This is a genomic window from Ramlibacter alkalitolerans (genome assembly GCF_016722765.1).
In the GTDB taxonomy this organism is placed as follows: domain Bacteria; phylum Pseudomonadota; class Gammaproteobacteria; order Burkholderiales; family Burkholderiaceae_C; genus Ramlibacter; species Ramlibacter alkalitolerans.
Window position 1 is genome coordinate 225,825 of record NZ_JAEQND010000004.1, and the last position, 109,637, is coordinate 335,461.

A 109,637-nucleotide genomic window follows, 5' to 3' on the forward strand; every position below is an offset into this window, starting at 1 on the left:
GAGCCATGCAGAAACCTGCCTCCCCCTTGTTGGTTCCCAGCCGCAGAGACTTCATCGGCACCGGCCTCGCGGCCGCGGGCAGCATTGCCCTGCCCGCAGGCCTGGCGCTGCCAGCGCACGCGGCGGACGAACACCCGCCGATCGGCACCTGGCCCGCTGGCGTGGCCGGCGACTCCGTCTTCATCGGCATCAGCGTGCCGCGCACCGGCACCTATGCCGTGCAGGGTGAGGACGAGCTCAAGGGCTACCAGCTCGCCATCGAGCACATCAACGAGGGCCATCCGCTGATCAAGGCCATCTCGCCCAACACGAAGAAGGGCGTGCTCGGCAAGCAGCTGAAGTACGGCGTCGCCGACTCCGCCGCCAAGCCGAACGAAGCAGTGCAGGCGCAGCAGCGCTTCATCACCGAGAACAAGGCCATCGTCATCACCGGCGGAACCTCGAGTGCGGTCGCCGTGGCGCTGAACAAGCTCGCGCAGCGCGAGAAGGTGCTGTTCGTGTGCGGCATCTCGGGCTCCAACGACACCACCGGCAAGGACTGCGTGCGCTACGGCGTGCGCCAGAACTTCTACGGCCAGACCGCCGCCGACGCGATCGGCCCGCAGCTGCTGAAGGTCTACGGCAAGAACCGCAAGGCCGCGTTCATGACGCCCGACTACACCTACGGCCACACCGTCACCAAGTCGGTCAACGACTACCTGACGAAGAACGGCGGCTGGCAGATGGTGACCAACCAGGTCTCGCCGCTGGGCGCGCCCGACTACAGCTCCTACCTGACCAACATCGCCAACTCCGGCGCCGAGATCCTGGTCAACGTGAACTGGGGCCACGATGCCGTGCTGTCCACGCAGCAGGCCAAGCGCTTCGGCCTGCTGCCGAAGATGAAGCTGGTGATCCCCTACCAGATCCCGTTCCTGGCGCGCGAGGTCGGTCCCGACGTCACCGAAGGCGTGTATGCCGCCACCGACTTCTGGTGGACGCTGGAAGACCGCTTCCCGCTGGCCAAGATGTTCGTCGAGACCTTCGAGAAGAAGTTCGGCTACAAGCCCGAGTGGGGCGCCGAGAACGCGTACATGGAGTTCGCGCTCTGGGCCGAGGCCGTGGAGCACGCCGGCACCTTCTATCCGCCCGACGTCATCAAGTCCTACGAGTCGCCGCGCAAGCTCAATTCCCTCGTCGGCGAAGTGAGCTGGCGGCCGCAGGACCACCAGCTGATCCGGCCGGTGATCATCGTGCGCGGCAAGAAGCCGAGCGCCATGCGCAACAAGGAAGACTACTGGGAAGTGGTCGAGGTCGTTCCTGGTGCGCCGTTGATGCAGAAGCCGGACGCATTCGGCTGCAACCCCGGCTCCTACACCTGATACTGGGGTTGTTCCCGCGGTCGCGGGCGGCGCATGCGCCGGCCCGCGACCCTTGCGCGCGCTTTTCATGCTGACCTGGTCCAACTTCCTTTCGCAACTGTTCAATGGCCTGGCGCTCGGCGCCCTGCTGGCGCTGATCAGTTCCGGCCTCACCATCATCTACGGCACGCTGGGCGTGCTGAACCTCGCGCATGGTTCGATGTTCATGCTCGGGGGGTACGCGGGCTATGCCGCCTACCAGGCGACCGGCTCCTTCGTGCTCGCGCTGGTCTCGGGCACCGCCTGCGTCGGCCTGCTCGGGCTGCTGATGGAGCGGGTGATCATCCGCCACTTCTACGACCGGCCCGATGAAGACCAGCTGCTGGTGACCTTCGGCCTGTCGATCTGCTTCGTCGAGATCATCCGCTTCATCTTCTCCAGCCAGTCGCTCACGGTGCAGGCGCCCGAGGTGTGGAGCGGCATCACGTCGCTGGGCGTGATGATGTACCCGACCTACCGGCTGGCGGTGGTCGGCATCTGCGCGCTGGCGCTGCTGGTCCTGTACCTGGTGCTCTATCGCACCCGCCTGGGCATGATCGTGCGCGCCGGCATCGACGACGCGGTGATGGTCGACTCGCTCGGCATCAACGTGTACCGCGTGTTCATGGTGGTGTTCGGCATCGGTGCCATGGCAGCGGGCTTCGCGGGCATCGTCAACGCGCCGGTGGTGTCGCTCACGCCGGAGGTCGGCGAAGCGATCCTGGTGCAGACCTTCGTGGTGGTGGTGATCGGCGGCGTCGGTTCCTTCCCGGGCGCCATCCTCGGCGGGCTGATCGCCGGCGAGATCATCAGCCTCACTTCCATGGTCAACCCCGGCTACGCCTACATCATGCTGTTCGCCGCCATGACGCTGGTCCTCCTGGTGCGGCCCCACGGCCTGCTCGGCACGCGGGGGCGCGAGTGATGCCCCGGCAAAGACGCTTCCTGTTCGAGGTGCTGGCGGCGATCTGCCTGATCGCCGTGCCTTTCGTGCTGCCCTACCTGAACGCGGCGCCCAACACGGTCAACCGGATCCTCGTCTGGGGCCTGTTCGGCCTGGGCTTCGACATCCTGTTCGGGTACACCGGCCTGCTGTCGTTCGGCCAGTCCGCCTTCTTCGGCACCGGCGGCTTCGTCGCCGCCTACCTGCTCACGCGGGCCGGCTTCCCCAACGTGATGCTGGCGCTGGTGATCGGCATGGCCGCGGCGGCGGTGGTCGGCTACCTGATCGGCCTGCTGGCGCTGCGCCGCACCGGCATCTACTTCGCGATGATCACGGTGGCCATCGCGGAGATCTTCTTCTTCGTCGAGTTCAACCCGCTGAGCGAGTGGACCGGCGGCGAGAACGGCCTGCCCGGCGTGCCCACGCCCAGCCTGAACCTGGGCTTCACCACCCTGCACTTCACCTCGGGCTGGTCGCTGTATCCCTTCCTCGCCTTCTGCTACTTCGTCGGCCTCGTGCTGGCACTGCGGGTGGTGCGCTCGCCGGTCGGCGCGGTGCTGGTGGCGATCCGCGAGAACCCGCTGCGCGCCGCCGCCGTCGGCCACAACGTCTGGGCCTACAAGCTCACGGCCTTCGTGATCGCCGCGGCCTACGCCGGCCTGGCGGGCGGCCTGCTGGGCGTGCTGCAAGGCTTCATGCCGCCGGACGCCTTCATGTTCGACACCTCCGGCCAGCTCGTGATCCAGACGGCCATCGGTGGCCGCGGCACCCTCGTCGGCCCGCTCGTGGGCGCCGCCGTCTGGCTGTTCCTGCAGGACTTCCTGCAGGCCACGCTCAAGCTCGGTGCCGCCTGGAAGCTGGTGCTGGGCCTCGTGTTCGTGCTGCTGGTGTGCTTCCTGCGCCAGGGGATCATCGGCGGCATCAAGGGCCTGTTCGTGCGGGCGACCACCCGCGCGCCGGCCGCCGCCGAGGCCGGGAGCGCAGCGCCCCAGCTGACCGCCGAAGAGGAGCAACGCGCCGCCCACCAGCGGGTGCAGCGCGAGCAGCGCCAGGTCGCCGCCATGCCAGCCGTCCACCATGCCGACGCTTCCTTCCGCGGCCCCATCCTGCAGGCGACCGGACTCACCAAGCGCTTCGCCGGCGTCGTCGCCAACGAAGGCATCGACTTCACGGTCCGCGCCGGCGAGCTGCGCGGGATCATCGGCCCCAACGGCGCGGGCAAGTCGACCTTCTTCAAGATGCTCACGTGCGAGATCGCCCCGACCAAGGGCAAGATCGTGTTCGAGGGCCGCGACATCACCGGCCTGGGCGTGACGGACGTCTGCCAGCTCGGGCTCACCAAGAGCTACCAGGTCAACCAGCTGTTCAACCGCCTCACGGTGCGCCAGAACGTGGAGATCGCGGCGCTGGCGGAACTGCGCGGCAAGTTCAAGCTCGACCTGCTGCGCAGCGTGGCGAGCGTGCCGGGCCTGCAGGAGCAGGTGGAGCACACGCTGGCCCTGGTCAACCTCGGCGCCCGCGCGGACGCACCCGTTTCCGAACTGGCCTATGGCGAGAAGCGCCGGCTCGAAGTGGGCCTGGCGCTGGCCTCCTCGCCCTCGCTGCTGCTGCTCGACGAACCGCTGGCCGGCATGAGCCCCAGCGAGCGCGTCGAGACCGTCGCCCTGCTCAAGTCGATCGCCAAGGGCCGCACGATGATCATCATCGACCACGACATGGACGCCCTGTTCGAGCTGGCCGAGCGCATCACGGTGCTGCAGGAAGGGCGCCTGCTGGTGGAGGGCACGCCGCAGGAGATCAAGCGCAACCCGCAGGTCCAGGAAGCTTACCTGGGCGGCATCCACGAAGTCCTGCAGCATGAGCCTGCTTGAAGTCCGCGGCCTGAACAGCTACTACGGCGATTCCCACATCCTCTTCGACGTGGGGCTGCACGTCGAGAAGAACGAGGTGGTGGCCCTGCTGGGGCGCAACGGCGCCGGCAAGAGCACCACCTTGAAGAGCCTGATGGGCGTGGTCACGCCGCGCACCGGTTCGGTGGTGCTGGACGGCGTCGAGCTGGCCGGCCGCAAGAGCCACGCGATCGCGCGCGCCGGCATGCAACTGGTGCACGAGGAGCGGCGCATCTTCGCCAGCCTCAGCGTGGAGGAGAACCTGGTGCTGGCCAGCCTCACCGCCCCGGACCGCTGGCCGCTGGAACGCGTGTACGCCATGTTCCCGCGCCTGAAGGAGCGCCGCGAAAGCCGCGGCACCGACCTCTCCGGCGGCGAGCAGCAGATGCTGGCGATCGGCCGCGCGCTGATCCGCCAACCGAAGATCGTCCTGCTCGACGAGCCGTTCGAAGGCCTGGCGCCGGTGATCGTGCGCGACCTGGTGGACGCCTGCCGCGAGCTCGCCGCCGCCGGCCAGACCATCGTGCTGGTGGAACAGAACCTGGCCGCGACGCTGGCGCTGGCCGACCGCGTCTACATCCTCAACAACGGCCACATCGTGCACGAAGGCTCGGCCGAAGCGATCCGCCGCAGCCCGGACATCGTCGAGCGGCACCTGGGCGTGTAGCCGCGGCGGTCCCGCGCCGCCATCCGCATTCCCGTTGCCGGGGGCATTGATGTGGCGCGCACTGCCGCAAAATGAGCGTCATGAGCAATCCCCTCCTCGATTTCAACGATCTTCCCCTGTGGGACCAGGTCCGGCCGGAGCACGTGGCGCCGGCCGTCGATGAACTGCTGGCCCAGGCCGACCAGGCGCTGGCCAAGGTGACCGAGCCCGATTTCCCGGCCGACTGGAACGGCATGGCGCGCGTGCTCGACGTCGCCACCGAGCGGCTCGGCCGCGCCTGGGGCATGGTCGGCCACCTCAATGCCGTCGCCGACACGCCGGAGTTGCGCGCGGCGTACAACGAGGCCCTGCCCCGCGTCACCGAGTTCTGGACCCGCCTGGGGTCCAACGAGAAGCTGTACGCGAAGTACAAGGCGATCGATGCGGCCAAGCTCACCAGGGAGCAGCAGCAGGCGCTCAAGAACGCGATCCGCAACTTCGTGCTCTCCGGCGCCGAACTGACCGGCGCCGCCAAGGAGCGCTTCGCGCAGATCCAGGAACGCTCCGCCGAGCTGTCGCAGAAATTCAGCGAGAACGCGCTCGACGCCACCGATGCCTTCTCCTACTACGCCAGCGAGGAGGAGCTCGATGGCGTGCCGCAGGACGTGGTGCAGGCCGCCCGCGCGGCCGCCGAAGCGGAAGGCAAGCCGGGCTACAAGCTCACGCTGAAGATGCCCAGCTACCTGCCGGTCATGCAGTTCGGCCACGACACGCAGCTGCGCGAGCGCCTCTATCGCGCCTACGTCACGCGCGCGAGCGACCAGGGCGACCCGAAATTCGACAACAGCGCGCTGGTGCGCGAGATCCTCGCGCTGCGGCGCGAGGAAGCGCAGCTCCTCGGCTACAGGAACTTCGGCGAGGTGTCGCTGGTGCCGAAGATGGCCGAATCGCCGGCGCAGGTGGTGCAGTTCCTGCGCGACCTCGCGCGCCGGGCCAGGCCGTATGCGCAGAAGGACGTGGACGACATGCGCAGCTTCGCCGCCGGCAAGCTCGGCATCAGCGACCCTCAGGCCTGGGACTGGCCCTACATCGGCGAGAAGCTCAAGGAGGAGCGCTACGCCTTCAGCGAGCAGGAGGTCAAGCAGTACTTCACCGCGCCCAAGGTGCTGGCGGGCCTGTTCAAGATCGTCGAGACGCTGTTCGAGGTGCAGATCCGGCGCGACTCGGCGCCCGTGTGGCACCCCGGCGTGGAGTTCTACCGCATCGAACGCGGCGACCAGCTGCTGGGCCAGTTCTACCTCGATCCCGCCGCCCGTACCGGCAAGCGGGGCGGCGCCTGGATGGACGACGTGCGCGCCCGCTGGCTGCGCCCGGACACCGGCGGCCTGCAGACCCCGGTCGCCCACCTGGTGTGCAACTTCGCCGAGGGCGTGGAAGGCCGCCCGGCCCTGCTCACGCACGACGACGTGATCACCCTGTTCCACGAGTCCGGCCACGGGCTGCACCACATGCTCACGCAGGTGAACGAGCGCGACGTCTCGGGCATCAGCGGCGTGGAATGGGACGCGGTGGAGCTCCCCAGCCAGTTCATGGAGAACTTCTGCTGGGAATGGGGCGTGCTGAAGCACATGACGGCGCACGTGGACACCGGCGAGCCGCTGCCGCGCGAGCTGTTCGACAAGATGCTGGCGGCCAAGAACTTCCAGAGCGGGTTGGGCACCCTGCGCCAGATCGAGTTCGCGCTGTTCGACATGCTGTTGCACACGGACCACGATCCGGCCGCCGACTTCATGCCGCTGTTGCAACAAGTGCGTGAAGAAGTCTCGGTGCTGCATCCGCCCGCGTTCAACCGCATGGCGCACACTTTCAGCCACGTGTTCGCGGGCGGGTACGCGGCGGGCTACTACAGCTACAAGTGGGCCGAAGTCCTCAGCGCCGACGCCTATGCGGCCTTCGAGGAAACCGCCGGTGACGACGGCATGCCCAGCGTGCGCACCGGCCGCAAGTACCGGCAGGCGATCCTGGAGGCGGGCGGCAGCCGCCCGGCCATGGAGTCCTTCAAGGCCTTCCGCGGCCGCGAACCGACGCTCGATGCCTTGTTGCGCCACCAGGGAATGGCCTGAGACAATCAGCCCAACAGCAGGAATTGCAAGGATGTCGATGTCTTCTGTCCGTCTGGCGGCGCTCGCCGCCGCCCTGGCCTGCGCGTCGCTGTGGGGCACGGCGGCCCACGCGCAGGTCTATCGCATCGTGGGACCCGACGGCCGCGTGACCTTCTCCGACCGGCCGCCGCCCGATGCCAATGCCACGCCGGCGCCCTCCCTGCCGCTGCCGGCATCGACCGGTTCCGCTGCCACGGCAACGCTCCCGTTCGAGCTGCGCAACGCCGCCACCCGTTTCCCGGTGACGCTCTACACCGGCAAGGAGTGCGGCCCGTGCGAAGCGGCGCGCAGTTTCCTCGCGAACCGCGGCATCCCGTTCACAGAGAAGACGGTCAGCACCGATGCCGACGCGCGTGCCGTGCGCAACCTGAGCGGCGCCAACAGCCTGCCCTTCGCCACCGTCGGCGGCCAGCACCTGGTCGGCTTCTCCGACTCGGAATGGGCGCAGTACATGGACGCGGCCGGCTACCCGCGCACTTCGCAGTTGCCGCCCGGGTACCGCAACGCGCCGGCCACGCCGGTCGTCGCCGTGGAGCCGGTACGACGCGCCGAGCCCGCCGCCGCCGCCCAGGCACCCGCCCCCGCGCGGGCCCAGGCACCGCAGGCGCCGCTGCCGCTGCCTAGCGATCCTTCGCCTTCGAACCCGCTCGGGCTGCGCTTCTAGCCTGGTGTTCGACTCCTGACGGTACGAATGCAGCCCGCGGAAGCGGACGGGGAGCAGCGTCGCCTCCGATCCGGCCCGGACCGAAGGCAAAGAGCGCAGCGCGGCACCGCAACGGATCCTAGAAGTTCAGCACCTGCACGCCGCCGCTCGTTCCCAGCAGGCACACGGCGGCTTTCTGCTGCGCGAACACGCCCACCGTCACGACGCCGGGCCACTGGTTCACCTCGGTCTCGAAGGCGAGCGGGTCGCGGATGGCCAGCCCCGTCACGTCGAGGATGTGCTGGCCGTTGTCGGTCACCAGCGGCTGGCCGTCCTTCAGGCGCACGCGGGCGGTGCCGCCCAGGGCGGCGAACTGGCGCACGATGCGCTGCGTGGCCATGGGGACGATCTCCACCGGCAGCGGAAACTTCCCCAGCATGTCGACGCGCTTGGAGTCGTCGGCGATGCAGACGAAGCGGCGCGACTGCGCCGCCACGATCTTCTCGCGCGTGAGCGCGGCGCCGCCGCCCTTGATCATGCAGCCCCGGCCATCGATCTCGTCGGCGCCGTCGATGTACACGGCGAGGTCCTCCACCTCGTTGGCGTCGAACACGCGGATGCCGATCGCGCGCAGCCGCTCCGTGGAGGCCACCGAGCTCGAGACGGCGCCGCGGATCTGGTCCTTCATCGTCGCCAGCGCCTCGATGAACCTGTTCACCGTGGAGCCCGTGCCCACGCCCACCACTTCGCCGAGCGGCACGTAGTTGAGGGCGGCGCGCCCCACCAAGGTCTTGAGTTCATCCTGCGTCACGCGACAATCCCCGGTTTGGTCTGGAAACCGGAATTATCGGATGTCGCTGCTGCCCTACGCCCTGGCCCGCCCCTTCCTCTTCGGGCTCGATGCCGAAGCCGCGCACGAACTCACCCTGGGCACGCTGGCGCGCCTGCACGGCACGCCGCTGCAATGGGCCTGGCGCAACCGCTTCGTGCCCGATGCGATCGAGCTCGCGGGCCTGCGCTTTCCGAACCGCATCGGCCTGGCCGCCGGCCTGGACAAGAACGCGCGCTGCATCGACGCGCTCGGTGCGATGGGCTTCGGCTTCGTCGAGGTCGGCACCGTCACGCCGAAGCCGCAGGCGGGCAATCCGAAGCCGCGCCTGTTCCGCCTGCGCGAGGCCGACGCGCTGATCAACCGCCTGGGCTTCAACAACGACGGCCTCGACGCCTTCGCCGCCAACGTGCAGCGCTCGCACTTCCGTGCGCAGGGCCGCCTGCTCGGACTGAACATCGGCAAGAACGCGGTGACGCCCATCGAGCAGGCCACCGGCGATTACCTCACCGGCCTGTCCGGCGTGTACCCGCACGCTGACTACGTGACGGTGAACATCTCCAGCCCGAACACGAAGAACCTGCGCGCGCTGCAAGGTGACGAGGCGCTCGACGCCCTGCTGGCGGCGCTGGCCGCGCGCCGGGAGGAACTCGCGATCCAGCACGGGCGGCGCGTGCCGCTGTTCGTGAAGATCGCGCCCGACCTCGACGAAGCGCAGGTGGACGTGATCGCGGCCACGCTGCGCCGCCACGGCATGGACGGCGTCATCGCCACCAACACCACCATCTCGCGCGATCAGGTGCAGGGGCTCGCCCATGCGCAGGAAACCGGCGGCCTGAGCGGCGCGCCGCTGCTCGCAGCCAGCAACCGCGTGATCACGCAGCTGCGCGCGGCGCTGGGCGCCGGCTATCCGATCATCGGTGTAGGCGGTGTGATGAGCGCCGACGACGCGGTGGCGAAGCTGCGCGCCGGCGCGGACGTGGTGCAGATCTACACCGGACTGATCTATCGCGGCCCGGCGCTGGTCGACCGGATCGCCCGCGCCTTCGCGGCGCAGCGCACGACGCGGACTGGCGGTGAGCGCACGATGTAGGCTGGCGGTGAGCGCCGAAGGCCGAACCCCAGCGCTGGGGTTCGCGCAGCTCACCACCAGCCTACGAGCGGAGCCCACCAAACGCGCAGGACGACTCCGGCTTCAACCGATCTGGCCAGCAACCACTTCCGCAATCGCCAGCGCGCTCGTCAGCCCCGGCGATTCGATGCCGAACAGGTTGACCAGGCCCGCCACGCCGTGCAGCGCCGGGCCGTCGATGCGGAAATCCGGAGCCTTCTCGTGCGGGCCATGGATCTTGGGCCGCACGCCGCTGTAGCTGGGCGCCAGCACGCCATCCGGCAAGGCCGGCCAGTAGCGCCGCACTTCCGCATAGAAGGCGTCGGCGCGCGCCGGATCGACGCGGTAGTCGATCTGTTCCGGCGCGGCGACGGCTAGCCATTCGATGTCGGGACCGAACTTGGCCTGGCCGCCCAGGTCCAGCGTGAGGTGCGTGCCCAGGTGCGCATCGCCCGGCGCCGGGTAGATCAGGTGCCTGAACGGGGCCCGGCCACTGAGCGCGTAGTAGTTGCCCTTGGCGAACCATTCGCGCGGCACGAAGCGCGCGTCCAGGCCCTCGAAGCGGCGCGCCAGTGCGCAGGCATGCAGCGAGGCCGCGTTCACGAGGATGTCGCAGGCGAGTTCGGAGCCGTCGGCGAAGCGCAGCACGTGCGGCTCGCCGGCGCGCGGCGCCAGGCGCGCAGCCACCGCTTCGCTGCCCAGGGCGACCATGCCGCCCGCGCGTTCCAGGTCGCCCTGCAGCGCCAGCATCAGGCCGTGGCTGTCGACGATGCCGGTGGTGGGCGAGTGCAGCGCCGCGATGCATTGCAGCGCCGGCTCCAGCGCCCGCGCCTGAACGCCTTCGAGCCATTCGGCGGGCACGCCATTGGCGGCGGCGCGGTCCTGGAGCCCACGCAAGGCGCGCACTTCGCCTTCGTCGTTGGCCACCGTGAGCTTGCCGCAGCGCCGGTGTTCCACGCCGTGCGAGGCGCACAGCGCATAGAGCAGTTCCTTGCCCCGCACGCACAGGCGCGCCTTGAGCGAGCCGGGCGGGTAGTACAGGCCGGCGTGGATCACCTCGCTGTTGCGCGAGCTCACGCCCTGGCCGATGGCGGGCTGCGCCTCGGCGACGATGGTCTCGTAGCCCGCCTGCGCCAGCGCGCGGCCGACCGCGAGGCCGACGACGCCGGCGCCGATCACGACGGCCTGGACGCGATCCATCAGGCCAGCTTGCGCGGATCGGTGGCGAGCAGTTGCTGCACCAGTTCCTGCAGGTGCCCCTTCAGGCGGGCGAAGCCCTCGTGCGGTGCCAGCGTCTCTTCATCCATGTACAACTTGCGATTGACTTCGACCTGGATGCTGTGCCGCTGCGCCGCCGGGTCGCCGTAGCGCCGCACCAGTTCCACGCCCTTGTACGGATGGTTGTAGGCCACCGAGTAGCCCAGGCCGCGCAGCACCTCGCAGACGCGCTGCGAAAGCGCGGGCGAGGCCGTGCTGCCGTCGCGGTCGCCGATCACGAAGTCGGCGTGGACCAGGCCGGGGAAGTCGGTCGAATAGGCCGAGGAGATGGCCGGCATCGAATGGCAGTTCAGGTGGATGCTGTAGCCGTGGCGCGCATGGGCCGCCGCGATGGCAGCGGCCACGGCCTGGTGGTAGGGCTGCCAGCAGCGCTCGATGCGCCCGCGCACCTCCTCGGCGCGCAGCTTGCGGTCGTAGAGCGGCTCGCCTTCGTCCGTGCAGCGCCAGATCAGCCCCTTGCCGAGGCGGACCTTGGCGAGCGCGACGGGTTCGGTGGCGGTGGCGCCATCCCAGCCGTCCTCGATCATGTCGACGTCGATTTCGGTGACGTTGCGGTTGGCATCGAGGTAGCTGCGCGGGAACAGCGCCTCGACCCAGGCCACGCCGAGGGCGGGCGCGAAGTCGTAGAGCTTTTCCACGTGCGTGTCCTCGGCCCGGCGCAGCACGTGCAGCGGCAGGCGGGAGCGGAAGTCTTCGGGATAGTTCACGCCGCTGTGCGGCGAATCGAGCACCAGGGAGGCGCTGCCCGCGAGGGTTCGGACGAGCGAAGTCATCCCCCGATTGTCGCGCAGCGGAAGATCGGGCTTCAGCTGTCGCCCGGGCCGGACGGCGTGCTGCTGGTCCAGCGCACGCGGCCACCCGATTCGCGCGTGACCGAGCCGTTGGACCAGACCACGTGCTTGCCCGAGCGGCGGCCGTCGGCATCGCTGCCGCTGCCGGACCACTCGATGGTGCCCACGACGCTCGGCGCTTCCGGGGAGGTGCTCACGCGCTGCACGGTGGCCTTGGGCAGCGCCGGCAGTTCCAGCTTGCCGCCTGCCAGGCGCTCCGCCTGGCGCGCACCGGCGCGCACGTTCTCGATGTGGCGCTGCGTCTCCACCGGCAGGTCGGGATGGCTGACGCCGTTCCAGCGCTCGCGCGCCGCGCTGGAGAGGTTGTAGTAGATCGAGATGCCTTCGCGCAGCCGCGCCGCGCGTTCGGCGCCGGCCAGCCGCAGGCCGTCGATGCGGCGGGCGCTCCACTGGCCTGCTTCCTTGAGCAGCCTGGCGGCGGCATGCACCGCCTCCACCGGATCGTTGACATTGCGCACCCCCAGCGCGCGGGCCGTGGCGGGCTCCAGCTGCGCCAGGCCTTCGCTGGTCACGCCGTTGCGGCCCATGCCGGCGCGCGGCACCCAGCTCGTTTCGGCGCTGATCACGCCGTACACGTCGCGCCAGTCCAGGCCGACCTCGGCCAGGCCGGCGCGTTCGGCCGCCGCGCGGGTGAGCAGCAGGCGCGAGCCGGGATCCGGCGTCTGCACTTCACGCTGGCCCACGCGCACGGTCACCCAGCGCAGCTGCGAACGCAGTCGTTCGTAGTACGAGTGCACGGCGGTGGTGGCCTCCGCGGACCCGGCGTGGGCCGCGACCGGGCAGGCCACGCTGGCTGCGATGCAGGCGACGGCCAGCGCGGACTGCGCGGCGAAACGGACGAACGAGGACGGGGTACGCATGGCTCCTTTTCCTGACAGCCATGTCAGACCCGTCCCACACGCAAGGTTCAGGGCCGCGCCGTGAAAAGGACACGGAAACCGTGTCGGAGACGTCCGACAAGACGGAACGTCGCCGGCTGGCTCAGCCCTGGCCGAACTCCGCCCGCAGCATCCTGGCCGCCGCCACCATCGCGACCAGCTTGCCCTGCGCCACCTCGCGCGGCAGGTACTTCATGCCGCAGTCCGGCGCCAGGATCACGTTCTCCGGCGCGACATGCTCCAGCGCGCGCCGTACCCGGTCGGCGACGATCTCCGGCGTCTCGACGTTCATGTCGTTGAGGTCGAGGCAGCCCACCAGCACCTGCTTGCCCTTCAGTTCGCGCAGCACGCGCGTATCCAGCTTCGACTGCGCCGTCTCGATCGAGACCTGGCCGCAGCGGCAGCCCGCCAGCTCGGGCAGGAAGGAGTAGCCGTTGGGCTTCTCGTGCGTCACGAAGGCATAGCCGAAGCAGATGTGCACGCAGGTCGTGCCCTGCACGCCCTCCAGCGCGCGGTTGAGGGCCTGCAGCCCGTACTCGCGCGCCTTCTCCGGCCGCGCCTGCATGTAGGGCTCGTCGATCTGGACCACGTCGGCGCCGGCGGCGAACAGGTCCTTGATCTCCTCGTTCAGCGCCGCCGCGTAGTCCATCGCGGCTTCGGCCTCGCCCGGGTAGAAGTCGTTCTGCGCCTGCTGCAGCATCGTGAACGGGCCGGGCACGGTGATCTTGGTGCGGCGCGTGGTGTGGGCCTTGAGGAACTTCAGGTCCTGCACTTCGACCGGCCGCATCCGGCGGATCCGCCCCACGATGCGCGGCACCGGGTTGGGCAGCCCGGCGCGGCCCATCATCACGCCGGGGTTGTCCAGGTCGACGCCCTCCAGGGCCGTGGCGAAGCGGTTGGAATAGCTTTCGCGCCGGATCTCGCCGTCGGAGACGATGTCCAGGCCCGCCTCTTCCTGCCAGCGGATCGCCAGCAGCGTCGCGTCGTCCTGCGCCTGCGCCAGGTACGGCTCGGGAACGCGCCAGAGTTCGCTGGCGCGCACGCGCGGAGGCAGCCGGCCGGTCAGCTTCTGCCGGTCGATGAGCCAGTCGGGTTGCGGATAACTGCCGACGATGGTGGTGGGAAAGAGCATGCGGCGCAATCTGGCACAGCGGTGCCCGGGCCGCAAGGGGGACGCAGCTAGTTGCGCCTCCGCCCGGCGTACACCCCGCCCACCCCCATCAAGGTCGCGATGGCCCAGAACAGCGGCGCCAGCCCCAGCGCGCTGCTGAAGACCCCGACGCCCAGCGGCAGTACCGTCTGGCCCAGGCCGATCATGGCCATGCGCAGGCCGACGGCCTCGCCGGTGCGCTCCGGCGGCGCGGTCACGTGCAGGAGGCTCATGATCACGGGCTGACCGCAGCCGAGCACGGCCCCGAGCACCACGGCCAGCGGCAGCATGGTGCCCAGCGTGCGGCAGAACGGGAAGGCGAGGTAGCCCAGGCCCGACAGGGCCAGCGCGGTGCCGATCAGCGGCCACTCGCCGAGCCGCCGGCTGATCCAGGGCAGTGCCAGCCGCACCGAGGCGCTGCCGATGCCGAAGCCGCCGGCCACCAGCCCGATGGCCGTGGCCGTGAGGCCGCTGCGGGCCCCGTGCAGCGGCACCAGGAAGGTGAACAGGTCCCACCCGGCCGCCACCAGCGTGCTCACGACCAGGACGGCGCGCAGGGGCGGCAGCCGCAGCAGGTCCATGACGGCGGTCTTGCCGGTCCGCGCCGAGGGCTCCGGCCGGGAGACGGTGGGCGCCCGCCACAGCAGCGCGCCGGCGACCACCGGCAGCATGGCCAGCAGGGCGAAGGTCATGGCATAGCCCACGCGGTCGATGCCGGCGCCGGCCAGCATCGGCCCGAACAGCGCGGACAGCGAGTAGCCGACGGCGGTCAGGCCGAAGGCGCGCGTGCGACCGGCCACGCCCGCGACATGGCCGATCGCATGGTTGATGGCCACGTTCACCACGATGAAGGACGTGCCCACGACGACGGTGCCCAGCGCGAGGCCGGACAGCGACTGCAGGGAGGCGATGACGAGCTCGCCGGCGATGAGCGCGAGCAGCGCGACCAGCGTCGGGCGCCGGTAGCCGACGCGGTCCACCCAGCGGCCGATGTGGGCGGCCGTGAAGGTCGGCACCAGCATCAGCAGGCTCATGAGGATGCCGACCGTGAGCACGGAGCCGCCCAGGTGCAGTGCCTGCAGCGAGATGGCGAGCCGGGCGCCGGCAAAGCTGGCATGGGCGACGACCACCAGCAGGATCAGGCGCAGGGGGGAAGCGGGAGGGGAAATTTCAGCCGGACGGGAGCGGGACGACGGCGCCGATGTTAACTTGGCACGCGGTCCATCGTCGGCGGACTACAGAAGCTTCGTCCCTTTGCCGCGGTATGGCGCCGGGTCGCTGGGTAGAGTTGCGCGGGAAGGACAAAGCACCCATGCCCTCTTCCACCAAGAACAAGGACCTCCGGCTAGCCATCCTCGTGGCCGCGGTGGTCGCCGCGGCCGGCCTGGTGCCGCTCGCGTACCACTACGGGAACGCCCACCGGGCCGCGGCCCCTCCCACGCAGGTGGCAGGCGCGCCTGCGCCGGCCGCCCCGGCCGAGACCGAAGCGGCCCCGCCGGCGCCGCCCGGCGCCGAAGTGGTCCCGCCGGAGGAGGCCGAGAGCGATCGCGGCCCGGCATCGGCCACGCCTGCGGGCCCCGCCATGTCCTTCGGCCGGGCCGCGGGCCTGCACCTGACGCCCGATCCGCTGCACCTCAGTGCAAGCGCCGCCCTGGTGATGGACCAGGACACCGGCCAGGTGCTGGCGCAGAAGAACCAGGACGCCGTGCTGCCGATGGCCTCGCTCACCAAGCTGATGACGACGCTGCTGGTGCTGGAGGCGAAGCAGCCGATGGACGAAGTCCTCACCATCACCGAGGACGACGTGGACAACGAGCGCCACAGCCGCTCGCGCCTGAAGGTGGGCACCCAGCTCACGCGCGAGGAGGCGCTGCGCCTGGCCCTGATGTCGAGCGAGAACCGCGCCGCCCACGCGCTCGCCCGCGCCTATCCCGGCGGGATGCCCAAGTTGCTGGAGGCGATGAACGCGCGGGCCAAGGTGCTGGGCATGGCCAGCACCACCTACGTCGATCCGACCGGCCTGTCGAACCGCAACCAGTCCACCGCGCACGACCTGGCGCTGCTGGTGGCCGAGGCCTCGAAGAACCCGGTGATCCGCGAGTTCTCCACGACGCCGACGCACCTGGCCTCGCTCAATGGCCGCACGCTGCAATACCGCAATTCCAACCGGCTGGTGCGCAGCGACAGCTCGGGTTGGGACATCGAGCTGCAGAAGACCGGCTACATCGTCGAGGCGGGCCGTTGCCTGACCATGCTCGCCAAGGTCGGCGGCCACAACCTGATCATGGTGCTGCTGGACTCCGGCAGCAACTCGACCCGGCTGACCGATGCGCAGCACCTGCGCAAATGGGTCGTGGCGCAGAACGGCTGGGAGGATGCGCCGGTGCTTGCGAAGGCACCTGCGCCGGCGCCGCGGGCGACGGTGGCGGCGAAGGAACGGCCGGCCAAGTCCGTGAAGCTCGCGGCGGCCAAGGCGCACAAGGCGAAGAAGGGGCACAAGGCAGGCAAGGAGAGCCCGGACGAGGAGAAGCTCGCCGCCGCCAAGGACCGCCCGGGCAAGGCCGAGAAGCTCGCGGCGGCCAAGGCGAAGAAGGCGGAAAAGGCCGAGAAGGCCTCGAACCGGAAGGCCGCCAAGGAGCCCACCGAAGTCGCCGCCACCAAGAAGCCGCATTCATCGACCGAAAAGGCGGATGTGGCGAAGAAGGGCGGGCGCGTGAGCAAGACCTACGCGGCCCGGACGGAACATAAGGGCTAAGGCAAGCGCCTTAGGCGCGGGGCTGAGCGGAACTCCCCTATTCCCGCTGCGCGCAGGCGTGCTCGACACTGGAATCGCAAAGCGGCCCAAGCGCGTGCGTCAAACGCGCGGCCGTGGGGGAGAAGCGATGATTCCAGTCAAGACGACCGCCGGCCAGCAGGTCCTGAAGGACCGCTCCATCAAGCTGACGCCGCGCCAGCGCGCGGCGCTGATCCTGATCGACGGCAAGCGCAGCCTGGTGGACGTGCTGCAGGCCACGAGCGCCGCCGGCATCGACCGCGGCGACCTCGAACGCCTGTTCCACCTCGAACTCGTCTCGGCCACCGGCGACGGCACGGGCTCGCTCGGCACCGAACCGACGCAGGCCTCGCCCCTCGGAGAGGAGTGAGGCCCCGGGGCTGTTCGCGTCAGCCGATGCGGATCGGCACGAAGATCTTGTCTTCGCCGCGCTGGATCAGCAGCGCGACGGACTTGCTCGACTTGCCCACCGCGGCCTTGACCTGATCCGGCGTGGTCACCGGGGTGCCGTTGACCGCCAGCACCACGTCGCCGGGTTCCACGCCCGCGGCTTCCGCCGGGCCGCTCACGTCGGCGACGACGACACCGGTGCGCAAGCCGCTCTCGGCCTTTTCCTCCGGCGCCAGCGGCCGCAGCGCGAGGCCCAGGCGCGCGCCCTCGCCCGAATCGGGCGTGGCAGCCGCGGCCACCTTGTCGTTGCTGCTGCGGGCCAGTTCGGCCGTCACCTGCACCTTCTTGCCTTGCCGCCACACTTCCATCGCCAGCCGGTCGCCGGGCGCGGACAGGCCCACGATGGCGGGCAGGTCGCCGGAGGACACGATCGGCCGCCCGTTGGCGGAGCGGATCACGTCCCCCGCCTGGAGGCCGGCGCGTTCGGCGGGGCTGTTCTTCTCCACGTTCGCCACCAGCGCGCCTTCCGGGCGTTCGAGGCCGAAGGAGTCGGCCAGCGACTGGTTCACTTCCTGCACCGCGACCCCGAGCCTGGCGTGTTCGACCTTGCCGTGGGCCACGATCTGGTCCTTGATCTTCACCGCCAGGTCGATCGGGATCGCGAACGACACGCCCTGGTAGCCGCCGGACTGGCTGTAGATCTGCGAGTTGATGCCGACGACCTCGCCGCGCGCGTTGAACAGCGGGCCGCCGGAGTTGCCGGGGTTCACCGCGACGTCGGTCTGGATGAAGGGCACGGCGCTGTCATCGGGCAGCGAGCGGCCCTTGGCGCTCACCACGCCGGCGGTCACGGTGTTCTCGAAACCGAAGGGCGAGCCGATCGCCAGCACCCATTCGCCCGGACGCAGCGCTTCGGCGCTGCCCATCGAGACGACGGGCAGGTTGCCGGCATTGATCTTCAGCACCGCGACGTCGGTCTTCGGGTCGCTGCCCAGGACCTTGGCGCGGAACTCGCGGCGGTCGGTGAGCTTCACCGTCACGTCCGTCGCATCCTTCACGACGTGGGCGTTGGTCAGGATGATGCCGTCGGCGCCGACGATGAAGCCGGAGCCCTGGCCGCGCACCGGCACGTCACGCGGTCGCACGCCGCGCTGGAACTGGCGGAAGAATTCGAGCGGGTCGCTCATGTCGGGCGAGGCCTGCGCGTGCCCGGTGACGCTGATGTTCACCACGGCGGGGCCGTAGCGCTGCGTGATCAGCGGGAAGTCCGGCATCACCACGCTGCCGGCACCGGGCGTGGGGGAAGCGACGCTGGGCGGGGCCATCGGCGCCAGCACGGCGGCCGTGGCGGGGGTGGAGGCATGGTGCACCGCCTCGACGGCGGCGCCACCGACGATGCCGGCACCCAGCAGGGCCAGCACCAGCGGAGCGGATTTCAGGTTGACGTTCTTCATGGACGGGGTTCCTCGTGAGTTCCGGACCCCTGCAATGTGCGGCCGCTGCCTTAGAACAGGCTTAAGGTGCCTGGGCGGGAAAGCGCAGCTCGAAGCGGGCCCCGCCCAGCGTCGGCGATGGCACCAGGCGCACCTGCGCCCCCAGCCGTTCAGCCACCGTGCGCACGATGGCCAGGCCCAGCCCGCTGCCCGCCGCGTCGGTGCCGGGCACGCGGTAGAAGCGGTCGAACACGCGCTCCCGATCGGCCTCGGGCACGCCGGGGCCGCTGTCGTCCACCGCGAGCCAGGCGCCTTGCGCATCGCGTCCGATGCCGATGTCGATGCGGCCGCCGGCCGGCGTGTACTTGATCGCGTTATCGAGCAGGTTGCGCAGGATGAGGTGCAGCGATTCGCGCGGGGCCTGCACCACCACCGCCTCGCTGGTGGCCAGCCCCAGGTCCAGTTGCTTCGCGTGCGCCGTCGGCAGCAGCGCGGACACGCACTGGCGGGCGAGTTCCTCCAGGTCCACCGGCTCGCCCTCACCCTCGGCCGCGCCTTCCTGCCGCGCCAGCGCGAGCAGCTGTTCGACCAGCGCGATGGAGCGCTCGATGCCGGCACCGAGCTGCTGGGTGGCGGCGCGCCGTGCCTCTTCGTCGCGCGCGCGTTCGGCGGCCTGCAGCTGCAGCTTCAGCGCGGTGAGCGGCGAACGCAGTTCGTGCGCCGCATCGGCCACGAAGTGCTGCTGCGCCTCCAGCGTGTCCTGCACGCGTGCGAACAAGGCGTTGAGCTCGCTCACCAGCGGCTGGACTTCCTCCGGCACGCCTTCGGCGCTGAGCGGCGAGAGATCGCGCGCGGCCCTTGCGGCCACCTGGCGCCGCATGCGGGCCAGCGGCGCGAGCGAACCGCCGATCACTGCGCCGACGGCCAGCATCAGCAGCGGCGCCAGCAGCAGCACCGGCGTGACCGCCTTCGCCGCCAGTCCGCGCGCCCGCACCTCGCGTGCATCGAGGTCCTGCGCGATCTGGATCGTGTGCTCCGGCGTCTGCAGCGTGTAGATGCGCAGGCGGATGCCGTTGATGCGCGAATCGGAGAAGCCCAGCACGGCCTGCGAGGGCAGCTCGCGGCCGTTGGAGCGGTAGATGGTCGAGCCGTCGGCGCCCCACACCTGCACCGAGTACTCGGAATCGTCGTCGCCCGGCGCGAAGGGCACGCCGCCATGCACCGAACGGGCCACCTCCTCCAGGTGGAAGTCGAACATGCGATCGGCTTCGCGCAGGGCGGAGCGGTAGGCACTCGCCGCCTGCAGCATGGTGACGACGCCGATCGCCGCCAGCACCAGCCACATCAGCCGGCGGCGCAGCGACCACGAAGCGGCCGCCTGCACCTTCACTCCCGCGGCACGACGTAGCCGAGGCCGCGCACCGTGCGGATGAAATCGGCCCCGAGCTTCTTGCGCAGGCCGTGCACGTACACCTCCACCGCGTTGCTGCTGATGTCGTCCTTCCAGCCATAGAGCTTCTGTTCCAGCTGCGCGCGCGAGAACACCACGCCCGGCCGCTGCAGCATCGGCTCGAGCAGCGCCCATTCGCGCGGCGACAGCGCCAGCGGCTGGCCGTTCAGGCGTGCTTCGCGCGTGGCCGGATTGAGCTCCACGCCGTTGTGGCTGATCACCGGCTCGCCGCGCCCGGCACTGCGCCGGAGCAAGGCGCGCACCCGCGCCAGCAGTTCATCGGTGTCGTAGGGCTTCACGATGTAATCGTCGGCCCCGGCATCGAGGCCCGCCACGCGGTCGCCGATCGCATCGCGCGCCGTCGCCACCAGCACGGGCACCGCGTCGCGGCGCCCGCGCAAGCTGCGCAGCACCTGCAGGCCATCGGCCTTCGGCAGGCCCAGATCGAGCAGGACCAGGTCGTACTGCTCAGCCAGCAGCGCCGCATCGGCGGCCTCGCCGTCGCGCACCCAGTCGACCGCGTAGTGCTCGGAGCGCAGCACATCGAGCACGGCCTTGCCGATCATCGTGTCATCTTCCACAAGTAGCAGGCGCATGTCGGACGAAGCTTACCCCGGGATGTAACAACGCAGACTCAGCGGCGAACTTCGGGCTGTCGCACCCCTCTATCAGTGGTCTCCTACAAACAGCCCAGTACTTACTCCGACATGCAACGTATCACTGCCTCTACCGTCTGGTCCGTCACCGCCATCGCCCTGGTTGCCGGTGCCGCCACGCTGTCGAGCCACGTGACTCCGTCCGCTCCCGCCGCGGACGCGGACGTGGCCGGCGCCCCCGTCGCCACGGGCCGGATCGCTGGCGCTGCCCAGGCCGCCACGAGCGCCGCTGCCGCCGTCGCCAAGAGCACTGCTGCCGTCACGACCAGCGCCGCCGAAGCCGTCGCTGCCGTCGCGGCCAAGAGCCCCGCCGTGCCGCCCGCCATCCGCGCGGCCACCGCCTTTGCCGTCACCTCCGACAAGGAACTGCGCCAGCGCATCAAGTGGGTTCCCGTGCGCTGGGGCGGCGAGAAGACGAAGACGCTGGACGACGAGTCGCGCCTGCTGCTGGCCGCGGCCGCTGCCGAACGCGCGGGCCTGGACGAAGTCGGCCTCTCCTTCGAGGACGTCTACGGCGTGATCGACGCCGAGACCTCCTGGGTGCCGCGCAAGGGCAAGGGCCGCAACGGCGTGACCAGCCACGGCCTGGCGCAGTTCGAGCCGCGCACGGCCAAGGGCTACGGCCTGAAGAACCCGAGCGACCCGGTGCAGGCCGTGTTCGCCGCGGCGCTGTACATGAAGGACGGCGCCGAGTGGGCCGCCGACAAGGTCGCGCACCTGCCGCTCACCCCCGAGCAGCGCGCCGCGAAGATCCGCGAAGGCGTGTCGGTGTACTACAACCTGTCGATCCGCGGCCGCAACAAGTGGGACGGCCTCAACACGGCGCAGCTGCCGGTCGAGACCCAGCGCCACATCCGCAACGTGCGCGCCGGCGCCGAGAAGGCCTCGGACCTCGCCGAAGAGATCCTGAGCTGAGCCACCGCCCAGCCACGACGACGCCACCTTCGGGTGGCGTTTTTCATGGTTCGTGCAGCGGGCCTGGGGGCCCCCAAAGGAAGAGCGTCCTTGCGCTAGATTGCGGCTCCCCTACCCCGGAGCACGCGATGGCAAAGGTCCTGGTCCTGTACTACAGCTTCTACGGTCACATCGAGGCGATGGCCACTGCCGTCGCCGAAGGCGCACGCCAGGTCGGCGGCGCGCATGTGGAGATCAAGCGCGTTCCCGAAACCGTGCCCGACGACGTGTTCAGGCAGGCCGGCGGCAAGGCCAACCAGCCGGCCCCGGTGGCGCAGCCCGCGGAGCTCGCCAACTACGACGCGATCATCTTCGGCACCGGCACGCGCTTCGGCAACATGACGGGACAGATGCGCAACTTCCTGGACCAGACCGGTGCCCTCTGGATGTCCGGCGCGCTGGTCGGCAAGGTCGGCTCGGTGTTCTGCTCCAGCGCCACCCAGCACGGCGGCCAGGAAAGCACCATCCTCACCTTCATCCCGACGCTGCTGCACCACGGCATGGTCGTCGTGGGCCTGCCCTATGCGGAGCAGAGCCAGATGGGCATCGACGAGATCAAGGGCGGCAGCCCCTATGGCGCATCGACCATCACCGGCGCGAAGGGCGAGCGCATGCCGAGCCAGCAGGAACTGGGCATGGCGCGCTACCAGGGCAAGCACGTGACGACGATCGCGACCAAGCTGTTCGGGTAGCTCGCGGTAGTGCAGCGTTCCACGCTGTTCGCAACATATCCGTCATTCCCGCGTGGGCGCACACCTGCGCGGAGTTGACGCACCACCCACCGCCATCCTGAGCGCAAATACCGCAGCACCGTTGCGCTGGACGAGGAGTGAAGCCGGCGCAGTGTGTGTCCACTGAGGCGGTGGCCCTTGGTCCGGCGCAGGACGGATTTGTCCGCCTCACTCCATGTCCCCCGGCGCGGTTGAGAGCACGGGCCTTGGCTGATGCCGCGCCCGCGCCTCCTCCTTTACTTCCGGAGGCGGACAAACCCGTCCTGCGCCTGGGTCGTCGAATGGCCGGGCGATCGACCCTCCACGAAGTCCGTGACGCAGCGCTGGGCCGTGCGGCGGCCCCAGCGGCGCACCCTAGCGCCGCCCGAACAGGCGGTCGAACAGGCTGGCGCCCGCATCGCGCAGCGGCAGCGGCTGCGTGCTCGGCCCGGTGGCGTGGTACCAGCGGCCGAAGTGAAGGTCGTGCGTGACGATGTGGGCCACCAGCCACTTGTTGAGGAAGGTGCGCAGCTCCTGCACGCGCTCCTCGGACCAGGCCGTGCCGCCGACCAGGAATTCGCTCACCCGCATGGCCAGGTGTTCATGCATCTCGATGTGGCGCTGCAGCCCCGGGTAGCCGCTGCGCTCCATCAGCGCCTCCTCGTGCGTGAAATGCGTGACGACGTAGTCGACCAGGCCCTCCAGCCGCTGCTTCGCGTTCGCCAGCTGCAGTCCCTTGACCAGCGCGAAGAGCTGCTGGTGCTCCGCATCCACTTCGGCGATGCCCGTGCGGAAGCCTTCACGCCATTCGACGACGAAGCTGCCCTGCCCGCCCCGGTCCGCGTCGCCGGGAGGGCCTGATTCACGCGCCTGCTGGCTCATGGTCTTCTCTTGTGCTCGCCAAGCAGGGCAGTCTCGGTGCCGAGGCGCACGGCGGCGTTGACGCGCGTCAAGGGCGCGCCTGCCAAGCTCGGCGGCCTGGCTTGTCGGCCGTATCCGACAAACGGGCGGCAGCGCCACCGTCTGTGACGGCGGCGTTACGTCCCAAGATGGGCGTCTATGGGGCAGGACGACAGCATTGCGGCATTGCGCTCGCGCATGTCGGCGCTGGTCGAACAGGAAGGTGTCCTGCTGACGCAGGCGTTCGACCTCAGCCGCGCGGGTGGTGATCGACGGGGCGTGGACGCGCTGTTCGCGCGCGTGACCGCCATCCAGGTGGAACGGAACGGCCTGAAGAAGCAGATCGGGAACATCCTCGGCACGCACCGGCTGCACTCGGTGGCGGAAGTCTGGCGGCTCGGCGTCTACGACTACCGCCCGGAAGTGGGCGCCGCGAGCGTGCGCGTGCGCGTCGCCAGCGGGCCGCTGGGCCTGCAGGTGTTCATGCCGGGCCGAGGCGACCCGGTGCGCATCGAGAGCCTGGAGGGCACGTTCGAAGGTCCTCTCGCGGTCGACGATGCCGCCACGCATCAGGCAGGCGGAGATGCACCGAAGGACGCAGCGGGCAACGGCGCCGAAACGCGTGCGCGGGGAAGGACCACGACGCCGAAACGCGCGGCAGCCAAGAAGCGCTCGAGCTAGTCTCCTGTCCCACAAATATCTAGGGGCAGCCCGGGGTGAGACAGGACACCAGCACTTGTGCTGCGGCGGCGCGAGGGGTATGAAGCCTGCAGGGCGACCGCAATGTTGCCGAGAGGAGGTGCGCATGAAATCCCTTCTCCTGCCGCTGGCGCTGTGCGCCGCGCTCGCCGGCTGCGCGGTCGCCGTGCCGGGACCTCCGTATGCCTATCCGTACGGCGGCTATCCGTATGCCTACGGCCCCTCCGGGTACGACGCGTTCTGGTTCTCCGGCAGTTTCCTGTGCTGTGGCGAGCGGCGTGATCACGCCCACGGCGTGCACCACCACGGGCAGCGCGGGGCCGTCGGCCGCGGCGGCAGGATGTACGGCGGGCGCCGCTGACGGGCGCTGCGCACCACCGCGCCGGCGCGCATCACCGCCGCGCCTGCGCCACGATCGCTTCCACCATGGCCCGCGCGGCCACCGACAGGGCCTTGCCCTTGCGGCGCGCCAGCAGGATCGGACGGCGCAGCGCCCGGTCGCGCACCGGCACGCTGGCCAGGCCGCTGCGCAGGAAGTGGAACAGCGTGAGCTCCGGCACCACGCTGACGCCCAGCCCCTGCGCAACCAGCGCCGCCACGGTGGCGAGGTGCTCGACTTCGAGCGCACCGGTGCGGGCCGTCACGCCCGCCGCTTCGAGGTGCTGGCGCACGCTGCTGCTGCGCGCCAGGTGCACGATCTCCTCGCCTTCGAGCTCCGACAGCGCCACGCTGCGCCTGCCGGCGAACCGGTGCGTGCCGGGGCAGACCAGGTGGAAGCGCTCGCGCTTGAGTTCCTGCACGTCGAATTCGGGGAGTTCGCCGCCGGCGGTGATCGCCAGGTCGACCCGCCCTTCGCGCAGCAGGGCGAGGCCGCCGGCGGCGAGCGTGTCGAACAGCTCGATGCGGATGTTCGGGTGCCGGTCGCGGTAGCTCGCGATCGCCTGCGGCATCCAGACGGCGGCCACCGAGGGCAGCGCGGCGACGGCCACCTTGCCCACGCGCCGCGTGGCGAGCTCGTTCAGGTGCGCCAGCGCGTGCTGCAGGTCCTGCTGGATGCGGCGGACTTCCTCCGCGAACAGCTCGCCCTCCGGCGTGAGCGCCACGTGCCGCGTGGAGCGCTCGAACAGCGCCACGCCGGCCGTCCGCTCGATGCGGGCGATCTTCTGGCTGAACGCGCTCTGCGACAGGTGGCAGCGCTCCGCGGCGCGGGTGAAGTGCTGCGCCTGCGCCAGGGCCAGGAAGGCCTCCAGGTCGCGCGAGGACAGATTGATCGAAGGCATGGATGAAACGATCCGATTTTTCCATTTTACGCAGCAGGGTGGTGCGTCGAAGATGCGCGCAGGCCTCGCTTCGCACGGCCGCCGCACTTCCCCTGGAACGCCATGCCCTCTTCTCCTGGTTCGCCGCCCCTGCTTCGCATCGGCTGCGGCGCCGGCTTCTCCGGCGACCGCTGGGACGCCGCCGTGCCGGTGGTGCGGACGCTGCGCGCCGCGGGCGGCCCCGCCGTGCTCATGTTCGAGACGCTCGCCGAGCGGACGCTGGCGCTGGCGCAACTCAAGCGCCGGCAGGAGCCCGACGGCGGCTGGGAGCCTTCGCTCGAGCGCTTCGTCGCCCCCGTGCTGCGCGACTGCGTTGAAGCCGGCATCCCCATCGTGGGCAACTTCGGCGCCGCCAACCCCGTCGGCGCGGCGCACCGGCTGCAGCAGCTGGCCGCATCGCTGGACCTGCCGCCCCTGCGCATCGCCGCCGTGCAGGGCGACGACCTGCTCGCCGCCCTGCCCCCTGCGCGCGTCGCCCAGTTGCTGCCCGGCGCGCTGCAAGGCAAGCCCCTGGTCAGCGCCAATGCCTATCTCGGGGCCCTGCAGATCGCCGATGCCCTGCGCGCAGGCGCCCAGGTCGTGGTCACGGGCCGGGTTGCCGATCCGTCGCTGGCGCTCGGTCCGATGCTCGCCCACTTCGGCTGGGCCGACGACGACTGGGACCGGCTCGCCTGCGGCACCATGGCGGGCCACCTGCTCGAATGCGGGGCACAGGTGACGGGCGGCTACTTCGCGGATCCCGGCGTGAAGGACGTTCCCGGCGTCGCGAATCCCGGCTTCCCGATCGTGGAGATGCACGCGGACGGCCGCTTCGTCGTCACCAAGGCGGCGGACACCGGCGGCTGCGTCGACCGTCGCACCGTGACCGAGCAGTTGCTCTACGAGATCCACGACCCGGCGGCCTATCTCACGCCCGACGTCGTCGCCGACATCAGCGAAGCCGCGCTGGCCGAAGACGGCCCGGACCGCATCCGGGTGGAGGGCGTGCGCGGCCATCCCCGTCCCCCCACGCTCAAGGCGACCCTCTGCTACGAAGGCGGCTGGCTGGCCGAGGGAGAGATCTCCTACGCGGGGCCCAACGCGACGGCGCGGGCGCGCCTGGCCGCCGACATCGTGCGCAAACGGCTGCGGCAGCTCGGGCTGGCGCACCTCGCGCTGCGGGCCGACCTGATCGGCGTCGCCAGCGTGCTGGCGGACGACGCCGGCCACTGGTGGGACCACCAGGCCCTGCCGCCGCGCGAGGACGTGCGCCTGCGCATCGCGGCGGCGTCGTCGCACCGGCAGGAAGCCGATGCCGTGGCGCGCGAGGTGCTGGCCCTCTACACCTGCGGGCCGGCCGGCGGCGGCGGTGTCCGCACGCACGTGACGCCGCGCCTCGCCAGCGACTCCTGCTTCGTGCCGCGCGACTGGCTGCAACCCACCTGGAGCTTCGTGCCATGAACAGCGTGCTGCTGCATGCGCTCGCCCACGCGCGCACGGGCGACAAGGGCAATCGCTCGTCGATCGCCCTCGTCGCCTACGAGGCGAAGCACTGGCCGCTGCTGGTGGAGCAGGTCACCGCGCAGCGCGTGGCGGCCCTGTTCGCGGACCGGCGGCCCAGCGCCGTGCGGCGCTACCTGCTGCCGCGGCTGCACGCCATGAACTTCGTGCTGGACGACGTCCTGGATGGCGGCGTCAACGGATCCCTCAACCTCGACAGCCACGGCAAGGCGCTGTCGGGACTCCTGCTCACCCTCGAAATCCAATCGGAGACCAGCCCATGAACCGACGTCACCTGCTTGCCGCCCTGCTCGCCGCCACGCCGCTGGCCGCGCTGGCGGACTACCCGGACAAGCCCATCACCTTCATCGTGCCCTTCGCCGCCGGCAGCGCCACGGACCAACTGGCGCGCGCGCTGGGCCAGGCCGTCACCAACGAGACGAAGCAGCCGGTGCTGGTGGACAACAAGCCCGGCGCCAATGCCTTCATCGGCGCGCAGGCCGCGGCCAAGGCGAGCAAGGACGGCTACAGCGTGTTCATCACCACCAACACGACCCATGCGGCGAACGAGCACCTGTTCAAGAAGCTGCCCTACGACCCGGTGAAGGACTTCGAGCCGGTCACGCTGCTGTCCAAGGGCGGGCAGATCCTGATCGTCAACAACAACCTGCCCGTCCACAGCGTGCAGGACCTGATCAAGCTGGCGAAGTCGCAGCCCGGCAAGCTGTCCTTCGGCTACGGCAGTTCGTCCAGCCGCATCGCGGGCGAGATGTTCAAGCAGATGACCGGCACCTACATCCTGAGCATCCCGTACCGCAGCAACCCGCCGGCCGTGACGGACCTGATCGGCGGCCAGATCGACCTGATGATCACGGACATGACCACGGGCCTGCCGCAGGTGAAGGCCGGCAAGGTGAAGGCGCTCGGCGTGTCGACGCTGAAACGCACGCCGCTGGCGCCGGAGGTGCCGACCATCAGCGAGGCCGGCGTGAAGGGCTACGACATCAGCTTCTGGTTCGCCGCCTACGTCCCCGCCGGCACGCCGCCGGCGGTCGTCTCGCGCCTCAACGACATCCTGGCCAAGGCGAACCACAGCCAGACGGTGGCGGCCTTCTACGCCCAGAGCGGCTTCGAGACGCTCGCCGGCACGCCGGAGGACCTGCGCAAGTTCCAGGCCGCCGAGTCCGAGAAGTGGCGCAAGATCATCAGCGGCGCGGGCATCGAGAAGGAGTGAGCTCGCCCGCAAGCGCCGTGGCCTGCCCGCGTTCAGGGCGGCAGCGCACGACGGGGTTCACAGGCGCGGCTGGCGGGCCTACCATGGCGTCCCACCGCGCGAGGGCCGCGTGCGGTGTCCGCGCATCCCCCGGCCCGCGAGAGGTCTGCCCATGGCTGCCCGTTCCATTGCGTCGCTGTCGCTGAGCTTCGGCCTGGTGGCTATCCCCGTGAAGCTGTATTCGGCGACGGAGTCTTCCGGCGCGATCAAGTTCAACCTGCTCGCCCGGGACGGTTCGCGCCTGAAGCAGCAGTACGTCTCCGAGAAGGACCAGGGCGTCGTCGCCCGCTCGGAGATGGTCAAGGGCTACGAATTCGAGAAGGACCGCTTCGTGCTCTTCACGCAGGAGGAGCTCAAGGCCCTGGAGGAATCCAGCAGCCCCACCATCGACGTGATGTCCTTCATTCCGGCCCACTCGGTGGACCCGCTGTTCTACGACAAGGCCTACCTCCTGGCACCGGACAAGCGCGGCGCCAAGCCCTACACCCTGCTGGCCGAGGCGATGCGCCGCAGCGGCCGTTGCGCGCTGGCGCGCTGGGCCTGGAAATCGAAGCAGTACGTGGTGCAGATCCGCCCGGTCGAGGGCGGGCTCGTGCTGCAGCAACTGCTGTACGCGGACGAGGTCCGGTCGCTGCAGGAGCTGAACATCGAGCAGGTGGAAGTCTCGCCGGGCGAACTGCAGCTGGCCCTGCAGCTGATCGAGCAGATCTCCACCGACAGCTACGACCCGCGGCAGTACGTGGACGAAGAGAAGAAGCGCATCCTGGCCGCCATCGACGAGAAGATCGCCGGCAAGCAGATCGTGGCGGCGGCGCCGCAGGAGCCGCAGGGCTCCGCGCAGGTGATCGACCTGATGGAGGCGCTGCGCGCCAGCCTGCGCAAGCCGCCGGTGGCCGCCGGCGTGCCGGCGATCGAGACCCAGCCCGCCATCCCCACGCGGGAACGCAAGAGTGCGAAGCGCGCGGCCACGCCGGCTGCCACGACCGTCGCAGCGGCACGCGTCGCGCAGCCCGCGCCGGCCAAGGCGCGCGCACGCAAGTGAGCCGGTGAGCGCCGACGGCGAGGCCTCCACCTTCACGGTGCGGCGCGTGCAGGCGATGCTGGGGCTGTCGCGCCACATCGTGGCCGGGCTGATCGAGGCGGGCTTCGTCACGCCGACGCGCGGCCGGCGCAACGAGTGGCGCTTCACCTTCCAGGACCTCGCGCTGCTGCGCACCGCGCACGCGCTGCAGGCGCAGAGCATCCCGCCGCGGCGCATCCTGCGCTCGCTGGCGCGGCTCAAGTCCACCCTGCCCGCGGAGCTGCCGCTGACCGGCTTGCGCATCACCGCCATCGGCGCCGACATCGCGGTGCGCGACCGCAGCGGCCAGTGGCGCTCCGACACGGGGCAGATGCTGCTGGACTTCGACGTGGCGCCGGTGGCCGGCAGCGTCGCCATCCTGGAACGCGCTCCCTCGCCGCAGGCCGAAGCGGCCGATGCGCAGTCGCTGTTCGAGCGCGCCCTGGCGCTGGAAGACAGCGATCCCGCCGCCGCCGAGGCCGCGTATCTCCAGGCCCTGGCCGCGGCGCCCGAGCTGGAGGATGCGTACCTGAACCTGGGCGCGATGTGGGCCGCCGCGGGCCGACATGCCGAACTGCTGCGGCTGTCCGATGCCGCGCTGGCGCACTGCGCCGGCTCCGCGCTGCTGCACTACAACCGCGGCGTGGCCCTGGACCACCTGGAGCGCTTCGAGGAGGCGGCGGCCAGCTACGAACGCAGCCTGGCGCTGGACCCCTCGCTGGCCGACGCGCACTTCAACCTGGCGCAACTGCACCAGCAGGCCGGCGACCTGCGCGGCGCGCTGCGGCACTTCAACGCGTACCGGCGGCTGCAGCGGTGAACGGGCGAGCACGCGCCCTGCGCCGTCAGCGGTCCGCGCTGCGAATGCGCGCCGCCAGGCGCCCGATCGTGCGCAGCGCCGGCTCGAGCTGCTCGGGTGAGGGGTGCCCGTAGTTCAGGCGCACATGGTGGCGAAAGCGCTGGTCGGCGGAGAAGATGTGGCCGGGCGCCAGGCTGATGTTCTGCGACAGCGCCAGGCGGTGCAGCTGCAGCGCATCGACATCCTCCGGCAGTTCGAGCCAGAGGAAATAGCCGCCCTCCGGCTGCGTCACGCGCGTGCCCGACGGCAGGTGCTTCGCCACCAGCCGCACCGCTTTCTGCTGCTGCGCCGCCAGCGTGCCGCGCAGGCCCCGCAGGTGCTTGTCGAAGGCGCCGTGCTGCAGGAAATGCAGCACGGCCACCTGCGACGGAACGGCCACCGAGAGCGTGCTCGAGAGCTTCAGCCGTTCGACCTGGGCGGCGAAGCGTCCGGCGGCGGCCCAGCCGATGCGGTAGCCCGGCGCGAGGCTCTTGGAGAACGAGCTGCAGTGCAGCACCCAGCCCTCGCGATCGAAGGACTTGGCCGGCAAGGGCCGGCGCATGCCGAAATAGAGCTCGGAATAGACGTCGTCCTCGATCAGCGGGACGCGCTGCCGGGTGAGCAGTTCCACCATCGCCTTCTTCTGCTCCTGCGCCATCGATGCGCCCATGGGATTCTGGAAGGTCGGCATGAACCAGCAGGCCTTGACGTCATGCTGCTGCAGCACCGCGGCCAGCGCCTCGACCTGCACGCCATGGCGCGGGTGCGTCGCGACCTCCACCGCCTTGAGCTGCAGCCGCTCCAGCGCCTGCAGGCAGCCGTAGAAGGCGGGCGCCTCGATCGCCACCACGTCGCCGGGCCGGGTCACGGCCTGCAGGCACAGGTTCAGCGCCTCCATGGCGCCGCTGGTCACGACGATCTCCTCGGCGCTGGCCAGCGTGCCGGTGGACACGTAGCGCAATGCGATCTGCCGCCGCAACTCCTGGTTGCCGGGCGAGAGGTTCTCGAGCACTTCCTGCGCCTGCAGCTTGCGCATCGCGGCGCCCATGCCGCGCGCCAGCCGGTCGAGGGGAAACAGCGCCGGATTGGGAAAGGCCGAACCGAGGGGGATCACGTCGCGCTGGCGCACCGAGCCGAGCACGCCCAGCACCAGGTCGTTCACCGCGACTTCGCGCAGCCCGGAGGTGGGCTGCGTCAGCAGCGGTTCCTGGCCGCGCGGCGTGATCCGCTGCGCGACGAAGTACCCGGCGCGGGGGCGCGCCTCCACCGCGCCGCGCGACTCCAGGAGGTAGTAGGCCTCGAACACCGTGGAGGGGCTCACGCCGCGGCTGGCCACCGACTCCCGCACCGAAGGCAGGCGGTCCCCGGCGCGCAAGGTGCCGGCGGCGATCATCGTCTCGATGTCCTGCGCCAGTCGTTCGTACTTCTTCATCGCACCTGTCTGATATGGCCGGGCGAGCATTTTCCGCCTCTGAGCTGTTCGGGCCGCTCCACCCGCGAATCCCCTGCGAAACCCGTCTGCTACGGTCTTTTCTTCGGCATCTGTGTCTTACCGCCGGGACGCCGCGGGGGGACACTGTGGGTCCACCATGAAAGTCCTCCCGTCCTCCCTGCATCGCGTCGTGCCGGCACTGGCGGCCGCTCTGCTGGCGAGCGCCAGCGCCGTGGCCGCCCCGCCGCCCGACACCATGGCGCAGCGCATGCAGGCCTGCGTTGCCTGCCACGGCAAGGAAGGCCGCGCCACCAACTCCGGCTTCTTCCCGCGCATCGCCGGCAAGCCGGCCGGCTACCTCTACAACCAGCTCGTGAACTTCCGCGAGGGCCGGCGGCGCAACGGGACCATGGCCTACCTGCTGGACCAGATGTCGGATGCCTACCTGCGCGAGATCGCCGACCACTTCTCCGCGCTCGAACTGCCTTACCCGCCGCCGCAGACGACGCATGCGCCCGCCGCGCTGCTGGCACGCGGCGAGCAACTGGTGCGGCAGGGCGATGCGGCGCTGGGGATTCCCGCGTGCGCGCAGTGCCACGGCCAGGCGATGACCGGGATCGCACCTGCCACCCCCGGACTGCTCGGCCTGCCGCGCGACTACATCCTGGCGCAGTTCGGCGCCTGGCGCACCGGCGAGCGCCGCGCAGCCGCCCCCGACTGCATGGCGCAAGTCGCAAAGCGCCTGTCGGCGCAGGACGTCACGGCCATGGCGACCTGGCTGTCCGCGCAGCCGGTGAATGCCGGCCCCGCGCCGGCCGCCAGCGCCGCTGCGAACCTGCCCCTCGAGTGCGGGAGTGCTGCGCGATGACAGCCTTGCGATCGCGCCCGGCACGCGTCGCCGCCATCGTGCTGTCGCTCGTCCTCGGCCTGGCCGCGGCAGTGGCCTGGCTCAACGTGCGCGGCGAAGAGGACCCGTCGGCTGCCGCGGCTGCCCGCGCCCCGACACCGGAGCTGCTGGCGCGCGGCGCCTATCTGGCGCGGGCCGGCAACTGCGCCGCCTGCCACACCGACCGGGGCGGCGCCGCCTATGCCGGCGGCAAGGGCATCGCCACGCCCTTCGGCACGGTGTACGCGGGCAACCTCACGCCCGACCGCGAAACCGGCATCGGCGCCTGGAGCGCCGCCGACTTCTGGCGCGCCCTGCACCACGGCCGCTCGCGCGACGGCCGCCTGCTCTACCCCGCCTTTCCGTACCCCGACTACACGCTGGTCACGCGCGAGGACTCGGACGCGCTGTACGCTTTCCTGCGCAGCCAGGCTCCCGTGCGGCAGGCGACGCGCGCGCACGACCTGCGTTTCCCGTACAACACGCAGGCCGCGCTGGCGGTCTGGCGGGCGCTGTTCTTTTCGCCGGCGACTTTCCATCCTGAAGCGGCGAAGTCGGCCGAGTGGAATCGCGGCGCCTACCTGGTGCGCGGCCTCGGACATTGCCAGGCCTGCCACGCACCCCGCAACGCCTTCGGCGCGACGCAGGAAGACCGCGAACTCGGTGGCGGCCTGATCCCGCTGCAGAACTGGTATGCACCCTCCCTCGCCGCGCCCGGCGAGGCCGGCGTGCAGGGCTGGAGCGGGGAAGAAATCGTCCGCCTGCTGAAGGACGGCACCAGCGCGCGCGGCGCGACCGTCGGGCCGATGGCCGAAGTGGTGTTCGGCAGCACGCAGCACCTGGAGGACAAGGACCTGTGGGCGATCGCCAGCTTCCTGCGCGAACTGCCGCAGCAGGCGCCGCCAGCGCGCGCCAGCGAGCCCGCCTCGCGTGACGTCCTCGCGCTCGGCGAGAAGATCTACCAGGATCGCTGCGCCGAATGCCACGGCGCGCAGGGCGAGGGGCGCGGCAGCGCCTACCCCGCCCTGGCCGGCCACCGCACCGTCACCATGGGCAGCAGCGCGAACCTGGTGAAGGTGATCCTGGGCGGCGGCTTCCCGCCCACCACGGGCGGCAATCCGCGACCCTACGGGATGCCGCCCTTCGGCCAGAGCCTGAACGATGACGAGGTTGCCGCCGTGGCCTCGTTCGTCCGCGGGGCCTGGGGCAATCCGGCCTCCCGGGTCACCGCGCTGGATGTCCAGCGGCTACGTTGAGGAGCTTTTCCGTGAACCTCGTTCGCCAGATCCAGACCGTGCTCTGGAGCTTCATCGGCCTCGGCCGCCGCCAGGACATGGCCACCATCCACGAACGCGGCAGCCCCCTGGTGCTGATCCTCGTCGCCTTCGTGCTGGTGCTGATGTTCCTCGGCAGCCTGGCGCTCATCGCCCACTCCGTCGTCAAGGCGGCGTAACGTGGGCGAGGGAGCACCGCTGAAGGCGAGAGACCTCGCGGCCATCCTGCTGGTGATCGGCGTGTGGGGCATCAACTTCGTCGTGATGAAGGTCGGCCTCGCGAGCTTCACGCCGTTCCAGCTGGGTGTGGGCCGCTTCCTGTTCGCCTTCCTGCCGCTCGCGCTGGTGCTGCGCCCGCCGTCGACCCGCGCGCGCTGGGTTTTCGCCTTCGGCCTCACGCAGGGAATCGGCCAGTTCGGCTTCCTCTTCCTCGCGCTGCAGGTCGGCATGACGGCAGCGCTCGCATCGGTGCTGCTGCAGACGCAGGTGTTCTTCAGCGCCTTCCTCGGCGCCTCGCTGCTGCGCGAGCGCATCGGCACCGGCCTGAAGATCGGCATGCTGTTCGCCGGCGCCGGGCTGGCCTGCTTTGCCGCGCAGGTGTGGCAGGCACCCGCCAACGGGCCGGTCACCGGCGCGGGACTGGCGCTGACGCTCGTGGCCGCGGTCCTGTGGTCGGTCTCGAACATCGTCGTGCGCAAGGCGCGGCAGGAGGCCACGGCCTTCGCTCCGCTGTCCTTCGTGGTGTGGAGCAGCGGCGTCTCGGTGCTTCCCTTCGCCGCACTGAGCTGGTTATTCGATCCGCCCGGCGCCTCGGCGAAGTGGTCGCAGGCGCCGTGGCAGGGCTGGGCCGCGATCGCGTTCCTCGGCTGGGCCGCATCGGACCTGGGCTACAGCCTCTGGACCGGCCTGCTCAAGCGCTTTCCCGCCAGCCGGGTCGCACCCTTCAGCCTGGGCGTTCCCGTGATCGGACTGCTCGCGGGCATCGCCTTGCTGCACGAACCGGTGGCACCGTTGCAGTGGTTCGGCGCGCTGTTCGTGCTGGCGGCGCTGGCCAGCGTGATGCTCGCGGGCGGCGCCGCGGCCCTTGCAGCCTGGCTCTTTTCCGCCGCTGCCAGGCAGCGTGGCAAGGCGCCTGCGGGAAAGTGACCCTGAGCGGCGGCCTGGCGGAAGGGTTCGAGGTGCTGCCGCAAACCGCGGCGGCGTCGCCGCTCGCCGGCATCAGGCCGGCGGCCCCGGCAGCCCCTTCACTCCGGCTTGATGTTGGCCGTGCGGGCCACGCGGTTCCACTTCGCGATGTCGGCGGCGATGAAGCGGGCGAACTCCTCGCGGCTGCCCTCCGCCGGATTGAAGCTGAGCGCGTGCAGCTTGTCGCGCATTTCGGCGCTCGCCATGATGCGGCGCAGTTCCGCGTTCAGCCGGTCGAGGATCGCCGGCGGCGTCCGGGCCGGCGCAGCAAGGCCGATCCAGCCGATCGCCTCGAATCCGGGCAGGCCCTGCTCCGCGATCGTGGGCACGCCCGGCAGGTACGGCGAACGCTGCGCCGAGCCCACGCCCAGCACCTTGAGCTTGCCGGCCTTGATCTGGGGCAGCACCGCCGGCAGCGCATCGAACATGACCTGGATGTCGCCGCTGATCACCTGCGGCTGCGCCTCCGCCGTGCCCTTGAAGGGCACATGGACCATCGACACGCCGGCCTGCGCCAGGAACGCCTCGGTCGTGAGGTGCGAGGTCGAGCCGGCGCCGGCCGAGGCGTAGTTCATGGGCGACTTGCGCGCCGCCGCCAGGAACTGCTGCAGGTTGTTCCACGGCGCGTGGGCCGCCGTGACCAGGGTCTGCGTGACCGTGCCCAGGTTGCTGATCGGGGCGAAGTCTTCCACCGGCCGGTACTGCAGCTTGGCATAGATCGCCGGCGCGACCGCGAAGCCTCCGCTGGTGGCCATCACGAGCGTGTAGCCGTCGGCCGGGGCCTTGGCGGCGACGTCGGTGCCCAGGCGGGTGCCGGCACCGGGCTTGTTGTCGATCACGAAGGGCTGGCCCAGTGCGCGTGCGAGCTGGTCGCCCACCAGCCTGGCCAGGATGTCGGTCGACTGGCCGGCGGCAATCGGCACGATCACCTTCACCGGGCGTGCAGGGTAGTCGGATTGGGCGCGCGCGGCCCAGGGCAGGCTGGCGGCGGCGCAGAAGAGGCGGCGATTCAGGGCCATGTTCTTTGGTGAGGGAGAGTGTGTGTGTTCGGGCTCAGGGCTGCGCCGGCGCGAAGCCGTAGAGCGCCGCGGGGTTGTCGACCAGGATCCGCTGCCGCAACTGCGCGTCGGGCACCCAGGCAGCGAGCAGGTCGCACAGGCCCAGCGTGTCGGGCGGGTGCGCCTGCTCCGTCGCGTGCGGCCAGTCGCTGCCCCAGACCAGGCGATCCGGCGCGGCGGCCACCCAGGCCTGCGCGACGGCCACCGTGTCGGCGAAGCCCGGGCCTCCTTCGAGCGTGTTCAGGTACGGGCCACTGAGCTTGAGCCAGGCGCGGCCGTCCTGCAGCATGCCGCGCACGAAGTCGAACGCGGGGTGGGCCAGCCCCACGCGCCCGGGCGGCAGCCGCGCCAGGTGGTCGAACACCACCGGGCACGGCAGCCGGCCGATCGCGCGGGCGTGCCCGGCGATCTGGTCGGCCTGCAAATGCAGCTGCAGGTGCCAGCCGAAGGGGTGGATGCGCGCCGCCAGCGGCTCCAGCATCTCGATGCGCGTAGGCGCACCGGCAGCGGCGTGCAGGGTCATGCGCACGCCGCGGATGCCGCCGGCGTGCAGCGCTTCCAGCGTGGCCTCGTCGACGTCCGGCTGCACCACCGCGATGCCGCGGGTGTCGGCCGCCCCGAGTTGCGCGATGGCGTCGAGCGTGCAGCGGTTGTCGCTGCCGTAGACCCGCGGCTGCACCACGACCGCGCGCGTGGTGCCCATGCGCTCCTGCAGCGCCCGGTAGTCGGCCGCGGTGGCCCGCTGCGGCGTGGCGGTCAGCATGGGGCCGGCCAGCTCCGGGAAGCGCGGGTCGAAGACGTGCAGGTGCGCGTCGCAGGCCCCCGGGGGCATCGCCGGCATGCTTGCGTGCGCGTTCATTCCGCCTGGATGCCGGCGCTGCGGGCGATGTCCTGCCAGTAGGGGATCGCGCGCCGCACTTCGGCCGCGAAGTCCGCCGCACCGAGCTGCGCCGGCTCGGCACCTTCGCGCAGGAAGAACTCGCGCATCTCCGGCGTCTGCACGATGCGGTTGACGGCGGCATTGAGCTTCTGCACCACGGCGTCGGGCGTGCCGCCGGGCGCCAGCAAGCCCCACCAGATCGAGAACTCGAAGCCGGGCGCGGCATCGGCCATCGGCGGCAGCCCGGGCGCCGCGACGGAGGGCTTCAGGCTGGTGACCGCGATCGCGCGTGCCTTGCCCGAGCGCAGCGCCGGCTGCAGCGAGGGACCGCTGGCGATCAGCAGGTCCACCGTTCCGGCCATCAGGTCGGTGGTGGCCGGCGCCATGCCGCGGTACGGGATGTGCGTGAGGAAGATCTGCGCCTTGTTCTTCAGCAGTTCGGTGGCGAACTGGTTGGTGCTGCCGGGGCCGGAGGACGCGTAGTTGATCTTGCCCGGCTGCTTGCGCGCCAGCGCCACCAGGTCGGCCGGGGTGTTCACCGGCAGGTCGGCGCGCACGGCGACCACGAAGGGGCCGCGCGCCATCATCGCCACCGGCGTCAGGTTCTTCATCGGATCGAAGGGCAGCCGGGGCTGCACCGCCGCATTGGTGACGAAGCTGGAGGACACCGCACCCAGCGTGTAGCCGTCGGGCGCAGCCTTGGCCACGATGCTGGTGCCCAGCGTGCCGCCGGCACCGGGCTTGTTGTCGATCACCACCGGCTGCCCCAGCGCCTCGGACAGGCGCTTGCCGATCGCGCGGGCGAACACGTCGTTCGAGCCGCCCGGGGGATAGGGCACCACGATCGTGATCGGGCGGGAAGGATAGGACTCCTGGGCCAGGGCCGGGCCGGCGGCAGCGAAGGCCGCCGCGCCCACGGCAGCGGCCACGAGGCGCCGGCGGGAAAGAGAGAGGTGCATGGTGTCTCCTGTGCGTGTTCGTGGAAGGTGCGGACCGGCTCAGTCCGGCAGCAGGCCCAGGCGGCGCGCCAGCGCCACCAGGTGTTCCGCGCGCGTGATGAACGGGCCGTCGACCAGCTTGCCGTCGACGGTGAAGGCCCCCACGCCGCGCGCCAGAGCGTCGCGGGCCGCCTCGACCACGCGCAGCGCATGCGCGATCTCTTCCTGGCTGGGCCGGAACACATCGTTCGCCAGGGCGATCTGCGTCGGATGGATGCAGCTCTTGCCGGCAAATCCCATCTGCTGCGCCGTCTTCGCCTCGCGCACGAAGCCGTCGGGATTGCGGATGTCCACGTAGGCGCCGTCGTAGGCGGCGATGCCGGCCTCGCCGGCGGCCAGCCGCACCGCGAAGCGCACGGCCTGGCTGGCGAACGGTTCGCCCATCGGGATGCCCAGCGGCGAAAAGAGATCGCCGAAGCCGATCTGCAGGCCCATGACGCGCGGGTGTGCCGTCGCGATCTCCGCCGCCAGCCGCAGCCCCCGTGCCGACTCGATGTTGGCCAGGATGCCGATACGGGCAGACAGGCTGCGGCGCTGCTCGATGCGCTCCAGCGCGCTGACGGCATCGCGGACCGTGGCCGCGCTTTCCACCATCGGCAGGTTGAGCACATCCACCGCCTCGCAGGCGATCGCCTCGAGATCCGCCGCGAAGTGCGAGGTCTCCACCGCATTCACGCGCACCACCACCAGCTTGCCGTGCATGGCGGCGCGCCCGCCCTGGAACAGCTTGACGAGTTCGGTGCGCGCCGCCGGCTTGGCGCCCTCTTCCACCGCGTCCTCGAGGTCGAACGACACGGCGTCGGCGGCGCCGGCGAGGGCCTTGGCGAACAGCTCCGGACGCGAGGCGGGAACGAACAGCTTGCTACGCATGGTCCGTCCCCCCGGCGTGGCCGCCGATGCCTTGCAGGTACGCAGTGACTTCGGCGGCGTCGACCACGTCCGCGAACTGGCGGTCCATGTCGAACAGCGAGATGGCGTGCGACACCGGGATGCGGTCGAACACCGCCTGCTGCGGCACGATCACGCGAAAATTCCACGAGGAAGCATCGAACACGGTGGCGCGGATGCAGTTGCTGGTGGCGCCGCCCACCACGATCACCGTGTCGACCTTGCGATCGACCAGGTAGCCCAGGAGCGGCGTGCCGTGGAAGCCGCTCGGCTTCTTCTTGACGAACACCAGGTCGCGCGGCCCGGGCTCCAGTTGCGGCACCAGTTCCGCGCCGCGTGTGCCGGCCAGGCACCAGTTCGGGCTCTCCAGCAGCGCACGCTTGCGGCCATAGACACCGATGTCCGAGCCGTCGCGTTCCAGCTCGAAGCGGGTGAAGAAGCACGGCACGCCGCTGGCCTGCGCGGCACCCACGACGGCGGCGATCTGCCCCACGGCGGCGCGCCCCACGTCGCCGCAGCTGGAGGGCCACTCGGCATCGGCGCCCTCTTCGCCCACCATGTAGCGCTGCGCGTCGATCACCACGACGGCGGGACGCGCTCCGAAGCCCATGCGGGTTCCGAAGCGGCCGCGGGCCAGCACCGCGCGGTCCGCGTCGTCGAGATAAGACTCCCACGGCTTCATGCCGTTTCCTCCCTGCTTCATCCGAGCGCCCCCGCCGCGCGCAGTTGCGCGATCTCTTCGGGGCCGTAGCCGCACTGCTCCAGCACCTCGTCGGAATGCTGGCCGAAGGTCGGCGCCGCACGGGCCGGGCCGGCCTCGCCGGCATCGAACGTGACCGCGCGCGCCAACCCCCGGTAGCTGCCCACCAGCGGATGGCTGAAGCGCTGCACCATGCCCTCGGCCGCGACCTGCGGGTGATCGAACATGTCCTCCACCTGCCGCACGGCCGCACAGGGCACGCGTTCGCCGAACAGCTCCTCCCATTCCAGCGCCGTGCGTTGCTGCAGCGCCTCGCGGATCAGCGGCACGATCTCCTGCGCCCGCTGCGCGCGCTTGCGCACCGAGTCGAAGCGTTCGTCGGCGGCGAGCTGCGGCAGCCCGATCAGCTCGCACAGGGCCTGCCAGAAGTGCGGGGTGTTGGCGGAGATGTACAGGCTGCCGCTGCGCGTCGGGTGCAGCCCGGTGATGCCGCCGGAGCGCATGTCGCGGTAGACGTCGCGGCCCTCTCCCTCGCTCCACACCAGGCGCGCCGACTGCATGGCCAGCGCGCTGCGCAGCAGCGAGATGTGGACCGACTGGCCCTGGCCGGTGCGCTCGCGCTGGAACAGTGCGGACGAGACGCCGCCGGCGAGCAGCGCTGCCGCGTAGTAGTCCACCACCGAGCCGTAGACGATCTCCGGCTGGCCGGGCGGGCCCTGCATGGCGCAGATCCCCGTCATCGCCTGCAGCACCTGGTCGTAACCGGCCCGGTGCTGCATCGGCCCGCTCTCGCCGTAGCCGGTGAGGCTGCAGTAGACCAGCCGCGGGTTCACCTCGCGCAGGCTTTCGTAGGCGATCCCGAGCCGCGCGGGCACGGAGGGGCGGAAGTTGTGCACCAGCACGTCCGCATCGCGCACCAGCCGCAGCAGCACCTCGCGGCCCCGCGGGTTCTTCAGGTCCAGCGCGACGCCGAGCTTGCCGCGGTTCACGCCCAGGAAGGCACGGCCTTCGGCGGCGAGCGTGGACGGGTACTTGCGCAGGTTGTCGCCCTCGGGCGGCTCGATCTTGATGACGTCGGCGCCCTGGTCGGCCAGCAGCGTGCAGCCATAGGGACCGGCGATGTAGCCGCTCAGGTCGAGGATGCGCACCCCGGCCAGCGGCCCGGCGTTGGAATCGGCAGGCAGGTTCACCGCAGGCTCCTCATTGCAGGCCGGCACGTTGCGCGGTCTGCGTCCAGCGTGCCACGTCCTTGGCCACCAGCTCGCGCAGCGCCTGCGGCGTCGACGGGGCGGGAACCGCGCCGGCCGTCTTGAGGAAGCTCGCGAACTCCTTGTCGGCGCAGATCGCCGCGACCTCGCGGTTCATGCGGTCGCGGATCGCCGGCGGCAGGCCGGCCGGAGCGAACAGGCCCCACCACACCTCCACCACGTAGTCCAGCCCCGCCTCCCTGACCGTCGGAATGGAGGGGTGGTCGGGGTCGCGCTGCTCGCTGGTGAAGGCAAGCATGGGCAACTTCTCGGCCGCCGTGCCGCGCACCGCGGCGATCGTCGTGACGACCAGGTCGATGCGGCCGGCCAGCATGTCGAGCTGGGCGGGTGCGATGCCCTTGTAGTTCACGCCGGTCATCCTGATGCCCGCCGTGTGGTTGAACAACTCGGTCGCGAGCTGCGTGCTGTCGCCGAGGCCGGCACTGCCGTAGTTGATCCGGCCCGGGTTCTGTTTCGCGTACGCGATCAGCTCCTGCACGTTCTTCGCGGGAAAGCCTTCGCGCGTCATGACCACGAACGGCGCGCTCGCCACGCGCGAGATCGGCTCGAAGGCCTTGACCGGGTCGTAGGGCGTCTTCTGCACTGCGGCGGTGGTCGCGAGCGAACCGGAGACGAACAGGAAGGTATAGCCATCGGCCGGCGAACTGGCCACGAGCTGGTTGCCGACGGTGCTGCCACCGCCGGCGCGGTTGTCGACCACCACCGACTGGCCCAGGGTGCTGCCCAGGCGCTGCGCGAGCCGGCGCGCGATCACGTCGTTGCTGCCGCCGGGTGCGAACGGGACGACGATGCGCACCGGCTTGGCGGGCCAGGCGTCCTGGGCGAATGCGCCGGTCGGACCGGTGAGAAGGCCGCAGCACAAGGCGCCGAGCGCGAGGAGGGAATGGCGTTTGGAAAGATGCACGGAAGGTCCTGCGAAAACGAGGGAAGGCGCGGCTGCGCAGATGCCCATGTTAGGGGCCTGCTAGCATAAGAAAAGCGATTCTTTGTCAACTCTCACTTGAGTTTCCCTCATGAAACTGGCCGCTCTCGAAACGCTGGGCGCCGTGCTGTCCACCGGCAGCTTCACCGCCGCTGCGCGCGAAGTGGGCGTGACCGCCAGCGCCGTCAGCCTGCAGATGAAGCAGCTGGAGGCGTACATCGGCCGGCCGCTGTTCGACCGCTCGGGCCGCACCGCGGTGCCGACGCCGGTCGCGCGCGAACTCGCCGCGGCATCGGCCACCGCGCTGGCCACGATCGAGGGCTTCCGCGCCCGCAGCCCGCTGGCGGTTTCGGGCATGCTGCGCCTGGGCGCCATCACCAGCGTGCAGAACTCGGTGCTGCCGCGGGCCTTGCGCCTGCTGCGCGACCGGCACCCGGGGCTGACGGTGCAACTGACGCTCGACGTGAGCGCGCCGCTGCAGGCCGGGGTGAGTGCGGGCCGGCTGGACGCCGCCGTCCTCGTGCGGCCTCCGCGCGGCGGGTCGAGCCGCCTGGCCTGGCGCGACCTTGCCCGCGTGCCCTTCGTGCTGGTCGCGCCGGCGGACGCCGAAAACCTGGGCGCCCAGCAGCTCCTGCGCCGCTACCCGTGGATCCAGTACGAGCGCACGCTGACCGGCGGGCGGGTGGCGGCGCAGTACGTGCGCCGGCTCTGTCCCGACAAGCGGGCCGCCTACGAACTCGCCGCCACCGACGCCATCATCGGCATGGTCGCCGAAGGCCTCGGTGTCTCGGTGATCCCGCGTCCGCGCGCACCCTTGCACCGCGCCTATGCATTTCGCGAGGTCACGCTCGGCGCCGCCGCTCCGGCGCGGCAGGTGGCGTGGGCCTGCCGCAAGACGGATGTCGAGGACAGGCGCCATGCCGCCGTCTTTGCCGCGCTGGCCCAGGCCTACGAGGCCGGCGACGGCGCTTAGGGGGCATGGCCCCGGCCGCGCGCAGCGGCGGCCCGCGCGCGGCCGTCTAAGATCCGCGGATGGAACCCTGGAGCCCTTCTTCCTGGCGCGCCCGCCCGGCGCGGCAGCTGCCGGCCTATCCCGCTGCGCCTGCGCTGCACGACGCGGAAGCACGGCTGCGCGCGCTGGCCCCGCTGATCTTTCCCGGCGAGATCTCGCAATTGCGGCAGCGCCTCGCGGCCGTGGCGCGCGGCGAGGCCTTCCTGCTGCAGGGCGGGGACTGCGCCGAAAGCTTCGACGAGGTGGGCCAGCATCCCGTCGAATCCACGTTCCGCGTGATCCTGCAGATGGCGGTCGTGCTCACGTACGCCGCAGCCTGCCCGGTGGTGAAGGTCGGCCGCATCGCCGGCCAGTTCGCCAAGCCGCGGTCCTCGGATTCGGAGACCGTCGCAGGGGTGACCCTGCCTTCGTACCGCGGCGACATCATCAACGGCAGCGCCTTCACGGCCGAGGCACGGCAACCGGATCCGGCCCGGCTGCTCACCGCCTATGCCCACTCCGCCGCGACCCTCAACCTCCTGCGCGCCCTGGCCCAGGGCGGCTTCGCCGACCTGCACGAGGTGCATCGCTGGACGGCGGACTTCGTGCGCGCCAGTCCCCAGGGAGAGCGCTTCGAGGAGCTCGCCGAGCGCATCACGCAGTCGCTGGCCTTCATGCAGGCCTGCGGCTTCGACGCGGCCCGCGCGCCGCAACTGCACGCCGTGGAGTTCTACACCTCGCACGAGGCGCTGCACCTGCACTACGAGGAAGCGCTGACCCGCGAGAGCGAACGCGACGGCGGCTGGTACGGGGGCTCCGCGCACATGCTGTGGCTGGGCGAGCGCACGCGCCAGGTCGACGGCGCCCATGTGGAATACCTGCGCGGCGTGAGCAACGTGATCGGCGTGAAGCTGGGGCCGACGGCGGACGCCGACGACGTTCTGCGCCTGCTGGACGTGCTCGATCCGCAGCAGGATCCGGGCCGCATCGTCCTGATCAGCCGCATGGGCAGCGAGCAGGTCACGCAACGCCTGCCGGCGCTGCTGCGCTCCGTCAGCCGCGCGGGGCGCACACCCGTGTGGTGCTGCGATCCCATGCACGGCAACACCGTCACCGCCGCCAGCGGCTACAAGACGCGCGACTTCGAACGCATCCTGCAGGAGGTGCGCGGCTTCTTCGCGGCGCACGCGCAGGAGGGCACGCATCCCGGCGGACTGCACTTCGAGATGACCGGGCAGGACGTCACCGAGTGCCGCGGCGGCGCGCAGGCGCTGACGGACGAAGGTCTGGCCAGCCGCTACCGCAGCGCCTGCGATCCGCGCCTGAACGGTTCGCAGAGCCTGGAGCTGGCCTTCCAGATCGCCGACGTGCTGAAGTCGGCGCGCCGGACGGACCGCTGAAGCCGCGTCAGAGCCCCAACGCCAGTTGCGCGGCTTCGGACATGCGCGAGCGGTCCCACGGCGGGTCGAACACCATGTTGACCTTCACCTCGCCGACTTCCGGCAACTCCAGCACCTTGTCGGCCACTTCCTCGGCCAGCAGGTCGCCCATCCCGCAGCCGGGCGCCGTGAGGGTCATGTCGATTTCGATCCGGGTGCGGCCATCCGGCAGCGGCCCGGGCTCGCACCGGTAGACCAGGCCCAGCTCCACGATGTCGATCGGGATCTCGGGGTCGTAGCAGGTCGCCAGGGTGCGCCAGATGCGGGCCTCGAGATCCATTTCCCCGTGGTCGCCTTCGGGTTCCGGCGCCGGGACCGGCTTCCCGATCGCATCGGCATCGCTGCCCTTGAGCCGCACCAGCTGCCCCTCGACCACCAGCGTGAAGTTGGAGCCGAGCGCCTGCGTGATCTGCCCCAGTGTCCCGGGGTCCAGTTCCAGCGTCGTGCCATCGGGGATGCGGTCGACGGTGACCGGACGGCGCACGATCACCGATTCGCGCCTGGCTTTCACGCGCTGGCCTCCGCGGCGGCTGGCACCGGTTCCTGCAAAGCGTGCATGAGGGCATGCCACCCGAGCAGGGCGCACTTGATGCGCGAGGGGTACTGGCGCACACCCGCCAGGCTCACCAGCTTGCCCAGCGACGCCGCTTCGGGCTCGGCCTCGCCGGTGAGCACGGCGCGAAAGCGCTGCGTCCAGGCCTGCGCGGTGGCCACGTCGGCAGCCAGCACGGCCTCGGTCATCATCGAAGTCGAGGCGATGCAGATGGCGCAGCCCTGGCCGGTGAAGCCGATGTCGGCGATGCGATCGTCCGCCAGCCTCAATTGCACCCGCACCTCGTCGCCGCATTGCGGGTTGCGGCCCTGCGCTTCGTGCGTGGGCGCGGCAATGGGGCCGAAGTGGCGCGGGGCGCGCTTGTGTTCCAGCACCAGGTCCTGGTACAGGTCGTCGCCGACGATGTTCATCGCAGCACCTCCAGCGCGTGGGCCACGGCCTCGGCCAGCCGCTCGACTTCCTCGTGCGTGTTGTAGATGGCGAAGGAGGCCCGGGTGGTCGGCCCGACGCCCAGGCACGCCAGCAGCGGCTGGGCGCAGTGGTGGCCGGTGCGCACCGCGATCCCGTGCGCGTCCAGCAGCGTGCCGATGTCGTGCGGATGCGCCCCGTCGGCGACGAAGGACACGATGGCCGACGCGTTCGCGTGCGGGGCGAGCACGGTCACGCCGGGCAGCGCGGCCAGGCGCTGGACCGCATGGGCGCGCAGGGCCCGCACGTGCGCGTCGATCGCATCGCGCCCGACCACGTCGATGTAATCGGCCGCCGCGGCGAGCCCCACCGCGCCGGCGACGTTGGGCGTGCCGCCTTCCAGCCGGGCGGGCAGTTCGGCCAGCCCCGCGTCGCTCTCGCTGACCCATTCCACCATGTCGCCACCCAGGCGCGACGGCGCCAGCCGCTCCAGCGCGGCGCGCCGGCCCGCCAGCACGCCGATGCCCATCGGGCCGTACATCTTGTGGCCGGAAAAGGCCAGGAAGTCGCATTCGAGCTGCGCCAGCTGCGGCACTTCGTGCGCCATCGCCTGGGCCGCGTCCAGCACCGTGAGCGCGCCCGCTTCGGCCGCCAGGGCCAGCAGCGCCTCGTAGGGCGGCCGCTCGCCGGTGGCGTTGGCGCAGGCGGTGAGCGCGAAGACGCGCGTGCGCGGCCCCAGCAGCTGCGCCAGGTCGTCGGGGTGCAGCCGTCCGGCTGCATCCGGGCGCAGCACCAGCAGGCGGGCACCGCTGCGGCGCGCGGCCCACTGCCACGGCACCAGGTTGGCGTGATGTTCGAGCGCGGTGGTGACGATCTCGTCGCCGGCACGCAGCACCGGGAGCGCGAGCGCCGCATCGGACAGGCCGCCGGCGACCAGGTTGAGCGATTCGGTGGTGCCCGAAGTGAAGACCAGTTCGTGCTGCGCGCCGGCGCCGATGAAGCGCTTGAGCCGCGCGCGGGCCTGCTCGAAGGCGTCCGTCGCACGCTGGCTGAGCGTGTGCACGCCGCGATGGATGTTGGCCCGGCTTTCCTGCTCGAAGGCCGCCATCGCGTCGCGCACCGTGCGCGGCATGTGGGTGGTTGCGGCGTTGTCCAGGTAGGCGAGCGGTGCGCCATGCACCTGCTGCGCCACGCCTTCGAAGCCGCCGGCCAGCGTGCGCGCCGAGAGCAGGTCACCCATGGCCGGCCTCCTGCGGGTCCAGGTCGAACTGGCGCGCCAGCGCCGCGGACAGTGCTTCTTCCAGCCGCATCTGCGCGGGCAGCGTTTCGTCGTCGATCGCGCGCGCGAGCACCGCCCGGGCCAGGCCGGCGACGATCAGCGCGCGGGCCTGCGCCTCCGCGATGCCGCGCTGGCGCGCATGGAACAGCGCCTCCTCGGGCAAGGCGCCCCAGGTGGCGCCGTGCGCGGCCTGCACCTGGTCGTGGTGGATCTCCAGGTGCGGGCGCAGCACGATGCGCGGCTGCCCGGCGACGGGGATGCCGGCCAGGCGCTGGCGGGCCTGCGCGTCGTCGCAGCCGGCGGCGATGCGGGTGTGCGCGCTGGCCACCACCTGCGCGGTGGCGCCGGGCAGCGCGAGCATCTCGATGCCGCTGCGCGTGCGGGGCGCCGCATGGCGGGCCAGCACCTGCTGCTCCAGCGCACCGTTCGCCGCCAGCAGCACCCCCGCCGTCGCGACGGACGCACCCTCGCCCTTGAGCTCGAACACGTTGCGCTGCAGGTGGTAGGCGCCGCCGGTCGCCAGCAGGCACTGCGCGTACGCGGCCTCGCGCTCCAGCCGCGCGTGCACGTGGTGGGCCACGCGGTCGCCGGCGCCGGGAAGGACGGATCGCAGGTGCTGCAGCTGCGCGCCCTCTTCCAGCATCACGTGCAGCTGCAGGTTCTGGGTGACCGCTGCGCCCGGTGCGAAGGCGTGCGTCTCCAGCAGCACGCAGCGGGCACCGGCCTGCAGTTCCAGCAGCAGCAGCGGGGCTTCGACCGCCCCGTGGCCGCGGTGCTCCAGGTGCAGCAGGGTGGGCGCTGCGCCCGGCGCCGTCGCGCCGACGCGCACCCGCAAGGCGTGGCGCAGCAACGCACGATGCGCCCAGGCGAAGGCGGCCGCATCGTCGTCGCCCGGGGACGGAACGGCCGACATCAACCTGACACGCTGCGCCGGCTTCGCCATGTCGAACCAGCGCAGTGCCGCCGCGCCCGGAGGGACGCCGGGCACTTCACGCAAGGACCAGCCGCAGTCCGGCGGTCCGCTGTCTTCGCGGCCTTCCTCGCCCAGCCAGGCGGCCGCGGGCGGCGGCGGCAGGTGCCGGAACAGTTCGGCGCGGCGCGGAATCCAACCGTGCGCCGCAAGATGCGCGCGGGCGGCGCGGCGCGGGTCGAGGGCCGTGTCCATCGCTCAGGCCTCCAGCGCGGCGGGCGCGCGCACGTAGCCGCTGCGGGCGATGTCGTGCACCATCTCGAGCCCGCCGCTCTGCGCGATGCGGCCGCGGTCCAGGCGCAGCACGGCGTCGGGTGCCAGCGACTCGATCAGCTGCTGGTAGTGGGAGATGACCAGGAAGCCGGTGCCCTGCGCCCGCAGCGAGCGGACCAGGTCCACGGTCGCGCGCACGCCGTCGACGTCCATGCCGGAGTCGATCTCGTCCAGGATCGCCAGGCGCGGCTTGAGCATGGCCAGTTGCAGCAGCTCGTTGCGCTTGCGCTCGCCGCCGGAGAAACCCTCGTTCACCGGCCGGTTCAGCATCGCCTCGGGCAGGCCCACGCCGCGGGCCGCGCCGCGCGCTTCGCCGAGGAAGTCGAAGGCGTCCAGCGGCGCCTCGCCGCGCGCTTCGCGCACGGCATTGACGGCCGTGCGCACGAACAGGTTGTTCTTCACGCCCGGGATGTCGGGCGGGGCCTGGAAGGAGACGAACAGCCCGGCGCGGGCGCGCGCCTCCACGCTCAGCGCGAGCAGGTCCGCTCCGGCCAGCAGGGCGCGGCCGCCGGTCACGCGCAGACGGGGATGGCCCGCCAGCGCGAGGCCGAGGGTGCTCTTGCCGCTGCCGTTGGCGCCCATGAGGACGACGACGGCCCCGGCACTCACCTGCAGCGAGACGGATTCCAGCACGTTGCGGCCGGCAACCTCGACGCGCAGGTCCTGCACCTGCAGCACGGGTGGGGTGGGATGCATGGGTTCTTTCCTGGTCATGGTCTTCAGCCGACGGCGCCTTCCAGCGAGACGGCCAGCAGCGAGCGCGCCTCGAGCGCAAACTCCATCGGCAACTCCGCCAGCACCGACTGGCAGAAGCCGCCGACGATCAGCGCCGTCGCCTCCTGGGCGTCGAGGCCGCGCTGGCGGGCGTAGAACAGGCGCTCCTCGGAGATGCGGGTGGTGGTCGCCTCGTGTTCCACCTGCGCGTCGGCCCGCGCCGCCTCCACGTAGGGGAAGGTGTGGGCGCCGCAGTCGCCGCCGATCAGCAGCGAGTCGCACTGGGTGTGGTTGCGCGCGCCCTGCGCCGTGGGCGCCACCCGCACCAGGCCGCGGTAGCTGTTGTGCGCGTGGCCGGCGCTGATGCCCTTGGCCACGATGCGGCTGGTGGTGTCGCGGCCGATGTGGATCATCTTGGTGCCGGTGTCGGCCTGCTGGAAGTGGTTGGACACCGCGACCGAGTGGAACTCGCCGCTGGAGCCGTCGCCGCGCAGCACCACGCTGGGGTACTTCCAGGTGATCGCCGAGCCGGTCTCGATCTGCGTCCACGCGATGCGCGAGCGCTGGCCGGCACACAGCCCGCGCTTGGTGACGAAGTTGTAGATGCCGCCGCGCCCGCGCTCGTCGCCCGGGTACCAGTTCTGCACCGTGGAATACTTGATGCGCGCATCGTCGTGGGCGACAAGTTCGACCACCGCCGCGTGCAGCTGGTTCTCGTCGCGCTGCGGCGCGGTGCAACCTTCGAGGTAGCTCACTTCGCTGCCGGCCTCGGCGATGATCAGCGTGCGCTCGAACTGCCCGGTGTTGCGCGCGTTGATCCGGAAGTACGAGGACAGCTCCATCGGGCAGCGCACGCCCGCCGGCACGTAGACGAAGGAGCCGTCGGAGAACACCGCCGAATTCAGGGCGGCGTAGAAGTTGTCGCCCGGCGGCACCACCGATCCCAGGTAGCGCTCGACCAGCTCCGGATGGTGCTCCACCGCGTGCGAGAAGGAGCAGAAGATCACGCCCGCCTTCGCCAGCTGCTCGCGGAAGGTCGTGCCGACCGAGACGCTGTCGAACACCGCGTCGACCGCGACGCCCGCGAGCCGCGCGCGCTCGTGCAGCGGCACGTTCAGCTTCTCGTAGGTCTCCAGCAGCTTGGGGTCGACCTCCGCCAGGCTCTTGGGTCCGTCCTTCAGCGACTTCGGGACGGAGTAGTACGACAGCGCCTGGAAGTCCGGCGGCTCCATGCGCAGGTGCGCCCAGTCCGGCGGCGCCATGGACTGCCAGCGCTGGAACGCGGCCAGGCGCCAGCGCAGGAGGAAGTCGGGCTCGCGCTTGCGCCGCGAGATCTCCCGCACGGTGGCTTCGTCCAGCCCCGGGGGCAGGGAATCGGACTCGACGTCGGTGACGAAGCCGTGCCGGTAGGTTTGCTGCAGCGCGCGTGCGAGCGGCGCGTCGGTGGCGCTGTCAGGCATGGAGCACCCTTTCGGTGGCGGCGACGCGGGCGCGCAGCGGCAGTTCGTCGAACAGGGACAGGAGCGCCTGCCGGTCCAGCAGGACGATGGACCGGCCATCCACCCGCAGCAGGCCGCGCCGGTGCATTTCGGTGAACGTGCGGCTGACCGTCTCGATCTTCACGCCCAGGTAGCTGCCGATCTCGCGCCGCGTCATGCGCAGGTGGAACTCGGTGGCCGAATAGCCGCGGGCATGCAGCCGGTGCGACAGGTTCAGCAGGAAGGAGGCGACGCGCTGCTCCGCGTTCATGCAGGACAGCAGCACCGCCAGCTTCTGCTTGCGCACCAGTTCGCGGGCCAGCAGGTGGGGCAGGCTCGCCTGCAGGGGCGTCATCCCTTCGAGCTCCGTATCGGTGTGGGGGAAGACGACGACTTCCGAGTCCTCCAGCGCGACAGCGGTGCTGGCATGGCAGTCGCTGGCCAGGCCGTCCAGCCCCAGCATGTCGCCCGCGAGCTGGAATCCCGTGACCTGCTCGCCCGCGTCCGGCGTCGCGACGGTCGTCTTGAAGGTGCCGCTGCGCACCCGGTACAGGCTGCGGCAGCGATCGCCCTCGAGGAACAGGATCTCGCCGCAATGCACCCGGCGGCGCGGCGCGACCGCCCAGGCATCGCGCGGGTGCGGGGCGCCGTAGGCCGCGCGTCCCGCTGCGCCGGAGCGGCCGAAGGCGAGGACGGCGGCGTTCATTGCACGCCGCCCGCAGCGTGCAGCACGACGATCACGCGGGGGTCGTCCGCATGCTGCAGGAGCAGGCGGCGCACCCGGTCCTGCCAGGCGGCGCGGAACGCCTCCTGCTGCTCGGGCGACGCGACGCCGCGCACGCACAGCGGCATCAGCTCCATGGCTTGCGGGTCGCCCGGCACGGGCCGCAGGTCGGCCGACACGCCGACGGTCGTGCCGGTATCGAGCCGCGTGAAGCGCATCTGCGTGGCGATGGGCGCGCCGTACGCGAGCAGGCCCTGGCGCACGAAGCGCCCGCCGATGCCGTGGAAGCCGCCCTCTCCCGCCGCGCCGGTGAGGAAGCCGGCGACTCCGCCGATCACGCCCGTCACCCCTTCGGTCGCCGGATCACGCAGTTCGACCCGGAGTTCGCCGCGTCGCGGCAGCGCGTCGGGGTACAGCGCGCGCAGCGCGGCGCGCGTCATGAGGAAGGCGCTCGCCACCGTGGGGCACGAGTGGCCGGCGAACTGCACGGCGTGCGCATAGCGGTATTCCAGCTGCCCGTCGCGCACGGCCCCCAGGAACTCCGCCAGCGGGTCCTGGACCCGGATCACCGGCGCTTCGTCGAAGAAGGAGGGGAAGGAGGCGAAGGCGTCGGTGGTCATGGCGGCGGTTCCGGTGCGCGGGCACTTGAACATGAGTCTTTGATGAATCTTATTGTAGATGCTGCCGCGCGCCGAAAGCCCAGTGACCCTTCTGTTGGTACCGTTGTTGTCCCTTGCAGCCCACCGGCATTCCCGCGCCACAAAGATTCATATTCAGTGCATCTTATAATCTCCGCTCTTCGACAAGACGACGCGACATGCCCACCCCCGATCTCTGCACCGAGGAAGAAGTGACCCGGCTGGTGCACGGCTTCTATGCACGGGTCCGGCAGGACCCCCTGCTCGGCCCCATCTTCGACACCCACGTCCGGCACTGGGACCGGCACCTGGCCACCATGGTGGACTTCTGGTCCGGCGCGCTGCGCGGGACCGCGCGCTTCCGCGGCGCGCCCATGCCCAAGCACGCGGTGCTGCCCGGACTGAGCGCCTCCCTGTTCCAGCGCTGGCTGGCGCTGTTCCACCAGACCACGGCCACGCTCGACAACGCGCCCATGACGCAACGCGCGAACGATCTCGCCCTGCGGATCGCGGAAAGCCTCTGGTACGGCTACCAGGCCGCGCGCGCGGCCGGCGCGCAGGAAGGAGTGGCGTGATGGACAGCGCAGCCCTCAGCCTGCTCGCGGCCTTCCTGCTGTCGCTCCTCGGCCTGTTCGCCTTCATCTGGTCGCTGCGCCAGGGCCTGCTGGTGGAAAACCCGGCCGCGGCCTCGGTGATCTTCGCCCGCGGCGAGGTGGGCCGGGTGGACGACCCCGCCCTGCACGCCGCGCAGCAGCACTCGCTGCAGGCGGCGGCGACCGCCGCGCCGCCGCCCGGCGCCGACGCCGCCGACCTGCGCGCGCGGGTGCTGGCGGACCGCTCCAGCGCCCTGCCCGTCTTCATGTTCGCGGCCTTCGCCTGCTTCTGGCTGCTGCTCGGATCCGTCGCGGGCCTGACCTCGTCGATCAAGCTGCACGCGCCCGACTGGCTGGTGCAGCAAGGCTGGCTCACCTTCGGCCGCATCCGCACGGTGCACCTGACGGCGGTGCTCTATGGCTGGATCACGAATGCGGCGCTCGGCCTGATCCTGTGGCTGCTGCCGCGGCTGCTGCGCACGGAACTGCGCGGCGCCCCGTGGACGCTGCTCGGTGGCGCGCTGATCAACACCGGCATCGCCGCCGGCATCGGCGCCATCGCCATGGGCTGGAGCGACGGCATGGAGTACCTGGAGATCCCGTGGCAGATCGGCCTGTTCTTGGTCGCCGGCCTCGCGATGATCATCCTCCCGGTGCTGACCACGCTGGTGAACCGGCGCACCGAACACCTCTACGTGAGCGTCTGGTACCTGGTCGCGGGCCTGCTGTGGGTGACGCTGCTGTTCGTGGTGGCCAAGCTGCCCGGCGTGCACACCGGCGTGCAGCAGGCCACCACCAACTGGTGGTACGGCCACAACGTGCTGGGCCTGTGGTTCACGCCGGTGAGCGTGGGCGCGATCTACTATTTCCTGCCGAAGATCATCGGCCGGCCGGTGCGCTCGTACAACCTGTCGCTCCTGGGCTTCTGGACGCTGGCCTTCTTCTACGGCCAGGTCGGCGGGCACCACCTGATCGGCGGCCCGGTGCCGGGCTGGCTGGTCACGCTGTCGATCGTGCAGAGCCTGATGATGGTGATCCCGGTGATCGCCTTCACGATCAACATGGGCGGCACGCTGCAGGGCCGCATGCACCTGGCGCGCTGGTCGCCCACGCTGCGCTTCATGATGTTCGGCGGCCTGGTCTACCTGGCCTCCTCGCTGCAAGGCTCGATGGAGGCGCTGCGCAGCGTCAACGCCATCACGCACTTCACCCACTACACGGTGGGCCATGCGCACCTGGGCGCCTACGGCTTCGTCAGCATGGTGCTGTTCGGCGCCATCTACTTCATGCTGCCCCGCGTGCTGAACTGGGAGTGGCCGTATCCGCGCCTGATCACCGTGCATTTCTGGCTGGCCGCGACCGGCATCGCGATCTACTTCGTCGCCCTCACCATCGGCGGCTGGCTGCAGGGCCTCGCGATGCTCGATCCGGCGCGCGACTTCATGGCCTCGGTCACGCTCACGCGGCCTTACCTGGAATGGCGTTCCGTGGGCGGCTGCCTGATGCTGGCCAGCCACGTCGTCTTCGTCGGCCACTTCCTCGCGATGGCGCTGCGCTTCGGGCCGATGCGCACCGGTGCCGCCCTGTTCGGGACGGCGCGCCCCGAGGACCTGGAGCTCGCGTATGGAAAATGAAACCAAGCTGGCCGCCGGCGCGATGGTCGCCCTCGGCGTGGCGACCGCCGCCCTCGTGGTGCTGCCCTACCTGCAGGTGAGCGATGTCCCTGCACCGGCCAAGCTGCGGCCGTACACCGCCTCGCAACTGCGCGGGCGCGCCGTGTACGTGGCCAACGGCTGCGTCTACTGCCACAGCCAGCAGCCGCGCGACCGCGCGCTCGCCCCCGACGCGCAACGCGGCTGGGGCCGCGCCTCGGTGCCCGGCGACTACGTATACGACAAGCCCCACCTGCTGGGAAGCATGCGCACCGGGCCGGACCTGTTCAACATCGGCGCCCGTCAGCCGAGCAAGGAATGGCAGCTCGGGCACCTGTACCAGCCGCGCGCCTACGTGAAGGAATCGATCATGCCTTCCTACCCCTTCCTGTTCACGGTGAAGGATGCGGGCGAGGCGCAGCGCGAAGGCGAACAGCCGCTCGCCCTGCCCCCGGGCTTCGCCCCCGCGGAAGGCCAGGTGGTCGTGCCCACCCCCGAGGCGCTGGACCTGGTGAAGTACCTGCAGGCGCTGGACCACACCTATCCCGTGCTGCCCGCCGCGCCCCAACCCTGATCCCGAGACCGAAGACACCATGCCGATTCCCGCCCCCGCGCCGACGCCCGCGCAGCTGCGCGAAACCGCCGACCCCACCGAGCGCAGCCAGCCGATCCCGTTGCTGGTGGCCGGCATCACCCTCGCGATGGTGCTGGCCGGCGCCGGCTACATCCTGTTCTCCGAGCCCTTCGGCATGCCGGGCCTGGGCGATCGCCGCACGCTGGCCGACCTGCGGCCGGGCGCGGGTGCCGCCGGCGCCGTCGACGGCAAGCAGGTCTTCGCCGCCAACTGCGTCGCCTGCCACCAGGCGGCCGGCACCGGCGTGCCCGGCGTGTTCCCGCCGCTCGACGGATCGGAATGGGTGCAGGGCGAGCCGCGCGTGCTCGCCAATATCCTGCTGCACGGCGTCGAGGGCGAGCTCACGGTGAAGGGCCATCCCTACAAGGGCAGCATGCCTTCCTTCGCCCGCCTGGGCGACGCCGAACTGGCCGCCGTGGCGAGCTACATCCGAACGAGCTGGGGCAACCAGGCCGGCGCCGTCCCCGCGGAGCTGTTCACCGGCGAACGCAAGCAGAATCCGCGCGAGAAGCCCTTCGGCGGCGGCGCGGAGCTCGGGGCCCTGGCCGCCCGTTCCCCCTGACCCAAAGGACCTGCAATGCGGCTTGCGCGCATGACCGATTTCGCCATCCGGCTGCTGATGTACGTCGCGCAGCGGCCGGAGCGCCTCTGCACGATCGCCGAGGTGGCGGCCGCCTACGACATCTCCCAGACGCACCTGATGAAGATCACGCACCAGCTCGCCCTCGGCGGCTGGCTGGAGACCACGCGCGGCAAGGGCGGCGGGATCCGGCTCGGGCGGCCCGCCTCCGAGATCCGGCTCGGCGACGTGGTGCGCACCATGGAGCCGGATTTCTTCATCGTCGAATGCTTCTCCAGCGGCCACAGCTGCATGCTGCACGGCAGCTGCGACCTCACCGGCGTGATGGACGGGGCCTTGCGCAGCTTCATGAACTACCTCGACGAGTACACGCTGGCCGACGTGCTGCCCAAGTCCGACCCCGGGCGCGGCGCGCCGCTGCGCTTCCACGGCCGCAACAAGATCCTCGCCCGCTGATGCTGCGCACCGCCGTCGTCTGTGCCGCGCTCGTGAGCGCCGCTTGCGCCGGGGCCGCGCGACTCACGCACGGCTTCCAGGTGTGGACCGAGGAAGGCGCGCGCCGCATCGAGGTGGCCTTGGCTCCCGTGCCCGCCCCCGCAGTGTCCGTGCAAGGTCCCGGGCTGGCGGCAGGTGAGCTGCGCGGCCTGCTGGCGAACGGCCGCGACATCAGCGTGGTGGAGTTCGTCTACACGCATTGCGAGACCTTGTGCCTGGCCGGCGGCACGGTGTTCCAGCAGATGCAGGCCGCCTTGCAGGCGCGCGCCACGCCGCCGCACGTGCAACTGGTGTCGATCAGCTTCGACCCCGAGCGCGACGACCCGGCGCGGCTCGCCACCTATGCCGAGCGCATGGCGGCCGATGCGCGCTGGTGGCGCTTCGTGCGCGTGCCCACGGCCACGCAGACGCGCACGCTGCTGGATGCCTTCCGGGTGGTCGTGGTGCCGGACGGGCGCGACTTCCAGCACAACGCCGCCTTGCTGGTCGTCGACCGCGAGGGAAGGCTGCTGCGCATCTTCGACTTCGCCGAGCAGCAGCTCGCCCTCGACTACGCGCTCCACCTGGCCGAAGGAGGCAAGCCGTGAGGCGGCTGCAGACCCTGGCGACGCTGGCCGGCGTGGCCGTCCTCGCGCTGCCGCCGGTGCGCCGCTGGCTCGAAGCGAGCATGACCCTGCACATGCTGGTGCAGTTTCCGCTGCTGGTGGCCGCCGGCTTCCTGCTGGCGCGCACCCTTCCCGCGCGGGCGCGCGCAGGCATCGATGCCTGGAATGCCCAGGGCGTCGCCGGCCTGCTCGCCTGCGCGCTCACGCTGATGGTGCTGATGATCCCGCGCCTGCTGGACCTGGCGCTGGTCGATCCGCGCGTGGAGGCGCTCAAGTGGCTCGCCCTGCTCGCCTGCGGCGCGGCGCTGCAGCTCTCCTGGGCGCGGGTCAGCCTGGCGGTGCAGGTCTTCTTCCTCGGCAACGTGCTGCCCATGACGGCCGCGGTGGGCCAGCTTTACCAGGACGCACCGCTGCGCGTGTGCAACGCCTACCTGCTGGACGACCAGGTCCGCCTCGGCCAGGGCCTGGTCGCGCTCTCCGTGCTGGCGGCGGCGCTGGCCATCGTCCACGGCGTGTGGCGCGCCGGCGGCCTTTCGCTGCTCAGGGCGCGCGAAGAGCTGTAGCCGGCCCGGTCAGGCCGTGACGAGCCGCCGCAACCATTCGAGCAAGGCGGCCGGCAGCAGGTCGGGACGCGGCAGCCATGCATAGTGGCGCGGGCCGAAGATCGCCGGGATGTAGTCGGCGGCGCGGCTGTCGACCGTGAGGCAGAACGGCGCGATCCCCTGCAGCCGCGCCTCCACCACCGCCTGCCGCATGTCCTCGACGCCGTAGCGGCCCTCGTATTCGTCGACGTCGTTCGGCTTGCCGTCGGACAGCAGCAGCAACAGGCGGTGGCTGGCGGGCCGGGCGGCGAGCGAGGCGATCGCGTGCCGCATGGCGGCGCCGGCGCGGGTGTAGTGTTCCGGTTCCAGGCCCGCGATGCGCGCGGCCACCGGCGCAGCGTAAGGCTCGGCGAAGCCCTTGATGGGGCGCACCACCACGCCGGCCGGCCCTTCGCCGGAGAACGCGAGCACCTCGTAGGGATCGCCGAGGCCTTCCAGCGCCACGCAGACGAGCAGCAGGGCCTCGCGCTCGACGTCCACGATGCGGCGCCCGCCGGACACCCACGCATCGGTCGAACCGCTCACATCCACCAGGATGACGATGGCCAGGTCGCGCCGGGCGCGGCGTTCGTGCTGGTACAGCCGCTGGTCCAGGGGCAGGCCGGCGCGCAGGTCCGCCCGGGCCTCGATCCAGGCATCCAGGTCGGGCGCATCGCCATCCAGCTGGCGGCGCAGCGTGGTGCGGCGTGCGCGCAGGAGCTCGAAGCGGCGGCGGATCTGGTGCAGCATGGCGGCGTGCGCCGCGAGCGTGCGGGCGACCCATTCCGCGGACCCTTCCGCGGCCGGCTGCAGCAGCACCTGGGCGCCCGGGTGGCGATAGGCGCCGGAGCGCCAGTCCCATTCCGGATAGTGCAGCACGGAGCCCGTGGCCGCGCCAGGGGGCGCCGCGGGCCGCTGCGCGGCGGACACGGGCTCGTCGGACAGCAGCACCTCGCGCGGGCGGCCCGGCGTGCTCACGAGGCGCGCCTCCGGCAGTTCGGACAGCGCTTCGGCGAAATCCTCGGCGGCGGTGTCCGCCTGGCGGTCGGTGGGCCGCTGCAGGCCCATCGGGTCTTCCGCTGCCTCGTGCGGCTGCGCGGTCTGCACCATCCAGGCGCCGGGCTGGCGCTCGTCTTCGTCCTCCGCCGCCTCCCGAACGCGCGGCGAGCGCGCCAGCCGGGCGCTGCGCGGACGCTCGCCCGCCTGCGGCTCCTGCGCGTCGCCGCCCTGCGCGATGGAGGGCGCAGCCCGGAGCGCGCGGAACTCGCCGGTCCAGGCGTCGCGCCACAGCACCGGGCGCGAACCCCGCGGCTTTCGCGCCGGCTGGATCAAGGGCGCGACGGCACGCGCCGCGGCGAGCACATCGTCGGGTGAAGCCGGCAGCACCAGCAGGCCTGCGAGATCGGGCAGGCCCTCGGCGCTCACTCTGGCGGCGCCGGCCTGCAGCAGGGCGCGCGCGAGCCGCTCCATCGGCTGCAGCGCCGCGGGAAACGCCGACAGCGGCGGCCGCTCGGCCAGCGCGCGCTGCCGCAAGCGCGCGAGTTGCGGCTGCAGCCCGGGCAGGCGGATCTGCAGCGCATGCTCGCAGGCGCGGGCCTCCAGCAGCAGGTAGAGATCCGCCACCCCGTCGTCTGCGGCCGCCTGCCAGGCCCGCTGCGCGCTGCCGCGGACGGCGCGCATGGCTTGGTGCATGGCGAGCACGCGGAAGTGCTCCACCGCCTCGCTCGCACCGGCGTCCGGCGGCGCGTCGGCCGGCAGCCACAGCGCATCGCCGTCGGTCGCGGGCACCGCCCGCGGCTGCAGCGGCAGCGCGTCGCGTGCCATCCAGCGGCCCAGCCAGGTGGGTGCGACCGGCGGCTGCGCCGTGCGCAGCGGAAAACTGCGCCCGAAGGCGGCCGACAGCAGCAGGTCCAGCCGGCGGGCGACGTCCGGCAGCCGCGGCGTCGAAGGGCCCTCGACGGGGCGGCGATGCCGCACCCACAGGTCCTGCGCGAAGCCCACCGCATGGCGGGCCGCATCGACGAGGACGTCCTCCGCCTCGGCCATCAGGGGAAGGTCGCTTCGACCAGGTCGTGCATCGCCGACAGCAGCGCCGGTTCGTCGGACAGGGGCGAGACGATCGCGCTGTAGCAGGCGCTGCGCGGCTCGATGCCGCTGGCGATCAGGCGTGCCGCGGCGACCAGCAGCCGCGTGCTCGGGACTTCCGCCAGGCCGCGGTCCTGCAGGGCGCGCAGCCGCTGGGCGAGCTCCACCAGCGCGCGCGCGTGGCCGGCGTCGGTGCCGCCCTCGTGCGCCACGATCACCGCTTCGCGCTCGGGGGGCGGAAAGGTGAAGTCGAGCGCGACGAAGCGCTGGCGCGTGCTCGGCTTCAGGTCCTTGAGCATGCGCTGGTAGCCGGGGTTGTACGAGATCACCAGCTGGAAGCCCGGCGCGGCCGGCAGCAGCTCGCCGGTCTTCTCGATCGGCAGCACGCGCCGGTGGTCGGTGAGCGGGTGCAGGACGACCACCGTGTCCTGCCGCGCCTCGACCACTTCGTCCAGGTAGCAAAGCGCGCCTTCGCGCACGGCGCGCGTGAGCGGCCCGTCCTGCCACACAGTGGCGTCCTGCCGCACCAGGAACCGCCCGACCAGGTCGCTGGCCGTGAGGTCGTCGTGGCAGGAGATGGTGACGAGCGGCCGCCCCAGCCGCCACGCCATGAACTCGACGAAGCGCGTCTTGCCGCAGCCGGTCGGCCCCTTGAGCATGACGGCCAGCTGGCGGCGATGGCACTGTTCGAACAGCGCCACCTCGTCGCCGGCCGGCAGGTAGTAGGGCTCGCTGCGCGCTGCGTCCATCAGGCCGTGGCCGCGCGCGCCGGCGGCAGCGCATCCGCGTCGGCGTCGCCGATGATCTCGAAGCGCGGTGCGTACCGGAAGAAATCGACGATGAACAGCAGCGCGCCGACGGTGAACAGGCTGGCCGTGGCAATGAGCATCAGGAAGTGGACCTGGATCTTCAGCTGCGCGTCCAGGTAGCCCAGGCCCATGATGCGTTCCAGGTAGACCTGGCCGATGCCCGCCGTGGCGAACGACAGGGTCATGCCGAACATGCCGGCCAGCTGCAGCCAGAACGCCCACCAGCCGAGCGGCGTGCCCTGCTCGGGGCGGCGCGTCATCGCCGGCAGCGCATAGGAGATCATGGCCAGCACGATCATCGCGTAGGCACCGTAGAAGGCGGCGTGGCCGTGCATGGCCGTGATGAGCGTGCCGTGCGTCCACTTGTTCACCCCCGGCCAGGTGTGGGCCAGCCCGAGCAGCCCGGCGCCGAACAGCGTGAAGACGGCGCTGCCCACCGTCCAGTGCAGCGCGAGCTTGTTGGGGTGCGCCAGGCCGGAGCGGCGGATCGCGGAGTAGGCATAGACGGCCATCCCGATCAGCGCCAGCGGCTCCAGGGCGCTGAAGAAGCCTCCGAGCGGCAGCCAGTACGCAGGCACGCCGACCCAGTAGTAATGGTGCGCGGTGCCGAGGATGCCGGCGATGAACACCAGCCCCACGATCACGTACAGCCATTTCTCCATGGCTTCGCGATCGGCGCCGGACAGGCGGATCAGCAGGTAGGCCAGGAAGCCGCCCTGGATCATCTCCCACACGCCTTCGACCCACAGGTGGATGGTCCACCAGCGATAGAAGATCGCCACCGTGTAGTTCTTGAAGTGCAGCAGCGCCGGCAGGTACAGCAGCGCCGCCGCACCGAGCCCGAGCAGCAGCACGCCCTCGGTGGTGGTGAAGCGGCCCGACTTGCGGATGGTCATGACGATGTTGTAGAGGAACATGAGCATGACGATCACGATCACGACCTTGTGCGGCAGCGGCTGCTCCAGCAGCTTGTTGCCCGTGCCCCAGCGAAACAGGTAGGCGATGATGGCCGTCACGCCCATCACCACCCACAGTACCAGCTGGATGTACGCCAGCTTCGTGCTGTGCAGCTCCGTGCGCGATTCGTCGGGCACCATCCAGTAGGTCGCGCCCATGAATCCGGTGAGCACCCACACGATCAGCAGGTTGGTGTGGATCACCTTCGTCACGTCGAACGGCAGGATGTACAGCAGCGGATCCGGGCCCAGGTACTTGCTGGCCGACAGCAGGCCGAACACCAGTTGCAGCCCGAACAGGGCGACGGCCACGGCGAAATACCAGTAAGCCACCGATTGCGACTTGTATCTCATGGCGGCTCCCCCTTATTTCAGCGACGACAGGTAGGCGACCAGCTGGTCGATCTGGACGGGCGTGAGGCTCGTGCCGTAGGTGGCCGGCATGAAGGACGTGCCGTTGGTCGAGTACATCGGGCCGGGAACCACATGCGCGCTGGGCTGCATGATGGACTCGCGGATGTAGCCGGCCACGTCCTTGGCCGCGCCCTTGTAGCTGCCCGAGGCCAGCAACTGCTCGGCGCGCGCGCTGACCCCCGCGAGCGAAGGTCCGGCCATGTTGACGCCGGGCGCCACCGAATGGCAGGCGACGCAGGCCGGCTGCGCGCTGCGGAACAGGCTCTCGCCGAGCGCGATCGGGTCCTCGGCGCCGCTGACCGGGCGCGCGCCCGGCGGAGCCCCGCCGCCCCCGCCGCCGGCCGTGCCCGGGAAGCTCGCACCCGTGACGAGGATGGGGCGCGGCGGCCAGCCCTGCGTATCCACGTTGCTCACCCAGTCGAGGAAGGAGATCAGCGCCTTGATGTCAGGCTCGCTGATGTTCTGCTTGGGCATCAGGCGCCGGTGCTTGTTCTCGTCGTAGAACTTCGACGGATCCTTCATGTACGCGGTGAGGTAGGCCTCGCCGCGCAGCTTGGTGATCTTGGTGAGGTCGGGCGCGTAGTAGGCGCCCTCGCCGAACAGCGTATGGCAGTTGATGCAGTTGTTCTCGTGCCAGACGTCCTGCCCGCGCGAGACATCCGCCGTGATGCGGTCGGCGTTGGTGAGCTTGCCGAACTGGCGGTGGCTGTCGATGGTCAGCCCCAGGAACGCCAGTGCGGCAAGCGCAGTGGAACCGATGGCGAAGAGGCGCGCCTGCTTCTTGTTCATTGCGTGCCCCTCGCGCTACACCGAGATGCCGGACCAGTAACGGACTGCGGTGAAGCCCGCATAGGCGATCGCGACCACCATCAGCGCGACGACCGCCCACCCCAGGGCCCTCAGGCCCGTGGACCATGCTTGCATGAGATTCCTCCGGTTCGTTGTCCTCGTTGGAACCCCGCCTGGAGTTGAAGCACAGGAGCGGGGCGGCCATCCTAGCGCAGCACGCCCCTGCCCTGGACGCCGTCCGCCGCGCGGCAGACGCTCCGTGTCAGAAATTGGTTCCCCCATGCATGGCGGCGGCGGTCCGCCGCCCGGGCTCCTGGCCTAGAGGCCCGCTGCGCGGGTCAGCACGATGTTCGAGCCCGCCACCCGCATCGCCTCGTCCTTCGCCATCTCCACGTGCCGGCCGTCGTCGAGCCGGTACTCGGCGACGCCGGTGGGTTCCCAGCGCTCCGCGTTGCCTGGCACCAGCGCCAGGCGTTCGTACCCGCAGACCTTGTAGCGCTGCCCGTCGGAGCCGACGGCCGCAAACGATTCGAGCAGGTGAAGACGCGTGTCCATGGTCATGTCCTTTCGTCAGTGGCTGGATTGCGAACAGGATGGCGGTGTCGACCGGCGGCGTGCCCGCAGCGCCCGCGCCGTCTAGGCGGTGAACTGCGCGATGCGCGAAACGGCCATCACGCGCGCGCGGCAGGGCAGCCCGGTCGGTGATTCCCAGCAAGCGATGCTCCCGACGCGCAGTCCGATCAGCGCCATCCCGATCGGCGACAGGACGGAGATGTAGCCTTCGCGCGGCTCCGTCTGGCCGGGATAGCAAAGCACGAAGCGATGGCGGCGGCCGGTGGCCACATCCCGCAGGTCCACCTGCGCATACATGGCCACGACGTCGGACGGCACGAGCGTGGCCTGCACGACCTCTGCGCCACCGAGCAGTTCCGCCAGTTCGCCGGGCGCGTCGGCGCCGCGCAGTTGCGCGAGCCGGCAGAAATCGAGTTCGGAGAGCGTGCGCTCGCCAAGGGTTGCGGCATTCATGAAACGAACTCCATCGGACTGGAGCCCTGCGCGGGCTCGGGTTGGCGCGGAGTTGGCCCGGCGGTCGAAGCTGCGCTGGAAGGAAGTGCGGCCGCCGGGCTCAGGAATGTGCGGCGGTGCGATGCAGCACCAGCCCGCGCAGCGCGGCGCAGCACGCGTGCGATGGCGGTGCCGGCAAGGGCCGCGGCATGCAGGTGCCCTTCGGGTGCGAACGTGACAGCAGCAAGGCCATGAGGGACAGTATAGGCAGCGGCCCGCGCGCAGCAAGCCTCCACCGAATTCTGGCAAGCTTCGCCGGGTCTTCTCGCGCGGCCAGGGTGTAGGCGCGCTCCACGCGCCTGTGCGGTACCTTCCTACGGCCGAGATTGCCCGGATGGCCCATCATTGCTGCGACCATGAGACTCCGCACCCGCAATCGCATTGCCCTCCGCTGCGAGGAGGCCTGCCCCGTCCTCGCCCTGCTGCGTCCGCGCAGCGGTGCGACGCAGTGGATCGTGCGCGAGCGCTACGACATCGAGCCGTGGGTGCCCGCCACCGAATACGTCGACGGCTACGGCAACCTGTGCCAGCGCTTCACGCTCCCCGAAGGCGAAAGCGTGCTGGACGTGGAGCACGAGGTGGAAGTGCCGGACCAGATCGACGTCGACCTGGCCGCGCCGCAGGTGCCGCCGGCGCAGCTGCCGGACGAAGCGCTGCAGTACCTGCTGCAAAGCCGCTACTGCCCGAGCGACAAGATGTCGGAGCGGGCCAGGGAGATCGTGCAGGGCTGCCCACCGGGCTACCCGCAGGCCAAGCGCATCGAGAGCTGGATGCGCGAGAACATCGACTACCGCTACGGCGTGAGCGAGGCGAGCACCTGCGCCATGGACACGCTGGGCTGCCGTGCCGGCGTGTGCCGCGATTTCGCCCACGTGGGCATCGCCCTGAGCCGCAGCCTCATGATGCCGGCCCGCATCGTCGTCGGTTACCTGCATGAACTCGATCCGATGGACATGCACGCCTGGTACGAGGTCTTCCTCGGCGGCCGCTGGTACGCCTTCGACGCCACCCAGGAGGAGCCGCGCGGCGGGCGGGTGGTCGTCGCGCGCGGCCGCGACGCCGCGGACGTTGCATTCCTGTCCGAGTACGGCCCGCTGGAAGTGACGCAGATGGACGTGAGCGTCACGCGCGTGTAGCCGGCCTGGAACCACGATGCATCCCGCAGCGCCAGGCGCTCCCGGTACCGAGCCCGCATCGCCCGCCTTGCCGACGCCGGCCTTCGCCGCGCTGGGCCTGTCCGCCGAGCTCGCGCGCGCGTGCAGCGACGTGGGCTATGTGCATCCGACGCCGATCCAGGTGCAGGCCATTCCGCCGCTGTTGCGTGGCCAGGACGTGCTGGGACTGGCGCCCACCGGCTCCGGCAAGACCGCGGCCTTCGCGCTGCCGCTGCTGCAGCGGCGCGTGGCCGGACGGCAGCACGCGTTCAGGCGCGTGCGCGTGCTCGTGCTGGTGCCCACGCGCGAACTGGCGCAGCAGGTCGGCGAGGTGTTCCGCCGGCTCGGCGCCTCCTTCGCGCGGCCGCTGAAGGTCGCGGTGCTCTATGGCGGCGTGTCCGTGAACCCGCAGATGATGCGCCTGCGCGGCGGCGCCGACGTCGTGGTGGCCACGCCGGGGCGGCTGCTGGACCTCCTGGATCGCAACGCGGTGCGCCTGGATACCGTCGAAGCCCTGGTGCTCGACGAGGCGGACCGCCTGCTGGACTTCGGCTTCGCGGCGGAACGCGAACGCGTGCTCGCCGCGCTCCCCGCCGAACGCCAGAACGTGCTGTTCTCCGCCACCTTCGCGCCGGAGGTGCAGGCCCTCGCCGACGGCCTGCTGCGCGACGCCGTGCGCATCGAGGTGGCCGGCGAAGCGCGGGCCGCACCCGCCATCGAACAGCGGGTGATCCTGGTGGACCCGGGACGCCGCACGGAGTTGCTGCGCCACCTGGTGCAGGAGGGCGGCTGGCGGCGCGTGCTGGTCTTCGTCGCCACCCGCTACGCGACGGAGCACGTCGCGCGCAAACTCGCCGGCCGCGGCATGCATGCCGCGTCGCTGCACGGCGAGATGAGCCAGTCGCAACGAAGCCAGGTGCTGCAGGACTTGAGGGACGGCCGCTGCAAGGTCCTGGTGACGACGGACCTTGCGGCCCGCGGCATCGACATCCCGGGGCTGGACGTCGTCGTCAATTACGACCTGCCGCGCTCCCCCGACGACTACGTCCACCGCATCGGCCGCACGGGACGCGCCGGCGCGCAGGGCATGGCCGTGAGCTTCGCTGGCGCCGGAACGCAGGCCCACTTCCGCCTGATCGAGAAGCGCCAGCAAATGAGCCTGCCGCGCGAGCAGGTGAAGGGTTTCGAGCCGGTGGAGGTGGCCGTCCCGCCCGTGGCTTCGGAAGGCGTCGGCGGGGTGAAGGGCAAGAGGCCCAGCAAGAAGGACAAGTTGCGTGCCGCCGCGGCGCGCACATGATCTTCGTCAGTGCTTGCGCGGCCCCGAACCGCGACAATCGGAACCCTCAAGCGTCCGCACCAGCACCCTGGTGACCCGCCTCGAACCGCGCCGTCCAGGAGCGGCAGGCACCCACCCTGCCTTGCCCTTGCGCTGCAGCGCCCTTCCCCATCCTCAGGAACATCATGAAATTCGCATTCATCGCCCTGGCCTTGCTGGCCGCTGCACCCCTGGCCCAGGCCCAGGCCAACGGCGAGCACCCCGCCATCGTCGCCCGCCGTGTCATCGCATCGCAAGGCTACGACTACGCATCGGCCTTCTATCGCCACCCCGCGGGGCTGAGCCTCGCCGCCGAGGCGCCCCGTTCGGTCGCGGAAACCCCGTCGCCCGGGGCCGAACGCCGCAGCGGGGTCAGGCATGCCGGCACCGGGCGCGTCGCGTCGACCCGGTGATCTGCGCTGTGCATCGGTGCTGCACCGCCGGCTGAACTGCATCGTCCGGCAGGTCAGGCAGCTTCAGTACCCGACGCTGGCCCCCGGCACGTCGACGTGCACCACCGGTCTGCCGAGCGCTGCACTCGCGCAACGGCCGAACTGCTGCGCCCATTCGGGGTCCGCGAAGCCGGAGGGACCCACCGCCCGGGCCACCAGCAGCACCTTGTCGGCATTCAGGAGCTTGCCCGTGAGGCGCAGGGGCTCGCATTCCAGTTCGGTGAACTGTTGATCGAGCCAGGCTCGCGCCGCCTCCGCCGTCATCGGCTCCGCGTGTTCCAGGTTGATCCGCACAGGTGCGGCATCCTTGAACGTGACGCTCACTTCGCTCTTCATGGCAGTGCCCTCCTCCGGGATCCTGCCGAGCATTATGACCGCGCTACCTTGCTGCGATGGCGCCAGGTCGCGCGGGGCTGGCTCCAGCCTCGGCGTGATCCCGCAGCCCTTACTCGGGCTTGATGCCGAACGCCTTGGTCTGCGAGGCCCAGTGCTTCAGGTCCGCCGCCAGGAAGGTCCCGAACTGCTCCGGCGTGCCGAGCTCCGGAGTGCTGCCGTCGGCCTCCAGGCGGGCCTTCACGCGGGGTTGCTGCATCGCCTTGTTCACCGCGGCGTTGAGCGCGCGCGTCACGTCGGCGGGCAGCTTGGCCGGGCCGAGCACACCGAACCAGCCGTAGTTGGTCGTGTACTTCGGGATCTGCTCGGTGATCGGCGGTGCGTCGGGGAAGGCGGCGATGCGCTTCGTGCCGGCAACGGCCAGGGCGCGCAGCTTGCCGGACTGGATCAGCGGACGGGCACCGTTCACCGGCGCGAACATCAGGTCCACGTGGCCGGCCAGCACGTCCGCCAGCGCGGGGCTGGTGCCCTTGAACGGGATCTGCGTGACCTTCACGCCGCTGGCGAGCTCGAACTCGTAGGTGTCCATGTGCAGCGAGGAGCCGGTGCCGCCGATCGCGAACGTGAGGCCCTGCTTTTCCTTGCGGCCCTGGGCCAGCACGTCGGCCAGGCTCTGGAAAGGCGCGTCGGTGCGGGTGACCAGCACGCTCGAGACCTGGGCCAGCAGCGCAATGGGCGTGAAGTCGGCGACCGGATCGTAGGGCAGCTTCTTGAACAGCGACGCGTTCATCGTGTGGCTGGTGAAGGACACCAGCAGCGTGTGCCCGTCGGCCGGCGCGCGGGCGACTTCCTGCGCGGCGATGTTGCCGCCGGCGCCCGGCTTGTTCTCCACGATCACCGGCTGGCCCAGCGTCTTCGTCATGTCCTCGGCGATCTCGCGCGCCAGCGTGTCGGTGGTGCCGCCGGCCGAGGCGCCGACCAGCAGGCGGATCGTCTTCGACGGGAAGCCGGCCGCGTGGGCAGCGGCGGTGGCCAGGACCAGCATGGCGGCGACGGCCGTGCGGCGCGTGGGGAATCGATTCACTTCGTGTACTCCTTGCAGGTTCTCGGTGTCATTCGGACTGCGCCGCGGCGTCGTAGCGCGCCGCTTCGCGCAGCAGTTCGGGGGTGCCGATCAGGGCATTGAGCTGGTCGAAATCCAGCATGCGTTCGCGCTCGGGCGCGGTCGTCTCGTGCTGCCTGAGGCTGCCGTAGTAGCGCGCCAGCGTGTGCGCCACGGCCCGCGCCGTGCCGCCGGGGAAGATGACGATGCGAAAGCCCAGGCGACCCAGTTCATGCGCCGGCGTGACCGGCGTCTTGCCGCCTTCGACCATGTTGGCCAGCAGAGGGATGCGGGCGGCGAAGCGCTCGCAGGCGGCGCCCATCTGCTCCGGCGTGCGCAGCGCCTCGATGAACAGCGCATCCACGCCGGCAGCGAGGTAGGCCTCGGCGCGCTCCATCGCGGCCTCGAAGCCCTCCACCGCGATGGCGTCGGTGCGCGCCAGGACCAGCGTGTCGGCCGAGTGGCGCGCGTCCAGCGCCGCGCGCAGCTTGCCCACCATCTCGGCGCGCGGAATCACGCCCTTGCCATCGAGGTGCCCGCAGCGCTTGGGAAAGGTCTGGTCCTCCAGCTGGATCATCGCGGCGCCGGCACGCTCGAAGGCGCGGACCGTCCGCTGCGTGTTCAGCGCATTGCCGAAGCCGGTGTCGGCATCGACGATCACCGGCAGCGCGACGCGCTCGGTGATGCGCGCCAGCGTATCGGCGACTTCGGTGGCGGTCGTCAGGCCGACGTCCGAGCGGCCGAGGCGCGTGTAGGCGATCGAGGCGCCGGAGAGGTACAGCGCCTCGAAGCCGGCCTGCTCGGCGACCAGCGCCGTGAGCGCGTCGTAGACGCCGGGCGCGAGCACGGCCGGGGCGGACTGCAGGCGCTGCCTGAGATTCGTTCGGTTCTGGGTCATGGGGTGGCCTGGAGCTTGCGGCGCAACTGGTTCAGGAGGCCGCCGGCTTCGACCATGTCGAGCAGGAAGCCGGGAATGGGATCGCAGGCGAGCCGTCGCCCGTCGGCGGTCACGACCTGCATCGCCTGCAGGTCGAGCGCAACACACTCGCCCTCGCGCAGCACTTCGGCCTCGCGGCACGTGAGCAGCAGCAGGCCGAGGTTGAAGGCGTTGCGGAAGAACAGGCCGCTGAACGAGGGCGCGATCACCGCGCGCACGCCGAGCCGCACGAGCGCCGCGGCGGCCTGCTCGCGCGAGGAACCGATGCCGAAGTTGGGGCCGGCCGCAAGCACGTCGCCGGCCTGCACGTTGGCCGCGAACTCGGGGCGCACGCCTTCCAGGCAATGCGGCGCGATGCCGTCGATACCGAGCTTCATGTAGGCGCCCGGCGCGAGCTGGTCGGTGTCGATGTCGGCGCCGAAGCGCCAGACGCGGTGCGTCGCGGGTGCGGTCATGCGAGCACCTCGCGCGGATCGGCGATGCGGCCGCGCAGGGCCGAGGCGGCGACGGTGTACGGCGAGGCGAGGTAGACCTGCGCGCTCGCCGAACCCATGCGGCCCTTGAAATTGCGCGCCGTGGTCGCGATGACCGTCGCCCCGTCCGGGATGCTGCCGCCGTAGCCGGAGCAGGCGCCGCAGGAGGTGGGCAGCAGTTCGGCGCCCGCTTCGCGCAGGGCGCCGAGCACGCCTTCGGCTTCGGCGGCCTGCTGGTCCTGCAGGCTGGCCGGGGCGACCATCAGGCGCGTGCCGGCGGCGACGTGCTGGCCGCGCAGCACGGTTGCGGCCGCGCGCAGGTCGTCGAGCTTGGCGCCCGTGCAGGCGCCGATGTAGGCGACCTGCACCGGCGTGTCGCCGTACTCGCCGACGGCGTGGGTGTTGGCCGGGCTGTGCGGCGCCGCCACCTGGGGCGCGAGGGCCGCGGCGTCGAACGAGAAGGTGCGGGCGACGCTTTCGTCCACGTCCGCATCCGTATGCCAGCCGTCGATCTCGATCGCCTCGGCCGGCACGCCGGCGGCCAGCAGCCACTCGCGCGTGACCGCGTCAGGCGCGATCAGGCCGGCCTGCGCGCCCATCTCGGCACTCATGTTCGACAGCGTCATGCGTTCCTGCATCGAAAGCGCCTGCACGGCGGGCCCGCAGAATTCGACCGCCTGGTAGTCGGCGCCGTTCATGCCGAAGCGGCCCGTCAGGTGCAGGACCATGTCCTTGGCGGAGACGCCGGCGCCGAGCCGGCCGTCCCACCACATGCGCAGCGTGAGCGGCACCCGCACCCAGATCTCGCCCGTGACGACCACGCCGAGCATTTCCGTCGCGCCGATGCCGAACATGTAGGCACCGAAGGCGCCGCCGGTGGGCGAGTGCGAATCGCCCCCAACGCAGAACATGCCGGGGCGCACGTGCCCCTTCTGCGGCAGCACCACGTGGCAGATGCCGATGGAATCGTAGACATGCGGCAGTTGCTGCTCGCGCGCCCAGTCGCGCGCGATGCGCACGATGCGGCGCGAATCCTCGTCGCGCTCGGGCACGTAGTGGTCCATCACCAGCACCACCCGCTCCTTGTCCCAGATCTTCGCGCCCAGCTCGTCGAGCATGGGCTGCAGGCGGCGCGGCCCGGACGAATCGTGGAACATCGCGAGGTCCACGCGGCAGTTCACGATCTCGCCCGGTGCCACGTGCGGGCGGCCGCTGGCGCGGGCGATGAGTTTTTGCGCCAGCGTCTGCGGCGGGGGCGGCGGGGAATGCATGGATGCCTTTCTTCGCTCAGGACAGGATTTCGTTGGCCACGATGCGCGCCTCGATGCCGCCGACCTCGGACAGCTCCATCCGGTATTCGTAGCGGTCCGGACGGTACAGGCCATGCAGCAGCTGCACGGGCCGGTCGTCGACGTCGTGCACCAGGCGGCGCACCCACAGCAGGGCCGCGCCGACCGGCACCTGGAGTTCGGCCGCCACCTTGATGTCGGCCTGGCGCGCCGAGATGCTCTGCACGGCGCGGCCGGGCTGCACGCCGCCGGCCTGGAGCAGCTCCAGGATCGGCTTGCTCGCGAGCTCGGCGCGGCCGAAACCGCGCACCAGGAACTCGGGCACGTAGGTCGTGATGTACGACAGCGGGCCGGCGGCGGTGCTGCGGCGGCGCACCGCCTTGCGCACCTTGTCGCCCTCGGGCAGCTGCAGCGCCGCGGCGAGTTCGGCCGTTGCAGGCATGGCGCGCCACTCGATCACCTTCACGGTGGTGCCGCGGCTGACGCTCACGATGTTGGCCAGCAGGCCTTGCAGCGGCTCGGCGGCCGGTGACACGGCGGCGGCACCGCGCGCTCCTGGGGCCCGCGGCGCGGGGCGCGAGCGGCGGCCGTTCTCGCGCACGATGCGGCCTTCCTGCGCGAGCTGCTCCAGCGCGCGGCGCACGGTGACGCGGCCGACCCCGAAGTCGCGGGCCAGCTCCATCTCGCCGGGCAGGCCGTCGCCATGGCGGCCATCCTGCAATTGCTCGAGCAGCACCAGGTACACCTGGTGGTACTTGGAGATCGGCAGGGTGTGGGCTCGCTCGCGCATGGCTGTCCTAATTATAGGACAGGTCCGGGCGCGAAGCTCGCGCGGGAGCGGGTACCGGCAGCCGGTGGCCTCCGGACCGGACCAGGACGGGTCCCTGTCCGTCTCTGCGACTGTCCCCCGGCGCGGATGAGAACCGTTGCCCGAGTTGGCGACACGCCCGCGCCTCCTCCTTGATGTCGCCGAGCCGGACAGGGACCCGTCCTGGTCCTGCGGCGTGCGGGTGGGAGACGGCTGCCCCCTGCGACGCTCGCAGGAGCCGCACTGTTCCGCGTCGCGGCAGGCGCTGCGCGGTGTGGGCCCGCAATCAGGAGCAATCACCTGAAAGGATGCTGCCGGCGGCGGAGCGGGCTACGCAGCGAAGCGATGCGAGCCCGCGTACGTTTCTGGCCATCGCACCACTTGTTTGAGTCTGAAGTCGGACCGCGAGCGGTTCGACTTCGGACGAGTTGTGGTGCGCGACGCCGCCGGCAGCGTCCTTTCAGGGCAGTCGGCGCGCGAAGCCGCCGACCGATGCTCCGCGGGCCCGCACCGCGCAGCGCCTGCCGCGACGGACCCCGCACTACGAAGCGGGCGCAGGGTTTCCAAACCTGCGTCCCGAAAGAGGCGAAGAGCCAGAGAATGCCTCAGGCGCGCCGGCTCACGCATCGGGCTCGGGGGTTCCGAGAGCCGTTGCAAGCTGCAGGATGAAAGGCCGCGCCACCAACGCGAGCAGGCGCACCGCAGCGATCTCGTGCGCCTGCCACTGCGGGCGGGTTCCCAGCACGTTGAAGGTCGCGCGCGTCCGGCCGCCGCTCAGCACGGGCGCGTTGATCACACTGCGCAGGCCGAGGGAGGTGATCAGCGCGACGTCGTCGAACGCGGCCGCGAGGGCGGCCTCGCCCTCGCCGACGAAGAGCTCGCCGTGCACCAGCAACTGCTCGGTCCATGGCGTGCGCAGCTTGCGCTTGCGCCCGCCGACGGGATAGGCCTGCGGGTCCGACGTCCAGGCCCGCAGCAGATGGAGTTCACCCGGCGGGTCCTGCGGCCGCGTCGCATCCACGTTCACCGTGAGCAGACCGGGCCCCAGCAAGGCGCGCCGGGCGGCGTCGATGTGGGCCAGCGCTGCAGCCGGATCCTCGCAGCGGTGCAGCGCGTCGCACAGCCGCTGGCTCTGTGCGAGCAGCACGGCGGCATCGGCGACGCCGTTCCCGGCGCCGGGCAGCGCGGCGCTCTCGATCGCCACTTTCAGTCCAGCTTGATCGCCAGGTCCCGGATGACCTTGCCGTAGCGCTCGGTGTCGGACTTGAGCTGCGCTGCCAGCTGCTCCGGGGTGCTGATCACGAGGTCGACGCCGATCGCATCCATGCGCGCGCGCATCTCCGGCAGCGCCAGCGCCTTGTTGATCTCGGCGTTCAGGTGCTGCACCAGTTCGCGCGGCATGCCGACGGGTCCGAACACGGCATACCAGACGCTCATCTCGTAGCCAGGGAGCACCTCGGCCACCGTGGGCGTGTCGGGCAGCAGCTTGGAACGCTTCGGTTCGGTCACCGCCAGCAGCTTCAGCTTGCCCGCCTTCACGTGCGGCAGCGTCTGCGTGCCGGCGGAGAACAGCACCTGCGTCTCGTTGGCCACCGTGGCCAGCACCGCCGGCGAGCCGCCCTTGTACGGCACGTGCAGCATCTGGATGCCGGCGGCCTTGTTGAACATCTCGGCGCTCAGGTGGTTGGTGGAGCCGGCGCCTGCGGAGGCATAGGCGAGCTTGCCCGGGTTGGCCTTGGCGTAGGCGATGAACTCGCGCAGGTTCTTCGCAGGCACCGACGGGTTGACGACCATCGTGTTGATCACGTTGGCCACCAGCGCGATGGGCGTGAAATCGTCGGAGCCCCGGAACGGCATGCTGGCCATCAGCGCGGGATTCATCGCGTGGGTGCTCATCGAGCCGATCAGCAGCGTGTAGCCGTCCGGCTTGGCCTTCGCCACCGCGGCGGAGCCGATGTTGCCGGATGCGCCGGCGCGGTTGTCGACCACCACCGGCTGGCCCATGGACTTCGTGAGCTGCTCGCCGATCGCGCGGGCCAGGATGTCGGTGGACCCGCCCGGCGCCCAGGGGACGATCAGCGTGATGGGGCGCTCCGGGTAGGCCGCGAGCGCCGCGTGGGCGACGAAGGCGAGAGCGAGGCCCAGCAGCGCGCGGCGGAAGTTGTTGAACATGGAGGTTTCCTTTGTTGCGAGTCGGAAAGGGAAATTCAGCGCCCCACCGCATAGCCCTGCATGCCGCGCGGATTGGCGGCGGCACGCAGCACGGTGCGGCCGCGGGTGTCGGTGCTGCGAGCGGCGGCGCACATGCGGCTTTCGGACCAGGGCTCGCCGACGTTCACCTGGTGACCCAGCGCCCGCAGGCGCTCGATCTCGGGTGCATCGAAGCGGGATTCGAGCTGCAGCGTGTTCAGTACCGTGCTCCGCGGCCAGAAGGAACTGGGCGCATGCTTGACGTGCCAGGCCGGGGCATCGATCGCCTCCTGCAGGTTCATGCCATGCACCGCGTGGCGCAGGAAGAACGCCACGGACCACTGGTCCTGCTGGTCGCCGCCGGGGGTGCCGAAGGCCAGGTAAGGTTCGCCGTCGCGCAGGGCAAGCGTCGGCGACAGCGTCGTGCAGGGCGCGACCCGCGGCGTGACCGTGTTCGGGAGGCCCTCGTCCATCCAGGTCATCTGCAGGCGCGTGCTGATGCCGAAGCCCAGGGCCGGGATCGCCGGACTCGACGAGAGCCAGCCGCCCGAGGGCGTCGCCGCGACCATGTTGCCCTGGCGGTCGACCACGTCGACGTGGCAGGTGTCGCCGACGAAGATCTCGCGCTCCGCCCATTCCGAGGGCGGCGGCAGCGTGGCGAAGGTCGGTTCACCGACGCCGAAACGGATCTCCGCGTTCTGCAGCGTGCGGGCCGCGACTCCGAGGTCCGGCATGCGCGGCGCGACGTCCAGCGGTTGCCCGGGCCGCAGCACCTGCGAGGCGCGGTGCGGATCGATCAGCGCCCAGCGCGCCCGCAGGTAATCGTCGGACAGCAGGGCCTGCTGCAGGCGCTCCTGCGCGCCCGGCGCGGTGCCGTACCAGGCCAGGCGATCCGCCAGCGCCAGCTTCGCCGCCTCGCTCACCAGGTGCACGAAGTCCGCCGTGCCGGGGCCATGCGCGGCCAGGTCGGCCTGGCGCAGCACGCCAAGCTGCTGCAGGAACATCGGGCCCTGGCTCCAGAAGCCGCACTTGGCCACCGTGTAGCGGCCGAAGTCGGCGGTCACCGGGGCGTCGGCCTGCAGTCGCCACTCCGCCAGGTCCTCGTAGCGCAGCAGGCCGGTGTGCCGCTCGCCGCTGGTGTCGTACACCGCCTCGCTGCGGTAGTAGCGGTCGATCTCGCGCGCAACGAAACCCTGCTGCCAGCCACGGATCGCGGCATCGATCACCCCGGTGCGCGTGCTGGCCTCCCCCTGCGCGGTCTGCAGGATGCGCTCGTAGGTGGCCGCCAGGGCCGGCAGCGTGTGCAGCGAGCCCGGCATCGGAACCTTGCCGCCGGGCAGCCAGACCGCGGCCGACGAATGCCAGTGCTGCGCGAACAGCTCGCGCACCGCGAGAATGGCCTGCGACAGGCGCGGCAGCACCGGGAAACCATCGCGGGCGTAGCCGATCGCAGGCGCGAGCACATCGGCCAGTTCCCAGCTGCCGTGGTCGCGCAGCATCACGAGCCAGGTGGTGAACGCCGCCGGCACCACGGCCGGGAGCAGGCCGATGCCCGGAACCTGCTCGAAGCCGAGGGACCGAAAAGCCGCGACGCTCGCCTCCTGCGGCGCAGGCCCCTGCCCTCGCAGCGCGTGCATGCGGCGCTGGCGCTCGTCCCACAGGAGGATCGGCACCTCGCCGCCGGGCCCGTTCAGGTGCGGCTCGACGACCTGCAGCACGAAGCCGGCGGCGACCGCGGCATCGAAGGCGTTGCCACCGCGCTCGAGGACGCCCATCGCCGTCTGCGACGCCAGCCAATGCGTGGAGGAAGCGACGCCGAAGGTGCCGGTGATTTCAGGACGGGTCGTGAACATCGCCCGCAGTGTAGGCCGCTGGAATAGCCCAGACAGCATATCTTTCGATGGCACGATGCAGTGGCTGCTATGGCACGGCTAGCATGCGGGCATGTCCACGCCGACCCTGCAACGCCTCTCCTCGCGACTGAAGCTGCGCCACTTCGTGCTGCTGGCGGAGCTCGACCGCGAGCGCTCCATCAGCCGTACCGCGCAGCAGCTGAACCTGGCGCAGCCGACCGTCACCCGGGCGCTGGCGGAGATCGAGGACATCTTCATGACGCCGCTGTTCGTCCGCGGTCGACGCGGCCTGGAGGCCACGGCCGCCGGCGAGCTCGTGCTGGCACGCGCACGCAACGCCCTGCTCGATGCGTCCGCGCTGGAGCAGGACCTCGCATCGCTCACCGCCGGCTTCCAGGGCGTGCTGCGCATCGGCGTCATCCCCTATCTGTCGAACAGGACCCATGACGCCCTCTGGCGGCACCTGCTGCCGTTACGCCCCGCGCTCGGCTTCGTCGTCGAGGAAGCCACCTCGGACCGCCTGCTGGAAGCCGTCACGAGCCGGCGGCTCGATTGCGCGATCTGCCGGTTCACCTCCGCGCGTGCGGACAGCGGCCTCGTGCAGCAGCACCTGTATCCCCAGGAGCCCAGGCTGGTGGTTTCGCGGGCCGCGGCCAGGCGGCTGGCACGGCGCGGCATCGACTGGGGTGCGTTCAGCTCGCTGAAGTGGATCCTCCCGCCGCAGCACTCGCCGATCCGCGACATGGTCCATGCGATCTTCGCTTCGGCCGGACAGCAGGTACCGGCGCCCGTGCTCGAGGCCTACGCGCAGAAGACGGTCGGTTCGGTGCTGCGCCAGCTGCCCGACGCCATCACCATCCTGCCCGACGACATCGCCTTGGAGGTGGCCGAGGCCAGCGGCGCCAGTGTCCTGCCGCAACGGCTGCAGTGGAATCTCCCGCCGGTGGGCATGGTGCGGCGCGCCGACCTCAGCAACGCGCAACGGGTCGACGGTATCGCGCAGGCCCTGCGCGGCGGGTCGGCTGCATGACCTGCCCGTCCGGCCGGCGCTGGCAAGGCCGACGCCCGAAGATTTCTCAGGCCTGCTGCGACACCAGCCGCGGCAGCCCGCCGGCCTCGACCAGGCCCTCGAGCACGTGCCGGGCAGCCGCAACCAGGGCGGGATATCGGTCCGGCGCGGGATACGTGCACCCGTGCACCACCAGGTGTCGGTAGTGGTCCGCCAGTTCGAACAACTGCCAGGTTTCCTCGCCGTAGCGGTCCTGCGGCGAGCCGGCCTCATAGAGCCGAAGGGCCTCTTCCACGAGCTCCAGCGGAGCCTTCAGCGCGACCTGCCGATAACGAAAGTGCGCGCTGGACGCCGGCCGGCCGGGCGCGTGGACGATGAGGGAGCGCGCCAGGGCCTCCACCGCAGAGACGGCCGTTACCAGCCGGGTCGGCCCGATCTCGCCTTCTGCCCGGGCCAGGCGCTGGCGGATGACGCCCAGCCGGGCGGCCGGCCTGGAGCTCGCGTTCGCGCCTCGCAGTTGCTCCAGTTCTTCGCGTAGCTCATCAAACATGTGAGCAAGTGTAGGTCAGGCATTCCCGCCGGACACCGCGGCGCCCCCGCCATCCGGCCTCCGTGTCGCGGCGCAGAGACAGGTCGGGCGCGCCGGGTGTGTGACGGGTCAGAAGCTCCGGGGCAGGCCGAGCACGTGCTCGGCGACGTAGGAGTAGATCAGGTTGGTCGAGATCGGTGCCACCTGGTACAGGCGGGTCTCCCGGAACTTGCGCTCGACGTCGTATTCGTGGGCGAAGCCGAAGCCGCCGTGCGTCTGCAGGCAGGTGTTGGCGGCTTCCCAGGACGCCTTGGCCGCCAGGTACTTGGCCATGTTCGCCTCGGCGCCGCAGGGCCGGTGCGCGTCGAACAGGGCGCAGGCCTTGAAGCGCATCAGGTTGGCCGCCTCCGTTTCGATGTAGGCGTCGGCGATGGGGAAGGCCACGCCCTGGTTCTGCCCGATCGGCCGGTTGAACACCACGCGCTCGCTGGCGTACTTGCGGGCCTTGTCCACGAACCAGTAGGCGTCGCCGATGCACTCGGCGGCGATCAGCGTGCGCTCGGCGTTCAGGCCGTCCAGGATGTACCTGAAGCCCTGGCCCTCGGTGCCGACCAGGTTCTCGGCCGGGATCTCGAGGTTGTCGAAGAACACCTCGTTGGTCTCGTGGTTCACCATGTTCATGATGGGCCGCACCGTCATGCCGTTGCCGATCGCCTGGTGCAGGTCCACGATGAAGACGCTCATGCCCTCGCTCTTCTTCTTCACTTCGGCGGCGGGCGTGGTGCGGGCCAGCAGGATCATCAGGTCCGAGTGCTGGATGCGCGAGATCCAGACCTTCTGGCCGTTGACGACGTAGCGGTCGCCCTTCTTCACCGCCGTCGTCTTCAGGTTGGTGGTGTCGGTGCCGGTGGTCGGTTCGGTGACCGCCATGGCTTGCAGCCGCAGCTGGCCGCTGGCAATTCCCGGCAGGTACTTCTGCTTCTGTTCGGGCGAGCCGTGCCGCAGCACCGTGTTCATGTTGTACATCTGCCCGTGCAGCGCGCCCGAGTTGCCCCCGGAGAAATTGATCTCCTCCATGATCACCGAGGCTTCGGCCAGGCCGAGGCCGGAGCCGCCGAACTCGGTCGGGATCAGGGCGGCCATCCATCCCGCTTCGGTCAGGGCATCGACGAAGGCTTCGGGATAGCCGCGATCGGCATCGACCTTCTGCCAGTAGGCGGAGTCGTAGCGGCCGCACAGGTCGCGCAGCGCTTCGCGCATCTCCTGGTGTTCGTCCGGGTTCGGGATCTGCGTCTTCATGGTGTTTCCTGTTCCGCTTCTCGATCGATCAATTTCAATCCCAGGGGCAGCGCTTCGCCGAACACGCCCTGCTGGCCTGCATCATCCAGCGGCACGACTTCGCGCACCCGCGCGATCCATGCCGGCGGCGCCCGCAGGGCAGTGAGGCGGTCCACCACCTGCTCGCGCAGGTCCGCAGGCAGGTCGCGCACGCGGTCACCGCTCAGGCGGGCGAGATTCGCCGCCGCGGCCGCCGCACCATCGACCTGCTTCCAGTCCAGCGCGAGCAGGACCTCCAGCCACGCTGCGGCGGCGTCGGCGGGCACGACGCGGTGCGCACTGCCGTGAAAGGGCAGGCGCGCGCCGATGCGGCCGATGCTCCAGAGCGTCCACGGACTGCGCGCTTTCGGGTTGGCGCGCTGCAGTTGGCCGACCAGCCAGTCGCCGACCTCGACCTTGTGCTCGCTCGGGATGCGTTCAAGCGTGGCGCACATGCGCACCATGTCATCCCAGCCGCCCTTGACCGGTCGCTGCATCTGGCGCAGGTCGGCCGGATCGATCTCGTTGCCGCGCAGGTTGATCGCGAAGTCCTCGAGCAGCCGCTGCTGCGCCGCCTCGTCCAGGCCACCGGCGACCCGGCGCCACAAGGTCCACCACTCGGCGCAGACCTGGGCGTCGCGGCCCTGGTGCACGCCCTGCCCGTACAGCGGCCACAGGCGCTCGATGCGCCACGCGTCCAGCGGGTCGCCGAAGCCGGGTCGCAGGCACCAGCCGGTCAGGCTCAGCCAGACCCGCTCGTGATCGGCGGAGCGGCGCCGCCCGCGGGCGCGCTGCAGCAGCGCGTCGAACAGCGCGCGCAGCAGCCCCAGGCTCCATTGCTCGCGCTGCCCGAACAGCGCTTCCAGCTGGCTGCGCAACTGCTTCACCGCCTTCGGGTCGGCCAGCCGGTCGCGCGAACCGAACACGCGCTCGATTAGGGCGACCGCTTCGGCAAAGCGCGGCGGCAGGCCCTGCGCCGGCGCCGCCGTGCCCTCCCCGCGCAACTGGAATTCGAGTCGCCAGCGCTGGCCCGGATCCTCGTCGGCGATGCAATAGAGGGCGAGCGTCCCGACCCCGGTCAGCGTCGACGCCAGGTGGACCGGGATCTCCTGCGAGCCCCTGCCGCCCGGCGTGCGCAGCACGGTGGCCACTGGCGGCAGCGGCTGGGCGTCGAGCTCGCCCAGGTCCACCTGCGCCCCGGCCGCCACCGTGCCTGCGGTCGTGGCGACGAGATCGAAGCGCACCGGCTCGCCACTCTTGAGCGCAAAGCTGCGCCCGGCCAGCGGCACCTCGTGCCCCTCTTCGCTGCCGCGGGGCAGCACGCAGATGCCGCGCGGCGCATCGCCGGCCGTGCTTTCGACGCGCAGGAAGTAGTTGCGGGCCGCGCCCGCGGCGATCTTCGGCGCCAGCCCGCGGCGTGCCAGCGCATAGGCGACGGCACCGCGCGCCACCGCGATGTCCGGATCGGCGTTGTGCAGCGGCTTCAAGGCAGCGCCGCGCCAGTCCGCCAGCGTCTCGTGCAAGCGCATCGCAATCGCATGGGCGCGGAATACGCCGCCATTGAGCAGCACCGCATCGGGCCAGGTCGCTCCCCGGTGCTGCTGGAGGAAGGCGGCCAGGTGCCGCGTCACCGCAGCATCGCTCGCATAGGGCAAGCCGAAGGCCACCAGCCCGCTGCCGGTGCGCGCCCGACGGGGCAGTTCATCGGCGGCAACGCGCGGGAAGAATCCGTCGATCACGATGCGCTCGGCTTCCTCCCGCTGCAGGTCCACCGTGCGCGCCCCGCCGACCAGGCGCGAGCCGGCGCCGAGCAGCGTCACCGCGACGCTCTGCGCCGCATCGCGCGCCAGCAGCCGCTCCTTGGCGGCACGGCAACGCTCGATCAGCTGCGACAGCGCGCCCGGTGCCAGCCGTTGCCCGCCGGCGGCAGCCGCCAGCTTGCCCTCGGCACGGTGCGCGAGCGCGAGGTCCATGTTGTCGCCACCGAGCATGAGGTGGCTGCCGACGGCGACGCGTTCCAGCCGCGGCTCGCTGCCGCGCATTTCGACGCGCACGAGACTCAGGTCCGTCGTTCCGCCCCCGACGTCGCACACCAGCACGAGGCCCGTGCCTGCCAGCTCCGAGGAGAGCGAGCGGCGATGGCGAAAGAGCCAGTCGTAGAGCGCCGCCTGCGGCTCCTCGAGCAGCCGCAGCGTCGGCAGGCCGGCCTCCCGCGCGGCCTCCAGCGTCAGCGCGCGGGCGACGTCGTCGAAGGAAGCCGGCACCGTGAGCACGATCTCCTGCTCCTCGAGCGGGGCCTGTGGCCTGCGCCAGTTCCATGCGGCCCGCACGTGGGCCAGCACGCTCGCACTGGCTGCCACCGGCGAGATCCTGGCCACATCGTCCGGAGCGCCCCAGGGCAGGATGGGCGCGAGCCGATCGACGGCGGCGTGCGACAGCCAGCTCTTGGCGCTCGTGACCAGGCGGCCGGGCACCTGCGCGCCGAGTTCGCGGGCCAGGCTGCCGACCACCCTCCCCTCCGGGCCCGGCCCCCAGGGCAGCACCAGGTCGGCTGCGGGAATTTCATTCGCCGCGGGGTGGTAGAGCACCGACGGCAGGAGGGGACGCGCAGCGACCTCCCCGAGGGCGACCAGCTGCTCGATCGCCAGGACCTCGATGGCGTCGTCCGCGACGGCCCCGGACGGCGCCCAGGCGACGACGGTGTGCGTGGTGCCGAGGTCGATGCCGACGATGTAGGGCGCCATCGCGACGCTCGTCTTGGCGGCCGGGTTCAGCCGCCGCTCTCGCCTGCGCGCGGCTCGCCCCGCACGTCGAACTCGACCTTCCAGCGTTCGTCGCCGCTGCGCGGCACCGCTTCGAGCTCCAGCGTCCCGGCCCCGGTGACACGCGCGTGCAGCCGCACCGGCACCATCTCGCCGGGGGTGCGGCCTTGCGGAGCCAGCGTCGCGGAGATGGCGTCGATCTCCCGCAACTCCTCGGGCCCCCAGCCCTCCAGCACGGTGCCGACGGCGTCGTGGCGCCGCACCGAAGACGCGAAGAAGCGGAAGTGCACCGGCTCGCCGACGATGACGCCGACCTCCAGCGAGGGCAGCGCAGCTTCGGTGCCCTCTTCCATGCCGAAGGGCGCGATGCACAGCGCCTGCAACGGCGGCTCGATGCCCGGCACCGCCGGCATCGACGACTCCACGCCGACGTAGTACGCGAACGCCGTGCCGCCGCGGATGCGCACGCCGCGGCCGCGCCGCACGTAGCCGTAGTACGCCGCACCACGGGCGACGGCGAGATCCAGGTCGGCACCGGCCAGCAGGCGCACCGGCGCACTGCCCTCGGAGCGCAGCCACTGGTCGAGGGTGCCGGCCACGCGCCCGGCCAGCAGTTCCGACTTGAACACCCCGCCGTTGAACAGCAGTGCGGTCGGATGGATGAAGCTGGCACCCGGCGCGCGGCGATCCGCGAAGCCCTCCAGTTCGGCCACGGCACCGAGCTGGCGCCCGAGGAAGGCGGCCAGGTGGCGCGTCACCGCGGCATCCTGTGCGTAAGGCAGGCCCAGCTGCGCGAGGGCTGCGCGCACGCGCGTCACCGGGCGGGCCGAAGCTTCCACCGCGGGGAAGAAACCTTCGAGGATGGTGGCGGCGACCTCCTCGCGCGTGAGCTCGGTCCGGATCGAGCCGCCGATCAGTCTGCTGCCGCGGCTCGGCACGATGATGGGCACCGAGGCCGTCTGCGCATCGGCCAGGAGCTTTTCCTTGGCGCCACGGCATCCATGGGTCAGGGCACGCAGCTGCCAGGCGTCGAGCGTGGTGCCGGCCGCCGAGAGCTTGCGCGCGACCCCGTGCGCAAGCGCCAGGTCCATGTTGTCGCCACCGAGCAGGATGTGCTCGCCGACGGCGACCCGGTGCAGCTCCAGGCTGCCTTCGCGCTCCAGCACCGCGATGAGGGAGAAGTCGCTGGTGCCGCCGCCGACGTCGACCACGAGGATGACGTCGCCGGGCCGCGCCTGCTGCCGCCAGGAGCCGCCTGCCGTCTGGATCCAGCTGTAGAGGGCGGCCTGCGGCTCTTCGAGCAGCGTCGGTGCCGGATAGCCCGCGGCCCTGGCCGCTTCCAGCGTGAGCTCGCGCGCGGCCGGATCGAAGGAGGCCGGGATCGTCACGGTCACGTCCTGCTCGGCGAACGGCGCCTCAGGGTGCGCCTGGTCCCAGGCCGCACGCAGGTGCTCGAGATAGCGCCGGGACGCTTCCAGGGGCGACACGCGCTCCAGTTCGGGCGGCGCATCCGGCGGCAGGATGGCGCCGCGCCGGTCGACGCCGGGATGGCTCAGCCAGCTCTTGGCGCTGGACACCAGGCGGATGGGCGTCGTCGCGCCGCGGCTGCGGGCCAGCTCGCCGACCACCCCGCCGCCTTCGCTGGGCCATGGCAGGGCGAGCTCGCCGGCCGGCAATTCGTCGGCATGCGGGAGATAGAGGAACGAAGGCAGCAAGGGCTGCGCTTCGACCGTGCCCGGCGCAGTGAGTTGCGGCACCGGCAGCACGCCGTGCACGGTGGCGTCCCCGTCGCTGGCGGCGATGTCGATGAAGGACAGCGCACTGTGCGTGGTGCCGAGGTCGATCCCGATGGAATAGCGCGGCCCTGGTGCGGCGCCTTCGCGGGGCGGCACGCTCACAGTTCCACCTCCGCGGCGGCGAGCACGCGGGTGTCATGCCCTTCGGCGACTTGCGGCAGCCGGACCTCGGCCACGCGCCAGCCGCGATGGCGCAGGCTGCCGTTGAACGGCGGCTGGCCGACGACATTGCCGGTGAGGCGCACGGCCGCGGCGTCGAAACCCGCCGCCAATGCGACGCGGCTGCCCTCGGGCTCCTCGCGCACCGGCACGATCTGGAAGTGCTCGCGCAGCACCTTGGCGCAGCCCTCGTGCACCAGGCGCGCCGCGGCGCCGACCTGCGCGTCGCTGTAGTCGGCCAGGTTCTCGCCGGCGAAATCGATCAGGCGCGCGTCCCGCTGCAGCAGCGACAGGAGTTGCAGCGCGGAGTCGGGGCTGGCCTGTTTCAGGGTCGTCGCCGGGGCTGCAGGGGTCGCCGGGGCTGGCGGGGCCACTGGCGCGGCCGTGGCGCCAGCCGGCTCATCGAGCAGGCGGGCCGCCGTGCCGGGGTCGCCGAGCACGGCGGAGAAGGCGCGGAAGGCGAGGCCGATCCGCGCGAAGAACGAGGGCGGCTTGCTGGAAGAAGAGGGAGTGTCGTTGGACGTGGCCATGATGTGCTCCATGCCGGACGCGGAGACGGCACCGGCGGATGGCTCGGCCGTGCGTGGCATTTGCCGCGCCGATCATGCCACCGCGGTCTGCCGTCGGGTGGCTGCCACGGCCGGCGGCGACGGCGTCTAGCCCGTGGGCGTCTTGAACTTCGCGATCGCCGCCTTGGCGTCGTCGATGGCGCTCAGTTCGAGCTTCTTGCTGCCCCACTTCGGCTTGCCGAGGTACTCGGTGACCGAGGTGACGCGCTTGATGACCCTGCCGCCGGCCTTGATCGTGTAGTTCCCGAACCGGTCGCTCTCGATCTCGTAACTCGTTTCTGGCCAGGATTCGCTGACGTAGGTGATCCGCATCCCCGGATTGTCTCTTGCCGGGCGTCGTGCCGGATGCAGCGGCCCGTCCAGCAGGTCGAGGCACGCTGGCTGGCGCGGTTTCCGGGTTTCGTTCCTGCATCGTTCATGAAGGAACTCCTATGCTGGTCCCAACATCTTCCAAGGAGCCCCCATGCCGAACTTTGCCCTTTCCCGCAGGAACTCCGTGGGTGGCTCCATCGCTTCCGTGGAGGCCACGCCCATGCTGACCCGACACCGTGCGATGGCTTCAGCCGCCTTGCTGCTGTGCCTGAGCTTGCTGCTGCCGCCGGCCTGGGCCGCGGTGAGCCGCGAGGAAGCGGCTTCCATCGCCCAGCGCATCGCGCCCGGCCGCGTGCTGGACGTGGAGCGCGGCCTGCACGTGGACAACCGCATCGTCTGGCGCATCAAGGTGCTCACCTCGGCCGGCGAAGTGCGCGTCGTCGTGCTGGATGCGGAAACGGGGCGGGCACGGTAGCGGGGGAAGGTCCGTAGGCCCGGCAAGGCCCCGCCCCCCGGGCCGGCAGCGTCAGGCCCCGGGCTCCGTCCGGCTCAGGTTCTCGTGGTGGCCGATCACGCGTTGCATCATGTGCATGAAGCTCTCTCGTTCCTCGGCCGCCAGCGGCTCCAGGATGCGCTCCTGCGTGCGTTCCATGGCGGGCGTGAGTTCCGCGAGGAGCGCCTCGCCGTCGGTGGTCAGTCGCAGTCGCCGCACACGGCGGTCTTCCGCCGCGAAACTGCGCGCGAGCAGGCCGCGCGCCTCCAGCCGGTCGACCACGCCGCCGACCGTGGACGTATCGAAGCTCACCGCGCCTGCCAGCGTGCGCTGGTCGATCCCGGGCCGGTCCATCAGCGTCTGAAGCACCGCGTATTGCACCGGCGTGACACCGGAGCTTGCCGCCTCCTGCATGAAGATGGCGACGGCCACCTGCTGGAGGCGCCGGATGCAATGACCGGGCACCTCGTGCAGCTCCAGCGCCCCTGTCGTTGCTGGGGGAGTCGTCCGGGTCGCGCGCTTGATCATGGTTTACCCTCGGTCTGGTCGCTCCATTCTCTCACTACACTAATCATCAGTGTGCTGACGATCAGCATGCACAACGTGCAACCGAGGTAGTGAACATGCAATTCCATCTGCAGGGCTTCGTGCCCGGTGATCCCGAACTGGCGCAGGCTTCGCCGCAGGCTCTCCCGCACGCCGACGCCGTGCCCGCCGAGGTCGACGTGCTGATCGTGGGCTGCGGCCCGGCCGGACTCACGCTCGCCGCGCAGCTCGCCGCCTTCCCGGACATCCGCACCTGCATCGTCGAACAGAAGGACGGCCCGCTCGAACTGGGCCAGGCCGACGGCATCGCCTGCCGCACGATGGAGATGTTCGAGGCCTTCAACTTCAGCGAGCGGGTGCTCAAGGAGGCCTGCTGGATCAACGAGGTCACCTTCTGGAAACCGGACGCGGAGCGGCCGCAGGCCATCGTCCGCCACGGGCGGGTCCAGGACACGGAGGACGGACTCTCGGAGTTCCCGCACGTCGTGCTGAACCAGGCGCGCGTGCACGACTTCTACCTGGACTTGATGCGCAAGTCGCCGTCGCGGCTCGCGCCGCACTACGCGCGCCGGCTCGTCGACCTGACCGTCGATCCTGCGGCGGCCGACTTCCCCGTGACCGTGCGGCTGGAACGCACGGATGCGGCGCACGCCGGACAGGTCGAAGCCCTGAGGGCGCGCTACGTGGTCGGCTGCGACGGGGCCCGCAGCGCCGTGCGCAAGTCGATCGGCCGGCAACTGGTGGGCGACTCCGCCAACCAGGCCTGGGGCGTGATGGACGTCCTGGCCGTGACCGACTTCCCGGACATCCGCTTCAAGTCGGCGGTGCAATCCGCGCACGGCAACCTGCTCGTGATCCCGCGCGAAGGCGGCTACCTGGTGCGCCTGTATGTCGAGATGGACAAGCTGGGCGACGAGGAGCGCGTGGCCGACCGCGGCATCACGCTGGACAAGCTCATCGCCGCCGCGCAGCGCATCCTGCACCCCTACACGCTCGAAGTGAAGGACGTGCCCTGGTGGTCGGTCTACGAGATCGGCCAGCGCATCTGCGACAAGTACGACGATGTGCCCGCCGACGCCGTGGGTTCGCGCCAGCCGCGCGTGTTCATCGCGGGGGACGCCTGCCACACGCACAGCCCCAAGGCGGGCCAGGGCATGAACTTCTCCATGCAGGACACCTTCAACCTGGGGTGGAAGCTGGCGGCAGTGCTGCGGGGCCAGTGCACCCCGGCGCTGCTGGACACGTATTCGGCCGAACGCCAGGTCGTGGCGCAGGAGCTGATCGACTTCGACCGCGCGTGGGCGAAGATGTTCAGCGACCGCGCCCGGGAAGGCGGCGGCGAAGGCGTGGACCCGAAGGAGTTCCAGCGCTATTTCGAGCGGCACGGGCGCTTCACCGCCGGGATGGGAACGCACTACCGCCCGTCCCTGATCTGCGGCGCAGCCACGCACCAGCAACTGGCCACCGGCTTCGTCGTGGGAACGCGATTCCATTCGGCCCCGGTGGTGCGCGTCACCGATGCGAAGCCGGTGCAACTGGGGCACGCCGGCAAGGCCGATGGCCGCTGGCGGCTGTACGCCTTCGCCGGCAGGGACGCCACGGGCTTGCGCGAACTGTGCCGCTTCCTCGAAGAGTCGCCCGAGTCACCGGTGCGCAGGTCCACGCGCGCCGGCCAGGATCCGGACGCCGTGTTCGACTTGCGCGCCGTGTTCCAGCAGCCGCACCAGGAGATCGACATCGCCGCCCTGCCGGCGCTGCTGCTGCCGCGCAAGGGCCGCCATGGGCTGCGCGACTACGAAAAGGTGTTCAGCCCCGACCTGAAGAACCGCCAGGACATCTTCGACCTGCGCGGCGTCGACCGCACGCAGGGCGCCCTGGTGGTGGTCCGCCCGGACCAGTACATCGCCCACGTCCTCCCGCTCGACGCGCACGGCGCCCTGGCCGACTTCTTCGCCGGGTTCATGCTGGCGCGCTGAGCCGAGCCGCGGCTCGTCCGCGCCCTGCCCAACCGATCAGGCGCTCTTCGCAGCCAGCCTGATGATGGCCTTGTCTTCGTCGGAGGAGGCGCTCGCGGCGGCCATGGGCCGCAACTGGCCGAAGATGGTCGCGCCCTGGTGCATCTCGAGCGTCACGTACTGGACGTCGCCCTCGATCCTGGCCTTCGGCTGCAACTCCAGCAGTTCGCGCGCTTCGACGGAACCCTTGACGGTCCCGTTGATGATCACGTGGTCGGCCTTCAGGCCGCCTTCCACCACCGCGCCCTCGGAGATGACCAGGAGGCTGCCCGCCTCGCCGTTCGCCTGGATCGCGCCGTAGACCTCACCGTCGACCCTCAGGCCTTCCTCGAACTTCATGTCGCCATCGATGCGCGTGCCGTGCGCGATCAGGGTCTTGATGGCGGCCTGGTCTTTCTTGCCGAACATGGGATTCTCCTCAACGATGTGGCTGCACAGACAATGGCAGGATGCTGCCCGGGCAGCGCGTCGCAGCGAAGGCGACGCTGGTCCGAATTCGTGTCGGACGGCTGCCTGCCCGTACGCCATGAGCCAGCCCGCGGGGCGCCGCGCCCCGTCCGACGGCGCGGCGCCGGACGGCAAAGCCCGCGCCGAGCGGGGCACTCACATGCGCGGCACAAGGCCAGCGTCTCCGAAGGGAAGAAGCGCCCCCCGGCGGGCGCGCGGAACCTACTGGTCCGCGTCGGGCGCTGTCGTGTACCTTGCGAATTCGGCCTGCAGCATCGGCAGCAAGGCAGGCGCCACCCGCGGGCGGGTGACCAGCGTCGCGCCGGTTCCCTTCAGGCGTCGGAACACTTCGGGAATGGCCTGCTCGCGCAGCTCCGCTTCGTCTCGCGGCAGGATCGTGACCACCGGCTGGCCGTTCGCCTGGCGCAGGTTGATGAGGAACTGGCAGCCGCTCGTGTTCCAGGCCTCCTCGCGCGCGCGCAGGTCGGGAAACTGCTCCATCCACTCGCGGAAAGCCGCCTGGCCGGTGTCGCTCCGGTCGGCGACGAGGGCGACGAAGCTGGCGCGGTTCAAGGCGTCTGCTGCGTTCACCCGGGTGGTTTGCGCTGGCATCTCGCCAGCCAGTTGCCTGCGACGCGCTTCCCCCATTCCGCTCTCCCTGTTGAGTTGGAATGCATCTTACGCGGCCCACCGCGAGGCGCCAAGGCCGCCAACCCTCTCGTCCGCGCGCAAGGCGTCAGGCCCGTCGTGGGCTCACGTTGCTTGCACCCGGGCGCGGTAGCTGTCGATCGCGCGCTTCCATGCGGGGCGCGCGAAGCAGCGGTCCCGATAGGCCCTGACCCGCTCGTTCGGCGCCAGCAACGCGTCGTCCTGGATGCCGGAGAGCACGTGCGCCATCAGGATGTCGGCGACGGTGAAGTTCTCCGTCGCCACCCAGTCACGGCCTTCGAGCCAGCGATCGAGCTGGGGCAGGCGCATTTCCGCCCAGCCCCGCACGAAGCCGCGGTAGTTGGCGCAAGCGCTCTCCGGCTCCACCCAGTCGATCATGTTGAGGCTCATGAGCGGGAGTTCGAGCGAGTTCAAGGCCGCGAAACACCAGCGCGTCACCTGCGCCTCGCCCGCGAGGTCCGCCGGCATCAGCTGGCCGGACTTGCGCGCCAGGTAGATCAGGATGGCGGCCGACTCGGACAGGATCACGCCGTCATCCTCGATGGCCGGGAGCTGTTCGAAGGGGCTCAGCCGCCGATAGGCCGGCGTGTTCAGTTCGTGCGCGGGATGATCGAGCCCCACCATCTCGAAGGGCAGCTGCATCTCCTCGAGCGCCCACAGCACGCGCAGGTCCCGCGTCTTGCCATGGGCACCCTTGTTGACCTTCGAAAAACCATGGACCTTCAGCATCGCGCCTCCCCTGTCGTGTCCGCCGGGACCGATCCTCGCCATCGCCTCACGAATGGGCGCCGCATGGCGCCGCCGCCGGGTCCATCCAGAACGCGCCCCACAGGTGGCCGTCGGGGTCGGCGAGGTCGCGCGAGTACATGAAGCCGTCATCCTCCGCCGGATTCGCGTCGGCCTGCCCGCCATGGGCGGCCGCGGCGCGGTTGATGGCGTCGACGGCCTCGCGGCTGTCCATCGCCAGGGAGAGCATCGAGCCGCTCGAGCCGGCCGGCGGGAACGGGCGCTGCGTGAGGGTGCGCCACTTCGCGTGGGTGAGCAGCATGACCACGACGGCCTCGCTCCAGGCCATGCAGGCCGTGGAGTCGTCGCTGAAGCGCGCGTTCTCCTCGAAGCCCAGGGCCTGGTAGAAGGCGCTCGAGGCCCGCAGGTCGCTGACGGGCAGGCTGATGAAGAGGGTCCTGGTTCGCATGGGGGTCTCCTTCCGGTGGATCAGGGCCGTTGTTGCCCATCCCTGCATGACGAACGACCCGCGGCCGGATCGACACCCGTGCCGCATCGGCGGGCGCCGCGGAGACGCCGCAGCCCGCGGCTACGCCGGATTGGCGACGCCCTGGGGCTGGGTGCGCTTCGGTGCCGGGGTGGCGGGGAGCTGGCTCAGGATCAGGAGCGAGGTCACCGCGGTGGCGGTCATCACGCCCAGCAGGGTGCCGAAGCCGGCCTGCTTCACCACGGGGCCGATCAGCCAGACGGCGATCGAACTCGCGCCGAGCGAGACGGCCAGCCGCATGCCCGAGACGCGGGAGCGCATGCTGTCGTCGACGAAGCGCACGATCATGGCGTCGGTGAACGGGATCGCGCCGAAGATCGCCGCCATGAACAGGAATTGCAGGCCGTAGAAGACCCACCCGTCCGACACGGTCGCCAGCCCCAGCAGGACGGCCTGCGCGGCGACGATGCCCAGGTAGAGCCGCTTGAGCGGCATCCGGTCGATGAGGTGCCCGACGATCACCTGGGTGAGCGAGGCGGCCGTGTACACGCCGGCGAGCAGCGCGCCGATGCGGGCGGGATCCTGCAGGATGCTGCGCAGCCGGTCGGCGAGCAGTTCGTAGTTGCTGTTGGTGGAGAAGTTGAACAGCAGGCTTCCGCTGGTCGCCGCGACCGTCATCACCAGCAGCAGCCTGGCCATCGGAATGCCTGCAGGCACCGCGCCGGAACTGCCCTTCTTCCGCGCGGGCGCAGCCTGCTCGCGGGTGGCGAGCACGGCGAAGACAGCACCGAACACGAGGCACAGCGCACCCGGCACGGCGAAGGCCATGCGCCAGCCCACGTACTTCACGAGATAGCCGGTGGTCACGGCCGCGACGGCCACGCCGAGGTTGCCGACCAGCCCGTTGATGCCGATCGTCAGGCCGGGACGGACCGCCGTCTGCACGAGCATCGGTATCCCCACCGGGTGGTAGATCGAGGCGAAGGCGCCCAGGAGCGCGAGCGCGAGCGCCATCTGCATGGGCGATTGCGTGGCGCTCACCAGCAGGGCGGCGGCCCCCATGCCGAAGAAGAAGACGAGCATCATCTTGCGCCGGCCCCAGTGGTCCCCCAGCTTGCCGGAAGGCAAGGCGCCGATGCCGAAGAAGAAGAAGGCTCCCACGCCGTAGGGCATGAGGTCTTCCCACCGCGCGACGCCGAAGTCCGCCGCGATGCTGGTCACCGCCGTGGCGAAGATCAGCAGGAACATGTGGTCGATGGCGTGACCGATGTTCAGGAGCCACTGGGTGGCCATCGAGTTGCGGGGTCGGCCAAGCGGGAAAGTGTCCATGCTGCGCATTGTGACGACAGCGGCTCGGGCGGCAACCTGTCGCTGCGGCGCAGGCCCTGAAGTTTCCCCCAATTGCGGCGAAGTGCCGTCAGGCTGCAGTTGCGGTTGCGCGGTGCAGGCGCGTCGCGGCCCCGGGGTCGGCGAGCGGGCCACCTGGCCGCTTCTTGCGCCGGATAGGAGTTGCCGAAAACCTGACTTCCTGGTCAGGTATTTGCAACCGCGTGTTTCTGTGCGAAACTAAAGACTAGCTTCCGTCGAGGGGAGCTGGACTTCACGGGTCGCTCTCCGAACAGGGAGCGGCCCTTTCTTTTTGCTTTCGGCCCCAAAGTGCCAGCAAACAGGAACAGGCGTTCCTGTCGCAGCTTCGGGCGCGCCGTCATGATGCATGCATCTCGCACCGGCTACCCCTCCCCTCGACAGCGAGAACAACACGCGGCCGCCCATGAGCGGCCGCTTTCTTTCTCCGGGGTGCCGCCACCGGCGCGGCGCTCAGGCGCGCCGGTAATCGAGCAGCCGGGTGTTCCAGTAGCGCTCCCGCAGGTTGTCGAGGCGAACGGTTCCTCCGGTGCTCGGCGCGTGCACGAAGCGCGACTCGCCTGCATGGATGGCCGCGTGCGACGGTGAACCGCCGCTCCCGAAGATCACCAGGTCCCCGGGGCGCAAGTCGCCGGCGGCCACGGACTGGCCCCAGCGGCTGATCTGCGCGACGGTCCGCGGCGGTGCAATCCTGGCCGATTGCCGGTACACGTAGCCGATCAAGCCGCTGCAATCGAAGCCCGAGTCTGGCGTGTTCCCGCCGTACCGGTAGGGCGTGCCGACCAGGCCGAGCGCGAGGAACGCTGCCTCCCCGGCCTGCGGGTCGGACATCGGGGAAGGCCGAAGGGCCGCACCCCGGCCGCCGACCTGCCCTGGCGCGGCACAGCCGCCCAGGCTGGCCAGGGCAAGCCAGCCCGCCGCAGCGACCCATCCTCGCCTTTCGACATCCATGGTGCAATCGTACCTTCACGTCCGCCGATGGATCACCCGCACGCGTGCTCGCGCGTGGGGACGAAGAACATGACCAGAACCATGACCCAAGACTCGACCGCCACTCCCCCGGTTGCGCGCGGACAGGCCGCCGCACGCAAGGCGCCCCGGCCCGTGCACCCGCTCCTGCACAAACTGTTCGAGCTGTACCCCCGGCTGTTCGGTGCCCGCTTCCTTCCCCTCAAGATCGGCATCTACCAGGACCTGGTGGCAGCGCACCCGGAGGCGCTGCCCGCGGCGGAACTGAAGGTGGCGCTCGGGCTGCACACGCGTTCCACGCGCTACATCGAGGCCGTGGCCGCCGGCCTGGCTCGCCACGACCTGCAAGGCAAGCCCGTGGAGCCGGTGGCGCCGGAGCACGTGCATCACGCCATCCTGGAGCTGTACAAGCGCCGCAGCGGCAGGGGGCCGGAGCAGGCGCGCGAGCGTGCCGTCGCGCAACTGGCGGCTGCCATCGAGGCCTCCGGCCTGAGCCGCGAAGCCTACCGCGAGCGCTTCACCTCGCCCGACGACGACGTGCATTCGATGCTGGAGGAAGCGCTGTCGGTGATGGCGCAAAGGGCGGCGCGCCGCGAAGCCTTGCAGAACGCCTTCCAGGCCAGCGGCAAGACGATGGCCGAATTCGCCGAGATGTACGGCCTGGATCCGAACGAGGCCAGGAGGTTGCTGGCGCAGTGAAAAGGGAGCGGCCGCTCATGGGCGGCCGCGTTTTGTACTCGCTGTCGAAGGGAGGATCGGTAGCAGGTGCGAGATGGATGCATCATGCCCGGCCGTCCGGAGGTGCAACAGGAACGCGTGTTCCTTTTGCCTGGCACTTTGGGGCCGAAACAAAAGAAAAGGCCGCTCTCTTGTGCAGGGAGCGGCCCGGGAAGTTCAGCTCCCCTCGACGGAAGCTAGCGTTCAGTTTCTCACAGAAACACGTGGTTGCAAATACCTGATGTTTTGGTGAGGGTTTTCCGGCGTCACCGCAGGAAGAACTCCTGCCACTCCAGTTCCGTCCACCACTCGGCCTCGAGTCCGTCGCAGGTCTCCCCGTGGGCGCGGCACATGAAGCAGCCGTCACCGCGCGTGAGCGAGGCGTCGGCCAGCGGCCGGTAGCGAAGTCGCAAGCGCGCACCCTCCTCGCGCGCCGCTGCCTCTGCCGGGCTCATCGCGCGATCCGGCAACTCGAAGATGCCGTTGCGGCCAAGCCGCTCCTCCCCCTCGACGTAGAGGACGGAGTTCTCCGCGTCGATATGGCGCCAGAGTGCGTGCGAGTAGCGGATGGCAAGGCGCCGAAGGCGATCACGATCGTCCGCGGACCGCGGCCCCTGCGCGAGGAAAGGCGTCATCTCGCCTAGCCACTCGCCCATCTCCGCGTGTTCGCGCAGGAGTGCGTGCACCGGTCCGCTCGTGGCGGGCAGGTCCGCATCGGTCACCAGTGCCTTGAAGAACACGCCCTCCTCCCGATCGTGATGGAAGTGGCCGGCGAACTCGACGAAGAAGGCGGCGAAGCGTCTGCCGTCATCCGGGTCCGCAGTCCCGTCGGCCAGGCCGTCGACATACGTGCGAAAGGAACCGAGCACCTGGTCGATCAGCACGTGTTCGTCCTGGAAGGCGTCGATCAGCTTCATCGTGGATCCGCGTTGTGTACGGCTCGATTCTCGACAAGGCTGGTTGGATTCGTGCGATCCCCATGCCACGGTCCCGGGTAACGTCACCGGATCGTCTGCCGCCCCACGCCGCCTCCTCGATTCCTCATCGGGCGAGCAGCGCCAGGCAATACCCCAGCGCCAACGCGAGGCCGCTGGTGAACACCACCAGCCACGCAGGCACCGGTGCACCCAGGCCGCCGCCAGCCGTTACGAGGGCTGGCGAGGGCCGTGCCTGCGCCGTGCCGGCGGTGCTCACCGGCTGCGGCAGCGCCTCGCCGACGGAAGCAGGCGCGCCCCCGAGCTGCCGCGTGAAGGCGGCGAAGAAGTCGTCGGCATTCTTCTTCGCCACCGCCTGCATCAGCCGGCTGCCGACGCTCGCCAGCTTGCCGCCGATCTCGGCCTGCGCCGTGTAGCGCAGCACCGTCTGCTCGCCGCGCGGCTGCAGCAGGACGCGCGAACTCATCTTCGCGAAGCCGGCAGCGCCGCCCTGCCCCCGGCCGGTGAGCGTATAGCCGTTGGGCGCGTCCAGCTCCGACAGCTGCACGTTGCCGCGAAAGGTGGCCGACACCGGGCCGACACGCGTCGTGACGATGGCGTGGAATTCGGTGTCCGAGACTTTCTCCAGCGCCTGGCAGCCAGCGATGCTCGCCTTGAGCACCGCGGCATCGTTGAGTGCTGCCCAGACCTGCTGCTGCGGCGCCGGGACCAGGTATTCACCCGTGATTTCCATGCTCATGCCCGCGCTCCGTAAAGGCGCGAAAGGGCCTGCGTTCCCTCGCGGGCATGCCCCTGGTCCACCAGCTGCGCATACAGCTTGCGGGCCTGCTCGGCGCCGGGCAGTTGCAGCCCCAGGCGGTCGGCCTCCGCCAGCGCAATCGAGAGGTCCTTCAGGAAATGCTCGATCATGAATCCGGGCGCCAGGTCGCCCTCGACGATCTTCGGGCCCATCACGCTCAGCTGGAAGCTGCCCGCCGCGCCGCCGGAGATGCACTGCAGCACCAGGTCGGGGTCCAGGCCCGCGGAGCGCGCGTAGGCGAGCCCTTCGCACACGCCCATGATCGTGGAGGCGATCACCAGCTGGTTGCACATCTTGGTGTGCTGGCCGGTGCCCGCGCCGCCGGTGTGCACGATCGTCTTGCCCATGCGCTGCAGGACCGGCAGCGCCTGCGCGAACGCCTCCGTGTCGCCCCCGACCATGATCGACAGCCGGGCCTCGCGCGCGCCGAGGTCGCCCCCGGAAACCGGTGCGTCCAGCGCACGGCAGCCGCGTGCGGCGGCTTCGCGTGCCAGTCGCTGTGCCAGCTCAGGACTGGAGGTGGTCATGTCGATCAGTAGCGCGCCACGGGCACGCGTGAGCACGCCTTCCGCGCCCAGCCAGACCTCTTCCACGTCGCGGGGATATCCGACCATGGTGATGACCACGTCGGAGCCGGCCGCCACCGCGCCCGGCGTGTCGCACCAGACGGCACCGCGGCCCACCAGCGCGCGCGCCTTGTCGGCGGAGCGGTTGTACACGCGCAGCGGGTGGCCGGCCGCCAGCAGGTGGCCGGCCATGCTCTGGCCCATGATGCCGAACCCGACGAATCCGATCCGGGCGGGACTTGTCGCTTCACTCATTGCTTGTTCTCCGTCGCTTGCTTGCCGCGCAGCAGGCTGCGCAGGTAGATCGGGCTGATCGGTTGGCTCTCGGCCCGCACGCCGAACGGCGCGAGTGCATCGTTCACCGCGTTCATGAGGGCGCCGATCGCACCCATCACGCCACCTTCGGCCATGCCCTTGATGCCAGCGGGCGTGCTGCGGTTTGGGGTGTGCATCGGGATGAGCTCGATGCGCGGAATCTCGTGGGCCGTCGCGACCAGGTAGTCGGCCAGCGAGCCCGACAGGTTCTGTCCGGTTTGCGGGTCGTAGGCGACGTGCTCCATCAGCGATCCGGACAGGCCCATGGCGATCGCGCCGTGCTGCTGCCCCTCCACCACGACCGGACTGAGCACGGTGCCGCAGTCTTCCGCCGCCACGTAGCGCTCGATCCGCACGCCGCCCGTCACCACGTCCAGCCGCACGATGCACGCGTGACTGGAGTTCGAATAGGTCATGGGCGGCGGCTCGTACGTCTTGTGGAACTCCAGGCCGGGGCTCACGCCCGGCGGCAGCGCCAGCGGGTCGAGGTAGGCGATGCGGGCGATGTCCGCCAGCGCGAGGCCGGCGTCCTGCCAGGCCCCGTCCGCATGCTGCTGCACTCGGCCGTCCTGCATCCGCACCGCGTCCAGCGGAACCTGAAGCCGGTGGGCGCCGATGGCCAGCACCGCCCGGCGCGCATCCTGCGCGCACAGGTACAGCGTGCCGCCGCCTGCCGTGCCGCCGCGCGCGCCCCGGCTTCCCATGCCGTAAGGCGCCACGTCGGTGTGTCCCAGGTGGATCTTCACGCACGACGAGGGCACGCCCAGGCCCTCGGCCACCGCTTGCGCCAGCGCCGTCTCGTAACCCTGCCCGGTTGCGCCCAGGCCCACGGACGCATTGACCACGCCGGACGGCTCGATGCGCACCCAGGCCGCTTCGTGGCCCGAGCCCGGGATGCCGGCGGCCTTGTAGAACTTCGATCCGTAGGTCGTGGACTCGACCACCGTGCAGATCCCCAGGCCCAGCACCTCGCCGCGGCGGCGGGCCTGCGCCTGCCGCTGCCGGAACGCGTCGTAGTCGATCGCCGCCAGCACGCCTTCCAGCGTCTCGCGCGGCGTGATGTCGGCCAGCACCTCGCCGGTGGCCATGGTGTAGGGATAGTCCCGCGCCTGCAGCAGGTTGAGCCGGCGCACGGCCACGGGGTCCAGTCCCAGTTCGCGGGCGACGTTGTCGATGGTGCCGTCCATGAGCCAGCTGGTGATCGCCATCGGGGCGCGCATCGGCCCGTTGCCCACCTTGTTGGACACCACCACCTTCACGTCGTAGCGATAGTTGGCAATGCGGTAGGGTCCGGTGATGATCATCGCCACCACCCGCGCCAGGTAGTTGCCGGGATAGAAGCTGTAGGCGCCGAAGTCCTCCAGGATCTCCAGGTCGAGCGCCAGGATCCGGCCCTGGGCGTCGACCGCCACCCGGGTGCGGCACTGGTCCTCGCGCGCCTGCGACGAGGCCAGCAGGTTCTCCATGCGGTCCTCGCGCCAGCGTACCGGCCGCTCCAGCAGCATCGCGGCGACGGCCACCGTGAGCTCCTCGCGGTACAGGGCGATCTTCTGGCCGAAGCCGCCGCCGACGTCGGGCGAAACGACCGTCACCTGCGATTCGGACAGGCGCAGGCGCCCGGCGAGCGTCGTGCGGTACGGGTGCGGCACCTGGGTTCCGACCTGGAACAGGAGGTGCTGCCGGCCCGCATCCCAGCTGGCGATGCAGCCGCGGGTCTCGATCGGCAGGTGCGTCTGGCGCTGCATCGAGAAGCTGCTCTCGACGACGCGGTGAGCCCCGCGCATCGCCGCCTCCACCTCCCCGTGCGAGGCATGCTGGTGCGACAGCAGGTTGGACGCCATCGCGTCATCCACCCGGGGCGCATTGGCGGCGAGCGCCTGCGCGATGGTGGCCACGGCCGGCAGGACCTCGTACTCCACGCTGACGCGCTCGGCGGCGTCTTCCGCCAGGTAGCGGTTGGTGGCGATCACGCACGCCACCGGGTCGCCCTGGAAGCGCACCTTGTCGATCGGTAGCGTGTCCGCTTCCATCGGCTGCAGTCCGTCGATGGTCGGCGCCATGCGGTGGCGCGTCGTGTGCGGCGCGATGTCGCGGCCGGTGTAGACGGCGACCACGCCGGGCATCTCGCGCGCCGCGGTGGCGTCGATCGAGGCGATGCGCGCATGCGCGTGCGGCGAGCGCACGAAGCAGGCGTGCAGCGCACCGGGCACCACGATGTCGTCGATGTAGCGGCCGCGGCCGGTGAGCAGCCGGGCGTCCTCGCGGCGCGGCTCGTGGCGGCCGATGGAGCGAAAGCCGGCGTCGGTCACGCGGGTGCTCCTTCGCGCAGTCGGCTCGCCGCCAGCAGGATGGCGTCGACGATGTTCTGGTAGCCGGTACAGCGGCACAGGTTCCCCGAGAGTGCTTCGCGCACCTGGGCCTCCGTCGGATCGGGGTTGTCCTTCAGGAACGGTTCGAAGGTCATGACGATGCCTGGCGTGCAGAAGCCGCACTGCAGGCCGTGGCATTCGTGCAGCGCCTGTTGCAGCACCGACAGCTGCTGCGGGGTCCCGACGGATTCGACGGTCTCGATCTCGTGGCCTTCCATCTGCACGGCGAAGCACAGGCAGGACCGCTGTGGGCGGCCATCGATCACCACGGTGCAGGCGCCGCAAACGCCGTGTTCGCAGCCGACGTGGGTGCCGGTCAGGCCGCAATCCTCGCGCAGCGCGTCGGACAGCAGTTTGCGCGCCGGCGCCTCGAACTCGATGTTCCTGCCGTTGACGGTGAGGATGATGTGCTGCTGGTCGCTCATGCGGGCACCCCGCTCCTTTCAAGGCAGCGGGCGAGCGCGCGCGCCACGAGGGTCTCGGCCAGTTCCTTGCGGTACACCGCGGGCACGCGCGGCTGGTCCTCGGGCGTGACCGCGTCGCGGGCCGCGCGGGCGACTTCGGCGACCCAGTCGACGGAGGCCACGCGGCCGCGGAAAGCCTGCGCCACCGCGTCCAGCCGCTGCGGCACCGGCGCGACGCCGCCCACGCCGAGGCGCAGGCTGCTGACACGGCCGTTCTCGAGCGCCAGCGTGACGGCGACCGCGACGATCGCGTAGTCACCGTGGCGCTGGTTGAACATGCGCCAGACGGACACCTCGCCGGGCACCGCGCAGGGATAGCTCACGGACAGCACCATCTCGGTGGGCTCCAGCGCGGTGGTCATCGCCGAGAGCAGGAAGTCGTCGGCCTCGAGCACGCGCTGCGCACCCTTGCGGGCGAGCGTCAGCCGCGCGCCGAGGGTCATCGCCACCAGCGCGTGCTGCGCCGCCGGGTCGGCGTGCGCCAGGCTGCCGCCCAGCGTTCCGCGCTCGCGGATCGCGCCATGGCCGATGGTGCGCGCCGCCTGCCCCAGCAAGGGGCAGTGTCCGGCGGCGAGCGGCGACTCGGCCAGCGTGCGGTGACGCGCCAGCGCCCCGACTTCCAGCCGCTCGCCGCAAACGCGCACCTGCGCCAGCTCGCTCAGGTCGTTGAGGTCCACCAGGTGGGCCGGGCTGGCCAGGCGCATGTTCATCATCGGCACCAGGCTCTGCCCGCCGGCCAGCGGCTTGGCGTCGTCGCCGAAGCGCGCGAGCAGCTCCAGCGCCTCGTCGACGCTGGCCGGCCGGTGGTAGCTGAAGGCAGCGGGTTTCACCGGCGCCTCAGGCCCAGAGCAGGTTGTCGGTCGTGTCCGGGTCGAACACGTGCAGCCGGTTCAGGTTGATCGCCAGCCGGGCCTGCTCGCCGGCCTGGTACCGGCACTCCTTGCCGACCCGGAAGAACATCTTGGCCTCGGCCACTTCGATTTCCAGGAACTGGTCCGAGCCGACTGGCAGCACCGACAGGATGCGGCCGCTGAGGAAGGCGCCCTCGGTCGCGACGTCCGCTTCGGCCACGTCCTCGGCGCGGATGCCCAGCACCACCTCCCGCCCGTCGTAGCCGGAGAGCTTGCTGGCCGCTTCGGCCGGCAGCGTGAACATGGTGCCGCCGTTGCGGAAGACCAGGCGGTACTGGGTGTGGCGCAGCTGGCCCTTGAGGAAGTTGATCGGCGGGTTGCCCAGGAAGGACGCCACGAACATGTTGCTCGGACGCTCGTAGATCGCGTCCGGCGAGCCGATCTGCTGCACCACGCCGCCTCGCATCACGACGATGCGGTCGGCCAGCGTCAGCGCTTCCGCCTGGTCGTGCGTGACGTAGACGAAGGTCGTCTGCATCGCCTCGTGCAGCTGCTTGATCTCCGCCCGCATGGAAATGCGCAGGGCGGCGTCCAGGTTGGAGAGCGGTTCGTCCATCAGGAAGACCTGGGGCTTGCGCACCATCGCGCGGCCGAGTGCCACGCGCTGGCGCTGACCGCCGGAGAGCTGGTCGGGCCGGCGCTCCAGCAGAGGCTCGATCTCCAGCCGGCGCGCGGCGTCGCGCACGCGGCGGTCGATCTCCGCCTTCTCGAACTTGCGCATCTTCAGGCCGAAGGCGATGTTGTCGTACACCGTCTTGTGCGGATACAGGGCGTAGCTCTGGAACACCATCGCCACGTCCCGCTTGTGCGGCGGCACGGTGTTCATCACCTCGGTGTCGAAGCGCAGGTTGCCGTCGGTGACGTCTTCCAGCCCCGCGATCATGTTCAGCGTGGTCGATTTGCCGCAGCCGGACGGGCCGAGCAGGACCAGGAACTCCTTGTCGGCGATCTCGAGGTTGAGGTCCTCGAGCGCGGTGTAGCCGTTGGGATACTGCTTGCGGACGGATTCGAACTGGATGCGTGCCATGGTGGTGCCTTAACCCTTGACGGCGCCGGCGGTGAGGCCGGAGACGATGTAGCGCTCGAAGACGATGGCGATCAGCACCGGGGGCACGATCGCCAGCACGCCGGCGGCGTTGATGAATGAGAAGCTGATGTTGAAGTCCGACGTGAAGGACGCCACGACAATGGGCATCGTCTGCGAAGCCGTGGTCTGCGTGAACATCAGCGCCAGCAGGAACTCGTTCCAGCTGGTGAGGAAGGTGAACAGCACCACCGCGACCAGGGAGGGCAGCGCCAGCGGCAGGAACACCAGCACCAGCGTTTGCAGTCGCGAACAGCCGTCGACGCGCGCGGCCTTGTCCAGTTCATCGGGCAGCGACTCGAAGTAGCCGGTGAGGATGAAGATGCTGAAGGGGATCGTGATCGCGAGGTACGTGATCACCAGCGACAGCAGGTTGTCCATCAGCCCCAGCTTCTGGACGAACAGGAAGAATGGCACCACCAGCGCGATGTCGGGGATGACCCGCGTGGACAGCATGAAGTAGATGGAGGTCTTGCGCCCGATGAAACGGATCTTGGCCATCGCGTAGGCGGCCGGCACGCTCACCAGCAGGTTCAGCACCACCACCGCGATGGCAACGATGAAGCTGTTCTTCATGGCGGGAAGCAGGTTGGCCGCCGTCGACGGGATGAAGCCGCCGGTGGCCGTGTCGCCTTGCCTGCGCGTCTCGTAGGTCACCCTCTCGTCGGGCGCCTTGAAGATGGCACGGAAGTTCTGCGCCGTCGGGGCATGCGGTACCCAGTGCGGTGGCACCGAGGTGATCTCCGCCTCCGACTGCAGGGAGGACGACAGCAGCCAGGCGATCGGCGCCAGCACGTACAGGGAGAACAGCAGCGAGCCGATGAACAGCAGCGCGCGGTGGCCGGGAATCAACTTGTTCATGGAAAGGCCCTGCGCGCTCATAGCTTGCGGCTCGTGGTGCGGATGATGAACCAGGCCAGCACGAAGGTCGCCACGGCCATGATGTAGGCGAGCGCGGCACCGGTGCCGAAGGCCAGCTTGCGGAAGGTCTCGACGTACACCTGCCAGGCCACGACGTGCGAAGCGTCGGCAGGCCCGCCCTCGGTCAGCACGAAGAACAGGTCGAAGTGGCGGATCGCCATCATCGTCTCGTAGATCACGACCAGCGCGAAGCCGGGAACCAGCGAGGGCAGCGTGATGTGCAGGAAGCGCTGCCACACGTTGGCGCCGTCGACCTTGGCCGCGCTGTACAGGTCCGGTCGCACCGACTTGAGCGTGACCAGCAGCAGGATGGTCGCCAGCGGAACTTCCTTCCAGACGAAGGCGTTGGTGATCAGCCCCAGGGTCTTGTCGGTGTCGCCGAGCATGACCAGGTACTTGTCGATGAAGCCCAGTTGCAGCAGCAGCCCGTTGAGCGCGCCGTAGCCGGAGTCGTAGATCCACTTCCACATCAGCCCGTTGGCCACGTAGGGGATGGCCCAGGGAATCAGCAGGATCGCCGAGAGCACGCGGCGGCCGCGGAACTCCTGGTTCAGCAGCAGCGCCATCAGGGTGGCGATGACCATGATCGCCAGCACCGACATGAGCGTGAAGTTGACGGTGCGTAGCACCGATTCCCAGAACAGCGGATCCTGGAACACCTTCAGGTAGTTGTTGAACCAGACGAAGGGCACGCGGTGCGGGCGCGTGAGCTTCAGGTCGAACAGGCTGATCCAGAAGGAGTACAGCACCGGGAAGACGGCCACCGCCATCAGCACCGCCATCATCGGCGCCAGGAACAGCATCGCGCTGCGCTGGTCGTAGGCGCTGGAGGGGTAGCGCAGCCACGCGCGGCGCGGCCGCCTTGCCGGTGCGGCGCCGGCGGGTGAGAAGGGGGCGTCGTCCGCGGCGAGCGCAGCCCCGTCGTGCGCGTTCACGTGTCCTTGCGCAGGTCGTTCCAGGAGCCGGCCGACTTCTTCAGGGCGTCGGCCACGGTGGACTTGCCCAGCACGGCGGACTGCCAGGCCGTGCCGTTCACCTCGTCCCATTCGCCGAACCACCGGGAGATCACGTCCTTCTTGCGCGCCAGCTTCTGCTGCGCCTCGAACACCTTGATGTCGGCGTACTTGGCGTAGTTCGCCTGCACTTCCGGGTCCTTGAACATCGAAGGGATGCCGAAGCCGGAGCCCAGGTCGTTGAACAGCATCTTCTGGAACTGGTACTCGCTGCCGGCCTTGCCGCCGAACCATTCGATCAGCCTGGCGGCGTTGGCGGCGCGGGTCTTGTCCGCGGCAGCCTGCGGCGTCATGCCATGGAAGCGCATCCAGCCCACCGTGGCCGGCGAGCCGCCGGGGCCGGCCGGCATCATGGCCTGGCGCACGTGCCCGGCGACCGGCGACTGCTTGGGATCGTTGAGCGTCCGCACGCGATAGCGGCTCAGGAGGGCGAAGGCATGGTTGCCGGCGCCGAAGGCCTTCAGGCCATTGAGTTCGCCGGTCTCCACGCACGCGGGGGAGATGATCTTGTGCTTCTGCACGGCGTCCGCGATCCACTGCAGCGCGCGCTGCGCACCGCCGTTGGCCTGCGCCACGGCGGCGATACCCTTGTCGTCGACGAAGCGGCCACCGTGGGAGAACACCATGGCGGAGAGGAACTCGATCAGCCACGTTTCACGGGCCATCGACAGCATCATCGGGGCCTGCGAGAGGCCGGCGGACTTGATCTTCAGCGACTGCTGCAGCACCTCGTCCCAGGTCTTGGGCGGCTCCTTGATGCCGGCCTTCTTCAGCATCTCCTCGTTGTAGAAGAAGGCCATGTAGTCGGAGTAGTAGGTCAGGCCGTACTGCCTGCCCTTGTACGTCATCGATTCGGTGCAGAACCTGTCGGCGTCGGCGTTGTACTTCAGGAGTCCGGGGAACTGGTTCACCGGCGCCAGCCAGCCGGCGTCGGCCCATTCGGGCAGCCAGCTGTCGGACACCCACATGACGTCGATCGGCGCCTTGGCGACGAACTTGGTGATCATGGTCTCGCGGTACTGGGCCCAGGGCGAGGTGTTGTAGGCCACCTTGATGCCCGTCTTCGCCTCGAAGGCAGTCAGGTGGCTCTTGACCAGGTCCACCGCGGCCGACCAGGTGTACATGTTCAGCGCGCCGGATTGCGCCAGCGCCTCGAGCGACAGCAGGCCGCCGGCCGCCGCGCCCGCTGCTCCCGCCGCCTTCAGGAAGTCGCGCCGGGAAGCGGCGCCGTTCCAGGGGTTGTTCATGCCTCTCGCTCCTCAGGGGTGGCTGCGGCGCCCGTGCGCATGGCGACGTGCCGAGCCGGCCGGTACGCAGGCGCCCGGCCCTTCGCCGCGCGCCCGACCTTTTGCATCCAACGTGCTATTAATATATCGTCAGATGACGACAAGAGTGTTCCGGGAAATCCCCGACATCAGCAGGCCACAACGTTCACCGCCAGGCCTCCCAGCGACGTTTCCTTGTATTTGTGGTGCATGTCGGCGCCCGTGGCCTTCATGGTGGCGATCACCCGGTCGAGGGTGACCAGGTGCGTGCCGTCGCCCGCGAGCGCCAGCCGCGCGGCGTTGATGGCCTTCACCGCTCCCATTGCGTTGCGTTCGATGCAGGGCACCTGCACCAACCCGGCGACCGGATCGCAGGTCATGCCCAGGTGGTGTTCCATGGCGATTTCCGCCGCGTTCTCCACCTGTTCCGGCGAGCCACCGAGCACTGCCGCGAGGCCGGCAGCGGCCATCGACGCGGCCACCCCCACCTCGCCCTGGCAGCCGACCTCGGCACCGGAGATCGAGGCGTTCTCCTTGTAGAGCGCCCCGATGGCCGCCGCCGTGAGCAGGAAGTCGTGGCTGCGGGACGCGTCGCCCGCCGCGTGGAAGCGCTCGTGGAAGCGCAGCACCGCCGGCACGACGCCCGCCGCGCCATTGGTGGGCGCGGTGACCACGCGGCCGCCGGCGGCGTTCTCCTCGTTCACCGCCACGGCGTAGGCGTTCACCCAGTCGAGTTCACCCAGCAGCCGGACCTTCCCGCGCTCGAGCGCCTCGCGCAGGACGGCGGCGCGCCGCTGCACCCCCAGGCGCCCCGGCAGCGCGCCATGTGCCGCCAGGCCGCGGTCCATGCAGTCGAACATCACCTGGCGAATGCGGTCGAGCCCTGCGTCGATAACGGGCCGCGGCCGCAGCGCGAGTTCATTTTCCAGCGCCAGCTGCGCGATGCTCAGGCCGCGATCCGCGCAAATCCGCAGCAGTTGCTCGGCCGACGCATAGGGGTGGGGCCACTCGGTGCGGGCCCCTGCGGCGGCCTGGCGCAGTTCCTGTTCCGTGGCGACGAAACCGCCGCCGACGGAGAAGCTGGTCTGGTCGGCGAGCAGTTGCCCGGCGCTGCCGCGCGCCAGCAGCCGCATGCCGTTGGGATGCAACTCCAGGCACTCGCGGGGGTGGAAAACCAGGTCCTCGCGCTCGTCGAACGCCACGGAATGCTGCCCCAGCAGGCGGATCTCGCGGCTGCGGCCGACGGCAGCCAGCCACCCAGCAGATTGAGCGGTATCGACCGTCTCGGGATCGTAGCCCATCAAGCCGAGCAGCACCGCCTGGTCGGTGGCATGCCCCCGGCCGGTGAGCGCCAGCGAGCCATAGAGGTGGACCTCCACCCCGGCGACGGACTGCAGCCGGCCGGCATGGGACAGCGCCCGCACGAAGCGCAGCGCAATGCGCATCGGCCCCACCGTGTGCGAACTGGACGGGCCGATGCCGACCTTGAACAGGTCGAAGACGCTGACCGGCATGGGCGCCGCCCTACGCCAGGGGCGAGAACGCCGCGGGCGACAGGAACACGCTTTCCTGGTGGACCAGGTAGGGCAGCATGGACGGCACGAAGGCGGTCCATTCCGCATCCTTCGCCATCCTGGCGCGCTGCCCCGTGCGATGGCCCAGGTCGTCATAGGCCCAGAGGAAGACGACGGAGTTGAGCACCCCGCTTTCCTTGGTCCAGCAGCCCACCAGCTTGGCGTAGCGGGAGATCAGGGGCAAGCCCTGCTCCTGGTACATCCTCAGGAATTCGCCGGCCTTGCCGGGCTGGACCTGGTAGGTCCGCATTTCGTAGATCACGCTCACTCCTTGGCAGTTCGGCAGATGCCCATATCGTCAGTCATGCCTCGATTTCATCGTCACATGACGATATGATTTTGCCGCTAGAGTCCAGCCCGTGTCCACCGATTTCGCGCGCGCCGCCGTGCGCGCCCAGCAATGAAAGCCAGATCCGCAGTCCTGTCGGCCAAGACCCCCCTGCAGGCCGAAAAGCCCGCCAACGGAAAGCGCCGGGCCACGGCCCGCCTGCCCGCCGACGAACGACGGGCGCAGATCCAGGCCAAGGCCTTCGAGTTCTTCTCGGAATACGGGCTCACCGCGCAGACCCGCGCCCTGGCGGAGGCCTGCGGCGTGTCGCAGCGCCTCCTGTACAGCGCCTTCCCGAACAAGGCGGCGCTGATCAACGCCGTCTACGAGGCGGAGATCGCGGGTCCGTTCAAGGCGGTCTGGTTCGTACAACTGCGGGATCGGAAGGTGCCACTGGCCGATCGCCTGAACGACTTCTACCGCGAGTACTACGACACGATCCTCACGCGACGCTGGCTTCGGCTGTTCATCTACGCCTCGCTGGCCGAAGTGGAGATCGCGCCCACCTACATCGCGGCGATCATCCGCACGCTGCTGCTGACTATCGTCGAGGAGGCCGCATTCGACAACGGGCTCGAGATGCCGGCCGATCCTGCCGTTGCGCAGGAGATCGGCTGGGTCCTGCACGGCAACATCTCGCACCTTGCGATCCGCCGGCACGTGTACGGCGACGGCACGTCGGTGGCAGTGCGTGACGTGATCCCCATGCACGTGGACGCTTTCCTGAAGATCGTGCCGACGGTACTCGCGCCCAGCGCAGACCGGCCGAAGTAAAGCGAAGTCGCGCGCGAACCCGCGGCGAAGTCGCGCGCGAACCCGCGCCCGTGCGGCACCGGCACGCGCACGCCATCCCTGCCCTGCTGCAACTCGGCCTTGCCCCACGGCTTGCCCACGCCCCTGGGAGTGGCAATTCGGGTGCTCGTATGATCGCGCCGCAACCCTGCAGCATCAGCAGGCGCTGTGTTGTTCTGCCGGTGACGGAGGACGCGCCATCGGCCGTTGATCCCAACCCTAGGAGACAGCCATGAACTCACGCACGCGCACCGTCGCCGCAGCAGCGGCGCTTGTTGCAGGGTCCGCCATTGCGGCGGGGCCCGCCGTCGTCGGCGGCCCGGGCGAGAACCCCTCCTGCTTCAAGCCCTGGGACGCCAGCACCAAGTACTTCCAGTGGCCGGCGAAGAAGGGGCCGTACCGCCTCGCGCTGGCCAACGGCTTCGTCGGCAACACGTGGCGCATCCAGATGATCAAGATGGCGAAGGCCTACGCGGCGACGCCGGAGATGGCCTCGCAGCTCAAGGAGTTCAAGATCGTCTCCACCGGCACCGACGTGGCGGCGCAGATCGCGGCGATCGACAACTTCATCAACTCGGGCTACGACGCGATCGTGACGATCGCAGTGAACCCGACGGCCTTCGCGCCGGTGATCAAGCGCGCCAACGCCAAGGGCGTGGTGATCGTTCCCTTCGACAACGTCCTGGACAGCACCGAGGTGATGATGGTCAACGAGGACCAGCTCGCCATGGGCCAGCAGTCCGGCGAGTGGGTGGTGAAGAACATCCCGTCGAAGTCCGGCAAGCTGCTGGAGGTGCGCGGCGTGCCCGGCAACTCCGTCGACCGCGACCGCCACCTCGGCTTCCGCAAGGTCGTCGAGGCCCCGGGCAGCAAGTTCGAGGTGGTGGAAGTCGTGGGCAACTGGGACGACGGCACCGCGCAGAAGGCGGTGGCGGACGCGGTCGCCGTGCACAAGAAGTTCGACGGCATGTTCGTGCAGGGCGGCTCCACCGGCGCGGTGCGCGCCCTGATCGACGCGAAGCACAAGATGATCCCGGTGGCGGGCGAGGCCGAGAACGGTTTCCGCAAGCTGTGCGCCGAACGCGCCAAGGACGGCCTGGTGTGCGCCTCGCTGGGCCAGTCGCCCGGCCTGGTGGCGATCTCCATGAAGGCGGCGGTGACGGCGCTGCAGGGCAAGGTGATGCCGCAGATGATCTCGGTGCCGATCCCCACGGCGACGCACCCGAACTTCAAGTCGGGCGAGAACTACTTCCCCAACCTGACCGACAACTTCTTCACCACCACCGACTTCCCGCCCTGCGGCGTGACGCTGAAGGCCACGGACATCATGGCGAAGGACGAGAAGAACAACTGACGGCCTCCGTGTCGGATCCCGTCCTGCGGCTGGTCGAGGTCTCCAAGCGCTACGGCGGGGTGCGGGCGCTCGAGCGCGCGAGCTTCGCCTGCGCGGCTGGCCGCATCCACGCCCTGCTGGGCGAGAACGGCGCGGGCAAGTCCACGCTGATCAAGGTGATGGCCGGCGTGGTGCAGCCGGACGAAGGGCGCCTGCTGCTCGAGGGGCAGGAGCGCCGCTTCGCGCACCCGCAGGAGGCGGTGGCCGCCGGCATCGCCTGCATCTTCCAGGAGCTGTCGCTGCTGCCGGACCTGAGCGTCGCCGACAACATCTGCATCACCAACCCGCCGCGCCGCTTCGGCCTGATCGACCGCAAGGCGCAGCGCCGCATCGCGCAGGCGGCGCTGCAACGCGCGGGCGCCGGCGACATCCATCCGCTCGCGCCGGTGGCGAGCCTGCCGCTGTCGAAGCGGCAGCTGGTGGAGATCGCCAAGGCGCTGGCGCGCGCGCCCAAGATCCTGATCCTGGACGAGGCGACTTCGGCGCTCCCCGCTGCGGAAGTCAAGCGCGTGTTCGCGCTGCTGCGGCGGCTGCGGGACGAAGGCCTGGCCATCGTCTACATCTCGCACCGCATGCACGAGGTGACCGAGCTGGCCGACGACTGCTCGGTGTTCCGCAACGGCAGCCAGGTGGCGAGCTTCGCGGCGGGCACGCGCACCGACGCGCAGGTGGTCGAGATGATGATCGGCCGCGACATCGCGCATGCCTTTCCGCCCAAGCCCGCCCCGGCGGCGGCCGCTGCGTCGCCAGCGCTGGAGGTGCGCGGCCTGTCGTGGGCCGGGCGCCTGCACGCGGTCGACCTGGCCGTGCGGCCCGGCGAGATCGTGGGCCTCGGCGGACTCGACGGCCAGGGTCAGCGCGAGCTGTTCCTCGCCTTGTTCGGCGTGTTGCGCGGGGTGAGCGGCGAGGTGCGGGTCGATGGCCGGCCCGCGCGCCTCGCCGGGCCGCGTGCGGCCAAGGGGCTGGGCATCGCGCTGGTGCCGGAGGACCGCAAGACCGACGGGCTGCTGCTGCCGATGTCGGTGAACGACAACCTGAGCCTCGCGGCGCTGGACCGCCTCAGCCGGGCGGGGGTGCTGCAGCTCGCCGACGAAGGCCATGCGGTCGCCGGCATGATGCGGCGGCTCGCGATCAAGGCGGGCAGCGGCGAGGACGCGGTGGGCACGCTCTCGGGCGGCAACCAGCAGAAGGTGGTGATCGGCAAGTGGCTGCTGAACACGCCGCGCGTGCTGCTGCTGAACGATCTCACCCGCGGCATCGACGTCGGCACCAAGCAGGAGATCTATGCGCTCGTGCGGACCCTCGCCGACGAAGGTGCCGCGGTGCTGCTCTATTCCACCGACTATGCGGAGCTGATCGGCTGCTGCGACCGGGTGGCCGTGTTCTACGACGGCCGCATCGTGCGCTGGCTGGAGGGGGCGGCCCTCACCGAGCGCGCCCTGGTCGCGAGCGCGCTCAACCTCGAGGAGGCGACGGCATGAACGACTGGCGCTACCACCTGCGCGAGCATCGCGGCACGCTGGGCGCCGTGGCGCTGTTCGTCGCGCTGTTCGCCCTCTACATGGCCAAGCACCCGGCGGGCTGGAACCGCGACGTGCTCACCACCGCGGCCAACAAGGGCGTGCTGCTGGCCATCGTCGCCATGGCGCAGACCCTGCCGGTGCTGATGGGAGGCATCGACCTGTCGGTCGGCATGGTGTTCGTGCTGGCGAACTGCATCGCATCGCACCTGGTGGTCGGCTCCGCACTGCACGCCGGCGCCGGCGTGCTGGCGGTGCTGGCGGCCGGCGCCGCCTGCGGCCTGGTCAACGGACTCGTCATCGTGTTCGGGCGGCTGCAGCCGATCATCACCACGCTGGCCACCGGCATCATCTACTTCGGCCTGGCCCTCGGCCTGCGCCCGGTCCCCGGCGGCGACGTGCACGCCGGGCTGGCCGACGCGTTGACGGGCGCCCTCCCCGGCGGCGTGCCGGCCATGCTGGTCGTGCTGCTCGCCGTGGTGCTGGTGGTCTGGGTGCCTTACCGCCGCTCGGTGCCGGGGCGCGCGGCGCTGGCGATGGGGTCCTCGGAAGCCGCGAGCTACATGTCGGGCGTGGCGATGGGGCGGACCACGCTGGTCACCTACACGCTCGCGGGCCTGCTCGCGGCCATCGGCGGCCTGCTGCTCACCTTCGTGACCTACTCGGGCGAGGCCTCGCAGGCGATCGGCGGCGTCTACACGCTCAACTCCATCGCCGCCGTGGTGCTGGGCGGCACGTCGCTGGCCGGCGGCTTCGGCAGCGCGGTCGGTTCGGTGTTCGGCGCCTTCGCGCTGCGCACCATCGGCGACCTGCTGTTCGTGTTCGACCTGGAGCCCCTGTGGCAGCCGCTGTTCCAGGGCGTGATCCTGCTGGCCGCCGTCTGCTTCGGTTCGCTGCGGCTGCTGCGCGTGGGCAACCGGCTGGCGCTGTTCCGGTGAGCACGGCATGACCGCGATCGCCCTGCGCCTGAGAGGCTCGCGCCACCTGCCGGTGATGGCCGGCGCCGCCTGCACCGTGGCGCTGCTGCTCGTGGGCAGCCTCTATTCGAGCAACTTCCTGTCGCCCGAGTACCTCCTGCTGCAGCTCCAGATCGCCTCCTTCCTCGGCATCATCGCCACGGGCGCGATGCTGGTGATCCTGCTGGGGGGCATCGACCTGTCGGTGCCCTGGGCGGTGACGGTGGGCGGCATGATGTCCGCCGCTGCCGCCGGCTGGTGGGGCGGTGCGGCGGCCGCCTTCGCCATTCCCTTCGGCATCCTCTGCGGCGCGGCGCTCGGCTTGCTGAACGGCATCGGCGTGGCCTACCTGCGCGTGCCTTCGATGATCTTCACGCTGGGCATCAACGCCGTCGCGCAGGGGCTGATCGTGGTCCATACCGGCGGATTCGCGCCGCAGGACCGCGCCACGCCGGCGATGCACCTGATCGCCACCGGCCGCTCGCTGTTCGGCATCCCCAACGCCCTGCTCGCTTGGGCCGCCGTGGGCGGCGCCACGCTGTTCCTGCTGCACCGGACCAGCTTCGGCCGCGCCGTGTACGCGGTCGGCAACCGGGAGCGCGCCGCCTACCTCTCCGGCATCGCCACGCGGCGCGTCACCCTGCTCTGCTTCGTGTTCGCCGGGGCCTGTTCGGCCGCCGCGGGCGTGCTGCTCACGGGCTATTCCACCAAGGCGTACCAGGCGATGGGCGACGCCTACCAGCTGCCGGCCATCGCCGCCGTGGTGCTGGGCGGCACCCACATCCTGGGCGGCCGCGGCTTCTACCTGGGCACGGTCGTCGGCGTGGTGCTGATCACCCTGCTGCAGTCCATCCTCTCGGTGATGCAGATCCCGGAGATGGGGCGCCAGGTCGCCTACGGCCTGGTGATCATCGCGATGCTGCTGGTGTACGGCCGCGGCCGCCGGCACGCGGGTTGAACGCGGCCGCCGGGAGACGGACCATGGCGATGGAACTTACCGACAGCTTCGAGGTCATCGACGCGCGCTTTCGCAAGCTCGCCTTCGGCAACGTGCACCTGGAGCGGCTGTACACCGGCTGCCGCTGGGCCGAAGGGCCGGCGTGGTTCGCGGCGGGTCGCTACCTGGTGTGGTCGGACATCCCGAACGACCGCATGCTGCGCTGGGACGAAACCGACGGATCGGTCTCGGTCTTCCGGCAGCCGGCGCTGAACACCAACGGGCACACCGTGGATGCGCAGGGCCGCCTCGTCTCCTGCGAGCACCGCGGCCGCTGCGTATCGCGCACCGAGCACGACGGCACGCGCCGCGTGCTGGCCGACCGCTACGAAGGCGCGCGCTTCAACTCGCCCAACGACGTGGTGGTGAAGTCGGACGGCAGCATCTGGTTCTCGGATCCCAGCTACGGCATCGACAGCGACTACGAGGGCGATGCAGCGTCGAGCGAACTCGGCGCCTGTTGCGTGTACCGCATCGCGCCCGACCTGCGCAGCGTGACGCGCGTGGCGAGCGACTTCGTGCAGCCCAACGGATTGGCGTTCTCGCCCGACGAACGCTGGCTGTACGTCGTGGACACCGGGGCGACGCACCGGGAGGACGGCCCCCGCCACATCCGGCGCTTCCGCGTGCAGGACGACGGCGCCCGCATCGACGGCGGCGAAGTGTTCGCGGAATGCGGCAACGGCCTGTTCGACGGGCTGCGGGTCGACGTCCACGGCAACGTCTGGACCAG

At 70.5% G+C, this 109,637-nt stretch carries 111 protein-coding genes (1 of these 111 only partly in view); 44 read left to right on the top strand and 67 right to left on the bottom strand.

From position 1 onward, the window contains the following. Positions 1-5 precede the first annotated feature (5 nt). The 6 genes from JI746_RS08505 (at position 6) to JI746_RS08530 (ending at position 7,683) form a co-directional block, all read left to right on the top strand. Positions 6-1,361 carry a substrate-binding protein gene (locus JI746_RS08505; protein WP_201688463.1) on the top strand — a complete coding sequence of 452 codons (1,356 nt, stop codon included), beginning with the start codon at positions 6-8 and terminating at the stop codon, positions 1,359-1,361. A 67-nt stretch (positions 1,362-1,428) separates the two neighbouring features. Continuing rightward, positions 1,429-2,304, top strand: coding sequence for a branched-chain amino acid ABC transporter permease (locus tag JI746_RS08510; RefSeq protein ID WP_201688465.1), 876 nt, complete (start codon positions 1,429-1,431; stop codon positions 2,302-2,304). Further along, positions 2,304-4,193 (top strand): branched-chain amino acid ABC transporter ATP-binding protein/permease, encoded by a 1,890-nt coding sequence (locus JI746_RS08515; RefSeq protein WP_201688467.1) that lies wholly within the window; start codon positions 2,304-2,306, stop codon positions 4,191-4,193. The genes JI746_RS08510 and JI746_RS08515 overlap by 1 nt, the downstream gene beginning before the upstream one ends. Continuing rightward, positions 4,180-4,878: an ABC transporter ATP-binding protein gene (locus JI746_RS08520; RefSeq protein ID WP_201688469.1), complete on the top strand. Its 699-nt coding sequence runs from the start codon at positions 4,180-4,182 to the stop codon at positions 4,876-4,878. The genes JI746_RS08515 and JI746_RS08520 overlap by 14 nt, the downstream gene beginning before the upstream one ends. A gap of 80 nt (positions 4,879-4,958) precedes the next feature. Then, positions 4,959-6,980 carry a M3 family metallopeptidase gene (locus tag JI746_RS08525; RefSeq protein WP_201688470.1) on the top strand — a complete coding sequence of 674 codons (2,022 nt, stop codon included), beginning with the start codon at positions 4,959-4,961 and terminating at the stop codon, positions 6,978-6,980. A gap of 37 nt (positions 6,981-7,017) precedes the next feature. Next, positions 7,018-7,683 (top strand): glutaredoxin family protein, encoded by a 666-nt coding sequence (locus tag JI746_RS08530; protein WP_201688471.1) that lies wholly within the window; start codon positions 7,018-7,020, stop codon positions 7,681-7,683. 118 nt (positions 7,684-7,801) lie between these two features. Here JI746_RS08530 and rpiA read toward each other — a convergent pair whose 3' ends face one another. Next, on the bottom strand, positions 7,802-8,473 hold the full coding sequence (gene rpiA / locus JI746_RS08535; RefSeq protein ID WP_201688473.1) for a ribose-5-phosphate isomerase RpiA: 672 nt from the start codon (positions 8,471-8,473) through the stop codon (positions 7,802-7,804). 40 nt (positions 8,474-8,513) lie between these two features. On the opposite strand from rpiA, the gene JI746_RS08540 reads away from it, so the two are divergent. Beyond that, the gene (locus tag JI746_RS08540) at positions 8,514-9,584 is read left to right on the top strand and encodes a quinone-dependent dihydroorotate dehydrogenase (RefSeq protein ID WP_201688475.1); all 1,071 of its coding nucleotides are present in this window, start codon (positions 8,514-8,516) and stop codon (positions 9,582-9,584) included. 102 nt (positions 9,585-9,686) lie between these two features. On the opposite strand, the gene JI746_RS08545 is transcribed toward JI746_RS08540, so the two are convergent. The 5 genes from JI746_RS08545 to JI746_RS08565 form a co-directional block, all read right to left on the bottom strand. Continuing rightward, complete coding sequence (locus tag JI746_RS08545; RefSeq protein ID WP_201688476.1) at positions 9,687-10,802, bottom strand: NAD(P)/FAD-dependent oxidoreductase; 1,116 nt, start codon at positions 10,800-10,802, stop codon at positions 9,687-9,689. After that, complete coding sequence (locus JI746_RS08550; protein WP_201688478.1) at positions 10,802-11,653, bottom strand: N-formylglutamate amidohydrolase; 852 nt, start codon at positions 11,651-11,653, stop codon at positions 10,802-10,804. The genes JI746_RS08545 and JI746_RS08550 overlap by 1 nt, the downstream gene beginning before the upstream one ends. A 32-nt stretch (positions 11,654-11,685) precedes the next feature. After that, a complete protein-coding gene (locus JI746_RS08555; protein ID WP_201688483.1) occupies positions 11,686-12,591 on the bottom strand; it encodes a lytic transglycosylase domain-containing protein in 906 nt (301 codons plus the stop codon). Positions 12,592-12,712: 121 nt separating this feature from the next. Then, entirely contained in the window at positions 12,713-13,741 is a 1,029-nt protein-coding gene (locus JI746_RS08560) for a uroporphyrinogen decarboxylase family protein (RefSeq protein ID WP_201688485.1), read from the bottom strand. A gap of 47 nt (positions 13,742-13,788) precedes the next feature. Next, entirely contained in the window at positions 13,789-14,889 is a 1,101-nt protein-coding gene (locus JI746_RS08565; RefSeq protein WP_201688487.1) for an MFS transporter, read from the bottom strand. A 182-nt stretch (positions 14,890-15,071) separates the two neighbouring features. Between JI746_RS08565 and JI746_RS08570 the strand changes: the two genes are divergently transcribed. Next, a complete protein-coding gene (locus tag JI746_RS08570) occupies positions 15,072-16,514 on the top strand; it encodes a D-alanyl-D-alanine carboxypeptidase family protein (RefSeq protein ID WP_201688489.1) in 1,443 nt (480 codons plus the stop codon). Positions 16,515-16,641: 127 nt separating this feature from the next. Next, positions 16,642-16,902 carry a hypothetical protein gene (locus JI746_RS08575; RefSeq protein WP_201688492.1) on the top strand — a complete coding sequence of 87 codons (261 nt, stop codon included), beginning with the start codon at positions 16,642-16,644 and terminating at the stop codon, positions 16,900-16,902. A 19-nt stretch (positions 16,903-16,921) separates the two neighbouring features. Here the strand turns inward: JI746_RS08575 and JI746_RS08580 are convergent, their stop codons facing one another. From JI746_RS08580 to JI746_RS08590, 3 genes are all read right to left on the bottom strand, one after another. After that, entirely contained in the window at positions 16,922-18,376 is a 1,455-nt protein-coding gene (locus JI746_RS08580; protein WP_201688494.1) for a DegQ family serine endoprotease, read from the bottom strand. Positions 18,377-18,437: 61 nt separating this feature from the next. Next, positions 18,438-19,739 carry an ATP-binding protein gene (locus tag JI746_RS08585; RefSeq protein WP_201688496.1) on the bottom strand — a complete coding sequence of 434 codons (1,302 nt, stop codon included), beginning with the start codon at positions 19,737-19,739 and terminating at the stop codon, positions 18,438-18,440. A gap of 2 nt (positions 19,740-19,741) precedes the next feature. After that, positions 19,742-20,401 (bottom strand): response regulator, encoded by a 660-nt coding sequence (locus tag JI746_RS08590; RefSeq protein WP_201688498.1) that lies wholly within the window; start codon positions 20,399-20,401, stop codon positions 19,742-19,744. Between the two features lie 111 nt (positions 20,402-20,512). Between JI746_RS08590 and JI746_RS08595 the strand changes: the two genes are divergently transcribed. Both JI746_RS08595 and wrbA read left to right on the top strand, forming a co-directional pair. Further along, entirely contained in the window at positions 20,513-21,376 is an 864-nt protein-coding gene (locus tag JI746_RS08595) for a lysozyme family protein (protein ID WP_201688500.1), read from the top strand. A gap of 128 nt (positions 21,377-21,504) precedes the next feature. Then, positions 21,505-22,107, top strand: a complete 603-nt coding sequence (wrbA, locus tag JI746_RS08600) for an NAD(P)H:quinone oxidoreductase (protein WP_201688506.1) — start codon at positions 21,505-21,507, stop codon at positions 22,105-22,107. Between the two features lie 393 nt (positions 22,108-22,500). Here wrbA and JI746_RS08605 read toward each other — a convergent pair whose 3' ends face one another. Continuing rightward, complete coding sequence (locus tag JI746_RS08605) at positions 22,501-23,007, bottom strand: bacteriohemerythrin (protein ID WP_201688509.1); 507 nt, start codon at positions 23,005-23,007, stop codon at positions 22,501-22,503. A 177-nt stretch (positions 23,008-23,184) separates the two neighbouring features. Between JI746_RS08605 and JI746_RS08610 the strand changes: the two genes are divergently transcribed. Both JI746_RS08610 and JI746_RS08615 read left to right on the top strand, forming a co-directional pair. Beyond that, the gene (locus JI746_RS08610) at positions 23,185-23,706 is read left to right on the top strand and encodes a hypothetical protein (RefSeq protein WP_201688510.1); all 522 of its coding nucleotides are present in this window, start codon (positions 23,185-23,187) and stop codon (positions 23,704-23,706) included. 124 nt (positions 23,707-23,830) lie between these two features. After that, a complete protein-coding gene (locus tag JI746_RS08615) occupies positions 23,831-24,085 on the top strand; it encodes a hypothetical protein (protein WP_236599673.1) in 255 nt (84 codons plus the stop codon). 31 nt (positions 24,086-24,116) lie between these two features. Here JI746_RS08615 and JI746_RS08620 read toward each other — a convergent pair whose 3' ends face one another. After that, positions 24,117-25,004, bottom strand: a complete 888-nt coding sequence (locus JI746_RS08620; RefSeq protein ID WP_201688518.1) for a LysR family transcriptional regulator — start codon at positions 25,002-25,004, stop codon at positions 24,117-24,119. A gap of 102 nt (positions 25,005-25,106) precedes the next feature. Between JI746_RS08620 and JI746_RS08625 the strand changes: the two genes are divergently transcribed. The 5 genes from JI746_RS08625 (at position 25,107) to JI746_RS08645 (ending at position 29,675) form a co-directional block, all read left to right on the top strand. Further along, positions 25,107-26,483, top strand: coding sequence for an acyclic terpene utilization AtuA family protein (locus JI746_RS08625; RefSeq protein ID WP_201688519.1), 1,377 nt, complete (start codon positions 25,107-25,109; stop codon positions 26,481-26,483). After that, a complete protein-coding gene (locus tag JI746_RS08630; protein WP_201688520.1) occupies positions 26,480-26,806 on the top strand; it encodes an AtuA-related protein in 327 nt (108 codons plus the stop codon). The genes JI746_RS08625 and JI746_RS08630 overlap by 4 nt, the downstream gene beginning before the upstream one ends. After that, positions 26,803-27,756, top strand: a complete 954-nt coding sequence (locus tag JI746_RS08635) for a Bug family tripartite tricarboxylate transporter substrate binding protein (RefSeq protein WP_201688525.1) — start codon at positions 26,803-26,805, stop codon at positions 27,754-27,756. The genes JI746_RS08630 and JI746_RS08635 overlap by 4 nt, the downstream gene beginning before the upstream one ends. Before the next feature lie 151 nt (positions 27,757-27,907). Further along, positions 27,908-28,837 (top strand): non-homologous end joining protein Ku, encoded by a 930-nt coding sequence (gene ku / locus JI746_RS08640; protein WP_201688527.1) that lies wholly within the window; start codon positions 27,908-27,910, stop codon positions 28,835-28,837. A 4-nt stretch (positions 28,838-28,841) separates the two neighbouring features. Next, positions 28,842-29,675: a tetratricopeptide repeat protein gene (locus JI746_RS08645; protein WP_201688529.1), complete on the top strand. Its 834-nt coding sequence runs from the start codon at positions 28,842-28,844 to the stop codon at positions 29,673-29,675. Positions 29,676-29,700: 25 nt separating this feature from the next. Here the strand turns inward: JI746_RS08645 and JI746_RS08650 are convergent, their stop codons facing one another. Continuing rightward, positions 29,701-31,125, bottom strand: a complete 1,425-nt coding sequence (locus tag JI746_RS08650; protein WP_201688531.1) for an aminotransferase-like domain-containing protein — start codon at positions 31,123-31,125, stop codon at positions 29,701-29,703. A 157-nt stretch (positions 31,126-31,282) separates the two neighbouring features. Here JI746_RS08650 and JI746_RS08655 point away from each other — a divergent pair, with 157 nt between their 5' ends. The 4 genes from JI746_RS08655 to JI746_RS08670 are packed head-to-tail and all read left to right on the top strand — an operon-like array spanning position 31,283 to position 34,431. Further along, positions 31,283-31,993 carry a c-type cytochrome gene (locus JI746_RS08655; RefSeq protein WP_201688533.1) on the top strand — a complete coding sequence of 237 codons (711 nt, stop codon included), beginning with the start codon at positions 31,283-31,285 and terminating at the stop codon, positions 31,991-31,993. Continuing rightward, complete coding sequence (locus tag JI746_RS08660) at positions 31,990-33,267, top strand: c-type cytochrome (protein WP_201688535.1); 1,278 nt, start codon at positions 31,990-31,992, stop codon at positions 33,265-33,267. The genes JI746_RS08655 and JI746_RS08660 overlap by 4 nt, the downstream gene beginning before the upstream one ends. An 11-nt stretch (positions 33,268-33,278) precedes the next feature. After that, on the top strand, positions 33,279-33,464 hold the full coding sequence (locus JI746_RS27985) for a DUF2970 domain-containing protein (RefSeq protein WP_201688541.1): 186 nt from the start codon (positions 33,279-33,281) through the stop codon (positions 33,462-33,464). 1 nt (position 33,465) lies between these two features. Further along, a complete protein-coding gene (locus tag JI746_RS08670; RefSeq protein ID WP_330892970.1) occupies positions 33,466-34,431 on the top strand; it encodes an EamA family transporter in 966 nt (321 codons plus the stop codon). Positions 34,432-34,529: 98 nt separating this feature from the next. Here the strand turns inward: JI746_RS08670 and JI746_RS08675 are convergent, their stop codons facing one another. Genes JI746_RS08675 through JI746_RS08705 form a run of 7 tightly spaced genes read right to left on the bottom strand, consistent with a single transcriptional unit; the run spans position 34,530 to position 41,166 of the window. Continuing rightward, positions 34,530-35,489 carry a Bug family tripartite tricarboxylate transporter substrate binding protein gene (locus tag JI746_RS08675; protein WP_201688543.1) on the bottom strand — a complete coding sequence of 320 codons (960 nt, stop codon included), beginning with the start codon at positions 35,487-35,489 and terminating at the stop codon, positions 34,530-34,532. Positions 35,490-35,523: 34 nt separating this feature from the next. Further along, the gene (locus JI746_RS08680; RefSeq protein WP_236599674.1) at positions 35,524-36,387 is read right to left on the bottom strand and encodes an amidohydrolase family protein; all 864 of its coding nucleotides are present in this window, start codon (positions 36,385-36,387) and stop codon (positions 35,524-35,526) included. Continuing rightward, complete coding sequence (locus tag JI746_RS08685; RefSeq protein ID WP_201688545.1) at positions 36,384-37,367, bottom strand: tripartite tricarboxylate transporter substrate binding protein; 984 nt, start codon at positions 37,365-37,367, stop codon at positions 36,384-36,386. The genes JI746_RS08680 and JI746_RS08685 overlap by 4 nt, the downstream gene beginning before the upstream one ends. A 39-nt stretch (positions 37,368-37,406) precedes the next feature. Then, positions 37,407-38,276 (bottom strand): HpcH/HpaI aldolase/citrate lyase family protein, encoded by an 870-nt coding sequence (locus JI746_RS08690; protein WP_201688547.1) that lies wholly within the window; start codon positions 38,274-38,276, stop codon positions 37,407-37,409. Further along, positions 38,269-38,976 carry a cysteine hydrolase family protein gene (locus JI746_RS08695; RefSeq protein WP_201688549.1) on the bottom strand — a complete coding sequence of 236 codons (708 nt, stop codon included), beginning with the start codon at positions 38,974-38,976 and terminating at the stop codon, positions 38,269-38,271. The genes JI746_RS08690 and JI746_RS08695 overlap by 8 nt, the downstream gene beginning before the upstream one ends. Positions 38,977-38,993: 17 nt before the next feature. Then, positions 38,994-40,184, bottom strand: a complete 1,191-nt coding sequence (locus JI746_RS08700) for a CaiB/BaiF CoA transferase family protein (protein WP_201688551.1) — start codon at positions 40,182-40,184, stop codon at positions 38,994-38,996. Between the two features lie 10 nt (positions 40,185-40,194). Next, entirely contained in the window at positions 40,195-41,166 is a 972-nt protein-coding gene (locus JI746_RS08705; protein WP_201688553.1) for a Bug family tripartite tricarboxylate transporter substrate binding protein, read from the bottom strand. A 109-nt stretch (positions 41,167-41,275) separates the two neighbouring features. Here JI746_RS08705 and JI746_RS08710 point away from each other — a divergent pair, with 109 nt between their 5' ends. Beyond that, complete coding sequence (locus JI746_RS08710; protein ID WP_201688555.1) at positions 41,276-42,157, top strand: LysR family transcriptional regulator; 882 nt, start codon at positions 41,276-41,278, stop codon at positions 42,155-42,157. A 59-nt stretch (positions 42,158-42,216) separates the two neighbouring features. Next, positions 42,217-43,575: a class II 3-deoxy-7-phosphoheptulonate synthase gene (locus JI746_RS08715; protein ID WP_201688557.1), complete on the top strand. Its 1,359-nt coding sequence runs from the start codon at positions 42,217-42,219 to the stop codon at positions 43,573-43,575. Between the two features lie 7 nt (positions 43,576-43,582). Here the strand turns inward: JI746_RS08715 and sufT are convergent, their stop codons facing one another. The 8 genes from sufT to JI746_RS08755 are packed head-to-tail and all read right to left on the bottom strand — an operon-like array spanning position 43,583 to position 50,633. Next, positions 43,583-44,125, bottom strand: coding sequence for a putative Fe-S cluster assembly protein SufT (gene sufT, locus JI746_RS08720; RefSeq protein WP_201688559.1), 543 nt, complete (start codon positions 44,123-44,125; stop codon positions 43,583-43,585). Then, entirely contained in the window at positions 44,122-44,577 is a 456-nt protein-coding gene (gene sufU / locus JI746_RS08725) for a Fe-S cluster assembly sulfur transfer protein SufU (RefSeq protein WP_201688561.1), read from the bottom strand. The genes sufT and sufU overlap by 4 nt, the downstream gene beginning before the upstream one ends. Beyond that, the gene (locus tag JI746_RS08730; protein WP_201688562.1) at positions 44,574-45,815 is read right to left on the bottom strand and encodes an aminotransferase class V-fold PLP-dependent enzyme; all 1,242 of its coding nucleotides are present in this window, start codon (positions 45,813-45,815) and stop codon (positions 44,574-44,576) included. Before JI746_RS08730 ends, sufU begins: the two co-directional genes overlap by 4 nt. Then, complete coding sequence (locus JI746_RS08735) at positions 45,808-47,019, bottom strand: SufD family Fe-S cluster assembly protein (protein WP_201688563.1); 1,212 nt, start codon at positions 47,017-47,019, stop codon at positions 45,808-45,810. Before JI746_RS08735 ends, JI746_RS08730 begins: the two co-directional genes overlap by 8 nt. Before the next feature lie 3 nt (positions 47,020-47,022). Beyond that, positions 47,023-47,793, bottom strand: coding sequence for a Fe-S cluster assembly ATPase SufC (gene sufC / locus JI746_RS08740; protein ID WP_201688564.1), 771 nt, complete (start codon positions 47,791-47,793; stop codon positions 47,023-47,025). A gap of 23 nt (positions 47,794-47,816) precedes the next feature. Further along, on the bottom strand, positions 47,817-49,271 hold the full coding sequence (gene sufB, locus JI746_RS08745; RefSeq protein WP_201688565.1) for a Fe-S cluster assembly protein SufB: 1,455 nt from the start codon (positions 49,269-49,271) through the stop codon (positions 47,817-47,819). Next, positions 49,264-49,995, bottom strand: coding sequence for a helix-turn-helix domain-containing protein (locus tag JI746_RS08750; protein ID WP_201688570.1), 732 nt, complete (start codon positions 49,993-49,995; stop codon positions 49,264-49,266). The genes sufB and JI746_RS08750 overlap by 8 nt, the downstream gene beginning before the upstream one ends. Then, positions 49,992-50,633, bottom strand: coding sequence for an FmdE family protein (locus JI746_RS08755; RefSeq protein WP_201688572.1), 642 nt, complete (start codon positions 50,631-50,633; stop codon positions 49,992-49,994). The genes JI746_RS08750 and JI746_RS08755 overlap by 4 nt, the downstream gene beginning before the upstream one ends. A gap of 197 nt (positions 50,634-50,830) precedes the next feature. Between JI746_RS08755 and JI746_RS08760 the strand changes: the two genes are divergently transcribed. Genes JI746_RS08760 through JI746_RS08790 form a run of 7 tightly spaced genes read left to right on the top strand, consistent with a single transcriptional unit; the run spans position 50,831 to position 55,773 of the window. Then, on the top strand, positions 50,831-51,226 hold the full coding sequence (locus JI746_RS08760; RefSeq protein WP_201688573.1) for a group III truncated hemoglobin: 396 nt from the start codon (positions 50,831-50,833) through the stop codon (positions 51,224-51,226). After that, entirely contained in the window at positions 51,226-52,878 is a 1,653-nt protein-coding gene (locus JI746_RS08765) for a cbb3-type cytochrome c oxidase subunit I (RefSeq protein ID WP_201688577.1), read from the top strand. The genes JI746_RS08760 and JI746_RS08765 overlap by 1 nt, the downstream gene beginning before the upstream one ends. Then, the gene (locus tag JI746_RS08770; protein WP_201688579.1) at positions 52,868-53,470 is read left to right on the top strand and encodes a cbb3-type cytochrome c oxidase subunit II; all 603 of its coding nucleotides are present in this window, start codon (positions 52,868-52,870) and stop codon (positions 53,468-53,470) included. The genes JI746_RS08765 and JI746_RS08770 overlap by 11 nt, the downstream gene beginning before the upstream one ends. Positions 53,471-53,489: 19 nt before the next feature. Further along, on the top strand, positions 53,490-54,092 hold the full coding sequence (locus tag JI746_RS08775) for a c-type cytochrome (RefSeq protein ID WP_201688581.1): 603 nt from the start codon (positions 53,490-53,492) through the stop codon (positions 54,090-54,092). Between the two features lie 30 nt (positions 54,093-54,122). Beyond that, complete coding sequence (locus JI746_RS08780) at positions 54,123-54,566, top strand: RrF2 family transcriptional regulator (protein ID WP_408004085.1); 444 nt, start codon at positions 54,123-54,125, stop codon at positions 54,564-54,566. Further along, positions 54,566-55,192, top strand: coding sequence for an SCO family protein (locus JI746_RS08785; protein ID WP_201688583.1), 627 nt, complete (start codon positions 54,566-54,568; stop codon positions 55,190-55,192). Before JI746_RS08780 ends, JI746_RS08785 begins: the two co-directional genes overlap by 1 nt. Continuing rightward, the gene (locus JI746_RS08790; RefSeq protein ID WP_201688584.1) at positions 55,189-55,773 is read left to right on the top strand and encodes a hypothetical protein; all 585 of its coding nucleotides are present in this window, start codon (positions 55,189-55,191) and stop codon (positions 55,771-55,773) included. Before JI746_RS08785 ends, JI746_RS08790 begins: the two co-directional genes overlap by 4 nt. Positions 55,774-55,782: 9 nt before the next feature. On the opposite strand, the gene JI746_RS08795 is transcribed toward JI746_RS08790, so the two are convergent. The 6 genes from JI746_RS08795 to JI746_RS08820 all read right to left on the bottom strand — a co-directional run bounded on the left by JI746_RS08795 (position 55,783) and on the right by JI746_RS08820 (position 61,870). Beyond that, positions 55,783-57,837, bottom strand: a complete 2,055-nt coding sequence (locus JI746_RS08795) for a VWA domain-containing protein (protein ID WP_201688587.1) — start codon at positions 57,835-57,837, stop codon at positions 55,783-55,785. Beyond that, a complete protein-coding gene (locus JI746_RS08800) occupies positions 57,837-58,625 on the bottom strand; it encodes a CbbQ/NirQ/NorQ/GpvN family protein (RefSeq protein WP_201688588.1) in 789 nt (262 codons plus the stop codon). Before JI746_RS08800 ends, JI746_RS08795 begins: the two co-directional genes overlap by 1 nt. Further along, positions 58,625-59,995 carry a cbb3-type cytochrome c oxidase subunit I gene (locus JI746_RS08805; protein ID WP_201688589.1) on the bottom strand — a complete coding sequence of 457 codons (1,371 nt, stop codon included), beginning with the start codon at positions 59,993-59,995 and terminating at the stop codon, positions 58,625-58,627. The genes JI746_RS08800 and JI746_RS08805 overlap by 1 nt, the downstream gene beginning before the upstream one ends. Before the next feature lie 12 nt (positions 59,996-60,007). Beyond that, the gene (locus JI746_RS08810) at positions 60,008-60,844 is read right to left on the bottom strand and encodes a c-type cytochrome (protein ID WP_201688590.1); all 837 of its coding nucleotides are present in this window, start codon (positions 60,842-60,844) and stop codon (positions 60,008-60,010) included. A gap of 318 nt (positions 60,845-61,162) precedes the next feature. Beyond that, complete coding sequence (locus tag JI746_RS08815; protein WP_201688592.1) at positions 61,163-61,399, bottom strand: hypothetical protein; 237 nt, start codon at positions 61,397-61,399, stop codon at positions 61,163-61,165. 81 nt (positions 61,400-61,480) lie between these two features. Then, a complete protein-coding gene (locus JI746_RS08820) occupies positions 61,481-61,870 on the bottom strand; it encodes a GreA/GreB family elongation factor (protein WP_201688597.1) in 390 nt (129 codons plus the stop codon). A gap of 395 nt (positions 61,871-62,265) precedes the next feature. Here JI746_RS08820 and JI746_RS08825 point away from each other — a divergent pair, with 395 nt between their 5' ends. From JI746_RS08825 to JI746_RS08835, 3 genes are all read left to right on the top strand, one after another. Then, positions 62,266-63,045 (top strand): transglutaminase family protein, encoded by a 780-nt coding sequence (locus JI746_RS08825; RefSeq protein WP_201688599.1) that lies wholly within the window; start codon positions 62,266-62,268, stop codon positions 63,043-63,045. A 16-nt stretch (positions 63,046-63,061) separates the two neighbouring features. Next, complete coding sequence (locus tag JI746_RS08830; RefSeq protein ID WP_201688601.1) at positions 63,062-64,360, top strand: DEAD/DEAH box helicase; 1,299 nt, start codon at positions 63,062-63,064, stop codon at positions 64,358-64,360. A gap of 164 nt (positions 64,361-64,524) precedes the next feature. Continuing rightward, positions 64,525-64,791 carry a hypothetical protein gene (locus JI746_RS08835; protein ID WP_201688603.1) on the top strand — a complete coding sequence of 89 codons (267 nt, stop codon included), beginning with the start codon at positions 64,525-64,527 and terminating at the stop codon, positions 64,789-64,791. A gap of 63 nt (positions 64,792-64,854) precedes the next feature. Here the strand turns inward: JI746_RS08835 and JI746_RS08840 are convergent, their stop codons facing one another. The 9 genes from JI746_RS08840 to JI746_RS08880 form a co-directional block, all read right to left on the bottom strand. Then, positions 64,855-65,166: a hypothetical protein gene (locus JI746_RS08840; protein WP_201688604.1), complete on the bottom strand. Its 312-nt coding sequence runs from the start codon at positions 65,164-65,166 to the stop codon at positions 64,855-64,857. Positions 65,167-65,275: 109 nt separating this feature from the next. Next, positions 65,276-66,247, bottom strand: coding sequence for a Bug family tripartite tricarboxylate transporter substrate binding protein (locus JI746_RS08845; RefSeq protein ID WP_201688605.1), 972 nt, complete (start codon positions 66,245-66,247; stop codon positions 65,276-65,278). Positions 66,248-66,275: 28 nt separating this feature from the next. Next, complete coding sequence (locus JI746_RS08850; RefSeq protein WP_201688606.1) at positions 66,276-67,163, bottom strand: isocitrate lyase/PEP mutase family protein; 888 nt, start codon at positions 67,161-67,163, stop codon at positions 66,276-66,278. Then, positions 67,160-67,657, bottom strand: coding sequence for a LeuD/DmdB family oxidoreductase small subunit (locus JI746_RS08855; RefSeq protein WP_201688607.1), 498 nt, complete (start codon positions 67,655-67,657; stop codon positions 67,160-67,162). Before JI746_RS08855 ends, JI746_RS08850 begins: the two co-directional genes overlap by 4 nt. Further along, entirely contained in the window at positions 67,654-68,946 is a 1,293-nt protein-coding gene (locus JI746_RS08860) for a 3-isopropylmalate dehydratase large subunit (protein WP_201688608.1), read from the bottom strand. Before JI746_RS08860 ends, JI746_RS08855 begins: the two co-directional genes overlap by 4 nt. Positions 68,947-68,962: 16 nt before the next feature. Beyond that, a complete protein-coding gene (locus tag JI746_RS08865) occupies positions 68,963-69,754 on the bottom strand; it encodes a GntR family transcriptional regulator (protein WP_201688609.1) in 792 nt (263 codons plus the stop codon). A gap of 637 nt (positions 69,755-70,391) precedes the next feature. Continuing rightward, complete coding sequence (locus tag JI746_RS08870) at positions 70,392-70,976, bottom strand: GAF domain-containing protein (protein ID WP_330892971.1); 585 nt, start codon at positions 70,974-70,976, stop codon at positions 70,392-70,394. Between the two features lie 2 nt (positions 70,977-70,978). Continuing rightward, complete coding sequence (locus tag JI746_RS08875; RefSeq protein WP_201688610.1) at positions 70,979-71,944, bottom strand: Bug family tripartite tricarboxylate transporter substrate binding protein; 966 nt, start codon at positions 71,942-71,944, stop codon at positions 70,979-70,981. A gap of 35 nt (positions 71,945-71,979) precedes the next feature. Further along, positions 71,980-73,815, bottom strand: coding sequence for a gamma-glutamyltransferase family protein (locus JI746_RS08880; protein WP_201688612.1), 1,836 nt, complete (start codon positions 73,813-73,815; stop codon positions 71,980-71,982). A gap of 91 nt (positions 73,816-73,906) precedes the next feature. On the opposite strand from JI746_RS08880, the gene JI746_RS08885 reads away from it, so the two are divergent. Next, positions 73,907-74,845: a LysR family transcriptional regulator gene (locus JI746_RS08885; RefSeq protein WP_201688614.1), complete on the top strand. Its 939-nt coding sequence runs from the start codon at positions 73,907-73,909 to the stop codon at positions 74,843-74,845. A 46-nt stretch (positions 74,846-74,891) separates the two neighbouring features. On the opposite strand, the gene JI746_RS08890 is transcribed toward JI746_RS08885, so the two are convergent. From JI746_RS08890 to JI746_RS08915, 6 genes are all read right to left on the bottom strand, one after another. After that, entirely contained in the window at positions 74,892-75,374 is a 483-nt protein-coding gene (locus tag JI746_RS08890) for a hypothetical protein (protein ID WP_201688616.1), read from the bottom strand. 108 nt (positions 75,375-75,482) lie between these two features. Continuing rightward, on the bottom strand, positions 75,483-76,652 hold the full coding sequence (locus JI746_RS08895; protein WP_201688617.1) for an acyl-CoA dehydrogenase family protein: 1,170 nt from the start codon (positions 76,650-76,652) through the stop codon (positions 75,483-75,485). Beyond that, positions 76,649-79,414: an Hsp70 family protein gene (locus JI746_RS08900; protein WP_201688618.1), complete on the bottom strand. Its 2,766-nt coding sequence runs from the start codon at positions 79,412-79,414 to the stop codon at positions 76,649-76,651. The genes JI746_RS08895 and JI746_RS08900 overlap by 4 nt, the downstream gene beginning before the upstream one ends. Positions 79,415-79,440: 26 nt before the next feature. Continuing rightward, positions 79,441-81,330 carry an Hsp70 family protein gene (locus tag JI746_RS08905; RefSeq protein WP_330892972.1) on the bottom strand — a complete coding sequence of 630 codons (1,890 nt, stop codon included), beginning with the start codon at positions 81,328-81,330 and terminating at the stop codon, positions 79,441-79,443. After that, positions 81,327-81,917, bottom strand: coding sequence for a DUF2760 domain-containing protein (locus tag JI746_RS08910; protein WP_201688619.1), 591 nt, complete (start codon positions 81,915-81,917; stop codon positions 81,327-81,329). Before JI746_RS08910 ends, JI746_RS08905 begins: the two co-directional genes overlap by 4 nt. Before the next feature lie 126 nt (positions 81,918-82,043). Then, entirely contained in the window at positions 82,044-82,268 is a 225-nt protein-coding gene (locus JI746_RS08915) for a hypothetical protein (RefSeq protein ID WP_201688620.1), read from the bottom strand. Positions 82,269-82,419: 151 nt separating this feature from the next. Between JI746_RS08915 and JI746_RS08920 the strand changes: the two genes are divergently transcribed. After that, on the top strand, positions 82,420-82,743 hold the full coding sequence (locus JI746_RS08920; RefSeq protein WP_236599676.1) for a PepSY domain-containing protein: 324 nt from the start codon (positions 82,420-82,422) through the stop codon (positions 82,741-82,743). Between the two features lie 51 nt (positions 82,744-82,794). Here JI746_RS08920 and JI746_RS08925 read toward each other — a convergent pair whose 3' ends face one another. After that, positions 82,795-83,289 (bottom strand): MarR family winged helix-turn-helix transcriptional regulator, encoded by a 495-nt coding sequence (locus JI746_RS08925; protein ID WP_201688621.1) that lies wholly within the window; start codon positions 83,287-83,289, stop codon positions 82,795-82,797. Positions 83,290-83,384: 95 nt separating this feature from the next. Between JI746_RS08925 and JI746_RS08930 the strand changes: the two genes are divergently transcribed. Beyond that, the gene (locus JI746_RS08930; protein ID WP_201688623.1) at positions 83,385-85,283 is read left to right on the top strand and encodes an FAD-binding monooxygenase; all 1,899 of its coding nucleotides are present in this window, start codon (positions 83,385-83,387) and stop codon (positions 85,281-85,283) included. A 36-nt stretch (positions 85,284-85,319) separates the two neighbouring features. Here JI746_RS08930 and JI746_RS08935 read toward each other — a convergent pair whose 3' ends face one another. The 6 genes from JI746_RS08935 to JI746_RS08960 all read right to left on the bottom strand — a co-directional run bounded on the left by JI746_RS08935 (position 85,320) and on the right by JI746_RS08960 (position 89,967). Next, positions 85,320-85,730, bottom strand: a complete 411-nt coding sequence (locus JI746_RS08935; protein ID WP_201688625.1) for a bactofilin family protein — start codon at positions 85,728-85,730, stop codon at positions 85,320-85,322. Positions 85,731-85,991: 261 nt separating this feature from the next. Continuing rightward, positions 85,992-86,342: a hypothetical protein gene (locus JI746_RS08940; RefSeq protein ID WP_236599677.1), complete on the bottom strand. Its 351-nt coding sequence runs from the start codon at positions 86,340-86,342 to the stop codon at positions 85,992-85,994. Positions 86,343-86,522: 180 nt separating this feature from the next. Continuing rightward, a complete protein-coding gene (locus JI746_RS08945; RefSeq protein ID WP_201688629.1) occupies positions 86,523-87,167 on the bottom strand; it encodes a glutathione S-transferase family protein in 645 nt (214 codons plus the stop codon). Positions 87,168-87,213: 46 nt separating this feature from the next. Beyond that, entirely contained in the window at positions 87,214-87,633 is a 420-nt protein-coding gene (locus JI746_RS08950; RefSeq protein ID WP_201688634.1) for a VOC family protein, read from the bottom strand. 120 nt (positions 87,634-87,753) lie between these two features. Beyond that, entirely contained in the window at positions 87,754-88,980 is a 1,227-nt protein-coding gene (locus JI746_RS08955; protein WP_201688635.1) for an MFS transporter, read from the bottom strand. Between the two features lie 489 nt (positions 88,981-89,469). Beyond that, positions 89,470-89,967: a C40 family peptidase gene (locus tag JI746_RS08960; protein ID WP_201688637.1), complete on the bottom strand. Its 498-nt coding sequence runs from the start codon at positions 89,965-89,967 to the stop codon at positions 89,470-89,472. 81 nt (positions 89,968-90,048) lie between these two features. Here JI746_RS08960 and JI746_RS08965 point away from each other — a divergent pair, with 81 nt between their 5' ends. Beyond that, positions 90,049-90,684, top strand: coding sequence for a ProQ/FINO family protein (locus tag JI746_RS08965; RefSeq protein WP_236599678.1), 636 nt, complete (start codon positions 90,049-90,051; stop codon positions 90,682-90,684). A gap of 284 nt (positions 90,685-90,968) precedes the next feature. Here the strand turns inward: JI746_RS08965 and JI746_RS08970 are convergent, their stop codons facing one another. The 12 genes from JI746_RS08970 to JI746_RS09025 form a co-directional block, all read right to left on the bottom strand. Next, on the bottom strand, positions 90,969-91,619 hold the full coding sequence (locus JI746_RS08970; RefSeq protein WP_201688643.1) for a hemerythrin domain-containing protein: 651 nt from the start codon (positions 91,617-91,619) through the stop codon (positions 90,969-90,971). 124 nt (positions 91,620-91,743) lie between these two features. Further along, positions 91,744-92,376, bottom strand: coding sequence for a CoxG family protein (locus JI746_RS08975; protein WP_236599679.1), 633 nt, complete (start codon positions 92,374-92,376; stop codon positions 91,744-91,746). After that, positions 92,373-93,257, bottom strand: a complete 885-nt coding sequence (locus JI746_RS08980; protein WP_201688644.1) for an NAD(P)-dependent oxidoreductase — start codon at positions 93,255-93,257, stop codon at positions 92,373-92,375. Before JI746_RS08980 ends, JI746_RS08975 begins: the two co-directional genes overlap by 4 nt. After that, positions 93,254-95,626 carry a xanthine dehydrogenase family protein molybdopterin-binding subunit gene (locus JI746_RS08985; RefSeq protein WP_201688645.1) on the bottom strand — a complete coding sequence of 791 codons (2,373 nt, stop codon included), beginning with the start codon at positions 95,624-95,626 and terminating at the stop codon, positions 93,254-93,256. Before JI746_RS08985 ends, JI746_RS08980 begins: the two co-directional genes overlap by 4 nt. After that, on the bottom strand, positions 95,623-96,111 hold the full coding sequence (locus JI746_RS08990; RefSeq protein WP_201688647.1) for a (2Fe-2S)-binding protein: 489 nt from the start codon (positions 96,109-96,111) through the stop codon (positions 95,623-95,625). The genes JI746_RS08985 and JI746_RS08990 overlap by 4 nt, the downstream gene beginning before the upstream one ends. After that, positions 96,108-96,980 carry an FAD binding domain-containing protein gene (locus JI746_RS28185; RefSeq protein WP_201688649.1) on the bottom strand — a complete coding sequence of 291 codons (873 nt, stop codon included), beginning with the start codon at positions 96,978-96,980 and terminating at the stop codon, positions 96,108-96,110. Before JI746_RS28185 ends, JI746_RS08990 begins: the two co-directional genes overlap by 4 nt. Before the next feature lie 7 nt (positions 96,981-96,987). Next, positions 96,988-98,088: an ABC transporter ATP-binding protein gene (locus JI746_RS09000; RefSeq protein ID WP_201688650.1), complete on the bottom strand. Its 1,101-nt coding sequence runs from the start codon at positions 98,086-98,088 to the stop codon at positions 96,988-96,990. Between the two features lie 9 nt (positions 98,089-98,097). Beyond that, positions 98,098-99,006, bottom strand: coding sequence for a carbohydrate ABC transporter permease (locus tag JI746_RS09005; RefSeq protein ID WP_201688652.1), 909 nt, complete (start codon positions 99,004-99,006; stop codon positions 98,098-98,100). Between the two features lie 17 nt (positions 99,007-99,023). Then, positions 99,024-100,001: a carbohydrate ABC transporter permease gene (locus JI746_RS09010; protein WP_330892973.1), complete on the bottom strand. Its 978-nt coding sequence runs from the start codon at positions 99,999-100,001 to the stop codon at positions 99,024-99,026. Further along, positions 99,998-101,326 (bottom strand): extracellular solute-binding protein, encoded by a 1,329-nt coding sequence (locus JI746_RS09015; protein ID WP_201688660.1) that lies wholly within the window; start codon positions 101,324-101,326, stop codon positions 99,998-100,000. Before JI746_RS09015 ends, JI746_RS09010 begins: the two co-directional genes overlap by 4 nt. Positions 101,327-101,493: 167 nt before the next feature. Continuing rightward, a complete protein-coding gene (locus JI746_RS09020) occupies positions 101,494-102,858 on the bottom strand; it encodes an L-serine ammonia-lyase (RefSeq protein ID WP_201688663.1) in 1,365 nt (454 codons plus the stop codon). A 10-nt stretch (positions 102,859-102,868) separates the two neighbouring features. Further along, complete coding sequence (locus JI746_RS09025; protein ID WP_201688665.1) at positions 102,869-103,180, bottom strand: NIPSNAP family protein; 312 nt, start codon at positions 103,178-103,180, stop codon at positions 102,869-102,871. Between the two features lie 138 nt (positions 103,181-103,318). Here JI746_RS09025 and JI746_RS09030 point away from each other — a divergent pair, with 138 nt between their 5' ends. The 6 genes from JI746_RS09030 to JI746_RS09055 all read left to right on the top strand — a co-directional run. Continuing rightward, positions 103,319-104,020, top strand: coding sequence for a TetR/AcrR family transcriptional regulator (locus tag JI746_RS09030; RefSeq protein ID WP_236599680.1), 702 nt, complete (start codon positions 103,319-103,321; stop codon positions 104,018-104,020). 250 nt (positions 104,021-104,270) lie between these two features. Further along, entirely contained in the window at positions 104,271-105,392 is a 1,122-nt protein-coding gene (locus JI746_RS09035) for a sugar ABC transporter substrate-binding protein (protein WP_201688667.1), read from the top strand. Further along, the gene (locus tag JI746_RS09040; RefSeq protein WP_408004089.1) at positions 105,389-106,912 is read left to right on the top strand and encodes a sugar ABC transporter ATP-binding protein; all 1,524 of its coding nucleotides are present in this window, start codon (positions 105,389-105,391) and stop codon (positions 106,910-106,912) included. Before JI746_RS09035 ends, JI746_RS09040 begins: the two co-directional genes overlap by 4 nt. Continuing rightward, complete coding sequence (locus JI746_RS09045; RefSeq protein WP_201688669.1) at positions 106,909-107,889, top strand: ABC transporter permease; 981 nt, start codon at positions 106,909-106,911, stop codon at positions 107,887-107,889. Before JI746_RS09040 ends, JI746_RS09045 begins: the two co-directional genes overlap by 4 nt. 7 nt (positions 107,890-107,896) lie before the next feature. Next, on the top strand, positions 107,897-108,865 hold the full coding sequence (locus JI746_RS09050; protein ID WP_201688670.1) for an ABC transporter permease: 969 nt from the start codon (positions 107,897-107,899) through the stop codon (positions 108,863-108,865). A 23-nt stretch (positions 108,866-108,888) separates the two neighbouring features. Beyond that, positions 108,889-109,637: the 5' portion of an SMP-30/gluconolactonase/LRE family protein gene (locus JI746_RS09055; RefSeq protein ID WP_408004086.1), read on the top strand. 181 nt of this gene lie beyond the right edge of the window; the window shows 749 of its 930 coding nt (coding positions 1-749); it begins with the start codon at positions 108,889-108,891; the stop codon falls past the right edge of the window.

What these genes read in the sequence shown, in the direction of transcription:
- JI746_RS08505 (WP_201688463.1), top strand. Translation starts at nt 6, where the DNA reads ATGCAGAAACCTGCCTCCCCCTTGTTGGTTCCCAGCCGCAGAGACTTC.
- JI746_RS08510 (WP_201688465.1), top strand. Translation starts at nt 1,429, where the DNA reads ATGCTGACCTGGTCCAACTTCCTTTCGCAACTGTTCAATGGCCTGGCG.
- JI746_RS08515 (WP_201688467.1), top strand. Translation starts at nt 2,304, where the DNA reads ATGCCCCGGCAAAGACGCTTCCTGTTCGAGGTGCTGGCGGCGATCTGC.
- JI746_RS08520 (WP_201688469.1), top strand. Translation starts at nt 4,180, where the DNA reads ATGAGCCTGCTTGAAGTCCGCGGCCTGAACAGCTACTACGGCGATTCC.
- JI746_RS08525 (WP_201688470.1), top strand. Translation starts at nt 4,959, where the DNA reads ATGAGCAATCCCCTCCTCGATTTCAACGATCTTCCCCTGTGGGACCAG.
- JI746_RS08530 (WP_201688471.1), top strand. Translation starts at nt 7,018, where the DNA reads ATGTCTTCTGTCCGTCTGGCGGCGCTCGCCGCCGCCCTGGCCTGCGCG.
- JI746_RS08540 (WP_201688475.1), top strand. Translation starts at nt 8,514, where the DNA reads ATGTCGCTGCTGCCCTACGCCCTGGCCCGCCCCTTCCTCTTCGGGCTC.
- JI746_RS08545 (WP_201688476.1), bottom strand. Translation starts at nt 10,802, where the DNA reads ATGGATCGCGTCCAGGCCGTCGTGATCGGCGCCGGCGTCGTCGGCCTC.
- JI746_RS08550 (WP_201688478.1), bottom strand. Translation starts at nt 11,653, where the DNA reads ATGACTTCGCTCGTCCGAACCCTCGCGGGCAGCGCCTCCCTGGTGCTC.
- JI746_RS08555 (WP_201688483.1), bottom strand. Translation starts at nt 12,591, where the DNA reads ATGCGTACCCCGTCCTCGTTCGTCCGTTTCGCCGCGCAGTCCGCGCTG.
- JI746_RS08560 (WP_201688485.1), bottom strand. Translation starts at nt 13,741, where the DNA reads ATGCTCTTTCCCACCACCATCGTCGGCAGTTATCCGCAACCCGACTGG.
- JI746_RS08570 (WP_201688489.1), top strand. Translation starts at nt 15,072, where the DNA reads ATGCCCTCTTCCACCAAGAACAAGGACCTCCGGCTAGCCATCCTCGTG.
- JI746_RS08575 (WP_201688492.1), top strand. Translation starts at nt 16,642, where the DNA reads ATGATTCCAGTCAAGACGACCGCCGGCCAGCAGGTCCTGAAGGACCGC.
- JI746_RS08580 (WP_201688494.1), bottom strand. Translation starts at nt 18,376, where the DNA reads ATGAAGAACGTCAACCTGAAATCCGCTCCGCTGGTGCTGGCCCTGCTG.
- JI746_RS08590 (WP_201688498.1), bottom strand. Translation starts at nt 20,401, where the DNA reads ATGCGCCTGCTACTTGTGGAAGATGACACGATGATCGGCAAGGCCGTG.
- JI746_RS08595 (WP_201688500.1), top strand. Translation starts at nt 20,513, where the DNA reads ATGCAACGTATCACTGCCTCTACCGTCTGGTCCGTCACCGCCATCGCC.
- wrbA (WP_201688506.1), top strand. Translation starts at nt 21,505, where the DNA reads ATGGCAAAGGTCCTGGTCCTGTACTACAGCTTCTACGGTCACATCGAG.
- JI746_RS08605 (WP_201688509.1), bottom strand. Translation starts at nt 23,007, where the DNA reads ATGAGCCAGCAGGCGCGTGAATCAGGCCCTCCCGGCGACGCGGACCGG.
- JI746_RS08610 (WP_201688510.1), top strand. Translation starts at nt 23,185, where the DNA reads ATGGGGCAGGACGACAGCATTGCGGCATTGCGCTCGCGCATGTCGGCG.
- JI746_RS08615 (WP_236599673.1), top strand. Translation starts at nt 23,831, where the DNA reads ATGAAATCCCTTCTCCTGCCGCTGGCGCTGTGCGCCGCGCTCGCCGGC.
- JI746_RS08620 (WP_201688518.1), bottom strand. Translation starts at nt 25,004, where the DNA reads ATGCCTTCGATCAATCTGTCCTCGCGCGACCTGGAGGCCTTCCTGGCC.
- JI746_RS08625 (WP_201688519.1), top strand. Translation starts at nt 25,107, where the DNA reads ATGCCCTCTTCTCCTGGTTCGCCGCCCCTGCTTCGCATCGGCTGCGGC.
- JI746_RS08630 (WP_201688520.1), top strand. Translation starts at nt 26,480, where the DNA reads ATGAACAGCGTGCTGCTGCATGCGCTCGCCCACGCGCGCACGGGCGAC.
- JI746_RS08635 (WP_201688525.1), top strand. Translation starts at nt 26,803, where the DNA reads ATGAACCGACGTCACCTGCTTGCCGCCCTGCTCGCCGCCACGCCGCTG.
- ku (WP_201688527.1), top strand. Translation starts at nt 27,908, where the DNA reads ATGGCTGCCCGTTCCATTGCGTCGCTGTCGCTGAGCTTCGGCCTGGTG.
- JI746_RS08650 (WP_201688531.1), bottom strand. Translation starts at nt 31,125, where the DNA reads ATGAAGAAGTACGAACGACTGGCGCAGGACATCGAGACGATGATCGCC.
- JI746_RS08655 (WP_201688533.1), top strand. Translation starts at nt 31,283, where the DNA reads ATGAAAGTCCTCCCGTCCTCCCTGCATCGCGTCGTGCCGGCACTGGCG.
- JI746_RS08660 (WP_201688535.1), top strand. Translation starts at nt 31,990, where the DNA reads ATGACAGCCTTGCGATCGCGCCCGGCACGCGTCGCCGCCATCGTGCTG.
- JI746_RS08675 (WP_201688543.1), bottom strand. Translation starts at nt 35,489, where the DNA reads ATGGCCCTGAATCGCCGCCTCTTCTGCGCCGCCGCCAGCCTGCCCTGG.
- JI746_RS08680 (WP_236599674.1), bottom strand. Translation starts at nt 36,387, where the DNA reads ATGAACGCGCACGCAAGCATGCCGGCGATGCCCCCGGGGGCCTGCGAC.
- JI746_RS08685 (WP_201688545.1), bottom strand. Translation starts at nt 37,367, where the DNA reads ATGCACCTCTCTCTTTCCCGCCGGCGCCTCGTGGCCGCTGCCGTGGGC.
- JI746_RS08690 (WP_201688547.1), bottom strand. Translation starts at nt 38,276, where the DNA reads ATGCGTAGCAAGCTGTTCGTTCCCGCCTCGCGTCCGGAGCTGTTCGCC.
- JI746_RS08695 (WP_201688549.1), bottom strand. Translation starts at nt 38,976, where the DNA reads ATGAAGCCGTGGGAGTCTTATCTCGACGACGCGGACCGCGCGGTGCTG.
- JI746_RS08710 (WP_201688555.1), top strand. Translation starts at nt 41,276, where the DNA reads ATGAAACTGGCCGCTCTCGAAACGCTGGGCGCCGTGCTGTCCACCGGC.
- JI746_RS08715 (WP_201688557.1), top strand. Translation starts at nt 42,217, where the DNA reads ATGGAACCCTGGAGCCCTTCTTCCTGGCGCGCCCGCCCGGCGCGGCAG.
- sufU (WP_201688561.1), bottom strand. Translation starts at nt 44,577, where the DNA reads ATGAACATCGTCGGCGACGACCTGTACCAGGACCTGGTGCTGGAACAC.
- JI746_RS08730 (WP_201688562.1), bottom strand. Translation starts at nt 45,815, where the DNA reads ATGGGTGACCTGCTCTCGGCGCGCACGCTGGCCGGCGGCTTCGAAGGC.
- JI746_RS08735 (WP_201688563.1), bottom strand. Translation starts at nt 47,019, where the DNA reads ATGGACACGGCCCTCGACCCGCGCCGCGCCGCCCGCGCGCATCTTGCG.
- sufC (WP_201688564.1), bottom strand. Translation starts at nt 47,793, where the DNA reads ATGCATCCCACCCCACCCGTGCTGCAGGTGCAGGACCTGCGCGTCGAG.
- sufB (WP_201688565.1), bottom strand. Translation starts at nt 49,271, where the DNA reads ATGCCTGACAGCGCCACCGACGCGCCGCTCGCACGCGCGCTGCAGCAA.
- JI746_RS08750 (WP_201688570.1), bottom strand. Translation starts at nt 49,995, where the DNA reads ATGAACGCCGCCGTCCTCGCCTTCGGCCGCTCCGGCGCAGCGGGACGC.
- JI746_RS08755 (WP_201688572.1), bottom strand. Translation starts at nt 50,633, where the DNA reads ATGACCACCGACGCCTTCGCCTCCTTCCCCTCCTTCTTCGACGAAGCG.
- JI746_RS08760 (WP_201688573.1), top strand. Translation starts at nt 50,831, where the DNA reads ATGCCCACCCCCGATCTCTGCACCGAGGAAGAAGTGACCCGGCTGGTG.
- JI746_RS08765 (WP_201688577.1), top strand. Translation starts at nt 51,226, where the DNA reads ATGGACAGCGCAGCCCTCAGCCTGCTCGCGGCCTTCCTGCTGTCGCTC.
- JI746_RS08770 (WP_201688579.1), top strand. Translation starts at nt 52,868, where the DNA reads ATGGAAAATGAAACCAAGCTGGCCGCCGGCGCGATGGTCGCCCTCGGC.
- JI746_RS08775 (WP_201688581.1), top strand. Translation starts at nt 53,490, where the DNA reads ATGCCGATTCCCGCCCCCGCGCCGACGCCCGCGCAGCTGCGCGAAACC.
- JI746_RS08780 (WP_408004085.1), top strand. Translation starts at nt 54,123, where the DNA reads ATGACCGATTTCGCCATCCGGCTGCTGATGTACGTCGCGCAGCGGCCG.
- JI746_RS08785 (WP_201688583.1), top strand. Translation starts at nt 54,566, where the DNA reads ATGCTGCGCACCGCCGTCGTCTGTGCCGCGCTCGTGAGCGCCGCTTGC.
- JI746_RS08795 (WP_201688587.1), bottom strand. Translation starts at nt 57,837, where the DNA reads ATGGCCGAGGCGGAGGACGTCCTCGTCGATGCGGCCCGCCATGCGGTG.
- JI746_RS08800 (WP_201688588.1), bottom strand. Translation starts at nt 58,625, where the DNA reads ATGGACGCAGCGCGCAGCGAGCCCTACTACCTGCCGGCCGGCGACGAG.
- JI746_RS08805 (WP_201688589.1), bottom strand. Translation starts at nt 59,995, where the DNA reads ATGAGATACAAGTCGCAATCGGTGGCTTACTGGTATTTCGCCGTGGCC.
- JI746_RS08810 (WP_201688590.1), bottom strand. Translation starts at nt 60,844, where the DNA reads ATGAACAAGAAGCAGGCGCGCCTCTTCGCCATCGGTTCCACTGCGCTT.
- JI746_RS08815 (WP_201688592.1), bottom strand. Translation starts at nt 61,399, where the DNA reads ATGGACACGCGTCTTCACCTGCTCGAATCGTTTGCGGCCGTCGGCTCC.
- JI746_RS08820 (WP_201688597.1), bottom strand. Translation starts at nt 61,870, where the DNA reads ATGAATGCCGCAACCCTTGGCGAGCGCACGCTCTCCGAACTCGATTTC.
- JI746_RS08825 (WP_201688599.1), top strand. Translation starts at nt 62,266, where the DNA reads ATGAGACTCCGCACCCGCAATCGCATTGCCCTCCGCTGCGAGGAGGCC.
- JI746_RS08830 (WP_201688601.1), top strand. Translation starts at nt 63,062, where the DNA reads ATGCATCCCGCAGCGCCAGGCGCTCCCGGTACCGAGCCCGCATCGCCC.
- JI746_RS08835 (WP_201688603.1), top strand. Translation starts at nt 64,525, where the DNA reads ATGAAATTCGCATTCATCGCCCTGGCCTTGCTGGCCGCTGCACCCCTG.
- JI746_RS08840 (WP_201688604.1), bottom strand. Translation starts at nt 65,166, where the DNA reads ATGAAGAGCGAAGTGAGCGTCACGTTCAAGGATGCCGCACCTGTGCGG.
- JI746_RS08850 (WP_201688606.1), bottom strand. Translation starts at nt 67,163, where the DNA reads ATGACCCAGAACCGAACGAATCTCAGGCAGCGCCTGCAGTCCGCCCCG.
- JI746_RS08855 (WP_201688607.1), bottom strand. Translation starts at nt 67,657, where the DNA reads ATGACCGCACCCGCGACGCACCGCGTCTGGCGCTTCGGCGCCGACATC.
- JI746_RS08860 (WP_201688608.1), bottom strand. Translation starts at nt 68,946, where the DNA reads ATGCATTCCCCGCCGCCCCCGCCGCAGACGCTGGCGCAAAAACTCATC.
- JI746_RS08865 (WP_201688609.1), bottom strand. Translation starts at nt 69,754, where the DNA reads ATGCGCGAGCGAGCCCACACCCTGCCGATCTCCAAGTACCACCAGGTG.
- JI746_RS08875 (WP_201688610.1), bottom strand. Translation starts at nt 71,944, where the DNA reads ATGTTCAACAACTTCCGCCGCGCGCTGCTGGGCCTCGCTCTCGCCTTC.
- JI746_RS08880 (WP_201688612.1), bottom strand. Translation starts at nt 73,815, where the DNA reads ATGTTCACGACCCGTCCTGAAATCACCGGCACCTTCGGCGTCGCTTCC.
- JI746_RS08885 (WP_201688614.1), top strand. Translation starts at nt 73,907, where the DNA reads ATGTCCACGCCGACCCTGCAACGCCTCTCCTCGCGACTGAAGCTGCGC.
- JI746_RS08890 (WP_201688616.1), bottom strand. Translation starts at nt 75,374, where the DNA reads ATGTTTGATGAGCTACGCGAAGAACTGGAGCAACTGCGAGGCGCGAAC.
- JI746_RS08895 (WP_201688617.1), bottom strand. Translation starts at nt 76,652, where the DNA reads ATGAAGACGCAGATCCCGAACCCGGACGAACACCAGGAGATGCGCGAA.
- JI746_RS08900 (WP_201688618.1), bottom strand. Translation starts at nt 79,414, where the DNA reads ATGGCGCCCTACATCGTCGGCATCGACCTCGGCACCACGCACACCGTC.
- JI746_RS08910 (WP_201688619.1), bottom strand. Translation starts at nt 81,917, where the DNA reads ATGGCCACGTCCAACGACACTCCCTCTTCTTCCAGCAAGCCGCCCTCG.
- JI746_RS08915 (WP_201688620.1), bottom strand. Translation starts at nt 82,268, where the DNA reads ATGCGGATCACCTACGTCAGCGAATCCTGGCCAGAAACGAGTTACGAG.
- JI746_RS08920 (WP_236599676.1), top strand. Translation starts at nt 82,420, where the DNA reads ATGCCGAACTTTGCCCTTTCCCGCAGGAACTCCGTGGGTGGCTCCATC.
- JI746_RS08925 (WP_201688621.1), bottom strand. Translation starts at nt 83,289, where the DNA reads ATGATCAAGCGCGCGACCCGGACGACTCCCCCAGCAACGACAGGGGCG.
- JI746_RS08930 (WP_201688623.1), top strand. Translation starts at nt 83,385, where the DNA reads ATGCAATTCCATCTGCAGGGCTTCGTGCCCGGTGATCCCGAACTGGCG.
- JI746_RS08935 (WP_201688625.1), bottom strand. Translation starts at nt 85,730, where the DNA reads ATGTTCGGCAAGAAAGACCAGGCCGCCATCAAGACCCTGATCGCGCAC.
- JI746_RS08945 (WP_201688629.1), bottom strand. Translation starts at nt 87,167, where the DNA reads ATGCTGAAGGTCCATGGTTTTTCGAAGGTCAACAAGGGTGCCCATGGC.
- JI746_RS08950 (WP_201688634.1), bottom strand. Translation starts at nt 87,633, where the DNA reads ATGCGAACCAGGACCCTCTTCATCAGCCTGCCCGTCAGCGACCTGCGG.
- JI746_RS08955 (WP_201688635.1), bottom strand. Translation starts at nt 88,980, where the DNA reads ATGGACACTTTCCCGCTTGGCCGACCCCGCAACTCGATGGCCACCCAG.
- JI746_RS08960 (WP_201688637.1), bottom strand. Translation starts at nt 89,967, where the DNA reads ATGGATGTCGAAAGGCGAGGATGGGTCGCTGCGGCGGGCTGGCTTGCC.
- JI746_RS08965 (WP_236599678.1), top strand. Translation starts at nt 90,049, where the DNA reads ATGACCCAAGACTCGACCGCCACTCCCCCGGTTGCGCGCGGACAGGCC.
- JI746_RS08970 (WP_201688643.1), bottom strand. Translation starts at nt 91,619, where the DNA reads ATGAAGCTGATCGACGCCTTCCAGGACGAACACGTGCTGATCGACCAG.
- JI746_RS08975 (WP_236599679.1), bottom strand. Translation starts at nt 92,376, where the DNA reads ATGAGCATGGAAATCACGGGTGAATACCTGGTCCCGGCGCCGCAGCAG.
- JI746_RS08980 (WP_201688644.1), bottom strand. Translation starts at nt 93,257, where the DNA reads ATGAGTGAAGCGACAAGTCCCGCCCGGATCGGATTCGTCGGGTTCGGC.
- JI746_RS08990 (WP_201688647.1), bottom strand. Translation starts at nt 96,111, where the DNA reads ATGAGCGACCAGCAGCACATCATCCTCACCGTCAACGGCAGGAACATC.
- JI746_RS09000 (WP_201688650.1), bottom strand. Translation starts at nt 98,088, where the DNA reads ATGGCACGCATCCAGTTCGAATCCGTCCGCAAGCAGTATCCCAACGGC.
- JI746_RS09005 (WP_201688652.1), bottom strand. Translation starts at nt 99,006, where the DNA reads ATGAACAAGTTGATTCCCGGCCACCGCGCGCTGCTGTTCATCGGCTCG.
- JI746_RS09015 (WP_201688660.1), bottom strand. Translation starts at nt 101,326, where the DNA reads ATGAACAACCCCTGGAACGGCGCCGCTTCCCGGCGCGACTTCCTGAAG.
- JI746_RS09020 (WP_201688663.1), bottom strand. Translation starts at nt 102,858, where the DNA reads ATGCCGGTCAGCGTCTTCGACCTGTTCAAGGTCGGCATCGGCCCGTCC.
- JI746_RS09030 (WP_236599680.1), top strand. Translation starts at nt 103,319, where the DNA reads ATGAAAGCCAGATCCGCAGTCCTGTCGGCCAAGACCCCCCTGCAGGCC.
- JI746_RS09035 (WP_201688667.1), top strand. Translation starts at nt 104,271, where the DNA reads ATGAACTCACGCACGCGCACCGTCGCCGCAGCAGCGGCGCTTGTTGCA.
- JI746_RS09045 (WP_201688669.1), top strand. Translation starts at nt 106,909, where the DNA reads ATGAACGACTGGCGCTACCACCTGCGCGAGCATCGCGGCACGCTGGGC.
- JI746_RS09050 (WP_201688670.1), top strand. Translation starts at nt 107,897, where the DNA reads ATGACCGCGATCGCCCTGCGCCTGAGAGGCTCGCGCCACCTGCCGGTG.